Origin of the sequence: Pandoraea sp. NPDC087047 (genome assembly GCF_044745225.1) — a bacterium.
Classification (GTDB): domain Bacteria; phylum Pseudomonadota; class Gammaproteobacteria; order Burkholderiales; family Burkholderiaceae; genus Pandoraea.
This window is the reverse complement of sequence record NZ_JBIUZU010000007.1, coordinates 286,144-401,486: the sequence shown is the minus strand read 5'-3', so window position 1 is coordinate 401,486 and position 115,343 is coordinate 286,144. Positions and strand designations below refer to the sequence as shown.

At 64.1% G+C, this 115,343-nt stretch carries 93 protein-coding genes, 1 tRNA gene, 2 pseudogenes and 2 riboswitches (2 of these 98 only partly in view); of the genes and pseudogenes, 56 read left to right on the top strand and 40 right to left on the bottom strand.

All coding sequences use genetic code 11. From position 1 onward, the window contains the following. Positions 1-1,195 carry the 3' portion of an NADP-dependent isocitrate dehydrogenase gene (locus ACIPHM_RS16105; RefSeq protein ID WP_400329971.1) on the top strand. 1,046 nt of this gene lie to the left of the window's left edge, so only the last 1,195 of its 2,241 coding nucleotides appear in the window; its start codon lies beyond the left edge, outside the window; it ends in the stop codon at positions 1,193-1,195. Positions 1,196-1,253: 58 nt separating this feature from the next. Continuing rightward, positions 1,254-1,460 (top strand): hypothetical protein, encoded by a 207-nt coding sequence (locus ACIPHM_RS16100; protein WP_400329968.1) that lies wholly within the window; start codon positions 1,254-1,256, stop codon positions 1,458-1,460. On the opposite strand, the gene ACIPHM_RS16095 is transcribed toward ACIPHM_RS16100, so the two are convergent. Further along, positions 1,450-2,760 carry an MFS transporter gene (locus tag ACIPHM_RS16095; protein ID WP_400329966.1) on the bottom strand — a complete coding sequence of 437 codons (1,311 nt, stop codon included), beginning with the start codon at positions 2,758-2,760 and terminating at the stop codon, positions 1,450-1,452. The two genes, ACIPHM_RS16100 and ACIPHM_RS16095, sit on opposite strands and share 11 nt — an antisense overlap. 641 nt (positions 2,761-3,401) lie before the next feature. On the opposite strand from ACIPHM_RS16095, the gene ACIPHM_RS16090 reads away from it, so the two are divergent. Further along, positions 3,402-4,301 (top strand): PhzF family phenazine biosynthesis protein, encoded by a 900-nt coding sequence (locus tag ACIPHM_RS16090; protein WP_400329963.1) that lies wholly within the window; start codon positions 3,402-3,404, stop codon positions 4,299-4,301. Here ACIPHM_RS16090 and ACIPHM_RS16085 read toward each other — a convergent pair. From ACIPHM_RS16085 to ACIPHM_RS16075, 3 genes are all read right to left on the bottom strand, one after another. Then, positions 4,276-5,478: an arabinose transporter gene (locus ACIPHM_RS16085; RefSeq protein WP_400329960.1), complete on the bottom strand. Its 1,203-nt coding sequence runs from the start codon at positions 5,476-5,478 to the stop codon at positions 4,276-4,278. The genes ACIPHM_RS16090 and ACIPHM_RS16085 overlap by 26 nt on opposite strands. Before the next feature lie 385 nt (positions 5,479-5,863). After that, positions 5,864-7,471, bottom strand: coding sequence for a Na/Pi cotransporter family protein (locus ACIPHM_RS16080; RefSeq protein ID WP_400329957.1), 1,608 nt, complete (start codon positions 7,469-7,471; stop codon positions 5,864-5,866). A 127-nt stretch (positions 7,472-7,598) separates the two neighbouring features. Next, complete coding sequence (locus tag ACIPHM_RS16075; RefSeq protein WP_400329954.1) at positions 7,599-8,249, bottom strand: TetR/AcrR family transcriptional regulator; 651 nt, start codon at positions 8,247-8,249, stop codon at positions 7,599-7,601. A gap of 145 nt (positions 8,250-8,394) precedes the next feature. Here ACIPHM_RS16075 and ACIPHM_RS16070 point away from each other — a divergent pair, with 145 nt between their 5' ends. The 3 genes from ACIPHM_RS16070 (at position 8,395) to ACIPHM_RS16060 (ending at position 12,044) form a co-directional block, all read left to right on the top strand. Next, a complete protein-coding gene (locus ACIPHM_RS16070; protein WP_400329951.1) occupies positions 8,395-9,234 on the top strand; it encodes a metal-dependent hydrolase in 840 nt (279 codons plus the stop codon). Between the two features lie 386 nt (positions 9,235-9,620). Further along, complete coding sequence (locus tag ACIPHM_RS16065) at positions 9,621-10,661, top strand: porin (RefSeq protein WP_400329948.1); 1,041 nt, start codon at positions 9,621-9,623, stop codon at positions 10,659-10,661. 90 nt (positions 10,662-10,751) lie between these two features. Further along, a complete protein-coding gene (locus ACIPHM_RS16060) occupies positions 10,752-12,044 on the top strand; it encodes an NCS2 family permease (protein ID WP_400329945.1) in 1,293 nt (430 codons plus the stop codon). Between the two features lie 97 nt (positions 12,045-12,141). Here ACIPHM_RS16060 and ACIPHM_RS16055 read toward each other — a convergent pair whose 3' ends face one another. Next, the gene (locus ACIPHM_RS16055) at positions 12,142-12,867 is read right to left on the bottom strand and encodes a GNAT family N-acetyltransferase (protein ID WP_400329942.1); all 726 of its coding nucleotides are present in this window, start codon (positions 12,865-12,867) and stop codon (positions 12,142-12,144) included. A gap of 259 nt (positions 12,868-13,126) precedes the next feature. Between ACIPHM_RS16055 and ACIPHM_RS16050 the strand changes: the two genes are divergently transcribed. Beyond that, positions 13,127-14,704 (top strand): PLP-dependent aminotransferase family protein, encoded by a 1,578-nt coding sequence (locus ACIPHM_RS16050; RefSeq protein WP_400329939.1) that lies wholly within the window; start codon positions 13,127-13,129, stop codon positions 14,702-14,704. A gap of 41 nt (positions 14,705-14,745) precedes the next feature. Here ACIPHM_RS16050 and ACIPHM_RS16045 read toward each other — a convergent pair whose 3' ends face one another. The 7 genes from ACIPHM_RS16045 to ACIPHM_RS16015 all read right to left on the bottom strand — a co-directional run bounded on the left by ACIPHM_RS16045 (position 14,746) and on the right by ACIPHM_RS16015 (position 25,778). Continuing rightward, the gene (locus tag ACIPHM_RS16045; RefSeq protein WP_400329936.1) at positions 14,746-15,222 is read right to left on the bottom strand and encodes a DUF3757 domain-containing protein; all 477 of its coding nucleotides are present in this window, start codon (positions 15,220-15,222) and stop codon (positions 14,746-14,748) included. 234 nt (positions 15,223-15,456) lie between these two features. After that, complete coding sequence (locus tag ACIPHM_RS16040) at positions 15,457-15,975, bottom strand: DUF3757 domain-containing protein (RefSeq protein WP_400329933.1); 519 nt, start codon at positions 15,973-15,975, stop codon at positions 15,457-15,459. Positions 15,976-16,254: 279 nt separating this feature from the next. Next, entirely contained in the window at positions 16,255-17,511 is a 1,257-nt protein-coding gene (locus ACIPHM_RS16035; RefSeq protein WP_400329930.1) for an MFS transporter, read from the bottom strand. Positions 17,512-17,674: 163 nt separating this feature from the next. Next, positions 17,675-18,790 (bottom strand): LLM class flavin-dependent oxidoreductase, encoded by a 1,116-nt coding sequence (locus ACIPHM_RS16030; RefSeq protein WP_400329927.1) that lies wholly within the window; start codon positions 18,788-18,790, stop codon positions 17,675-17,677. Positions 18,791-18,888: 98 nt separating this feature from the next. Then, entirely contained in the window at positions 18,889-19,422 is a 534-nt protein-coding gene (locus ACIPHM_RS16025; RefSeq protein ID WP_400329924.1) for an OsmC family protein, read from the bottom strand. Positions 19,423-19,495: 73 nt separating this feature from the next. Next, positions 19,496-20,518 (bottom strand): PhnD/SsuA/transferrin family substrate-binding protein, encoded by a 1,023-nt coding sequence (locus ACIPHM_RS16020; protein ID WP_400329921.1) that lies wholly within the window; start codon positions 20,516-20,518, stop codon positions 19,496-19,498. Between the two features lie 172 nt (positions 20,519-20,690). Continuing rightward, on the bottom strand, positions 20,691-25,778 hold the full coding sequence (locus ACIPHM_RS16015; RefSeq protein ID WP_400329918.1) for an NAD-glutamate dehydrogenase: 5,088 nt from the start codon (positions 25,776-25,778) through the stop codon (positions 20,691-20,693). A 217-nt stretch (positions 25,779-25,995) separates the two neighbouring features. Between ACIPHM_RS16015 and dbpA the strand changes: the two genes are divergently transcribed. Together dbpA and ACIPHM_RS16005 are read left to right on the top strand one after the other, a co-directional pair. Then, positions 25,996-27,426 (top strand): ATP-dependent RNA helicase DbpA, encoded by a 1,431-nt coding sequence (dbpA, locus tag ACIPHM_RS16010; protein WP_400329916.1) that lies wholly within the window; start codon positions 25,996-25,998, stop codon positions 27,424-27,426. A 45-nt stretch (positions 27,427-27,471) separates the two neighbouring features. Further along, a complete protein-coding gene (locus ACIPHM_RS16005; protein WP_400329913.1) occupies positions 27,472-28,074 on the top strand; it encodes a hypothetical protein in 603 nt (200 codons plus the stop codon). A gap of 23 nt (positions 28,075-28,097) precedes the next feature. Here ACIPHM_RS16005 and ACIPHM_RS16000 read toward each other — a convergent pair whose 3' ends face one another. After that, the gene (locus ACIPHM_RS16000) at positions 28,098-29,057 is read right to left on the bottom strand and encodes a LysR family transcriptional regulator (protein WP_400329910.1); all 960 of its coding nucleotides are present in this window, start codon (positions 29,055-29,057) and stop codon (positions 28,098-28,100) included. Between the two features lie 221 nt (positions 29,058-29,278). On the opposite strand from ACIPHM_RS16000, the gene ACIPHM_RS15995 reads away from it, so the two are divergent. From ACIPHM_RS15995 to ACIPHM_RS15970, 6 genes are all read left to right on the top strand, one after another. Next, positions 29,279-30,535, top strand: coding sequence for a D-amino acid dehydrogenase (locus tag ACIPHM_RS15995; protein ID WP_400329908.1), 1,257 nt, complete (start codon positions 29,279-29,281; stop codon positions 30,533-30,535). 199 nt (positions 30,536-30,734) lie between these two features. Then, entirely contained in the window at positions 30,735-31,637 is a 903-nt protein-coding gene (locus ACIPHM_RS15990; RefSeq protein WP_400329906.1) for a transporter substrate-binding domain-containing protein, read from the top strand. 85 nt (positions 31,638-31,722) lie between these two features. Beyond that, entirely contained in the window at positions 31,723-32,460 is a 738-nt protein-coding gene (locus tag ACIPHM_RS15985; RefSeq protein ID WP_400329903.1) for an aspartate/glutamate racemase family protein, read from the top strand. Positions 32,461-33,010: 550 nt separating this feature from the next. Beyond that, positions 33,011-34,750: a putative bifunctional diguanylate cyclase/phosphodiesterase gene (locus ACIPHM_RS15980; protein WP_400329900.1), complete on the top strand. Its 1,740-nt coding sequence runs from the start codon at positions 33,011-33,013 to the stop codon at positions 34,748-34,750. 18 nt (positions 34,751-34,768) lie between these two features. Further along, positions 34,769-36,268, top strand: a complete 1,500-nt coding sequence (locus ACIPHM_RS15975) for an HDOD domain-containing protein (protein WP_400329898.1) — start codon at positions 34,769-34,771, stop codon at positions 36,266-36,268. Positions 36,269-36,889: 621 nt separating this feature from the next. Then, the gene (locus tag ACIPHM_RS15970) at positions 36,890-38,260 is read left to right on the top strand and encodes a nucleobase:cation symporter-2 family protein (RefSeq protein WP_400329896.1); all 1,371 of its coding nucleotides are present in this window, start codon (positions 36,890-36,892) and stop codon (positions 38,258-38,260) included. Between the two features lie 44 nt (positions 38,261-38,304). On the opposite strand, the pseudogene ACIPHM_RS15965 reads toward ACIPHM_RS15970, so the two are convergent. Then, positions 38,305-38,409 (bottom strand): annotated as a pseudogene (locus ACIPHM_RS15965) (addiction module antidote protein, HigA family); the annotation flags it as partial. 76 nt (positions 38,410-38,485) lie between these two features. Between ACIPHM_RS15965 and ACIPHM_RS15960 the strand changes: the two are divergent. After that, the gene (locus ACIPHM_RS15960; RefSeq protein ID WP_400329894.1) at positions 38,486-38,767 is read left to right on the top strand and encodes a hypothetical protein; all 282 of its coding nucleotides are present in this window, start codon (positions 38,486-38,488) and stop codon (positions 38,765-38,767) included. A gap of 119 nt (positions 38,768-38,886) precedes the next feature. Here the strand turns inward: ACIPHM_RS15960 and ACIPHM_RS15955 are convergent, their stop codons facing one another. The 3 genes from ACIPHM_RS15955 to ACIPHM_RS15945 are packed head-to-tail and all read right to left on the bottom strand — an operon-like array spanning position 38,887 to position 44,896. Continuing rightward, positions 38,887-42,306 carry an error-prone DNA polymerase gene (locus ACIPHM_RS15955; protein WP_400329892.1) on the bottom strand — a complete coding sequence of 1,140 codons (3,420 nt, stop codon included), beginning with the start codon at positions 42,304-42,306 and terminating at the stop codon, positions 38,887-38,889. Between the two features lie 21 nt (positions 42,307-42,327). Next, positions 42,328-44,055, bottom strand: coding sequence for a Y-family DNA polymerase (locus tag ACIPHM_RS15950; protein WP_400329890.1), 1,728 nt, complete (start codon positions 44,053-44,055; stop codon positions 42,328-42,330). Next, the gene (locus ACIPHM_RS15945; RefSeq protein ID WP_400329888.1) at positions 43,985-44,896 is read right to left on the bottom strand and encodes a damage-inducible protein; all 912 of its coding nucleotides are present in this window, start codon (positions 44,894-44,896) and stop codon (positions 43,985-43,987) included. Before ACIPHM_RS15945 ends, ACIPHM_RS15950 begins: the two co-directional genes overlap by 71 nt. A gap of 158 nt (positions 44,897-45,054) precedes the next feature. Between ACIPHM_RS15945 and ACIPHM_RS15940 the strand changes: the two genes are divergently transcribed. Next, positions 45,055-46,365 carry an Nramp family divalent metal transporter gene (locus tag ACIPHM_RS15940; RefSeq protein WP_400329887.1) on the top strand — a complete coding sequence of 437 codons (1,311 nt, stop codon included), beginning with the start codon at positions 45,055-45,057 and terminating at the stop codon, positions 46,363-46,365. A gap of 87 nt (positions 46,366-46,452) precedes the next feature. On the opposite strand, the gene ACIPHM_RS15935 is transcribed toward ACIPHM_RS15940, so the two are convergent. Next, on the bottom strand, positions 46,453-46,929 hold the full coding sequence (locus tag ACIPHM_RS15935) for a DUF1348 family protein (RefSeq protein ID WP_400329886.1): 477 nt from the start codon (positions 46,927-46,929) through the stop codon (positions 46,453-46,455). A 260-nt stretch (positions 46,930-47,189) separates the two neighbouring features. On the opposite strand from ACIPHM_RS15935, the gene ACIPHM_RS15930 reads away from it, so the two are divergent. From ACIPHM_RS15930 to ACIPHM_RS15915, 4 genes are all read left to right on the top strand, one after another. After that, positions 47,190-47,864 carry a CsgG/HfaB family protein gene (locus ACIPHM_RS15930; protein WP_400329885.1) on the top strand — a complete coding sequence of 225 codons (675 nt, stop codon included), beginning with the start codon at positions 47,190-47,192 and terminating at the stop codon, positions 47,862-47,864. Positions 47,865-48,023: 159 nt separating this feature from the next. Beyond that, positions 48,024-48,401 (top strand): DUF4810 domain-containing protein, encoded by a 378-nt coding sequence (locus ACIPHM_RS15925; RefSeq protein WP_400329883.1) that lies wholly within the window; start codon positions 48,024-48,026, stop codon positions 48,399-48,401. Further along, entirely contained in the window at positions 48,398-49,063 is a 666-nt protein-coding gene (locus ACIPHM_RS15920; RefSeq protein ID WP_400329880.1) for a DUF799 domain-containing protein, read from the top strand. The genes ACIPHM_RS15925 and ACIPHM_RS15920 overlap by 4 nt, the downstream gene beginning before the upstream one ends. A gap of 299 nt (positions 49,064-49,362) precedes the next feature. Continuing rightward, positions 49,363-49,884 (top strand): DUF995 domain-containing protein, encoded by a 522-nt coding sequence (locus tag ACIPHM_RS15915; RefSeq protein WP_400329877.1) that lies wholly within the window; start codon positions 49,363-49,365, stop codon positions 49,882-49,884. A 416-nt stretch (positions 49,885-50,300) separates the two neighbouring features. On the opposite strand, the gene ACIPHM_RS15910 is transcribed toward ACIPHM_RS15915, so the two are convergent. From ACIPHM_RS15910 to ACIPHM_RS15895, 4 genes and pseudogenes are all read right to left on the bottom strand, one after another. Then, the gene (locus ACIPHM_RS15910; RefSeq protein WP_072617503.1) at positions 50,301-50,441 is read right to left on the bottom strand and encodes a DUF3563 family protein; all 141 of its coding nucleotides are present in this window, start codon (positions 50,439-50,441) and stop codon (positions 50,301-50,303) included. 527 nt (positions 50,442-50,968) lie between these two features. After that, positions 50,969-51,349, bottom strand: a pseudogene (cueR, locus tag ACIPHM_RS15905) (Cu(I)-responsive transcriptional regulator); the annotation flags it as partial. Positions 51,350-51,356: 7 nt separating this feature from the next. Continuing rightward, positions 51,357-52,163 carry an endonuclease/exonuclease/phosphatase family protein gene (locus tag ACIPHM_RS15900; RefSeq protein ID WP_400329874.1) on the bottom strand — a complete coding sequence of 269 codons (807 nt, stop codon included), beginning with the start codon at positions 52,161-52,163 and terminating at the stop codon, positions 51,357-51,359. Positions 52,164-52,450: 287 nt separating this feature from the next. After that, complete coding sequence (locus ACIPHM_RS15895) at positions 52,451-54,910, bottom strand: heavy metal translocating P-type ATPase (RefSeq protein WP_400329872.1); 2,460 nt, start codon at positions 54,908-54,910, stop codon at positions 52,451-52,453. 316 nt (positions 54,911-55,226) lie between these two features. On the opposite strand from ACIPHM_RS15895, the gene ACIPHM_RS15890 reads away from it, so the two are divergent. The 3 genes from ACIPHM_RS15890 (at position 55,227) to ACIPHM_RS15880 (ending at position 57,488) form a co-directional block, all read left to right on the top strand. Then, positions 55,227-55,427, top strand: coding sequence for a heavy-metal-associated domain-containing protein (locus tag ACIPHM_RS15890; RefSeq protein ID WP_400329869.1), 201 nt, complete (start codon positions 55,227-55,229; stop codon positions 55,425-55,427). A 311-nt stretch (positions 55,428-55,738) separates the two neighbouring features. After that, positions 55,739-55,915: riboswitch (FMN riboswitch) on the top strand. A gap of 97 nt (positions 55,916-56,012) precedes the next feature. Next, complete coding sequence (ribB, locus tag ACIPHM_RS15885) at positions 56,013-56,735, top strand: 3,4-dihydroxy-2-butanone-4-phosphate synthase (protein ID WP_400329866.1); 723 nt, start codon at positions 56,013-56,015, stop codon at positions 56,733-56,735. A gap of 174 nt (positions 56,736-56,909) precedes the next feature. Further along, positions 56,910-57,488 (top strand): PaaI family thioesterase, encoded by a 579-nt coding sequence (locus tag ACIPHM_RS15880; protein WP_400329863.1) that lies wholly within the window; start codon positions 56,910-56,912, stop codon positions 57,486-57,488. Positions 57,489-57,748: 260 nt separating this feature from the next. Here ACIPHM_RS15880 and ACIPHM_RS15875 read toward each other — a convergent pair whose 3' ends face one another. Beyond that, entirely contained in the window at positions 57,749-59,530 is a 1,782-nt protein-coding gene (locus ACIPHM_RS15875; protein ID WP_400329860.1) for a cation:proton antiporter, read from the bottom strand. A 469-nt stretch (positions 59,531-59,999) separates the two neighbouring features. Between ACIPHM_RS15875 and ACIPHM_RS15870 the strand changes: the two genes are divergently transcribed. From ACIPHM_RS15870 to ACIPHM_RS15855, 4 genes are all read left to right on the top strand, one after another. After that, a complete protein-coding gene (locus ACIPHM_RS15870; RefSeq protein ID WP_400329858.1) occupies positions 60,000-60,686 on the top strand; it encodes a DUF2848 domain-containing protein in 687 nt (228 codons plus the stop codon). Between the two features lie 13 nt (positions 60,687-60,699). After that, a complete protein-coding gene (locus ACIPHM_RS15865) occupies positions 60,700-61,404 on the top strand; it encodes a GntR family transcriptional regulator (protein WP_400329855.1) in 705 nt (234 codons plus the stop codon). Between the two features lie 2 nt (positions 61,405-61,406). Then, positions 61,407-62,792: an amidase gene (locus ACIPHM_RS15860; protein ID WP_400329853.1), complete on the top strand. Its 1,386-nt coding sequence runs from the start codon at positions 61,407-61,409 to the stop codon at positions 62,790-62,792. A 308-nt stretch (positions 62,793-63,100) separates the two neighbouring features. After that, complete coding sequence (locus ACIPHM_RS15855) at positions 63,101-63,613, top strand: disulfide bond formation protein B (RefSeq protein WP_400329850.1); 513 nt, start codon at positions 63,101-63,103, stop codon at positions 63,611-63,613. A 131-nt stretch (positions 63,614-63,744) separates the two neighbouring features. On the opposite strand, the gene ACIPHM_RS15850 is transcribed toward ACIPHM_RS15855, so the two are convergent. Then, entirely contained in the window at positions 63,745-64,710 is a 966-nt protein-coding gene (locus ACIPHM_RS15850) for a LysR substrate-binding domain-containing protein (protein WP_400329848.1), read from the bottom strand. A gap of 214 nt (positions 64,711-64,924) precedes the next feature. Between ACIPHM_RS15850 and xdhA the strand changes: the two genes are divergently transcribed. From xdhA to guaD, 6 genes are all read left to right on the top strand, one after another. Then, positions 64,925-66,397, top strand: a complete 1,473-nt coding sequence (xdhA, locus tag ACIPHM_RS15845; RefSeq protein ID WP_400329846.1) for a xanthine dehydrogenase small subunit — start codon at positions 64,925-64,927, stop codon at positions 66,395-66,397. A gap of 12 nt (positions 66,398-66,409) precedes the next feature. After that, complete coding sequence (gene xdhB / locus ACIPHM_RS15840; protein ID WP_400329843.1) at positions 66,410-68,749, top strand: xanthine dehydrogenase molybdopterin binding subunit; 2,340 nt, start codon at positions 66,410-66,412, stop codon at positions 68,747-68,749. Next, positions 68,749-69,828, top strand: coding sequence for a xanthine dehydrogenase accessory protein XdhC (xdhC, locus tag ACIPHM_RS15835; protein ID WP_400329840.1), 1,080 nt, complete (start codon positions 68,749-68,751; stop codon positions 69,826-69,828). The genes xdhB and xdhC overlap by 1 nt, the downstream gene beginning before the upstream one ends. Before the next feature lie 104 nt (positions 69,829-69,932). Next, positions 69,933-70,973 carry an adenosine deaminase gene (locus tag ACIPHM_RS15830; RefSeq protein ID WP_400329838.1) on the top strand — a complete coding sequence of 347 codons (1,041 nt, stop codon included), beginning with the start codon at positions 69,933-69,935 and terminating at the stop codon, positions 70,971-70,973. A gap of 332 nt (positions 70,974-71,305) precedes the next feature. Continuing rightward, positions 71,306-72,748 (top strand): NCS2 family permease, encoded by a 1,443-nt coding sequence (locus tag ACIPHM_RS15825; protein WP_400329836.1) that lies wholly within the window; start codon positions 71,306-71,308, stop codon positions 72,746-72,748. Positions 72,749-72,767: 19 nt separating this feature from the next. Continuing rightward, positions 72,768-74,123, top strand: coding sequence for a guanine deaminase (guaD, locus tag ACIPHM_RS15820; RefSeq protein ID WP_400329834.1), 1,356 nt, complete (start codon positions 72,768-72,770; stop codon positions 74,121-74,123). 158 nt (positions 74,124-74,281) lie between these two features. Here guaD and ACIPHM_RS15815 read toward each other — a convergent pair whose 3' ends face one another. Further along, positions 74,282-74,749, bottom strand: coding sequence for a hypothetical protein (locus tag ACIPHM_RS15815; RefSeq protein WP_400329831.1), 468 nt, complete (start codon positions 74,747-74,749; stop codon positions 74,282-74,284). Positions 74,750-74,942: 193 nt separating this feature from the next. Continuing rightward, positions 74,943-75,125, top strand: a riboswitch (yybP-ykoY riboswitch). 15 nt (positions 75,126-75,140) lie between these two features. On the opposite strand from ACIPHM_RS15815, the gene ACIPHM_RS15810 reads away from it, so the two are divergent. After that, positions 75,141-75,698: a TMEM165/GDT1 family protein gene (locus tag ACIPHM_RS15810; RefSeq protein WP_400329829.1), complete on the top strand. Its 558-nt coding sequence runs from the start codon at positions 75,141-75,143 to the stop codon at positions 75,696-75,698. Positions 75,699-75,783: 85 nt separating this feature from the next. Here ACIPHM_RS15810 and ACIPHM_RS15805 read toward each other — a convergent pair whose 3' ends face one another. Then, positions 75,784-76,392 (bottom strand): DUF4136 domain-containing protein, encoded by a 609-nt coding sequence (locus tag ACIPHM_RS15805; RefSeq protein WP_400329826.1) that lies wholly within the window; start codon positions 76,390-76,392, stop codon positions 75,784-75,786. Between the two features lie 212 nt (positions 76,393-76,604). Between ACIPHM_RS15805 and pepN the strand changes: the two genes are divergently transcribed. Continuing rightward, positions 76,605-79,316, top strand: coding sequence for an aminopeptidase N (pepN, locus tag ACIPHM_RS15800; protein ID WP_400329823.1), 2,712 nt, complete (start codon positions 76,605-76,607; stop codon positions 79,314-79,316). 43 nt (positions 79,317-79,359) lie between these two features. Here the strand turns inward: pepN and ACIPHM_RS15795 are convergent, their stop codons facing one another. Both ACIPHM_RS15795 and metE read right to left on the bottom strand, forming a co-directional pair. Beyond that, entirely contained in the window at positions 79,360-79,956 is a 597-nt protein-coding gene (locus tag ACIPHM_RS15795) for a hypothetical protein (RefSeq protein ID WP_400329820.1), read from the bottom strand. A gap of 288 nt (positions 79,957-80,244) precedes the next feature. Beyond that, positions 80,245-82,545: a 5-methyltetrahydropteroyltriglutamate--homocysteine S-methyltransferase gene (gene metE / locus ACIPHM_RS15790; RefSeq protein ID WP_400329818.1), complete on the bottom strand. Its 2,301-nt coding sequence runs from the start codon at positions 82,543-82,545 to the stop codon at positions 80,245-80,247. A gap of 136 nt (positions 82,546-82,681) precedes the next feature. Between metE and ACIPHM_RS15785 the strand changes: the two genes are divergently transcribed. Continuing rightward, positions 82,682-83,605 (top strand): LysR substrate-binding domain-containing protein, encoded by a 924-nt coding sequence (locus ACIPHM_RS15785; RefSeq protein WP_400329816.1) that lies wholly within the window; start codon positions 82,682-82,684, stop codon positions 83,603-83,605. Between the two features lie 12 nt (positions 83,606-83,617). On the opposite strand, the gene ACIPHM_RS15780 is transcribed toward ACIPHM_RS15785, so the two are convergent. The 4 genes from ACIPHM_RS15780 to ACIPHM_RS15765 all read right to left on the bottom strand — a co-directional run bounded on the left by ACIPHM_RS15780 (position 83,618) and on the right by ACIPHM_RS15765 (position 89,046). Next, positions 83,618-84,214, bottom strand: a complete 597-nt coding sequence (locus ACIPHM_RS15780; protein ID WP_400329814.1) for a class I SAM-dependent methyltransferase — start codon at positions 84,212-84,214, stop codon at positions 83,618-83,620. A gap of 32 nt (positions 84,215-84,246) precedes the next feature. Further along, positions 84,247-85,665 carry an MFS transporter gene (locus ACIPHM_RS15775; RefSeq protein WP_400329811.1) on the bottom strand — a complete coding sequence of 473 codons (1,419 nt, stop codon included), beginning with the start codon at positions 85,663-85,665 and terminating at the stop codon, positions 84,247-84,249. Positions 85,666-85,981: 316 nt separating this feature from the next. Continuing rightward, positions 85,982-87,991, bottom strand: a complete 2,010-nt coding sequence (locus ACIPHM_RS15770; protein ID WP_400329809.1) for an aconitase family protein — start codon at positions 87,989-87,991, stop codon at positions 85,982-85,984. A 128-nt stretch (positions 87,992-88,119) separates the two neighbouring features. After that, on the bottom strand, positions 88,120-89,046 hold the full coding sequence (locus ACIPHM_RS15765) for a LysR family transcriptional regulator (protein WP_400329806.1): 927 nt from the start codon (positions 89,044-89,046) through the stop codon (positions 88,120-88,122). Positions 89,047-89,181: 135 nt separating this feature from the next. Between ACIPHM_RS15765 and ACIPHM_RS15760 the strand changes: the two genes are divergently transcribed. The 3 genes from ACIPHM_RS15760 (at position 89,182) to ACIPHM_RS15750 (ending at position 91,918) form a co-directional block, all read left to right on the top strand. Then, a complete protein-coding gene (locus ACIPHM_RS15760) occupies positions 89,182-90,465 on the top strand; it encodes an aspartate carbamoyltransferase (RefSeq protein WP_039402605.1) in 1,284 nt (427 codons plus the stop codon). Between the two features lie 162 nt (positions 90,466-90,627). Beyond that, positions 90,628-91,641 carry a class 1 fructose-bisphosphatase gene (locus ACIPHM_RS15755; protein WP_400329802.1) on the top strand — a complete coding sequence of 338 codons (1,014 nt, stop codon included), beginning with the start codon at positions 90,628-90,630 and terminating at the stop codon, positions 91,639-91,641. Positions 91,642-91,842: 201 nt separating this feature from the next. Beyond that, positions 91,843-91,918, top strand: a tRNA-Thr gene (locus tag ACIPHM_RS15750). A 208-nt stretch (positions 91,919-92,126) separates the two neighbouring features. Here the strand turns inward: ACIPHM_RS15750 and ACIPHM_RS15745 are convergent. Beyond that, on the bottom strand, positions 92,127-92,807 hold the full coding sequence (locus ACIPHM_RS15745) for a DUF1415 domain-containing protein (RefSeq protein ID WP_400329799.1): 681 nt from the start codon (positions 92,805-92,807) through the stop codon (positions 92,127-92,129). A gap of 255 nt (positions 92,808-93,062) precedes the next feature. Here ACIPHM_RS15745 and ACIPHM_RS15740 point away from each other — a divergent pair, with 255 nt between their 5' ends. The 3 genes from ACIPHM_RS15740 (at position 93,063) to hmpA (ending at position 97,540) form a co-directional block, all read left to right on the top strand. Next, positions 93,063-94,139: a hypothetical protein gene (locus ACIPHM_RS15740; RefSeq protein ID WP_400329797.1), complete on the top strand. Its 1,077-nt coding sequence runs from the start codon at positions 93,063-93,065 to the stop codon at positions 94,137-94,139. A 370-nt stretch (positions 94,140-94,509) separates the two neighbouring features. After that, complete coding sequence (locus ACIPHM_RS15735; protein WP_400329795.1) at positions 94,510-96,102, top strand: hypothetical protein; 1,593 nt, start codon at positions 94,510-94,512, stop codon at positions 96,100-96,102. A 235-nt stretch (positions 96,103-96,337) separates the two neighbouring features. Then, positions 96,338-97,540 carry an NO-inducible flavohemoprotein gene (gene hmpA / locus ACIPHM_RS15730; protein WP_400329792.1) on the top strand — a complete coding sequence of 401 codons (1,203 nt, stop codon included), beginning with the start codon at positions 96,338-96,340 and terminating at the stop codon, positions 97,538-97,540. 109 nt (positions 97,541-97,649) lie between these two features. Here hmpA and ACIPHM_RS15725 read toward each other — a convergent pair whose 3' ends face one another. From ACIPHM_RS15725 to ACIPHM_RS15700, 6 genes are all read right to left on the bottom strand, one after another. Then, positions 97,650-98,477, bottom strand: a complete 828-nt coding sequence (locus ACIPHM_RS15725) for a phosphodiesterase (RefSeq protein ID WP_400329790.1) — start codon at positions 98,475-98,477, stop codon at positions 97,650-97,652. 7 nt (positions 98,478-98,484) lie between these two features. Continuing rightward, complete coding sequence (locus ACIPHM_RS15720; protein ID WP_400329788.1) at positions 98,485-99,528, bottom strand: ABC transporter ATP-binding protein; 1,044 nt, start codon at positions 99,526-99,528, stop codon at positions 98,485-98,487. Between the two features lie 45 nt (positions 99,529-99,573). Beyond that, on the bottom strand, positions 99,574-100,377 hold the full coding sequence (locus ACIPHM_RS15715; protein ID WP_400329785.1) for an ABC transporter permease: 804 nt from the start codon (positions 100,375-100,377) through the stop codon (positions 99,574-99,576). Positions 100,378-100,382: 5 nt separating this feature from the next. Next, complete coding sequence (locus ACIPHM_RS15710; RefSeq protein ID WP_400329782.1) at positions 100,383-101,207, bottom strand: ABC transporter permease; 825 nt, start codon at positions 101,205-101,207, stop codon at positions 100,383-100,385. A gap of 74 nt (positions 101,208-101,281) precedes the next feature. Further along, a complete protein-coding gene (locus tag ACIPHM_RS15705; protein ID WP_400329779.1) occupies positions 101,282-102,295 on the bottom strand; it encodes an extracellular solute-binding protein in 1,014 nt (337 codons plus the stop codon). Positions 102,296-102,530: 235 nt separating this feature from the next. Beyond that, on the bottom strand, positions 102,531-103,574 hold the full coding sequence (locus tag ACIPHM_RS15700; protein ID WP_400329776.1) for a LacI family DNA-binding transcriptional regulator: 1,044 nt from the start codon (positions 103,572-103,574) through the stop codon (positions 102,531-102,533). Between the two features lie 303 nt (positions 103,575-103,877). Between ACIPHM_RS15700 and ACIPHM_RS15695 the strand changes: the two genes are divergently transcribed. The 13 genes from ACIPHM_RS15695 (at position 103,878) to ACIPHM_RS15635 (ending at position 114,953) form a co-directional block, all read left to right on the top strand. Further along, on the top strand, positions 103,878-104,144 hold the full coding sequence (locus ACIPHM_RS15695; protein ID WP_400329774.1) for a hypothetical protein: 267 nt from the start codon (positions 103,878-103,880) through the stop codon (positions 104,142-104,144). Between the two features lie 58 nt (positions 104,145-104,202). Continuing rightward, positions 104,203-104,769 carry an SRPBCC family protein gene (locus ACIPHM_RS15690; RefSeq protein ID WP_400329772.1) on the top strand — a complete coding sequence of 189 codons (567 nt, stop codon included), beginning with the start codon at positions 104,203-104,205 and terminating at the stop codon, positions 104,767-104,769. 187 nt (positions 104,770-104,956) lie between these two features. After that, entirely contained in the window at positions 104,957-106,429 is a 1,473-nt protein-coding gene (locus ACIPHM_RS15685) for a 2-hydroxymuconic semialdehyde dehydrogenase (protein WP_400329770.1), read from the top strand. An 83-nt stretch (positions 106,430-106,512) separates the two neighbouring features. After that, a complete protein-coding gene (locus ACIPHM_RS15680) occupies positions 106,513-106,947 on the top strand; it encodes a RidA family protein (RefSeq protein WP_400329767.1) in 435 nt (144 codons plus the stop codon). A gap of 69 nt (positions 106,948-107,016) precedes the next feature. Next, the gene (locus ACIPHM_RS15675; RefSeq protein ID WP_400329765.1) at positions 107,017-107,568 is read left to right on the top strand and encodes a 3-hydroxyanthranilate 3,4-dioxygenase; all 552 of its coding nucleotides are present in this window, start codon (positions 107,017-107,019) and stop codon (positions 107,566-107,568) included. A 73-nt stretch (positions 107,569-107,641) separates the two neighbouring features. Continuing rightward, positions 107,642-108,637 carry an amidohydrolase family protein gene (locus ACIPHM_RS15670; protein WP_400329762.1) on the top strand — a complete coding sequence of 332 codons (996 nt, stop codon included), beginning with the start codon at positions 107,642-107,644 and terminating at the stop codon, positions 108,635-108,637. Positions 108,638-108,848: 211 nt separating this feature from the next. Further along, entirely contained in the window at positions 108,849-110,042 is a 1,194-nt protein-coding gene (locus ACIPHM_RS15665) for an ABC transporter substrate-binding protein (protein ID WP_400330029.1), read from the top strand. A gap of 64 nt (positions 110,043-110,106) precedes the next feature. Continuing rightward, on the top strand, positions 110,107-110,979 hold the full coding sequence (locus tag ACIPHM_RS15660) for an alpha/beta hydrolase (protein ID WP_400329759.1): 873 nt from the start codon (positions 110,107-110,109) through the stop codon (positions 110,977-110,979). After that, entirely contained in the window at positions 110,976-111,896 is a 921-nt protein-coding gene (locus ACIPHM_RS15655; protein WP_400329757.1) for a branched-chain amino acid ABC transporter permease, read from the top strand. The genes ACIPHM_RS15660 and ACIPHM_RS15655 overlap by 4 nt, the downstream gene beginning before the upstream one ends. A 28-nt stretch (positions 111,897-111,924) precedes the next feature. After that, positions 111,925-112,899, top strand: a complete 975-nt coding sequence (locus ACIPHM_RS15650; RefSeq protein ID WP_400329754.1) for a branched-chain amino acid ABC transporter permease — start codon at positions 111,925-111,927, stop codon at positions 112,897-112,899. Then, the gene (locus tag ACIPHM_RS15645; protein ID WP_400329751.1) at positions 112,896-113,666 is read left to right on the top strand and encodes an ABC transporter ATP-binding protein; all 771 of its coding nucleotides are present in this window, start codon (positions 112,896-112,898) and stop codon (positions 113,664-113,666) included. The genes ACIPHM_RS15650 and ACIPHM_RS15645 overlap by 4 nt, the downstream gene beginning before the upstream one ends. Continuing rightward, positions 113,663-114,373, top strand: a complete 711-nt coding sequence (locus ACIPHM_RS15640) for an ABC transporter ATP-binding protein (RefSeq protein WP_400329748.1) — start codon at positions 113,663-113,665, stop codon at positions 114,371-114,373. Before ACIPHM_RS15645 ends, ACIPHM_RS15640 begins: the two co-directional genes overlap by 4 nt. 220 nt (positions 114,374-114,593) lie before the next feature. After that, on the top strand, positions 114,594-114,953 hold the full coding sequence (locus ACIPHM_RS15635) for a helix-turn-helix domain-containing protein (RefSeq protein ID WP_400329745.1): 360 nt from the start codon (positions 114,594-114,596) through the stop codon (positions 114,951-114,953). 161 nt (positions 114,954-115,114) lie between these two features. Here the strand turns inward: ACIPHM_RS15635 and ACIPHM_RS15630 are convergent, their stop codons facing one another. Beyond that, positions 115,115-115,343 carry the 3' portion of a LysR substrate-binding domain-containing protein gene (locus ACIPHM_RS15630; protein WP_400329742.1) on the bottom strand. It continues 749 nt past the right edge of the window, so the window shows 229 of its 978 coding nt (coding positions 750-978); its start codon lies beyond the right edge, outside the window; it ends in the stop codon at positions 115,115-115,117.

The following is a 115,343-nucleotide window of genomic DNA, read 5'->3' as shown; positions in this document are numbered from 1 at the left end:
GATCGTCGACGCGTCGATGCCGGCCATGATCCGTATCGGCGGCAAGATGTGGGGCGCCGACGGCCGTCCGAAGGACACGAAGGCCGTGATCCCGGAAAGCACGTTCGCTCGCATCTATCAGGAAATCATCAACTTCTGCAAGACCAACGGCGCATTCGACCCGACCACGATGGGTACGGTGCCCAACGTCGGCCTGATGGCGCAGAAGGCTGAAGAATACGGCTCGCACGACAAGACGTTCGAGATCGCCGAAGACGGCGTCGCGAACATCGTCGACCTCGCCACGGGCGAAGTGCTGCTCTCGCAGAACGTGGAAGCCGGCGACATCTGGCGTATGTGCCAGGTCAAGGACGCCCCGATCCGCGACTGGGTCAAGCTCGCCGTGAACCGCGTGCGCAACTCGGGCATGCCGGCCGTGTTCTGGCTCGACCCGTACCGTCCGCACGAAGCCGAACTGATCAAGAAGGTCGAAACGTACCTGAAGGATTACGACACCAAGGGTCTCGATATCCAGATCATGTCGCAAGTGCGCGCCATGCGTTACACGCTCGAGCGCGTGATTCGCGGTCTGGACACCATCTCGGTGACCGGCAACATTCTGCGCGACTACCTGACCGACCTGTTCCCGATCATGGAACTGGGCACCAGCGCCAAGATGCTGTCGATCGTGCCGCTGATGGCCGGTGGCGGCATGTACGAAACGGGGGCTGGCGGCTCGGCACCGAAGCACGTCAAGCAACTGGTGGAAGAAAACCACCTGCGCTGGGACTCGCTGGGTGAATTCCTGGCACTGGCTGTCTCGCTGGAAGACCTGGGCATCAAGACGGGTAACCAGCGCGCCAAGATCCTGGCCAAGACGCTCGACGCCGCAACGGGCAAGCTGCTCGACAACAACAAGGGTCCGTCGCCGAAGACCGGCGAACTGGATAACCGCGGCAGCCAGTTCTATCTGTCGATGTACTGGGCACAGGAACTGGCCGAGCAGAAGGACGACGCCGAGCTGGCCAAGCGCTTCGCCCCGCTCGCCAAGCAACTGACCGAGAACGAGAAGACCATCGTGGGCGAACTCGCCGACGTGCAGGGCAAGCCGACGGACATCGGCGGCTACTACAAGCCGGACTTCGCGAAGCTCGAACAAGTCATGCGTCCGAGCAAGACGTTCAACGCTGCGCTGGAAAGCGCCGTGAAGGCGTAATACCGGGCAATACCGGTGTGGTGACGGGCGGTCCGTACGGATCGCCCCGATCTTCCGGATGGCTCGCATCATCCTGATCGCAGTATCTAAAACAAAAAAGCTGGCATATGCCAGCTTTTTTGTTTGCGTCTCGACAACAGCCTCCGTGCGGCGAGGCACCGGGGCATTGGGACGGACAGCGCCGCCCTTCGCCCCATCAAAGGCCGTTAAAAAACGCGAAAAAGGTCGTTTAAAAGATCGTAAAAAAAGACCGATCAACGATTAACCAGTTCCTTCGACTGCGTGAGCGCCAGCACCGCGCCCAGCGCCAGTGCCGCCGACACGCAGTACATGCCGGCGTTGGTGCTTTGCGTGGCGTCCTTGAGCCAACCGATGACGAACGGGCTCACAAAGCCGGCCAGGTTGCCGATCGAGTTGATCATGCCGATGGCCGCCGCCGCCGAACCGCCGACGAGCAACGCACTCGGGTACGTCCAGAACACCGGCATCGTTGCCAGCATGCCTGCCGTGCCGACCGAAAGCGCCACCATGGCGAGCGGTACGTTGTGACCCCAGATCGTGCTCAGATACAGCCCCACGGCACCGGCAAACGACACCACGGCAAAGTGCCAGCGACGCTCGCGCGTGCGGTCCGAGCTGCGCGCCACCCCGATCATGCTGAGCACGGCGCAGGCGTAAGGAATCGCGGTGAGCAGGCCGACGTCCAGTGCGTTCTTCACACCGCTGGCCTTGATGAGCGTCGGCAGGTAGAAACCGATGCCATAGAGGCCCATCATGCAGCAGAAGTAGATCGCGGCCATGAGCCACACACGCCCGTTCGTGAACACCGACGCGACCGATTGCGGCGCCTTGCCTGCGCTGTCTTGCGCAATGTTGTGCTCGAGAATCGCCTTCTCATCTTCGGTCAGCCACGACGCGGCGCGAATACCATTGGGCAGGTACATCAGCGTGATCACGCCAAGAATCACGGACGGAATGGCTTCGATGAAGAACAGCCATTGCCAGGCCGCCCAGCCGCCCACGCCATTGAACGCCGACAGAATCCAGCCCGAGAGCGGACCGCCGAATACGCCCGCGATGGGAATGCCGATCATGAACAGCGCGTTCATCCGGCCACGACGCTGCGCCGGGAACCAGTACGTCAGATACAGCACGATGCCGGGGAAGAAGCCCGCTTCGGCCACCCCGAGGAAGAAGCGTACGAGATAGAACTGCGTCGGCGTCTTCACGAGCAGCGTGGCTGCCGAGAGCACCGCCCACGAGATCATGATGCGCGCGATCCAGCGGCGCGCACCGACCTTGTGCATGATGATGTTGCTCGGCACCTCGAAGAAGAAGTAACCGATGAAGAAGATGCCGGCGCCCAGACCGTAGACGGTCTCGCTGAACTGAAGGTCGTTCAGCATTTGCAGCTTGGCGAAGCCGACATTCACGCGGTCGAGATACGCCGCGACATAACACAGGAAAAGGAACGGCAACAAACGCCAGGTCGCTTTTGCATAGGCTTGCGCCTCGATCTCGCGCGTCTGCGCGTTCGCTCTGATACCGCTAGAGGTAGTACTCATGGTCTCCACTTCGAACCTCGGCTGCCAGGCAGCCTGAATTGACTGCAACGCTGCATCCGGACCACTCGCACCGATCACGCTGCCTTACCTACTCGACCGCTCTGAAGACCTCACGATTCTCGCTGTACGGGAATCGATCTCGCGGGGTCCGGAGGCATTGTCTCCGGACGTCACGCCCGGCCCACGGGCCTTTGCGCGACGTTTCTCACCCTGCCATCCCCTTTCGTTATTGGGAGGCCGACGCGGATTGTAAACCATAGGACACCGCTCGATTTCGAGCGCGGCTTCAGTCTTTCACTATTTTCCTAAACCTTGTGTTTCATCAATTCGACCTCCCGCACAACGCGAATGTCGTATGGATACGACGCGCATCGCAAATTGACACGATGCGCGGTTGCGTAGCCCGTCAACGCTGCGACACCGCTTACCACGGAGAGAACGGCGACTGACACGCCTGCGTCGACGAAGTGACGTCCGAAAATTCGTGGCAAGCATCGGGCATCGACCGCTGACAGACATGGGATTTAGCGCGTACCCTTGACGTTCAACAGCCGCCATCAGCGTGGCTCGACGCGCACTATCTACGCACGTCGGCATACGCCGCGAGGCCCATCGTCCTCTCCTTCCGAATTCCATACGCCATGACGTCGCACACTCCGCTCTCGCTTCCCGCTCCGGCGACCGTCTCGCTGGTGAGTGTCTTTCCCGCCGCCGCCAATGGCGGCAATCCGGCGCCCATCGTGCTCGACGCCGACGCGATGCGCGCCGACGACATGCGCGCCGTCGCCGCACATTACGGTCATGAAAGCGGGTTCGTCGTGGCCCCGGAGCACGCGGGCAATGCCTGGCGCTTCCGCTTCTTCGTGCCGAATCACGAGATGGAGATGTGCGGTCACGCCACGCTCGGTGCGTTGTGGGTGTTGCGTCGTGCGGGGCGATGGGACGGCCGCCCCGTCACGATCGAGACGCTTAGCGGGCGGGTCGAAGGCCGTCTGGCCGCCGACGGCGAGCACATCGAAGTGAGCCAGCCGTCGGGGCGTACCGAGCCGATCATCGACGCGAGCGCCATCGCCACGATCTGCGCCACGCTGCGGATCTCGCCGGACGACATTGCGCTCGAAGGCATCTGCAACGCCGCGACCAGTCGTGTGAAGACGCTGGTGCCGCTGCGTAGCGTTGCGCAATTACAGGCGTTGACGCCCGACTTCACGACCATGCTCGCCACGTGCGACGCCATCGGCTCGACCGGCCTGTACCCGTGTGCCCGCGAGACCGTGGGCGACGGGCGCGCGCTACCGGTGCTGCAAGCGCGTCAGTTCCCGCGCGCGTCGGGCTATCCGGAAGACGCCGCGACCGGCATTGCCGCCGCCGCCCTGCTCTACGGCGCACGCCGTTACGGCTGGCTCGCGCCCGGCGAGCATGGCGTGGTCGTGCGTCAGGGCGTGGCGATGGATCACCCGTCGGCCATCACCGTGACGCTGCGCGACCCGCTCGACGCCGCCGCCGGATGCTGGATCAGCGGCGACGTGCACGCAATGTAACGACCACGATCACCCCGAGCACGGCGGCGAGCGCGCCGCAAAGGAAAACGGTGCGGTAGCCGAACGGATTGGCCACGGCCCCGGCGAGCGGGCCGGTGGTCAGGATCGCTACGTCCTGAAACGCGGCATACGTGCCCAAGCTCGTGCCGCGGCTTGCCGCCGGCACGCGCTTCACCACTTCGATTCCCAGTGACGGGAAGATCAGCGACGCGCCCGCGCCGGCCAGCGCCGTGCCCAGCAGCGCCACCCAGGCGACCGGCGCCTGCCAGACGATCAGCAACCCGATGGCCTCGACGGCCAGCGAGCCCTGCGCGACGCGCAAGTTGCCGAAGCGCTCGGGCCAACGTCCACCGATCAGACGCATCAACACGAAAGCCAGACCGAAGGCCGACAGCGCCACCGCAGCCCCCGTCCAACGCGACGCTTCGAAATACAGCACCACGAACGCACCGATCACCGCAAAGCCCACGCCCTGGAGCGCGAGCGCCAGTCCCGGCAGGAAGACGATGCGCAGCACCTGCGAGTAAGGCAGCGCGCCGCCCGCATGATGCGCCGGCGCCACGCCGGGAATGCGTGAAATGACCGCCCAGCCGGCCAGCGGCAACAGACAGATCGCGATGGCCACGCCAGTGAGCGTCGCGCCACTGTAAAGCGCCAGCCCTACGGGCGCACCGACGGCAAACCCGCCGAAGACGGCCGCCCCGGTCCACGACATCACGCGGCCCGATTGCGTCGCGCCGAGACTGGCGATGGCCCACGTCAACGTACCGGTAATGCACAGACTCTCGCCCACGCCGAGGAGCAGGCGAGCGAGCGTGAGCACGCCCAGACGCGGCGCAGGTGCAACCGCAATCAGGCTCGTGGCGAGCAGCGCCACACCGGAAAGCCCCACGAACAGCAAGCCTCGCGTCAGGGCCACGCGCGCCCCGCGCTGATCGGCCGTGCGTCCCGCGAACTTGCGCGTGAGCACCGTCGCGAGCGACTGCACGCCCACCGCAAAACCGACGATGACGTTGTGATACCCGAGCGTGTCGTGCACGAACAGCGGCACGACGCAGAGCGACATGCCGATAGTCAGGCACGCGAGAAAGACATTCAGAGAGAAGCGCACGAGCAACGCCGTAGCGTTGGCGGGCGCAGTGGCCGTTTGAGGGGCCGATGCAGCAGAGGACGACATGCGAGAAGACTCCATGGGTTGCCGCAGAGCGCGAGACGAAAGACGGCAGACGCCAGCCGGCGGACGAACAACCGCAACGGGGCATCGAATCGATACAGACAAATCGGGGGAGACGGCGCTTGTGGCGCTCAGAGAACCGGGAGGCGCGCCGAATGGGCAGCCCGGTGGTTCACCGACGAACACACGCCCCTCGACCGACGTGCCGGATCGACCGGCCGCTGTCGCGGAGAATGCGTTGGTTCACGTGAACGCTTACGTGACATCAGCGACGCGTGTCGCCAGATGTCAGAAATTCACAGCCATTCTAGCTACGCATGTTGCGTTGCGCAAGATGCGTTCGCGCGGGGGGGATGTCACGCGGCAACGCAACAACACAACGCCACCGTCAATCGATCGGATCGGTCCCCTTCGCGCGATGGGTGCCGGCCTTGAGCGTTTGCTGCAACGCGCGGCGCAAGGCGCTGTAGCGGCGCAGCGCCTCTTCCATCTGCGAGATGCGGACGATCCCGGCTGCGCCATCGGCAAGCAGCTTGGCCTTGAGGCCACCGTAGGCCGCCTCCATCGCCGCGGCGTGCGTGCCGAGGGACGCACCGCCGTCAACGGGCAGCGTGTCGCTTTCCACGTGATCGAGCAGCGATGTCGACTCCCTCAGAAACGCGGTATAGACGTCCGACATTCCCGTGGCGGTATTCGTCTGATCCTGCAAGGCGGCGGCCGCAATCGCCTGTTCCGCCGCGCTCTCGTAATAACGCAGCCTGCGCAGCGTGTCCGCCAGTTGCTCGGCGGCCGCGGCCTCCATTGCTACGCGGCTCATGCGCTCGGCAAACGACTGGCAGACGCTTCCCAGGCGCGTGACGCACGCATGCTCCTGCGCGAGCACCCCGTCACTCATACCCGTGAGCGCACCGCGCACCATGTGACGGCTCATCACGCCAAGACGCTCGACCTCTCGTTTGAGCGCGTCCACCGCCAGTTGCGGCACTTGCAGCACGTTGTCGTCGAGAAACTGCGGCGCGCCTTCGTCTTCCTCGCGTGTGCGAAAGCGCCGTTGCAGCCAGTGCAGCAACGGCGTGGCGAACGGAATCATCAACAGCACGCCCAGCACGTTGAATGTTGTGTGGAAGATCGCGAGTTTGATGGCCGGGTCGGTTGCGTACCCCATCCACGTCATGCCGGTGGCAATGGCGCGAATCATCCAGGGCAACAGCAGCAGCGCCACGATGGCGGCCACGACGTTGAAGGCGACGTGCGCCATCGCAGCGCGCCGGGCGTTGGGTGTGGCGCCAATGGCGGCGATCACCGCCGTGAGGGTCGTGCCGATGTTCGCGCCAATGACGACCGCTGCCGCGCCCTGCGCGCTGAGCAGCCCGTTTTGCGCGGCCGTGAGCGTGATAGCCATCGCTGCCGCCGACGACTGCACGATGCACGTGAGCACGAAGCCGACGACGACTTGCAGCAGCACGTCGAGCGGGCCGTCGCCATCGGGCATGCGAATCATACCCGCCATGTCGATGAAGGCAGATTGCAGCAGGGAGATGCCGAAGAAGAGCAGACCGAAGCCTGCGAGCGCGTTACCGATCGCGCCGCGCCGGGTGCCCGCGCCGGTCAGCCGCAGCGCCACGCCAATGGCGATCATGGGCAGCGCGAAGGCGTCGATATTGAACTTGAGACCGATGACCGCGACGATCCACCCCATCATGGTGGAGCCGAGGTTGGAGCCGAACATCAGCCAGAGCGCGCCGCGGAGCTTGAGCAACCCCGCGTTGACGAAGCCGATGGTCGCAATGGTCACCACCGACGAGCTTTGCGTGATGGCGGTGACCAGCACCCCCGAGGCGAAGGCCTGCGTGCGGGTTCGCGTCGCGCCGGCCAGAATGCGTTCGAGCGCCGGCCCGGCAGCAAGTTTGAGACCGTCGGTCATCATCGCCATCCCGATGAGGAAGATACCGACGCCGCCCGCCAGAATGCTTACCGCCTTGACGATTTCCCCCATGCAACGCGTTCCCTTGTGCGAATGGCCGACGTAATGAGGCCGTGGCGTTATCTCATTACGACACCGGCAGAAATATCCGCGCCATCAACCCTATCGGCGCGCCACGTGCGGGCTGACGCTCGGTGCATCAGCCGTCTGCACGCAACAGTCCCCAGCATAACCGGTAAAGCTCGTCCTCGAACTCTGGAGTGCCAAGTAATGGGGAATCTTCGAGCGCCGCCGAGCGCAGCGTGCCCATCACGGCACGCGTGAGGACGAACACGGTAGCGGCGGTGGGCGGACGCATCTCCGGCGCATCGCGTCGCGACATGGCCACGGCGATATGCTCGGCCGCCTCGCGCATGGCCTGCATGATGTTCTCGTGATGGTCGAGTTGCCAGGCCATCTTGATGAGTGAGCGCTTGACACGTCCGCCAGCGCCGAACGCTTCGATCAGCACGCGAAGCCGCTCGCGAATCACCCGCTCGGGGTCGGCCCCCTCTTCGGCGGCGCGGGCAATGCGCTCGTTGAGTTCGTCCATCACGCGACGGCGCTCGCGCGCGATCATCGCCAGCAAAATCGCCTCTTTGGTCGGGAAGTACTGGTACAGCGTGCCGATGGAAAAACCGGCCTTCTTGGCGATGCGATTGGTGGTGAGTGCCCCCTCGCCTTCCTCGTCAAGAACCTGAGCAGTGGCCTCGAAAATCGTCTCGACGGTGTGTTGCGCGCGCGCCTGCATCGGCCGCTTTCGCATGGCAGACGGGGCATTGGGCGTTGCGGGCGGCTTGGGTGTGGACATGACAAAAACCTGAGCGGGAAGCGAGTTGCGGCGATACACCTGGAAAATGAATAATGCTCACATTCGCGACGAAATTCAAGAGACGGCGTCATCGGCGTCACATCGGGATGACGTCCGCCACTATTTGCCAGAGAGGCAAGACATCATGAGCCACGACATTTCCGCCCTGACCATACGCAAGTTGACCGTCGATTTGGCCAGCGGCTTCGCGCGTCATTGGCATAGCGGCGACGCCTACCGCACGATGTATTACAACGCCCTGTCGATGAGCTTCCCCGTAGGCGAGCAATCGTTCATCGACTCGGTGCGCGACACGATGGACCAACTCCCCGACGACGCACGTTACGACACGCTGCGCGCCGACATCGCCCAGTTCATCGGACAGGAGGCGACGCACCGTCATCTGCACGGGCAATACAACGCGCAACTTGCAAAGCAGGGACTGGTGAATCACTGGGAGAACTGGGCGACGATACGCATTCAGTGGGCCAAACGCCGCAACCTGTCGCCGATGTACATGCTTGCGATCACGGCGGCCTACGAGCACTGCACGGCGGTGTTCGGCGATGGCGCATTGCGTTACGACCGGTGGCTCGCGAAGGCTGAGCCGAAGATGCGTCTGATGTGGCGCTGGCACGCAGCCGAGGAAACCGAGCACAAGGCCGTGGCGTTCGATCTGTACCGGGCGCTGGGCGGCAGCGAGCGGCAGCGCGTGCTGACCTATCTCTACGTCTTGTTCATGTTCGCGCTGGAGAGCCATGCGCAGACGGTCAACAACCTCTGGCACGACGGCACGCTCTTCAAACCGCGCACTTGGTGGGGATTCGCCTCGATGTTCTTCGGGCGTGATGGCGTCATCTGGCGCAGCACCGGGCCGATGCTCAAGTACTTGTCGCCGTCGTTCCATCCGAATCGTCATGGCGATCCCACCCTCGCCGCGAACTGGCTCGAAGCGCATAACGCTAGTTGGCGCGCGGTTCGGTAGTTTGCCTTTACCTTTGCCTGCGGCTGAGGGCTGACCTCCGCCACCCTCTACGGTCGACCGCCGGGCCGGCACCCGTTTTCCAAAGCGAATTTCGTGGAGCGACGAAAACGGGGACCCCGCCGACGGCAGACCATAGCGGCATGCAAGGGATTAAGCGCCGGTGTTAACCCGAAAATTGCGCCTTCAACAACGGAATACCGAGTATCAAAGCCAGGTGATATGTCATATGAGGCAACTTGACAATAATGATCACGCCTCAAAGCAGCACCGATACCCGCGCGATGCGAAGTCAGTGTCTCAATGACTCAGGCGTGCCCCCTTGCACTCTTCGGTGAAAAGAGAAGTCCAGAGGCACGCACAAACTAAAACGAGACGGAGACACATTCATGAGCAAGGCAGCAGGTTGGCTGCGGGGCGCGCTCGCCCTCGCGGTCTGCGGCGCGGCGGGCGTCGCTCACGCACAATCGAGCGTATCCCTCTACGGTCAGGTCGACGCCTGGGTCGGGGCCGCCAAAGCCCCCGGCGGCGAACGCGCGTGGACACAGGGCGGCGGCGGCATGTCCACTTCCTACTGGGGGATAAAGGGTCAGGAGGATCTCGGCGACGGCCTCAAGGCAATCTTCACGCTGGAGGACTTCTTCCTGCCACAGAACGGACGTTACGGCCGCTTCACCGGCGACAGTTTTTTCTCTCGTAACGCCTACGTCGGACTGCAATCGGATACGCTCGGCACGGTGACGATGGGCCGGCTCACGACGTCGTACTTCGTCTCGACGATTCTGTTCAACCCGTTCGTCGACTCCTATACGTTCAGTCCGATGGTCTACCACACGTTCCTCGGGCTGGCCGGCCAGGGGATCGTCGGCGACTCAGGGTGGAACAACGCGGTGATGTACGCCACGCCGGACTACAAGGGTCTGGGCGCGAGCTTCTCGTATGCGTTCGGCAACAAGGCCGGGGAGACGGGGCAGAACAAGTGGAGTGCGGCCGCGATGTATTTCCACGGCCCGCTCGCGGCCACACTCGCCTATCAACAGGTGAAGTTCGATTCCACGCCGGACGATCAGGCCGGCATCACGGGCTTTCGCAATCAGCAAGCCCTGCAAGCGGGTCTCACGTACGATTTCAAACTGGTGAAGCTCTTCGGCCAGTATCAGTACATCAAGAACACGATTACCGGCGGCAACCTGACGTCGAACGGCGGCCAGCTTGGGGTTTCGGTGCCGCTGGGCGGCGGCAGCGTGTTGGCGTCCTACGCGTACACGAAGAATTCGGGGGCGAACCATTCGAGCCGCAATACGTGGGCCATCGGGTATGACTACAGCCTCTCCAAACGCACGGATGTCTACACGGCGTACCTGAACGACAAGGTTTCCGGGCTCGACGCCGGGAATACTTTCGGGGTGGGCATGCGTATGAAGTTCTGACAAACTCCGGGGCACGGACCCGCGCGCAGTACAATGCGCGCGCCCCGCCGCACACGGACAACGGCATAACAAAGTGACAAGGAGAGCACGTTGCTGACCAAATTCTTCAAACTCCAGGAGCATGGCTCCAATGTACGCACGGAAATGGTGGCCGGTCTCACGACCTTCCTGACCATGTCGTACATCATTTTCGTCAACCCCAATATTCTCGGCACAACGGGCATGGACAAGAGCGCCGTGTTCGTGGCGACGTGTCTTGCGGCCGCGATCGGCTCGGTGGTGATGGCCTTCGTCGCCAACTACCCGATCGGCATGGCGCCGGGCATGGGGCTGAACGCCTTTTTCGCTTTCACGGTCGTGGGCGCGATGGGCTACACGTGGCAACAGGCGCTCGGCGCGGTATTCATTTCCGGGTGTCTGTTCATTGTGCTGACGATAACGGGTGTGCGCTCCTGGCTGATTGCCGGGGTACCCAAATCGTTACGCTGCGCGATTGCGGCCGGTATCGGCCTGTTCCTCGCGATCATCGCGCTGGGGAATGCCGGGGTGGTGGTGGCCAATCCGGCTACGAAGATCGGTCTGGGCGATCTGCACGCACCGCAGGCACTGCTCGCGATTTTCGGCTTCTTCCTGATCGCCGTGCTCGACGCCCTGCGAGTTCGAGGCGCCATCCTGATCGGCATTCTGGTGGTGACGGTTCTGTCGATGGTGCTGGGCCTGAATCAGTTCCAGGGCGTGTTCGCAATGCCGCCGAGCCTCGCGCCGACGTTCCTCCAACTGGACATTCCGGGCGCCCTGCATGCCGGCTTCGTGCACGTGATTCTGGCGTTCGTGCTGGTCGAAGTGTTCGACGCGACGGGCACGCTGATGGGCGTGGCCAAGCGCGCCGGTCTGCTCGAAGGCACGCATTACAAGGGGCTGGGACGCGCGCTGTTCGCCGACTCGATCGCGATTTTCATCGGCTCGCTGTTGGGCACGAGCAGCACGACGGCGTATGTGGAAAGCGCCTCGGGCGTTCAGGCAGGCGGTCGCACGGGTCTGACCGCGCTCACGATTGCCGTGCTGTTCGTCCTCGCGCTGTTCATCGCGCCGCTGGCGGGTTCGGTCCCGGCCTACGCCGCCGCACCGGCGCTGCTGTATGTCGCGGGTCTGATGCTGCGCGAACTGCTCGACGTGGAGTGGGACGACGTGACGGAAGCCACGCCGGCCGCCCTGACCGCACTGGCGATGCCGTTCACGTACTCGATCGCAACGGGTCTGGCGTTCGGCTTCATCTCGTACGCCGTGCTGAAGTTGTTCACGGGCCGCGCGAAGGACGTGCATCCGGCCGCTTGGGTGATCGCCGTGCTGTTCGTGCTGAAGTACATCTTCTTCCCGGGCTGATCGTCGCATCGTTCGGAGATAGATAGCCAAACGGCCCGCCGAGGACTTCCCCGGCGGGCCGTTTGGTTTTGCGGTCCCGATTCCGATCGATTCCGATTTATGCCTTCGCAGCCGAGATCAACGCCGCGAGTCCGGCGCGGTGCTGGCCCTGTGCATCGAAGTTCTCCGGCGAGAGCCACTGCGCAAAGCCACGGCTGATCGCAGGCCACTCCCCGTCGGAGATGGAGAACCACGCGGTGTCGCGACTGCGACCGTGGTAGACGATGGCCTGACGGAAAATGCCTTCGAACGTGAAGCCATAACGCGCGGCCGCCCGGCGCGACGGTGCATTCAGCGCGTCGCATTTCCACTCGTAGCGGCGATACCCCAACTCGTCGAACACACGACGCATCAGCAAGTACTGCGCTTCAGTCCCCGCCCGCGTGCGCTTGAGCAACGGCGAGTACGCCACGTGACCGACCTCGACCACGCCGTTCGCCGGATCGATGCGCATGAGCGCCAGCGTGCCGACAGCCTTGCCCGTCTCCAGATCGATGATGGCGTGATGCAACGGGTCGGTGGAGGCCGCCAGCTTGGTCGCGTACGCGTAGTAGCTGTCGAAATCCGGAAACGGTCCGCCACTCATGTAGGTCCAGTCGCGGCCGTCGACGGCCGTCGCGTAAGCGTCGTAGAGGTCCTTCGCGTGGCGCTCCACGTCGATCGGCTCCAACCGGCAATACCGCCCGCTGACCGGCGTGCGCGGCGGCTTGTCCCGCGGCGTCCAGTCAGGCAGCGGCGGGCCGATCGGCTGGTCGTACTCGTTCAAGTTCGGGGCGTCAGTCATTTCTCTCTCATCTCCCTCTATTGGCCAGACGTTCTGGTGGCGATGTTTAAGGTATCGTTTCAGTGGTACGATTAAAAGCACCACTACAAGGGAATCTCTTGGTGCCAGTATTTTTTTGAAACCAACGGAAAGCCGGACCGGAGCCCTGTCCCTCCCCGCAGGCATCGCCCCAACTCGCGGCGGGACAGGGCCCCGGTCCGGCTCACACCCGCCCTCAGTCACGCCAAAGCGAACCTCCTCGACTTCTCTTTTTGTCACCATGGTCTCCGTCCCCAAGAAACGCCTCGACCCCGCGGATTACTCGCCGGAGAACGTCGCCGCACTCTTCGATAGCCCCCTCGCCACCGGCCCGGGACGCAGCACCTCACTCCAAAAACAACTCCTCTCCCGCCTCAAACACGCCATCCTCGAAGGACGTCTGCCCGCCGGCGCCCGCCTCCCCGCCTCGCGCACCCTCGCCGAAGACCTCGCCGTCTCCCGTAATACGGTCTCCATCGTCTACGACCAACTCGCCGCCGAAGGCTTCATCGTCCCCCACCGGCTCGGGACTCGGGTCGCGCAGCTCTCGCTCGATCCTCACCTCGCCGCACGAGCCGCACAACCCGTCACGCTCGCCAAGTCGACGACGGAAGCGATGCAGGTGACTTCGAACGGCACGCAAACCGCGCCGCTCGCCTCGCGGCGTCTTCAACGTCTGCCCGCCACCCGGCACGCCGCCCGCGCCGACGAAACGCCGCTGCCCTTCACGCCCGGCGTGCCCGCCCTCACCCGATTTCCGGCAAGTACGTGGCGGCGCACGCTGGAGCGTGTCATGCGCGACGCCCAGCCCCGTCACTATCACTATGGCGACCCGCTGGGCGAACCCGCGCTGCGTGAAGCGATTGCCGCGCATTTACGTATTTCTCGCGGCGTACGGTGCGACGCCTCGCAGGTCGTGATTACGGAAGGGGCGCACGAGGCGCTGATTCTCTGTGTGCGACTACTCACCGATCCGGGCGACACGGTGTGGATGGAAGACCCGGGTTATCGCGGCGCGAAGGCCGCGTTTCATTCGAGCGACGTTCGCTTGCAGGCGCTGCGCGTCGACGATGAGGGAATCGTGATTCCGGACGAACTGTGGGAACGCTCGCCGCCACGGCTGGTGTATGTCACGCCATCGCATCAATATCCGCTGGGCAGCGTGCTGTCGGCTCCGCGTCGCCTTGACCTGATTGCGCAGGCGCGACGTCACGGCGCGTGGATTCTGGAGGACGATTACGATAGCGAATTTCGCCATCAGGGTGAGCCGATCGCCGCCATGCAAGGGATGGTGCCGGACGCCCCCGTGGTCTACGTGGGCACATTCAGCAAGACGATGTTTCCCGCGCTCCGTCTGGGTTTTCTGATTCTGCCGACGACGCTCGCCACGCAAGCCCACGACGCGCTCGACGAACTGCTGCGCGGCGGCCATCGTTTCGAACAGCTCGCGCTCGCGGATTTCATCCGCAGCGGGCAATTCGCGCGACATCTCGGGCGCATGCGGCGGCTGTATCGGGAGCGTCAGACGGCGTTACGTGAGGCGCTCGCTACGTATTTCGACCCCGCGTATGCGGTGATTGGCGAGCGCTGCGGATTGCATCTGACGGTGCGGCTCGATCCATCGTTTCCCGACAAGGCGATTGTGGCCGCAGCACAGCGTGAAGGCATGGGCCCTCGCGCCCTTTCGAGCTTTGCACTCGACCCGCAACCGGCGGACAACGGGCTGGTAATCGGTTACGGGGACACCGACGCGTCGCGCATCCCCGGTCTGATCAAGCGCCTGGCCGCAATCGTGGCGGCGCAGGAACGTCAGGTGTGACTGGCTCGCACGGCAAAGGCGCAGCGCGCCTTCGCCGTGCATCAGAAGTCTGGCAACGCCTTGTCCGGAGTAAAGGTGCACTTCTCCGGCGCATGGTTCTCGCCCTTGCACACATATGCGATCAGCCCCCACGGGCCGTCTTCTTTGATCCATGGCGCAGGCTGATCCAGCGGGAGCTTCACGAAACGTCCCTTAAATTCGTCGGATCCCGGTGCGTAATGCACGTCCAGCGGAGCCCCACCGCTCATTTGATAAGTACACTTCTGAAAGCGCACGCCACTCCCGTCGGTGATGGCAAGTGCCTCGACGAAGCGAGTGATCGGCGCGCCCTTGCGTTTGATCGCTCGCCATTCGCCCTCAGTTCCGACCAGCGGCTTGCGGAAATCCTCATCAGCTTCCTTGAAATCACTCAAGGACGGGCAATGCTGAATCTGCGTCGACGTCGCCGCCTGAGACGGCAAGGCCACCACCGTGAGCGCCATTACAGCGATCGATTTCATCACGAAAATCTGGTTCATCAACTGCTCCCTAATGAAAATTCACACGTTAAGAAAGCCCGGCGAAGCTCACAAAAATTTCGTAATACTTATTAAATTTCAACCAATGAAATGCTACGTTTTTTTGAAAATTAGCATGGGAGTTTCGAGACCGGGCGTCAGATACAGCAGAATAGGGACTTTCCCGCGAACCGCTTGTATCGGCGCACGTTGACCGTTGCCGGCCATCCGTGCGCCAAAGCGATGTGGCTCGACTCAGGATTTCGGACGCTTCTGGATGAACTTGCAGTTCTGCGGATTTTGCACATTCGAGACACCCGCGTCGCCTGACGTTTCGCGTCCTGTGCAGACATAGACCGTTTTATCCCACACGCCGGCCAATTCCGTCCACGCACTGTCTTTGCCGGTGAGCGCGACAGTATTCGGCACATCCTTGGGACGATAGGTCAAGGCGACGTTTTTACCTCCGACCCGATACATGCATATCGGCTCTCTCATATCGCGCCCCTCGACACGTGCCAGCGCGGACGCAAAGACGAGCTCCCCCGGGGCCTGAGCCACTGGAGCACTCTCCCATTTGCCAACGACATTCAACGGTGCGACGTAATGCCCGTTTTCCCACGTGATGGTCGACGTGGCAGGGCAAGTCTCCCCGGCAAGCGCAAGCGCGCCAGGGACCATGACCCCAATGGCAACCGACATCTGTCCGGCATGAAGCTTCCAGTTAAAGCGCATCGACATCTCCCGAAATGTTGAACGCTCGGCCTCGGCCAAGCGTGCGAGTTCGCTATTGGCTTACAACGTCAGCTGACGTCGAAGTGCTCAACACATTGCAGCACCGCAGGCGTCAACACTGTCACGACGTTTTGCAAACTAACGCGAGACTTCGGGATTCGGGAGGGAACTCGATGGCAATTGGGATATTGCCGGGGAGGACGACGCGCGGTGGCCCGGTTTTCGACCCCGCGCGCCAGTGATGCGTAATGCCGTTTCGCCGATGGCGATCGCTTATGAAGTCCGTAGACATCCTTATGACGTTCGTACGACGGCCGCTTACGACGACGTGGCGGTCTGTGCCGACGTCTTGCCCGTCTCGCTCGACGAATCACTGTCGTGCGCTTTGCCGACATGCGCGTTGCGCGACATCCACAGCGTCAGCAAAACGGCCGCGACGGCGGCTATCGCGGCGCACAGATAGACCTCGGCATAGCCGTAAGCGCCCACGATCAGACCGGCGACGGGGCCCGTCACACCAAGCGCAACGTCGAGGAATACCGAGTACGCACCCAGCGCCGCGCCGCGGTTTTGTGCCGGTACGAGATTGACGGCCGCCACGCCCAGCGACGGAAACACGAGCGAGAATCCCGCCCCGGAAAGCGCGGCGCCCAACAACGCCGTGAAGCCCGTCGGCGCGATGCCGAGGACGATCAGGCCGAAGGCCTCAAGCGCGAACGACGCCATGGCTACGCGATAACCACCGAAGCGGCCGATGCTGCTGCCGAGCAGAAGACGCACGCCCATGAAGCACAAGCCGAACGCAGTCAGCGCAAGAGCCGCGTTGTCCCAATGATGGCTCGCGTAGTACAGCGTGATGAAAGTGGAGATGGCGCCGAAGCCGATGGACCCCAGCGCAAGCCCCATGCCGAACGGCAACACACGGCCGAGCACCGCCCGGAAGGCGAGACGCTCGCCGTGAATGACGGGCGTCGGACGTTTCACACGGGCGATCAGCAGGCCGACCACACCCGCCAACGCAATCGCCGCACCCAGCGCCTTGATGCCATACGCATTGTTGAGCGCCACACCCAGCGGCGCGCCCAGCGCAAGCGCACCGTATGTCGCGACGCCGTTCCACGAAATGACCCGTGCGGTATGCGACGGCCCCACCTGCCCGATGCCCCACATGATCGCGCCCGTCGACACCCAGCTCTCGCCGAAACCCAGTACGAGACGTCCGAGAATCAGCGTGAGCAGCGCGAGCCACGGCACGCCGGAGAACACACCGCCCAGCGCCACGAGCACCCCGGACGCGCCGCAGGCCACGAGCCCGCACAGCACGGTGCGCTTCGGCCCCCAGGCATCGGCCGTGCGCCCGGCATAGGGGCGCGAGAGCAGCGTAGCAAGGTATTGAACACTGATAGCCAGCCCGGCGATCACCGAGCTGTAAGCCAGATCCACATGCACGAACGACGGCAGCACCGCGAGCGGCAAGCCGATCGTCAGATAGCAGAGGAACGTGAAGAACACGGCTGAGACGATCTGCAACGTCGTGGCGAACTGGCCGTTCGCAGGGCGGGTGTCGGTAGGCATTACGTAGGGGATCAGGAATCGACGAAACCCCAGGACGCGACAACCCGCGCGACGGGCAAGCATTCGCGCGGGACATCTCAATCCTAGGGTTTTCCCGGATCATACGCCGTTTCGCCACTTTTGTGTAAACGCTTAAAAAAGTGACGGCGGGCCGGGTGTCTGGTTACCGATTGCCCACACTCGCGCGCGCCCGATCCCGCTCGGCCGCGCCTTCGCGCAGCAGGGGAATCAGCTGCTGGCCGTACTCCACGGTGTCGTCAAGCAGATTCCAGCCGCGAATGTAGAAGGCACTGACGCCAATGTCGTAGTAACGAAGATAGGCCTGCGCCACTTGCTCCGGCGTACCGACCAGGGCTGATGTCGAGCCGCCCGCGCCAAGCAACCGCGTGTATTTGAGCCAGAGACGTTCGTCAGCCACGTCCTGCGCTTGCGCCTCGGCATTGAGCCGCTTCGCGCCGACGGAACTGCGCACCGGGGACGAGAAACGCGGGCCATCGGCCTGCGCTGCCGCCTCAAGCTCTCGACGCGACGTCTCGAAGATATGCGCCGCGCGCTCCCACGCTTCTCGCTCAGTCGCCCCGAGAATCGGTCGCTGCGACACGCTGAAACGCACCTGCCGGCCGTGTCGCGCCGCTTCCCCCTGCACCCGCTCGACGAACGCCTGCGTCGGTGCGAGCGGCTCCCCCCAGAGCATGTAGACATCCGCGTGCTTCGCGCCTACCCGCACCGCGCCATCCGACGCCCCGGCAAACGACAGCTTGATCGAATCGGGATGATGCGGCTTGACCGCCGAAAACGCACCGTCGACATGGTAGAAGTCGCCGTGGTGAGAGAACGTGGACGATTCGCACCACACGCGTTTGAGCACGTCGAGATACTCGTCGGTTCGCGCGTAACGGGCATCGTGCGGCACGTCGTCACCGTCACGGCGCTGATCCGCTTCGTCGCCCCCGGTGATGATGTGCAGCGCCACGCGCCCGGCGCCTGCCAGACGCTCCAGTGTGAGCGCCTGACGCGCCGCCAGCGTCGGTTGCGTGAAGCCGGGCCGATGCGCCACGAGCGCGCCGAGTCGCGACGTCTGATACAGGACATAGGCCGCGATCTGGAACGCATCCGGACGCCACGACTCATGCCCGATCAGCACGCGGTCGTAACCCGCCTGCTCATGGGCGCGTGCGACGGCCGCGATGTATTCCGGTTCAAAGGCGCTGGCGCCGCGCAATCCGGTCGTCTCTGTGACACGGCTGTGCGACACGGTGCCGAGGATCTCGATGGGCATGACAGGTATTTCCGTAAATCTGCATCAATCGGCGTGGGGCAGCGTAAGTCGATGTGAATCGGACCCATCCGAGCCACGCCGCGAATCGTTCCGCCCGCTCAAGCCGCGGTACGGGTGTGCTCGATCTGGCCCTGAATCGTCTGCGGGTTGATCAGGAAGTTGTAGATCGGGCACGTGCGCTCGACCGCCTCATGCAACGCAGCGATCTGCTCGGGCGACGCCGGCGATTCGATATGCGCCGTATAGCGCACATTGACCGGATAGACCGGCACGTCCTCGAAACCCGGGTGGCCGCCGCGATGATCGATGTTGGCCGTCACCTCGACGTTGATGGTGTCGAGCGGCACGTCCTGCAACGCCGCCTGCGTCAGAAAGATGTGCGTAAGGCAGGTGCCCAACACCCCAAGCTGCATCTCTTGCGAGCCCGGCCCCAGCGAGTGACCGGCCAGCTCGGGGCCGCTATCGAAAATGATCTGGAAGTCGCGCACGCGAATGCGACGCACGCCGGTACGACCCTCTGCGCTCACACGCGCGCTCAGTTGCGCAGGTTGCGAACCGTCGTCGCGGATCTTGTTGCGCCAGCTCGTAACGGCGCCCTTCTTTTGCAGCAGATATTCACGTAAGTTGCTCACGGAAACCTCTTCCTTGAAATCGATGAAATGAATGGGATGAATGAGACGATGCCCACGCAGGCCGATAGCGCGCTCAGGCCGTCGCACGCGCGGCAGCCGCCGCCAATACCGTGTTGAAACGGGCATCGAAGACAGGGCGCACCTCCACTGGCCGCGCGATGATGCCGAGCGACGCGAAGCGATCGGCCTCCTGCTGCACGGTAGCGATGAGCGTCTCGTCGATGGGCGTGAACTGCCCGCCTGTACGACTCGCAGCAAGCGCGGCCGCTTCCGGCGTCAAACGTGCGGTTTCGATCTGCTTGCCGGCCCACGCCTGCGCATGCGTGCGCACCCAGTCCGCCGCGACCTGCGCCCGCACGAGGTAGTCCTGCAACGCCGCGCGCCGTGCGCTGTCGTCGAGCACGGACTTGCTCGCAAACTGAAAGGAGTAAGACAGCCGCTGGGGTGTCGCGAGAATGCGCGCGCCATACTGACGCTGGGCAATGGCCGCATTCGGGTCCCAGATGCCCCACGCATCGACCTTGCCGCTGATGAGTCCGGCCAGACCGTCGGCGGGCGTCAGGTAGACGGGCTCGATGTCCTGCCAGCGCAAACCCGCCTGCTCGATGATCGACACCAGACTGTTGTGGAAGCCCGAGCCGCGAAAGACCGCCACGCGCTTGCCCTTGAGTTCGTTCACCTGATGTAACGGCGAATCGCCACGCACGAGCAGCGCACCATACAGCCCGTTGTTCTGCGCACCCACAACGAAAGCATTGCCCGGCCGGGCGGCAATCGCAAGCGTGGGGGTGTCGCCGCCGGAGAAGACGTCAATATGGCCGCTGAGCAGCGCTTCGAGCGCGGGCGGCGCCGCATCGAAGCTCGCCCACTCGATGCGATACGGCAGATCGCGCAAGACGCCCGCGATCTGAACCTGAACGTCCGGACCGAGCCGGCTCGCCAGACCGACGCGCAGCGTCACGCCTGCGGGGATCGCCTGTGCGGCACGGGATTCATCACGGGAATAGGCACTGAAGGAAGCGGCTAGCGGCGGCAAACCAAACGCGGCAGCGCCCGCCAGGCGAAGCGTGCTGGAGAGAAAACGTCTACGACCCACGGGGGTGTCCTCTGCGGTGAAAAACTGATATCCGCATCGATTACACCACCCGTGTTGCGCGCTCCCAACCAATCATTCACAACAAGGAATTTCGCGCGTGCGGCATATGCAATCCCGCCGGCCAGCGGCACCGTAATCGTTCACGCACACGCAGCGTTTCGCCTGATAAGCCTCAGCGCCCGACCTCCGCCAACGCCTTCAGACTCACCGAGAGCATTGCCAGATCGGCATTGCCCACGGCCACCTGATCGGCAAGTACACGGTGGTAGCGCGTCAACGCCTCGGCATGCGCGCGCTGCCACCCCGCGACAAGCCTGCCGGCAGGACTTTGGTCGACAGAGTCGATAGCATGGCCATCTCCATCGCGCCGCTCACCGGCCGTATGACGATCAGCACGCTCCCCCGCTTCAAGCACGCTCGCCGTCAAACGCCGCCGCAGCACCGACAACTCCTCGAGCAACGTGGCGCGCGCGAGCCGCTGCCAGTGCGTCTGCATCGGCAAACCCAGTACGCCGGTCTGTAACCAGCCGTAGCCGAGCGGCGCATCGAGCGCGAAATACACCTGCGCGGCCAGCGCCGGTTCGCGCCCGCTGGTGCTGGCCACTTCGGCAATGTCGAGCAACGCCACGCGTGCGCCAATACCTGCCGCCGTTTGTGCGAGCGACGTCGGCACGCCCGCGTCGATCATGGTCTGTGACCGGACGCGCGCGTCGTCGGCCGCCTCGCCGCTGACCAGCGTGTCGAGCGCGGGCAGCAGCGGATCGAGCACGCCGCGCAACCGCTCGACGGTCTGCGGCACGTCGGTCAGTCGACGACGCAGGAACCACAACGTCGCCTGTTCGTGCCACTGCGCAATAGCCGTAAAGAGCGACGCCTGTGTCTCGTGGGAAACACGCGCATCGAGCGCATCGACCTCGCGCCAAAGAGCGTCGAGACCATAGGCGCCCCGCGCGGCCAGACTGGCCCGCACGACGTCGGCCGGCTCGGCGCCCGTCTCCTCGCTCAATCGGTGCACGAACGTCACCCCCGCCCGGTTGACGAGCGCGTTGGCGTGCATCGTGGCGAGAATTTCCCGTTTGAGCGGATGACGCAGCATGGCCGCACCGCATCGGCTCGCAAGCGGCGTGGGGAAGTACGACGGCAACTCCTCGGCAACGAAGTCGGCATCCGGCAGATCGCTCGCGAGCAGTACGTCGTAGAGCCACATCTTGCTGTAGGCCATGAGCACCGCGCGCTCCGGCGACGTCAGCCCGGCACCGGCCGCGCGACGCGCGTCGAGCGCTTCGTCGTCCGGCAGGAACTCGATGGCGCGCGCGAGCCGCTGCGCGCGCTCCAGATAGCGCATGAAGCGCGCGTCGCCGTCGAGCGCCGCCGCCGCACGCAACCGTCCCAGCGACAACGCCTGCGTTTGCAGGTAGTTGTCGCTCAACACGAGCGTGCCGACCTCTTCGGTCATTTCCGCGAGCAATGTGTTGCGCTGCTTGAGCGTCATCTCGCCATCCGTCACCACCAGACCCAGCAGAATCTTGATGTTGACCTCATGGTCGGAACAATCGACGCCCGCCGAGTTGTCGATGGCATCCGTGTTGATGCGCCCGCCGTGCTGCGCGTACTCGATGCGCCCGAGTTGCGTCAGTCCGAGATTGCCGCCCTCGGCCACGACCTTGCATCGCAGCTCGGCACCGTTCACGCGCAAACCGTCGTTGGCGCGATCGCCCACCTGCGCGTGGGTCTCGGTGCTCGCTTTCACATACGTGCCGATACCGCCGTTGTAGAGCAGATCGACCGGGGCTTTCAGGAGTGCGCGCAACAGGTCGGTCGGCGGCATCTCGGTGGCGTCGGTGCCAATCAATTCGCGCACCTGCGCCGAGAGCGCGATTGCCTTCGCCGTGCGCGGGAACACACCGCCCCCCTCGGAGATGAGACGGGTGTCGTAATCGGCCCAACTGGAGCGCGGCAGTTGGAACATACGCTCACGTTCGGCGAAGGACTTCGCAGCATCGGGTGTCGGATCGAGGAAGATGTGCCGATGGTCGAACGCCGCCACGAGCCGGATGTGCCTCGACAGCAACATGCCGTTGCCGAACACGTCGCCCGACATATCGCCAATGCCCACGACCGTGAAGTCCTGCGATTGCGTATCGACGCCCATCTCGCTGAAATGCCGCTTGACGGACTCCCACGCGCCGCGCGCCGTGATGGCCATCTTCTTATGGTCGTAACCGACCGAGCCGCCTGAAGCGAAGGCGTCGCCCAGCCAGAAGCCGTACTCTGCGGAGATGGCATTCGCGTAATCCGAAAACGTGGCCGTGCCCTTGTCCGCCGCCACGACGAGATAAGGATCGTCGCCATCGATACGCACGGTCTGCGGCGGCGGCACCAGTTGGCCGTCGACATAGTTGTCGGTCAGATCCAGCAAGCCGCGCAGGAACGTCTGATAACACGCCACGCCCTCGGCCAGATAGGCATCGCGATCGCCCGGCGACGGGGGCTGCTTCACCACGAAACCGCCCTTGGAGCCGACCGGCACGATGACCGTGTTCTTCACCATCTGCGCCTTGACGAGGCCCAGCACCTCGGTGCGGAAATCCTCCCGGCGATCCGACCAGCGCAGGCCGCCGCGCGCCACCCGCCCGCCCCGCAAATGCACGCCCTCGACACGCGGCGAATACACCCAGATCTCGAACATCGGCTTCGGCTCGGGCAGCCCCGGCACCTTCGAGGGATCGAACTTGAACGACAGGTACGCCTTTTGCGCTGCGTCTTGATCTTTTGTCGCGCCGTCCTTGCCCGTCTGGAAGTAGTTGGTGCGTAGCGTCGCCTCAAGTACGCCAAGGAATTGACGTAAGATGCGGTCTTCGTCGAGATTGGGGACGTCTTCCAGCGCCCCGTGAATTTGCGTACGTAATTGTTCGGCACGCGACTCGCGGACATCCGCACTTAACGCGGGGTCGAAGCGCGCGAGGAACAGACGCACCAGCATGCCCGCAATCGACGGGTTGCCGGTCAGCGCACTCTCGATGTACGCATTGCTGAACGTCGAGCCGACTTGCCGGATGTACTTTGCGTACGCCCGCAGAATACGCACCTCGCGCCAGGTCAGACCCGCCTGAAGCACGAGCCGGTTCAGGTCGTCGTTTTCGACGTCACCCGCCCAGATACGGGCGAAGGCGTCTTCGAAGCGCGAGCGGGCGTGCTCCAGATCGACGTCTACGCCGTCGAGGCTCGTCATGCCGAAGTCGTGCATCCAAACCACCCCCGTGTCGGCGGGCTCAATCCGGTAGGGCCGCTCGTCGTTCACGCGCACGCCAAGGTGCTCGAGCATGGGCAGACTGCGCGAGAGCGCGATGGGTTCGTCTGCCTGATAGATCTTGAAGCGCAACGTGCCGGGCGCCGCTTCCAGCGGCCGGTAGAGCTGCATGGCGAGCGGCGTGACGCCGGCCGCCCTCACAGGCGCGGCCGGCGCGGCGTTCAGCAGCGGCTCGATCAGCTCGACGTCTCGCACTGCCACGCGGGCGGCGTAGTCCTCGCGATATCCCGCCGGGAACGCCTGCACATAGCGCCGCAATGCCCGCGTGCCACGTTCCTCGCCCAACTGCTCGCGCAATGCGTCGGACAGATCGTCCTGCCATCGGCGCGTTGTCTCGACGATGCGGGCTTCGAGTTCGGTCACATCGACATCCGGCACATGCCCCGGCTCGGTACGCACGGTGATGTGAATGCGCGCGAGCATCGATTCGGAGAGTTGCGGGGTGAACTCGACGCCGGTGCCGTGATAGGCCGCCTGCAACAGGTTCTGCACCCGCACGCGCAGATCCGTGTTGAATTTCTCGCGCGGCACGAAGACCAGACAGGACACGAAGCGGTCGAAACGATCCCGTCGCACGAACAAACGCGTGCGCTGACGCTCCTGCAACCGCAGAATCCCCAGCGCGATATCGGCCAGTTGATCGACGTTGATCTGAAAGAGTTCGTCGCGCGGATATTGTTCGAGGATCGTGGCGAGCGTCTTGGCCAGATGCCCGTTCGGCAGGAAGCCGGTACGCCCGATCACCTCGGCGACTTTGCGTCGCACGAGGGGAATTTCGTCGGCCGGCACCATGTAGACGGTCGACGTGTAGAGCCCAAGGAAACGCCGCTCCCCGCACACGCGCCCCTGCGCATCGAAACGTTTGACGCCCACGTAATCGAGATAACCGGGACGGTGCACGCTCGCCCGCGAGTTCGCCTTCGTCAGGAAAATCGGCGCACTCTCCTGAACGATGCCGATAGCGCCGGGCGACAGGCGCGTCACGTCCGGGGTGCTCGCGTCTCGCCGGGCCTCGCGCAGCACGCCCAGACCGGTGCCCGCCACGCCTTGCAGGTAGTGCTCCCCGTCACGCTCGACCAGTTCGTAGTCGCGATAGCCGAGGAAGGTGAAGTGACGGGCGAGCATCCAGTCCAGAAACGCCTGCGCTTCGTCGATCTCTGCGCGCTCGTGCGGAGTCACGCCCTTTTGCGCGGCGCGCTGCGCAAGCGCTTCGATGGCCGCGTGAGCGGCTGTCTGCATGGCACGCCAGTCTTCGACGGCGGCGCGCACATCGCCGAGCACGCGTTGCAAACCGTCTACCAGCGCCTGAATGCGCTCGGGCTCGGAGAAACGGTCGACTTCAATGTGGATATACGATTCGAAACGGCTGCCGTCGCCGGTGGTGTCAGCGCCGCTCTGCGCCTTTGCGCCGGACTCGCCGGCCTCGCTGGCGGTTCCTGACGCCAGCAATGCGCCGACGTTGCTCCCGGCACTCGCCGCAACCCGCTCGCCCGACGGTGCAGGCCGCACGAGGCCGCCGCCCGGCGCCACCGCGACGCGCTTGCCCGCCGCATCGCGCTTGACGCGATAGACCGGGTGAAACGCCGAATGCAGCGCCAGCCCCTGCCGGTTGATCTCCATCGTCACCGAATCGACGAGGAACGGCATGTCGTCGTTGACGATCTCGATGACCGTATGGCTGCAATGCCAGCCGTGCTGATCGAGCGTGGGGTTGTAGATGCGAATGCGCGGCTCGCCGCTGACGAACTTCTGGCCGAGTTGCCAGTGCGCCATCGCCGCGCCATAAAGATCGGCGACACTGCGCGAGACGACATCCTCGGGGTCGGCCAGACCGTAGTAATGCTGGACGAAAGGCTCGAACAACGCGGCCACGTCGGGCGCTCGCTCACGGGCCATCGTGACGACTTCCGCCATGTGCTGGCGGACCTTCTCTTCCGGATGCGCGGGCATGGGCACCTCTGCGGGAATGGACGAGATTCGGGGGACGGTCCCCGGGACATCGACAGGCAAGGCCATGCTACGCCCGGCGGGGCCGGACTGGCAACGGCGTCTACCCTGAGATCGGGTATGCTGGCCGGGCCTGACGGCCGCTCACCGGCCATGCGTCGGCAATCCGGCCGAATCACCTGCCTGCCAACTGCCCGTCACCTGCCCGGTATAATTGCGCATGAACTCAAAAGCCACCGATTTGCGCACCGACAGCGCCCCCGCCACCGCCACAACCCCTTTCTCGAGCCTGCCGCTCACGCCTGCCATGCAGGAGAACCTCGCACGGCTCGGTTACGTCTCGATGACGCCCATTCAACAGGCGTCGCTCCCCGACATGCTCGCGGGACACGACATCATTGCGCAGGCCAAGACCGGCAGCGGCAAGACCGCCGCGTTCTCGCTCGGCCTGCTCCAGCGTGTAGACGCCCGAGATTTCGCCGTTCAGGCCGCCGTGCTCTGCCCCACACGCGAACTCGCCGAGCAGGTCGCGCAGGAAGTGCGCCGCATCGCCCGCGCCGAAGACAACGTCAAGGTGCTCACGCTGTGCGGCGGCTCGCCGATTCGTCCGCAAGCGGAAAGCCTTGCCCATGGCGCGCACGTGATCGTGGGTACGCCGGGCCGCGTCATGGATCACCTCGATCGCGGCACGCTGTCGCTGGCCGGTATCAAGACCCTGGTGCTCGACGAAGCCGACCGCATGCTCGACATGGGCTTTTTCGACGATATCGCCACGGTCGCGCGCCAAACGCCCGCCTCGCGCCAGACGCTGCTCTTCTCCGCCACCTACCCGGAAGGCATCGGCAAGCTCGCCCAGCGCCTGCTGCGCACGCCGCGCGAGATTCGTCTGGAAGAAAAGCACGACGCGAGCAAGATTCGCCAGCGCTTCTATGAAGTGCGCGACGAGGAACGTCTGCACGCCGTGGGCCAGTTGCTCGACCATTTCCGCCCGGTCAGCACCATCGCGTTCTGCAACACGCGCGCGCAGTGCCGCGACCTGACCGACGTGCTGCGTGCCGAAGGCTTTCACGCGCTCACGCTGCACGGCGATCTGGAGCAGCGCGAGCGCGATCTGGTGCTGATTCAGTTCGCGAACCGCAGTTGCTCGGTGCTGGTGGCGACCGACGTGGCCGCGCGCGGGCTGGACATCACCCAGCTCGAAGCGGTCATCAACGTCGACGTGACGCCCGACCCCGAAGTCTATGTGCACCGCATCGGCCGCACGGGCCGTGCCGACGAGGACGGCTGGGCCTTCAGCCTGGCGACCATGGACGAGATGGGCCGCGTCGGCAACATCGAAGCCGCGCTGGGCGGTGAAGTGCCATGGCACAAGCTCTCGGAGCTCACGCCGTCGGGCAGCGGGCATCTGCTCCCGCCGATGGTGACGCTCCAGATGCTGGGCGGCAAGAAGGACAAGATCCGTCCGGGCGACGTGCTCGGCGCGCTCACGGGCGAAGCCGGTTTCGCCGCCGCGCAGATCGGCAAGATCAACGTGCTGGAGAACTTCACGTATATTGCTGTGGATCGCGACATCGCCCCAGTGGCGCTGCGCAAGCTGTCCGACGGCCGCGTCAAGGGCCGCAAGGTCAAGGTAAGATTCCTGCAGGATTAATTTTCGGATCATCCCCCGAGCGCCGCGCGCGTCAAGGAGGCTGCAATGAGGTCATTGCGTACCCTGTTGTTCTTCCCTGTGGCGCGGCGCCGTGCGCTTGTCCTGCTAAGCGCCGCCTGCGTGGCAGCGTGCAGCACCAGGGGCGTGCCGCCCAATCCCGCCCTCACCGACGACACGCTCGACGAATACGCCATCGTCATCGTCGGCCTCGACACACCGCTGCAAAGTACCTGGGGTCCGTGGAATTATTCGGATTTCAATCAGACGGTCAACGGCATCGTCGGCGGCAAGATCACCCGCACCCTCAACAGCAATCCGCCGACACGCGGCTTCGTCGCCATGCGTGTCTCGCCACTCATGCGCAACGAGCGCTTCGGACCGATGGAATTCACTCCCGCAGACAATAGCTACCGCTTTCGCTACTGCAAGGGACGCAAGGTGCCGACGGTGCAGGTACGGCGCGGCGACGTGATCTACGCGGGCACACTTGTGCTCGACAGCCACGACGGCAAGATCTGGCTGCGCACCGAATTCGACATGGCAGGTGCACGACGCTTCGTGCAGGCGAACTACCCGTCGCTCGCCAACAAACTTCAGCCACAACCGTTCACATACTTCGAAGTGAAGAGCGAGCCGAGTTGCCGGTGAGCGGCGCACTGCTTCGGCCTGCTTCAGTCCTCTTTCGCCTCATCGCCGGGCGTCAGCACGATCTCCCGCCCCTCGCACAACGCGTCGGCGCGCTCGCTGAGTTCGCTCGCGACGTCCGCCAGATGACGCCGCAGTGTGTCCGCCAGCACCGACTCGGGTGCATGCGCGGGACGCAACATCTCGACCGGAAATTCGATCGCCGGCGCGACGCGATACAACCGCTGTGCCTGCACATGCGCACTCGCTGCCGTGAATTGATCGAGCAGCGCATACCCGAGACCATGCTCGACGAGTGCCGCCGCGAGCGAGTACGTTTGCACCATGACCTCGGCGTCCTGTAGCAACGCCGTCTGGTCCAGACGCTCGTTGATCAAGGCGCCCAGCGGCGTATCGTCGTGCAGCTTGATGAGATCGCGTCCGGCAAGCGCGTCGGCGCTCGCGGGGCCGCGCCGGGAGAGCTTCGGCCATGAGGCCGGCACGGCCAGCACGATGTGTCCCTGCGCCACGGGACGGCTCACAATGCCGGCCGCCATCGGCGGCGCAGAGACGATGCCGACATCGACCGACGACGTGAGGATCGCGGTAATCGTCTCGCTGGTGTGATGCGTGATGAGTTCGAAGACCACATCGGGATGCGCACGTCGCATGCGCTCGATCGCCGCGGGCAGCAGACTCTGCGCAAGACTCGGCGTGACGGCGATGCGCAGATGGCCCACGCCATGCTGACGCAGATTGCGCGACGTGGTACGAAGCCGCTCCAGATCGCTGAAGATGCGCTCGACGTCGGGATAGAGACGACGGGCCTCCGCGGTCGGCACAAGGCGCCCCTTGACCCGATCGAACAGCTTGAAGCCGAGTTGCTGCTCGGCATGTTGCAACACGCGAGAGACGACCGGTTGCGATACGTTGAGCAATTGCGCCGCGCCGCTGGCCGATCCTGTCAGCACCACCGCGCGAAACGTCTCGATATGCCGCAGTTTCATGCCTGACGTCGTCTCCCTGTCTCTGAGGCCGGTTCGGCAGCACCGCCGACCCTATAGCAAAAAGACATATGCTGCCTCAAATCCGCATAGGTTACCGAATTTTCTCCCTCTACACTGCCTGGCAAGGGGTGTGAAGAAGACCTGCCGCGAGGCCCCCGTCCCGCGTCTCGAATTTTTTCCCGCCTTGCTTTCCTTCGCGTTTTTCGTTGTTATCTATCGTCATGCACATTGGAGTTATCGGGGCAGGCATCGTCGGCCTCGCCAGCGCGTATCAGTTGCTTCGCGCAGGCCACGAGGTCACGGTCATCGATGCCGGACGCGCGCCCGGTCTGGGCACCAGCTTCGCCAACGGCGGCCAGTTGAGCTACGGCTACGTGTCGCCGCTCGCCGCGCCCGGCGTGCTCTCGCAACTGCCGTCGCTGTTGTTCTCGCGCACCGGGCCGTTGCGTATCAAGCCGTCGCTCGATCCGGATTTCTGGCGCTGGTCGCTCTCGTTCGTCGCGCATTGCAATGCGAAGGCGAACGCCAGCTCCACACTGCAACTGCTCTCGCTCGGTCTGCATAGCCGTGAGGTGATGCTAGCGTTTCTGGCACAGGAATCCGCATCGTTCGAATATCGGCTGAGCGGCAAGCTCGTGGTGTATCGCGACGCAGGCAAGCTCGCCGCAGCGGAGCGCTCGCTCGAACTGGCCAACGGCCTCGGTTACCCGCAACGCCGTGTCGACGCCGCGACGTGCGTCACGCTGGAGCCCGCGCTGGGCAAGATCGCGGGAGAACTCGCTGGCGGCATCTACACACCGGGCGAAGGCACCGGCGACTGTCAGATGCTGTGCCGGGAACTGGCCCGTCTCATTGGCGCCCACGAACGCGGCACGCTGCTGTTCGAGCGCGAAGTGACCGGCTTCGATGTGCGCGGCAACACCGTGCAGGCCGTTCGGACGCACTCGGGCGATATCGCGCTCGACGCCTGTGTGGTCGCCAACGGTCTGGCTGCCGTGCCGCTGCTGCACGCAGTGGGTGAGCCGGTGTCGATGTATCCGCTCAAGGGCTACAGCCTGACGTATCGCGATGCGCCGGTCGATGCACGCCCGCAGGTGTCGGTCACAGATGCCGACAACAAGGTCGTGTACGCGAGCCTCGGCGAGCATCTTCGCGTGGCGGGCATTGCCGATCTGGTGGGGTACGACTATCGCATCGCCGCGCATCGCATCAACGCGTTGCGTACGCTCTCGGCGGGGCTGTTCCCGTCGTTGCGCGGCACGCCGGCGCCGCTGAAATGGACCGGCATGCGCCCGTCCACGCCGCACGGCCGCCCGATCCTCGGACGCGCGGACAAGCTGGGCAATCTGTGGCTGAACGTCGGCCACGGCGCATTGGGTTTCACGCTGTCGATGGGCGCCGCGCGCGCTATCGCCGACGCCATCGACGGCAAGCGTCCCGCCGTCGATCTTGCAGGGTTTGCCCGTCTGGCTGCATGACGGCGGGTACTCGAACATAGCAACGCCCCGCGCCGGCAGCCGTCATGACACGTCATGGCGTCGCCAGCCGCGGCGATTCAGTGGCATCACTCCCACGGGGACCGATGGGGGAAGTGTCGGGTTGTATCAGTGTTTTCGGCGTTTTGACATTCCAACGGCGCGGACCACCGTGCCATTCACTTCCGATAGGACAGAGACCATGAAGAAGCTGTTTGCTCCCCTGCTGCTCGTCAGCGCTGCTGCCGCCCTGTTCGCGCACACCGCGAGCGCACAGGAACTGACCGGCACGCTCAAGAAGATCAAGGACACCGGCGTGATCGCCCTCGGGGTGCGTGAGTCGTCGATTCCGTTCTCGTACTCGGACAACACGGGCAAGACGATCGGCTACTCGCAGGAAATCGCGCTCAAGATCGTCGACGCCGTCAAGAAAGACCTGAACCTGCCGAACCTGAAGATCACGGAAACGCCGATCACGTCGCAAAACCGTATCGCACTGATGCAGAACGGCACGATCGATCTGGAGTGCGGCTCGACCACGCATACGTTCGAGCGCGCCAAGCAAGTCGGCTTCTCGCACAACATCTTCCTGTATTCGATCAAGATGATCGCCAAGACGGGCTCGGGCATCACCGACCTGAACAGCCTGAAGGGCAAGACGATTGCGACGACGGCGGGCACTACGGCCGACCGCATTTTGTCGGGCAAGAAGGGCGAGATCGGCTTCAACCTGATCCAGACGAAGGAGCACTCGGACGGCTTCCTGACCGTCAAACAGGGTCGCACCGTGGCCTTCGTGATGGACGAGCCGCTGCTCTACGGTCAACGCGCAGCCTTGTCGGCTGATGAAGCCAAGGGCTACGAAGTCGTGGGCCCGAACCTCCAGTTCGAGAACTACGCGTGCATGCTGCGCCGCGACGACCCGGCCTTCACCAAGGTGGTCAACACGGTCATCGCCGACATGGAAAAGTCGGGGGAAATGGAAAAGCTGTACAACAAGTGGTTCACGCAGCCGGTGCCGCCGAAGGGGCAGAACATGAACTACCCGATGACGCCGGAAATGCGCGCCATGTTTAAGGACCCGATCACGAAGGCTTACGACTGATCCTGACGGATTGTCCGTTGTGCGGGGATCCCGGTCCCCGCACCGCGTGATCCCGTTTTTGCCGTTCCCGCAGATTGCCATCACCATGAATTCGCACGCCACGCTCGGCATCCTCGGCGGTATGGGTCCCGCCGCCGGTATCGACCTCTGCCGCAAGATCGTCGATCAACATCCGGCCCACCGCGATCAGGATCACATCCCGTTCATCCTGTACTCCGTGCCGCAGATTCCCGACCGTACCGAAGCCCTGCTGCGCGACGGCGCTTCGCCGCTCGAGGGCATGCTCGACGGCGTTCACGCGCTCGAACAATCGGGCGCCGGGTGCATCGCCATTGCCTGCAATACCGCCCATGCATGGCTTGATGCGCTGCGTCATCGCACGCATCTGCCCGTGCTCGACGTGGTCGAAGCCGTCGCAGGGGAGTTGTCCCAATGTGTCGCCCCCGGCGCGACCATCGGCCTGATGGCCACCGAGGGCACGCACCACGCCAACGTCTATCGGCCCCGGCTGGAAGCGCTGGGTTATCGCTTCGCCGCCGCGGCCGAGCCTCTGGCGCACCAGGCCCTCGTGAACGAAGGCATCCGGCTCACCAAGGCCGGGGAAATTTGCCGCGGCGGTGAGGCGCTTGCAATGGCCATGGAGCCGTTGCTTGCGGCTGGCGCGCAACGCGTCATTCTCGGTTGTACGGAAATTCCCGTGGCGCTGGCCACCTGCGAAACGCCGCTCGGACGTTTCGGTCTGGACGCATCCGCCGCGCTCGCGCGCGCGTGCATCGCCTGGTCGCTCGCCCATGAGGGCGCGGCCAACCCCATCCCCACCTGAGCGGGCGCCGCGCCCGCTTGCCATGCTCGTGCGCCATTCTCAATTTCCCGCGCGCCGTCTCACCTGCCGCGAATCGCGCCTCGCATAGCGCGCTCACCGCTGTAGCGATGTTGCATCGCAATGACAAAATCCACGATTGCCGCCCCCTCAAGTGGCTCGCGCTTGGGTAGACTGGCGCACGCACGATGCTCGCGCCGGTGGGCTTGCCGGCGAGATCGCGGGGGGGCACGACGGTGATCCGGGGCACGCTTGCGCGTCGGACTTCTGCCTGGCGCCGTCGGCCATGCAGGAAAAAATACCGTTTGTCTTGTAGGAAAAAAACCACCAGCGGAAAAGCGGCGCAAAGCGGCATGAAACGCGGGTTGGGGCCATCAAAATCGCTGGCGTCTTTAGCTATAATGGCCCACAATCCATCGGACACCTGCCGGACCCGCGTCCGGCCATGAGCGCGTTTGCCTGAACGGGGAAGCACATGAGCGGCAGCGCGCTCGACGTGATGCATGCACAGACAACAACAATGAGTTCAGATCGACTCCCAGCCGGTGTGCCTTTGGTCGAACCTTCGACCCTGGCCACGGCAATCGCCGGGGCCAATGCCACGGCGCCGGCCCCGGCATTGTCCCGGGCGCTGGTCGAGCTGACCGGCGGACTTTCGGCACATGTTGCAGCCGATGGCCGTTTCCTTTTCATTGCCGAAGCCTCCCTGCGTCTGCTTGAGTACTCGCGTGAGTACCTCGACCATGCCACGCTCTTCGAGCTGACCGGCATCGAAGACGTTCCCCTGCTGCAAGATGCGTTCTCCGCCGCCCAGACCCTCGGTCCCCAGCAGTGCACGGTTCGCCTGCTGCGCGGTCTGACCGACCGGGTCTGGATGCGTCTTCGCATTGCCCAGTACACGCCGCGTATCGCCGGTGCTAACGCCTCGTTCCTCGTGCACGGCGAAGACATCACCGCATTCAAGGAAAACGAAGCGCGCCTGTCCGATCTGGCCGTGCGCGACTCGGTGACCGGGCTGGGCAATCGTCAATACATTCAGCAGTGCATCGTCGAGACGATTCAGCACGCACGTGAAGGCGGCCCGAACTTTGCCGTCGCCCTGCTCGATCTGGACGGCTTCAAGAAGGTCAACGACTCGCTGGGCCACGACGTGGGCGATCAGCTCCTGCGCGACGCCGGCCAGCGCCTGACCGCACAGATTCGCGAGACGGATATGGCCGCGCGCATGGGCGGCGACGAATTCGTGCTGGTGCTGCCCGGCTGCGACAACGAACAGGCGCTCGGCGGCATCATGAAGCGACTGCTCTCGGCGGTGCAGCAGCCGTTCCAGGTGGGCGATCAACTCCTGCACCTCACCACGAGCATTGGCGTCTCGTTTTATCCGCAACACGGCGACTCCGCCGGCCTGCTCATCAAGCACGCCGACGCCGCCATGTACTGCGCCAAGGATCGCGGCCGCAACGGTCTGTTCGTCTATACGGACGATCTGGGCGACCTGCATCGCAAGGCGTTCTCGCTGGAATCGGCGATGTTCGAGGCGATTCACAACGGTGAATTCAGCCTGCACTACCAACCGATCTGCGACCCGATTTCGCTGAACGTAAAGGGTGTCGAGGCGCTGATGCGCTGGCATCCGGCGCTCGGCCCGGTGTCTCCGGCCGAGTTCATTCCGCTGGCCGAAGCCAACGGTCTGATCAACTTGCTGGGCGGCTGGGCGTTGCGCGCAGCCTGCATGCAACTCGCGCGCTGGGATCGCACCCGGCTCGATGGGCTGTACATGTCGGTCAACGTCTCGGCACAACAGTTTCACCACCCGTCTTTCCCGAGCCTCGTGTGGCAGGCCATTGCCGACTCCGGCGTGGAAGGCCACCGGCTCGTGCTCGAAATTACCGAAAGCGTGCTCATGCGCGACCCGGAGCAGGCCAATCTGGTGCTGCGCGAGTTGCAGACGCTGGGCGTGCGCTTCGCCGTCGACGACTTCGGCGCAGGTTATTCGAGCCTGGGATACCTCAAGCGTTTCCCGCTCTCCGCACTCAAGATCGACCGCAGCTTCGTCAAAGACATGCCCACGTCACCGAATGACCGTACGATTGTGACGGCAGTCCTGGGACTGGCACGCGAGCTGGGGTTGTCGTCGGTGGCGGAAGGGGTCGAGACGGAAGAACAACGGCAGATGCTGATCGATCGCGGCTGCCATTCCATCCAGGGCTGGCTGGTATCGAAGGCCTTGCCTGCGGGAGAACTGGAGGCGGCCTTTGCGAGCGGGCGTCTCAACGTGGATGCCGGCCACTGACCGGACAACCCCGCTACCATGAGTCTTACCAAAGAAAAAACGCTCGAATTACTGTGGCAGCGCATGGCAGAGCGCGGCGACTTTCCGTCGCTGCAACGCTCGGTCACGGGCATCGTGTCCGCCATGCAGAGCGAGAACACGAGCACGGCCGACCTCGCGTCGTCGGTGCTCTCCGATTTCTCCCTCACCCAGAAAGTGATTCGTCTGGCCAACTCCGCCATGTATGCGCCGTTCGGCTGCAACGTGACGACGGTCTCGCGCGCCATCATGATTCTGGGCGTCGACACGATTGGCCACCTCGCCCTGAGCCTGAAGCTGCTCGAGGGTTTCGGCGAAGTCGCCGCCCGTCGCGACGACATGGCCCGTGAGCTGGCCCGCGCGACCCTGGCAGGCGCCTTCGCGCGCGACATCACGTCCAAGAATGGCATTCGCGACGGTGAAGAAGCCGTGGTCTGCACGCTGCTGCACCATGTGGCGCGCCTGCTGGTGACCTATTGCTTCCCGGACGAGTGGGCGGAAATCCAGGCCATCGCGGCCGAGCAAGGCATCAGCGACAGCGACGCCTGCGAACAGGTGCTGAGCATCTCGTTCCCCGAACTGTCCGAAGCGGCGGCGCGCAAATGGGGCCTGCCGGAGTCGATTGCCACGAGCATGCGTCCCATCGATCTGGAAGGCGACGCCCCGCTCTCGCACGGCGACTGGTTGTGCGCTGTGGCGAACATGTCCAACGAGATGGTGACAGAGCTCACGCGTGGCGCCGATCCGGCGCGTCTGGCCGAGCTGGCCGAGCGCTATGCCGACCGACTCGCGCTGGATATCAGCGAAGTGGTGTCTGTCGGCGAAGAGATGGCGCGCGATACGAGCCATCAGGAATTCATTGCGATCAGCACAGGGGCGTCGAATACGCGCCAACCGCCGGCCGGCAAGCCGCTGGACTCGGCGCGGCGTCTGGCCGACGGGCTCTCGGAAGTGCGTGCCGCCACCGGCGAGACAGATGCCGTTGGCCTGCTCAATCTAACGCTCGAAGCCATTTTGCAGTCGCTGGGTTTCGTCAATTGCGCGGCATTCGTGCGCTCGCCGGTGAACAAGGTCTTCGAGATGCGTTTCGGCATCGGGCGCGACGTGCAGCCGCTGCTGGGCCTGACGTTCCCCGAAGCGTTCGAGCCGGATGTCTTCCATCTGGCGCTGACCAACGGCCGGGCGATTCTGATCGACAATGCGCGCGAGCCGCGCATCGTGCCGCGCATTCCGGTGTGGCATCGTCAGCATTTCTCGAATGTGAAGTCGTTCTTCCTGCTGCCGGTTCGTCAGCGCAACCAGACCGTGGCCCTGCTCTACGGCGACTGGGGCGGTGCGTTGTGCGCGGGCGGCATCGGCGCGAAGGAAATGGAGTTCCTGCATTACATGGGGGACGAGATCTCCAGCAAGCTCGAGAGCGTGGCGCAGCAAAACGCCAAAACGGGCAACACGGGCGATTCGCTTGCCCGCAAGCCGTCGGGTACGACTGGCGGGCGCTGAGCCGCGCGCGCATCGCGTCCCGGGAACTCGTTGAAAGTCGTTGAAAGTCGTTAAGCCGCCGATGTCCGGTGGCTTGGCGACACATCGCTGGCCATCCCCCTCCGCCGGCATCTCCCTCCCCCTGCCGGTCCTCGTGGATACCTGCCTGTCGGCGGGGGCGTCCGCTTGTCTCCGTTTGTCTCCGTTTGCTCGGCTTACACCATGTGCACCTGCCAGCGCGCCGATGCAACGTGGGTGTCTCCGCAATTCATACGTCAAACACAATCTTTAGTATTGCGGATTCGATATGAGCGGTTTCGGCCGCTGGTCTCGGGCGGCATTGCACTGGACGATTCGCACGCCGTCCTATTCTCCGGCCTCGTTCCGGCGACGTACTGGCGCTCGCCCGTAAGCTATACGGCATCAGGCTTTTCACCGATCGACGCTTGCCCGGTGCGTCGGCGTACCATGTCGCCAGACCGCAGTTTTCCGCTACGACTGCGCGTTGTCAGGCTGCCGCGTTCCTCCCGCCGCCGTCTCGCATGTTTTTTGACGCGACTCGCTGCACTCCGGTAAAAAATTTACGCTCCGTTTCAGGTTTCGCCATGTAAATCAAATCGTACCGTCGGATCAGGAGAAGACATGAGCCAATCTGCTGCTGTACCGGTGCACCCCGTCGACGAGCGCCTGCCGCTCCCCAAGTTATTCACGCTGGGATTGCAGCACGTGCTGGTGATGTATGCGGGCGCCGTTGCGGTGCCGCTGATCATTGGCGGCGCGCTCAAGATGTCGGTCGATCAGATCGCGTTTCTCATCAACGCGGATCTCTTTGCCTGCGGCATCGCCACGCTGATCCAGACGCTCGGCCTGTGGATCTTCGGTCTGCGTCTGCCGATCATGATGGGGGTGACGTTCACGGCCGTCACGCCGATGATCGCCATCGGCACGAACCCCGACCTCGGGCTGCTCGACATTTATGGCGCGACGATTGCCGCCGGCCTCATCGGCATCGTGATCGCGCCCTTCATCGGCAAACTGCTGCGACTCTTCCCACCTGTGGTGACGGGCACGGTCATCACGGTGATCGGCATCTCGCTCATGGGCGTGGGCATCAACTGGGCGGCGGGCGGCTTCGGCAACCCTGACTACGGCAATCCGCTGTATCTCGGCGTGTCGTTCGCGGTGCTGCTGTGCATTCTGTTCATCACCAAGTACGTACGCGGCTTCTTCTCGAACATTGCGGTGTTGTTGGGCATTCTGTTCGGCACGATCGTGGCGATCGCGTTGGGCAAGGTGTCGTTTGCCGGGGTGTCGGAAGCGCCGTGGTTCGGTTTCGTCATGCCGTTCCATTTCGGCGTGCCGCGCTTCGACCCGATTGCCATCGCCACGATGACCCTGGTCATGCTCGTGACCTTCATCGAATCGACCGGCATGTTCCTCGCGGTGGGCGATATCGTGGGGCGTCCCGTCGATCAGAAGACGCTCGTGCGCGGCTTGCGTGTCGACGGACTGGGCACGATGATCGGCGGCATTTTCAACACGTTCCCGTACACGTCGTTCTCGCAGAACGTGGGACTGGTCGGGGTGACGGGCGTGAAAAGCCGTTGGGTCTGCGCGATGGGCGGCCTGATTCTGATTGTGCTGGGGCTGTTTCCGAAGGTGGCGCACGTGGTGGCGTCGGTGCCGCAGTTCGTGCTGGGCGGCGCGGGCATCGTGATGTTCGGCATGGTGACGGCCACCGGCGTGAAGATTCTCTCGACGGTGGATCTGTCGAAAAACCGTTACAACCTGTACATCATCGCGATCAGTATCGGCGTCGGGATGATTCCGGTGGCGTCGGACAAGTTCTTCATGAAGTTGCCGCACGCACTCGCCCCGTTCTTCCACAGCGGCATTCTGCTCGCGTCGATCAGCGCGGTGCTGCTCAACGCGCACTTCAACGGCTTGCGTAGCGAAGAAGAAGCGAGTGCGCTGGCGCAGGAAGCCGGCAAGCAGGCCGACGCCGCCCATTGAGCGACGGTGGTGTCACGTCAGTCAGGGCAGCGTGACGGCTCTGGCTGGCGAGGTGGCACCTCGATCGCTTTCGCTAAGGCATATTGCGAAATCCCCATCGGTCCCAGCCACGCCTGTGCGAGGATCTCACCCGGTGTCGCCAGCGGTATTTCGGGTCACGATCGGCCTCCGCCGATCTTTTGCAGATTCAGCAGAAATATCGGAACTCGCCCGTCAACGAGATCCGTGGCAATCGACTATTTCGACGTCGGAAGCGTTGCCCGCATCGAAGCGGAAACACAATCGCCACTGATCGTTGATACGGATGCTGTACTGCCCCAGCGCGCTTTGCGCGCAATGCTTCGAGCCGATGACCCCGCGGGGCTCGCAAAAAGCCCAGTGTCGCGGCAGATGCAATTGCTGAAGTTTGCGCATGGCAACCGTCTCAACTACGCGCCAGCGCATTACCCGGCATCCGGACAAAAGCGCCGTATCCCTGCATTTGAAATTTTCAATCAAGATCAATAACGCTATGCGTTATTAACGTATGGCGCTAGTACTAAAGCGAGGCGCCGGTCACGTCAATTGAGAAGGCGAGGGCCACGCATGGCGGGGGGCCGGAGACACGCCATCCTACCGAACTCCCTTCAGTGAAAGTTCCGACTCGACACTGTGAGTTCGCCGAGCATCGGCGAGAGGTCGATCAGGCGATGCGCGACCAGATGCATCACTCGCTCCTCGCGCTGCCACACACCTTCCACGCCCAATAACGACGACGTCAGCAGCGCCTTGCGCTGCGCCTCGACCAGATCGGGCCAGACGATCACGTTGATGACGCCCGTCTCGTCTTCCAGCGACACGAAGACCGTTCCATTGGCGGTGCCCGGCCGCTGCCGCCCCGTCACGATGCCGACCGTGCGCACACGCCGCCCGTTCACACCCTCGGATTGCAGCTCCTTCGCCGTGCGCACTTTCATCTTCGCGAGCTTCTCGCGCAACAGCAGCAGCGGGTGACGCCGCAGCGTCAGCCCCGTGCTCGCGTAATCGGCCACGATATCCTGCCCTTCCAACATCGGCGGCAACGCCACCGCTTCGTCTTCGCTGCCGGGCGTCGCATCGCGCAAGACCGTCGCGCCCAGCAGCGGCGTCGGCGGTTGCCACGCCGCCACCGTCCAGCGCGCCTGACGCCGCCCGCCCAGCAAGGACGACAACGCGTCGGCAGCAGCCAGCGCATCGAGATCCCGACGCGACAACACGGCCCGTGCCGTCAGATCGTCGATGTCGGTAAACGGCCGCTGCCGGCGCGCTTGCTCGATCGCCGCTGCGCCCTCGGCGGATAAGCCCCTGACCAGCGACAGCCCCAGCCGCACCGCCGGCCGGCGAGGGGTTCCATACCGGCCGACCTTCGTCTCGGGACGCGACTCGACATCGCTCACGCACACGTCCACCGCGCGGACCTCGACGCGATGCCGCCGCGCGTCCTGCACCAGTTGCGACGCCGAATAGAACCCCATCGGCAAGCTATTGAGCAATCCACACAGGAACATCTCGGGGGCATGGCACTTGAGCCACGCACTCGCATACGCGAGCGACGCGAAGCTCGCCGCATGACTCTCGGGAAACCCATACTCGCCGAACCCCTCGATCTGCCGGCAGATCGCTTCGGCAAAGTCGCGCGGATAGCCGTTCTTCAGCATTCCTTCGATGATGCGGGTCTGGAATTTCTCGAGCCCGCCCTTGCGCTTCCACGCGGCCATCGAACGGCGCAACTCATCGGCATCGCCGGCCGTGAAGTCAGCGGCAATCATCGCGATCTGCATCACCTGTTCCTGAAAGATCGGCACCCCCAACGTGCGCTCCAGCGCGGGTCTGATGGCGTCGCACGGGTAGTCGATCTCCTCCGGTTTCAGCTTGCGCCGCTTCAGATACGGATGCACCATGCCGCCCTGAATCGGGCCGGGGCGTACGATCGCGACCTGCACGACAAGGTCGTAGAACTTCTCCGGTTTCAGACGCGGCAACATGCTCATCTGCGCACGCGACTCGATCTGGAATACGCCCACCGTATCGGCCCGGCGAATCATCCCGTACGTCGCCGGATCGTCGCGCGGAATGTCGGCAAGCTCCATCGGCGTACCGCGCCACTCGCCCAACAGATCAAGCGTGCGGCGCAACGCACTCAGCATGCCGAGCGCGAGCACGTCGACCTTGAGCAGCTTGAGCGTCTCGATATCGTCCTTGTCCCATTGAATGACGTAGCGATTTTCCATGGCCGCCGGGGCAATCGGCACGAGTCGCGAGAGCCTGTCGCGAGAGATCACGAAACCACCGACGTGCTGCGACAGATGTCGCGGAAAACCGATCAGCCGCGCCACCAGATCGGCCCATAGCCGCGTGGTCGGGGCGTCGGGGGAGAGCCCTTGCGCGGCCATGCGGGCGAGCAGGTTCTCTTTGCCGTCCCACCACTGCTGGCTCTGCGCGACCTGCTCGACAATCGACAGATCGATCCCCAGCGCCCGCCCCGTGTCGCGCACCGCACTGCGCATGCGATAACTGATGACCGTCGCGGTCAGCGCCGCCCGGTCATTGCCATACTTGCCGTAGATGTACTGGATCACCTCCTCGCGCCGTTGATGCTCGAAATCCACGTCGATATCGGGAGGCTCGTTACGTTCCCTGGAGAGAAAACGTCCGAACAGCAACTGCATTTCGTCAGGATTGACCGCTGTGATGCCCAGGCAATAACACACCGCCGAGTTGGCCGCCGACCCGCGCCCCTGACACAGAATGCTCTGACTGCGTGCGTATTTCACGATGTCGTAGACCGTCAGGAAATACGGTTCGTATTCCAACTCGCCAATCAGCGTTAGTTCGCTTTCGATCAGGTCACGCACCTTCTGCGGCAGACCGTTCGGATAACGGCGCTTCGCCCCCGCCTCCACCTCCTGGCGCAGATACGTCACCGGCGTGTGCCCCGCAGGCACCAGCTCTTCCGGGTACTCGTAACGCAGCTTGAACAGCTCGAAGTGACACCGCGAAGCGATGGCCACCGTCTCGGCCAGCGCCTCCTGCGGATAGAGCCACGCGAGCCGCAAACGCGTGCGCAAATGCTGTTCGGCATTGGCCGCGAGCGACAACCCGCACGCCTGCACCGGTTTGCTCAGCCCGATGGCGGTGAGCGTGTCCTGCAACGGTTTGCGCGAACGCACATGCATGAGGACATGACCGGTCGCAACGAGCGGCACGCCGCACGCCGCGGAAATCGTCCGCAGGTGGGCGAGTTGCGCGTCGTCATCGGCACGGTGACGACGCTCCAGTGCAAGCCACACCCGCCCCTCACCGAACGTGCGTGCCGCCCAGCGGGTCTGGGCCAGCGTGCGCTCGGGACTCGCGTTGGCGTGCGGCACGACGATGATCAGACACCCCCGCAGACCACGCAGATGCGCCTGCGCTTTGGCCGGTGCGCAGAAGTCCCTCGCATGCAGACGATAGCTGCGATTCGGGCCACGCATGCGGCCGAGCGTAATCATCTCGGATAGGTTGCCGTAGCCTTCGCGATGCTGCGCAAGCGCCACCAGATGCACCGTGCCCAGGGCGTCGAGCGCAAGGGAATCCGCGTCGCCCGCCGCGACACCGGGCAGCATGGTCTGCCCGCCTGATGGGGATAGCTTCGCTTCCGACGACGTCGATGAAGCCGATGAAGCCGACTCGTGCGACGCCGCATGCTCAGGCGTCAGACGAAACTCGCTGCCCACGATCAACGACACCGACGGATACTTGACCGCTTCGGCGCGCGCCCGGACAACACCGGCCAGCGAACACTCGTCGGTAATGGCCAACGCGGTGTAGCCCAGATGCGCCGCGCGCGCGACCAGTTCCTCCGGATGCGACGCCCCGCGCTGGAACGAGAAATTCGACAGACAGTGCAACTCGGCATAGGCCGGCAGACTGCCGTCTTCCCCCGCGGCCGGACCGCAGGGGGCAGCCCTGGGGCTGTCGGCACCGTCATCGTTGGCGGCCAACCCTTCGGTCGGCCCGTGCCACGGGAGGAAATCGTCGAGATTCATAAGAGGGCGGACCTGCCGGGCTCAGCCGAACAGGCCATGCAAATACCACGCGGCATCCGCGCCCTTCACGGGACGCTCCCGAAACACCCACAGCAACGCCCCCGAGGTATCGGCCGCAATGAAGTAATCGCGCGTGACCGTGCCCGGCTCCCACCATCCGGCCTCGATACGCTCCGGCCCGCTCACCAGTTGCAATGGCCCCTGTCGCCACGGGCGCTCCTGCTGCACGCTCAGTCGCTGCGGCGCGTCGAGCAGCCATGCCGGACGCGCAGGCAGCACATGTGCGGTATCCGGCAGATGACGGTTCGCACCGGACATCGATCCTTGAGAGGTGCCGGGGGTGCCTGTCGCCGTGCCGTTCGTGCCGGAGTTCATTCCCGAGTTCGCCGCCATCGCATACGGCACGCTAACGCCCGCCGCCTCGGGGCGATGATCGCCACGCACCTGCAAACGCCGCACGTGCTCATCCCCCAAACGCGCCGCCACGCGCTCCATCAACAGCACGAAATCCTGCCGCTCGCGCCCCGGCTCGGGGAGCAACGAACCACTTTGCGGAACGTGGGCGGCCGTCTGTGTGACGTCGAGCCGCAGTGTCAGCACCGGCGCGACCAGCGGCGAACGCGCGAGCCGCTCCTTGCACAACGACAGCAAATGCGCCGGCGCGGCACTTGCCTCGGCCAGACGGATGTCGAAACGCGTTGGCGCCAATGTTTGCCTGCCGAGCGGCTCGTGTTCGAGCACCAGCGTGAGCGCGCGCGTCGCCAGTTGCCCGGCGGCGAGCCACCCCGTCAGTTGCGCCAACAGACGGCGCAAGCCGAAGAGCAACACCTCGACGTCATGGGTGAGCGACGGTAACGGCAGCACGGCTTCGAAATGCGGCGGTGCGCGATACCACGCCGGCGCCTCCGGCGTCTCGCCATAGGCGCGCGCGAGCGAGGCGGGAAGCGCGGCACCGCAACGGCGTCTCACGCCCGCGGAGGGCAGCACGCGCAGTTCGCCCAACGTCGCACAACCGATTTGCGCGAGCCAGTCGAGCCACGGCTGCGCCTCGGGCAACAAGGCGACCGGGAGCGAGTCGAGTTGCGACGGCAACGCTGTCGCCGGTGGCGGCAGAAGCGGAGGGAACGAGGTAAACGGCTCGCGATGCGATCCCGGCGACGAGGTCGCAAACATCGCCGCCGAGCTCGGCACCGTCGCCGGCACGGTCGAGCGGCGCGAAGCTCGCGCCTGCATCGCGGCCTGCATTTGTTGAGGCGTCGGCGCATGGGGATCGACGGGGATCGGCATCGCCTCGCCCGCCCGCGCGAGCAACGCCGCCGCACTGGCCGTGGCGGCAATGCCCAGCGACGCCCGATGCCCGAGCGCCTCGGCGCTCTCCAACACTTGCGTAGCCAGCGATGCCAGACCGCCGAACAACCGCAGACTCGGCGCCACGTCGATCAGCACACATTGCGGCGCGGCGATCGCCACATCGGGGCCGAAGCGCAGCAACGCCAGCGCCAGGGCTTCGAGCGCCACCGTCTCGGCCGCTTCGTCGCGATCGTGAAACCGCGCCTGCGGCAACAGCGCCAGCACGCCGCCGCGCCGCATCCCCGGCTGCACCCCGGCCGCCTGCGCCGCCTCACTCGCCCGCCAGACACGCGATTGCGCCAGCACGACCGTGGTGTCGACCGTCCCGTCAGCCTGTGTGAGCGCAGAGGCGATCTCGAGCGACAGATAAGGAAGATGCAGGGCGATCCAGCAGGCCATGCGAGACTCCGGAAGCAGAAACAAAGGACACCGCACACGGTACGGGCGAAGGCGTTGGTTCGGGCCGGGCAGGCAATGGCATTTCATCGTGCGCGGCGCCCGTGACCGGTTGGGGCACACGCACATACGGGGCAGGCAACGTCAGCCAAAGCGGCTCGAGACGAGGCGGGCCGCGACGCTTGTGAAACTGCACGCCGAGACGGCTCTCCTTGCCAACGACCAACCCCAGCCGCAGCGGTGCCGCCGAGGCGATCGAAGCCGCTGCGGGAGGACGAATGACCCAGGTCAGCGTCTCACCGCCACCGGCAGCCACCTGAAGCCGTCGAAGCTGCTCGGGCGTTGCCGTGGGAAGCCAGGTCAGGACCGCCCCGCAGCACGCGCTCTTGAGCGCCTGCTCGGCGCACCACAGCATGTCGCGATCCCCGGCCTTCATGCCGCGCTCCCCTCGTCCACTGCCCGGCCGTGACCTCGGGTATGTCTGAGATGCCTCAGGTGCCTGAGATGTCGGACGCATCACCACACGGAGCCAGCGCAGATCGATCCCCCATCCCGCGAGTGCCGGGGCGTACGGCAGCATCGGGGGCGCAATCACCATCACCGGCTTGCCCGCCTGCGTGAGATCGCGCAGTGCCGGTGCCAGCAAGCGCCACTCCCCGATCCCCGGACGCTCACTGAGCAACTCCGTCACCGCGCCATGCGGCCACCCGGCGCCAGGCAACTCGGCGTCGAGCGCGGCAAAACCGGTGGCGTGACCCGCGCGCTGACAATGCGCCAGCTCACTGGCGCGCCACAGCCCGGCAGGCAAAGAGGAAAGCGACTGTGAAGCAAGCGGCAGGGTCATGGAACGCTCGTGGGCACTCGAATACTGTATGAATGTACAGTATAACAGTTCATCGGCCATTGACGGCATCTCAATGGCCGCACTTGCCCCCACGATCTCGCTTGCGGGCGCGCGTCGGCCCGGCTAACGTGAGCGACATTGCACGCATTCCATCCCTCATGCCGCTCCCGACTACCGCCACTGCGCCCTTTTGTCCCGCCGAGGTCAAAGGCAGCATCCTCATCGACGCGCGCCAATCGCGCTGGACCAAACTCAAACGCTTCGCCGGCCCCGGGCTGCTCATCGCCATCGGTTACATGGACCCCGGTAACTGGGCGACGGACATTCAGGCCGGATCGCAATTCGGATATTCGTTGCTCTGGGTCGTGGCGCTCTCAAGCCTCGCGGCCATCTTTCTGCAGATGCTCGCCGCGCGGCTGGGACTGGTGGCCGGACGCGATCTTGCGCAAGCCAGCTACGACCGCTACGGCCGCACGGGCCGTCTCGTGCAATGGATCACCGCCGAGATTTCGATCATTGCGTGCGATATCGCCGAAGTGCTCGGCTGCGCGCTAGCCTTCAAGCTGCTGCTGGGAGTGCCAATCACGTGGGGCATTGTCCTCACCGCGCTCGACACGGTGATCGTGCTCGGGCTGCAAGGCAAAGGCTTCCGGCAGATCGAAGCCATCGTCTTCGGCCTGATCGGAACGATGGCATTCTGCTTCGTCGCGCAAGTGGCGATGGTGCCGCCCGACTGGCACGCAGTGGCCGCAGGTCTCGTGCCCGGCGCACCTAGCCACGACCGGCGCGACGCCATTGTGCTGGCGCTCGGCATCGTCGGCGCCACGATCATGCCGCACAACCTGTATCTGCATTCGTCCGTCGTGCAAACCCGGCGCGTGGTCGGCGGCAAGCGCGGCGACGTGCGCGACACGCTAGCGATGGTGCGCATCGACACATGGGGCTCGCTGCTGATCGCCATGTGCGTGAATGCGGCCATTCTGATTCTCGCGGGCTCGGTGTTTCATGCGAGCGGCCAGACCAACGTCACCGATATCGAGCAGGCTTATCGATTGATCACGCCGATTGCGGGCAGCGCTGCGGCATTCCTGTTCGGTATCGCCCTGCTCGCGTCGGGCCAAAGTTCGACACTCACCGGCACCATCGCCGGGCAGGTCATCATGGACGGCTTCCTGCACATGAAGATCCCCTGCTATCAGCGTCGCCTGATTACGCGCGGCCTCGCACTCGTGCCGGCGCTGATCGGTGTGCTGTGGCTCGGCGACGGCGCCGTGGGCAAGCTGCTGGTGTGGAGTCAGGTGCTGCTCAGTCTGCAACTGCCATTCGCGATGTGGCCGCTCATTCGCTCGGTCAGCGACCCGCGCGTGATGAACGGCAACACGATCGGACGCCCTACGCAAGTGTTCGCGTGGTGCCTCTTCGCGGTCATCACCGCTACCAACCTGCTGCTGATCTTCGGGCTGAACTGAAACGCATAAACGGCGGCGCGGCGGCGCGGCGGCAAGACAGCACGACGGCTTTGTCCGTCGACGCCGCCGTCGTGCGTGCGTCGCGCTCTACAAACCGAGTTCGCTCAATCCCGGATGCTCGTCCGGGCGGCGTCCCTGCGGCCAGCGGAACAGGCGCTCGCTCTCGGTAATGCGCGAATCGTTGATGCTGGCATGGCGCTCGGTCATCAGACCTTGCGCGTCGAATGCCCAGTTTTCATTGCCATACGAGCGGAACCAGTTGCCGGAATCGTCGCGCCATTCGTAGGCAAAACGCACCGCGATACGGTTCTCGGTGAACGCCCACAACGCCTTGATCAACCGGTAGTCGAGTTCGCGCTGCCATTTGCGCGTCAGGAATTCGACGATCTGCTCACGACCACGAGGAAACTCCGCACGATTGCGCCAGCGGCTGTCGACGGTATAGGCCAACGCAACACGCGCAGGGTCGCGCGAATTCCATCCGTCCTCAGCCATGCGAACTTTCTGAATTGCCGTTTCACGCGTGAACGGCGGAAACGGCGGGCGGGCTTCACTGTCAGCCATGGCAAAACTCCTATCAGAAATATGGGGGAGACAACCGCACGAGTGTATCGCCACGCCGCGTTGCGCGTTTGGCGCGGGCCATGCGCGGAGGTTGGAGGCACTACAACGCAGCAATGACGCGTGCTACCATCGGCACCCCTTACCAATTCTTACAACAAGAAGTCGTCAGAAGTCAGGGGATCAGACGCCTGTTGCGGGCCGGTGCCAGGACGCATCGCCCGGCGGGTACCAACACACTCAGGGGTATCACCGTGCAGAAAATGAAGTCCAGCATTGCGCTGCTCAGCGCTGCCATGCTCTCTGTGGCCGTGCTCGGCGGCTGCGCCACCGAAAGCTCGCGTTCCGTGGAAGTTGCCAAGGTCGAAAGTGCCAGTCGTCCGTATGCCGGCGTGCGCACGCCGATCGCCGTCGGCAAGTTCGACAACCGTTCTGCGTACATGCGTGGCGTTTTTTCCGATAACGTCGACCGTCTCGGCAGTCAGGCCAAGACAATCCTGATCACTCATCTGCAACAGACCAATCGCTTCAACGTGCTCGACCGCGACAACATGGCCGAGATCCGTCAGGAAGCCGACATCAAGAAGACACAGCAGGCACTCAAGGGCGCCGACTACGTGATCACTGGCGACGTCGTCGAGTTCGGTCGCAAGGAAGTGGGCGACAAGCAACTCTTCGGCATTCTCGGCCGTGGCCGCGAGCAGATCGCGTATGCCAAGGTCAACTTGAATGTGGTCGATATCGCCACGTCGGAAGTCGTCTTCTCGAGTGGCGGCGCGGGCGAGTTCGCGCTGTCCAACCGTGAAGTCATCGGCTTCGGTGGTACGGCGGGCTACGACTCGACGCTTAACGGCAAGGTTCTCGACCTCGCCATGCGCGAGGCCGTCAACAACCTCGTCGCCGGTATCGAAAGCGGCGCCTGGAAGCCCGGCAAGTAAGCCTGCCGAACCCCTTTTTGCCGTAGGCCGCAGCGTGTGATTCGTCATGCGCTCGCCTTTGCACGTCAGGTGTGCCCGGGTGCGCTCGCGCGCGACATATGCGACATATGCGACCCACGCGCGCTACCTGCGTGCAGGCCTGCCACAATTTCTATTGCCATGAATCGCACACTCTCATTAGGCCTTATCGCCCTGGCGGTTATCGCCGGTGGCGCCATCGTCACGTTGTCAGGTTGCGCCACGCAACCCAACCCCCTGTACGACTGGGAAGGCTACCAGCCGCAAGTCTACGAATACTTCAAGGGCGAATCGAAGGAAGCCCAGATCATTGCGCTCGAACGCGATCTGGAGAAGATCAAGGCGTCCAATAACGCAGCGCCCCCGGGCTATCACGCTCACCTCGGTCTGCTCTACGCCTCGGTCGGCAAGTCCGACAAGATGGTCGAGCAATTCCAGATCGAGAAGACGCTGTTCCCCGAGTCGGCCAATTACATCGACTTTCTCCTCAAGAACAAGACCCCGGAGGCCAAGCAATGATCGCCCGACTCTGTCAATGGATGACGCTCGCGGCGCTGGCCGCCGTGATGACCGGTTGCGCCGTGCATCAAGCCAAGCCGTACGACTACACCGCGTTCAAGGAAAGCAAGCCGAAGTCGATTCTGGCGCTGCCGCCGCTGAACGAATCGCCGGACATCGACGCGACCTACAGCGTGCTCTCGCAGGTCACGGTGCCGCTGGGTGAGGCGGGCTATTACGTGATGCCCGTCGCGCTGGTCGACGAGTCGTTCCGTCAGAATGGCCTGACCGTCGCGGGGGACATCCATCAGGTAAGCCCCGCCAAGTTGCGCGAAATCTTCGGTGCGGACGCCGCGCTCTACATCACGATCTCGCAGTACGGCACGAAGTACATGGTGCTCGACAGCGCAACGGTGGTGACGGTCTCCGCCGACCTGATCGACCTGCGCAACGGCGCCAAGCTCTGGAGCGGTGCGGCCAGTGCGTCGAATAACGAAGGCAACAACAGTGGCGGCGGCGGGCTGGTCGGCATGCTGATCACGGCCGCGGTCAAGCAGATCGTCAACAGCGTGTCGAACGCCGGCTACACGGTCGCAGGCACCGCCAACGCACGTCTGCTGTCTGCCGGACGCCCCAACGGCATGCTCTACGGTCCGCGCTCGCCGAAGTACGGCACCGACTGAACTCGGCCAAGCGTCCCAGGTCTCGCCGGGAAGCGCACCGCGTTCCGGCGAGCGTGTCGAACTGGGCAGGCGTCGCCCCGTCGCCTATAGTGGTAACGCGTGATCCGACCGGACTTTCGAACGTGCCGAGGTTCTGACGTTCCGATCCGGTCGATCCCGCCCGATCTTGCATCACCTGGACCGATAGCCCCACCTCACCACAGTGCGAGGACGACAATGCCAGACGCCACGCGCCATGGATGCGCGCACGCGTTTCGCTGGCCTGCACGCATGGCGTCAGGCTTCGTACGGGAGTCATCATGGTCAGCCCCTTCGTTTTTTCCTTCCCCCGCGCTATCGCCCATCCCCTCGTCGGCTTGTCCAGGCGGCTCAACCGCTTGAATCGTTTCGCCGCACTCACCGTGCTGCTCGCACTCCCCGTGTTCGCGCATGCCGATCCGATGCATCTGTCCGATATCAAGAACGCCAACGGCCAGCAGTTAAGTGTCGACGACTTGCGTTCGCTAATGCCCGGTGCGCACGTCACCAACGTCATTCAGAACGGCAGCACGCGCAAATGGGTCAACGAGACGAACGGTACGCTCAACGCGTCGAGCGACAACAAGGGCAATATCGGATCGGGCGGTCGCAGCGTGCAGGTCGCCCACGCCACCGGCACGTGGTCGGTCAACGACAACGGCTCCTATTGCGTGAACATGGAGTGGCGCGCGCTCACGGAGAACTGGTGCCGCTTCATGTTCAAAGTCGGCGACAAATACTACGGCGTCACCTCGCTTGCCAACGGCGCCGCGCTGGCGACCGAGTTCAGTATCGAGAAATAGACACCGCGGGAACGGTCGACAAGAAAACGCCCCGGGCTGCGAACTGTGCGCAATGACAGGCATGGCGCGTGTTTTGAGCCGAGTGAAAAATCAACTCACTACGTCGTTGAGCGAACCTATTATTTTTGCCAGGGCGTGGGATTCGATGGTGCCCTGAGCTGGGCGGAGGGAAGCACGAGGAAGCAGGAGGGAAGCGGGAAGCGAAGTAGAAAAGCGCGAGAGACCCGTAAACGACAAAGCCCGCCGAGGTGGCGGGCTTTCTTGAGCCAATCCCGGAACAGCGGGAAAGGCATCCGGACTCACGGCTGGGCGCCGTCGCACGCCATCACAACGATGACGGGAACCGCCCGATGAGACGATCGACTTGCCTGATTGCGCCAGCGACGACCGTTCGTCCGGAAGGACTTCCGACTTGCTTAGTAACCGGCGGTTTCGAGCGCGCGGATACGTTGTTCCAGCTCAATGATGTCCTTCGACTCAGCCAGGAACGCTTCACGACGACGACGCTCAGCAGTTTCAAACCAAGTGTTCACGACTTCAAACAGGGCGGCAAACATGACGTTTCTCCAATTCATTTAGTGTGCTGCATCGCAGCAGTGCTTCGCATTATATAGGGTTTTCCCGTTAAGGGTTAGCCCCTATATGGGAAAAACCAACAAAATCTGCTAGAGCCTCGCTTCGAATACAGTTCATTCCAATAAAATCACTTAAAAATCAATTGGATATAAAAAACAACACCTCCCAAATACCTCCCTGCGGCGCACTGTCGCAGCGGAAGATCAAAATTTGGAAGTCAAAAAAAGCGCCGCTATTGCGGCGCATCATGGGGGATATTAGGCGTCGAATGTGACGTACATATGGCGTCACATACCTGTCGTCATCCTTGCGGGACGTGGCGAGACGCCTGCGTGTCGCTCTCGCCGACAGGGCCGCTGCTCGCGGCACTCCCGACAGCGGGCGGCGCTGCGTCGGCCGGATCGACCTGATCGGTCTGGTCGGTCTGTTGTTCCTCGCCGCCGCAAGCGGCCGCCCCCTGCGCAGAACAATCCGTCTTCGCGCCGAGGCTGCCCGGCAGTTCGGCGGCAGCCAGTCCGTCCAGAATGGGACAGTCCGGACGATCATCGCCATGGCAATGCATCGCGAGATGCGAGAGCGTGTCGCGCATGGCGACCAGTTCGCCGATGCGTTGATTGAGCTCATCGACGTGCGATTGCGCTAACGCCTTCACTTGCGCGCTGGAACGGCCGCGATCCTGCCAGAGCGCCAGCAACTGACGAATCTGGTCGATACCGAAGCCCAGCCGCCGCGCCTGACGAATAAAGCGAAGCAGATGAAGATCCTGCTCGTTATATCGCCGATAACCTGCCTCTGAGCGGGGACTCGGAGGCATCAGGCCGATACTTTCGTAGTACCGGATCATCTTGGCCGTCACACCGCTGGCCTGCGCCGCTTGTCCGATGTTCATGGCTGCCTCACTGGGGGGAACGAGGATTGAACGAGGGGGGAGAGAAACCGTTCATGGCCTGCTCCATGTCCGACGGCACAAGTCGGGCACTGATCGGGGCATGATCGGAAATCCGTGACCAGGGGCGCCCATGCAACACTTGCGCCCCTTCGATATGAAAGCCGCGTGCGTAGATGCGGTCAAGCCGTAAAAGCGGCAATCCGCTCGGGAAACTGCGCGCCGGGCGGCCTTCACTGTTTTGAAACACCTCCGTCAACGCCAGTTTCTCGGCAAGCAGGCGGTCCGCCTGATTGCTCCAATCGTTGAAATCGCCCGCGATGATCAGCGGCGCGTCCGCAGGAATGGCCTCGGCAACGCGCTCCGTCAACATCTCGAACTGCCTGCGACGTCCCTGCCCTGCCAGCGACAGATGCACACACAGGCAATGCAATGGCTGCTTTAGCCCCGGCACGGCGATTTCGCAATGAAGCATGCCGCGCTTCTCGAAACTATAGGTCGTGATGTCGTGATTGTCCGATCTGACAATCGGATAGCGACTCAAAATCGCATTGCCATGGTGCCCATGCTCATAGACGACATTGCGTCCATATGCGTGATCACGCCACATCGCACCGGCCAGAAACTCGTGCTGTGGCTGCACCGGCCAATTGCTATGACGCACCGCGTGCCGCCGATGCAGGCCCTGCACTTCCTGCAAAAAGACGAGATCAGGTGCGAGCCCTTCCAACCCTGCCCGCAATTCGTGCACGCGCAACCGGTTGAACGCGGAAAAGCCCTTGTGGATGTTGTAACTCGCGATATGCAGACTATTCATATTCGGCAGCATCGACTCCGTGCCGGAAGACAGACGATATCACCTAGATGATGCCGCTTTCGGCGATTTTCAAGTCACTGGGAAATGCGAACGACGTATCCGACGGTATACGCATGTACGTCGCCCGTGGTGCTTTTCATTATGCGCCGTTCGCCTTATGCCCGGGCGCCCCCCCCTCCGACACAGCACGGCGGGCGTCTCCAACGCCATGCGCGCCGCCAAATCCGTCAACCGAACCCGCTACGGCAAAGCGTTGCCCCCCGCCCACTCGCGACTCGCTTACTCGCCTACTCGGTGGGACGCCAGCGACGCAGCAGCAGCGCATTGCTCACCACACTCACGCTACTCAGCGCCATGGCCGCCCCGGCAATCACCGGACTCAGCAAGCCGAACGCCGCCAACGGAATACCCACCACGTTGTATGCGAACGCCCAGAACAGGTTCTGACGGATCTTCGACCACGTGCGACGCGAGACGTCGATGGCGTCGGCAACGCGCAGCGGATCGCCACGCATCAGCGTGATGCCGGCCGTCTGCATCGCCACATCGGTCCCCGAACCCATTGCAATACCGACGTCGGCGGCGGCCAGTGCGGGCGCGTCGTTAATACCGTCGCCGACCATGGCTACGACCGCGCCATCGCGCTTGAGTTGCGCAATCACCTCCGCCTTATGTTCCGGCAGTACATCCGCGTGTACCTCGTCGAGGCCCAGCGCATCGGCCACCGCTTTGGCGCTGCCCGCGTTATCGCCCGTCACCATCACGCAGCGCACACCCAGCGCGTGCAACCGCTCGATGGCCGGACGCGCCGTCGCCTTGAGCGTGTCGCCGAACGCCAGCAAGCCAAGCAGCCGCGCCGTCCCACCGGCGTTGGCCCCCTCACCGGTCGTCTCGACCAGCCACGAAACGGTGCGTCCCTCGCCTGCGAGTCGTGCCGCTTCCTGCGCGAGCGCCCCCTGCGAGACACCGAGTTCATCAAGCAGACGCGCATTCCCCAACTGGAGCGTATGACTGCCACGCAATTCGCCAACGTCTTGCGCCTCCTCGATGCGCGCCCGCATGCCGCGTCCGGGCAGCGCTGCCATGTCAGAGGCGACCGGCACCGCCGACGTCCGTCCGGCTTCTTCGACGGCCGTCGTGACCGCCTTGGCCAGCGGGTGAGAGCTGCCGGACTGCACGGCTGCGGCCCACCGCACAAGCGTATCCGCTGTCGTGCCTTCGGCAGGAAGATGAGCCACCAGACGCGGCTTGCCTTGCGTCAACGTACCGGTCTTGTCGAACGCCACGACGTTGACGCGATGGGCCAATTCAAGGGCTTCGGCGTCCTTGATGAGGATGCCCTGCCGCGCCGCAGCCCCGGTGCCCACCATGATTGCCGCAGGCGTCGCGAGACCCAGCGCGCACGGGCATGCAATGACCAGCACCGCGACCGCGTTGAGCAATGCCGCCTCAAGACCGATCCCGAGCGCCCAGCCGGCCACTACCGTCACGATAGCGATCAGCACCACGACCGGCACGAACACCACCGCCACCCGATCGACGGCACGCTGGATCGGCGCCTTGCCGGCCTGCGCGTCTTCAACCAGACGAATGATGCGAGCGAGCGCGGTATCGGCACCGACAGCCGATGTCTGCACACGCAACGTTCCCGCCCCGTTGATGGAACCGCCAACGACCTTGTCGCCACTGGTCTTGTCAACCGGCAACGGCTCACCCGTCAGCATGGATTCGTCCAACTGGCTGGCGCCATCGCGAATCACGCCGTCGACAGGGACCCGTTCACCGGCGCGCACTACCACCCAGTCGCCGACCTTGACCTGCGCCAGCGCCACCGTGACCTCGCTCGCGGCGCCCTGCGGATCGCGCAGCACACGCGCGGTCTCGGGACGCAACGCTGCGAGCGCACGAATCGCCTCGACCGTCCGCCGCTTTGCCCGAGCTTCGAGCCACTTGCCGAGCAACACCAGCGTGATGACCACCGCGGCCGCTTCGAAATACAGATGCGGCATGCCGCCGGCCGGCGCACGCCACCACTCGTAAAGACTCAGGCCGTAGGCCGCCGATGTGCCCAGCGCCACGAGCAAATCCATGTTGCCGCTGCCGGCCCGCACCGCCTTGTAGCCAGCGCGATAGAAGCGCGCACCGAGCCAGAACTGCACTGGCGTCGCGAGCAACCATTGCACCCACGGAGGTGGCATGAGATGCACACCGAACGGCTCGACCAGCATGGGCAACAACAACGGCAGCGAGAGCACCGCGGCCACGGCAACCGGCCACCAGGCCGGGCCTTCCTGAGACGTTGCGGCCTGCGCAGGGTCCGTGACCGGTGACGCTTCGTAGCCCGCCTTCTCGACAGCAGCGATGAGCACCGCGACATCCACCGCGCCACGCACACCGCGCACAGCAGCGCGTTCGGTCGCCAGATTAACGTTCGCCTCGACCACGCCCGGCACATTGCGCAGCGCCTTTTCCACGCGTCCGGCGCACGATGCGCACGTCATGCCGCCAATGGCCAGCTCGAACGACTGCTCCGCCACCTGATAGCCCGCGTGGTTCACGGCCGTCTCGACGGCGCCCAGCAATGCGGCTGGCGTTACATCGGCCGCAGCTTCCACGGCGGCCGTTTCGGTCGCCAGATTGACGTTGGCGCTGGCCACGCCCGGCGCACGCCGCAACGCCTTCTCCACCCGCGTCACGCACGATGCACAGGTCATGCCTTCGATACCGACCGACCAGTTCTGAGTCATTTCCAGATCTCCATGAGGACTCTCATCATGCGTCACAGCATAGACCTTGCCATGACAGGAAGGTCAAGCGGTCTGCGACAACGTGTCACGGATTGTCCCCTTTCGTGGCTTGAGTGGCTTGAGTGGCTTAAATGTCTTGTGCGCCCCGTCAGGTATCACGATAGCGCCGCCGGAACCGACAATGTTTGGGTGCCGTCTGAGCCGTCACGCGATTCATCTGAAAAAAGCGCTTGAGCTTCCTGCCATGGGAAGGTCTATCATCGGTTCGACTGATCCGTCCCCCTATGCAAGCGAACCCTCTTTCAAGGAGAGCAACATGCAAGTGCAAGTCGAAGGTATGAGCTGCGGTCATTGCGTCAAGGCCGTCACGCGGGCGATCACCGAGCTCGACGCCGAGGCCAAGGTCAACGTGGATCTGGGCGCAGGTCGCGTCGACGTCGAAAGCACGCTCTCGCCGGCCGAAGTCAGCACGGCCATCACCGAAGCCGGTTACACGGTCAAAGGCACCCACGCCTGAGTTTCATCCGCATCGCGCCGTCGGGCAGATGTTGCGCACAGCCATCGGCGGCGCGACATCTGCTTGCTTCTCGTCACCGCATTCCCGCCCCGTCCCCGCCGCTTGCCCACCTCGCGCGTGCCTGCCCAGCTTACGCGGCCCGGCATCTCGAGCCTCTGCCCCCCTCATTCCCACGTGCGCCACGCGGCCTTCCCTGCAGCGTCGTAATACCTTGTGCTACGCTTTGTCTCGCCGAATACGCAACGACGCCGCGCGATGAGTGACCACGACAAGTGAGCGATGGTGACCGTGAGGCGACGTGCGTACGGCATACACGTCTTCAGGGCGGGGTGAAAGTCCCCACCGGCGGTATGTGAAACGCGCAGCTCGCTGCGCGCGTCATGAGCCCGCGAGCGCCTGTCACCGTTGCTTTCGCGACACCGGCAGGGTCAGCAGATCTGGTGCGAAGCCAGAGCCGACGGTCATAGTCCGGATGAGAGAAGATGCGTCGATACCCGCGCGCTATGGGATGCCGTCCCATGGTGACGTCCGTTCGCATGCCCCGAAAACGTTTTTCGCCCGATTGACTTACGCGAGGAGCGTTTCATGTCCGTTATCAACAGCACTGCCCGCACCACCCAAGCTGCATCGCAAGACACCGCATCGGCCGACGATCTGCATGCCTATCCGGCATTCGCCAACCTGCCGCCGGTCGACGTCCGTCTGGCCGCCGCGCTCGATGCCATGCGCGGAGGCCGTCCCGTCATTCTCATGGACGATCTCGACCGCGAGAACGAGGCCGATCTGATCGTCGCCGCCGAGAAAATCACCCCGGCCACCATGGCCATGCTGATTCGCGAATGCAGCGGCATCGTCTGCCTCTGCCTGCCTGACGAGACGCTTCGCCGCCTCGATCTGCCCCCCATGGTCGAGCAGAATCAGAGCCGTTATGGCACCGCGTTCACGGTGACGATCGAAGCGCGTCAGGGGGTGAGCACGGGGGTCTCGGCCGCCGACCGCGTGACCACGATTCGCGCAGCCATCGCCGACGACGCCCAACCGTCCGACCTGTCGCGCCCGGGCCACGTCTTCCCGCTGCGCGCGCAGCCGGGCGGCGTGCTCACGCGTCGCGGTCACACGGAAGGCTCGGTCGATCTGGCGATTCTCGCCGGCCTGAAGCCCGCCGCCGTGCTGTGCGAACTGATGAATCCGGATGGGACGATGACGCGTGGCGCCGATATCGAGCGCTTCGCCGAGCTGCACGACCTGCCGATCCTGACCATCGACGAGCTCGCGACCCACCGTCTCGGCCACGCGCAAGCCGCCTAAGCACTCGGCCGATGTGCCAACTGCGGCAAGGACGTTCGGTACTGTTCCCGCGTCCGTGCTGCAGTGGCGTCGACGCTTCCCTCTAACGCGAAATGCTCAATCGAGCGCGGTGACTCCTATAATCGGCCAATCGAGCCGGATGCCTAGCATCATAAAAGTCACGAGGAAGACGTCATGAGTACAAAACCCGATAGCACCGCAGACGCCGCCGCCGTTCTGGCGCAATGGGCAGCCGACGAGGCCGCCGTGCGTGAGCGCGTCACGCGCAACGGCCCTGCGCGCTACGGCGTCGCCACGCCGTCCGACGTGATCGGCTTGTCCGGTGAGGAGATTTTTCAGGCAATGTTCGACGGCAAACTGCCGATGCCGCCCATCAGCGAAACGCTCGGCTTCATCGCGATCGAAATTGCCGGTGGCCGTGCGATCTTTCAAGGTCGTCCCGCGCTGCCCTATTACAACCCGCTCGGCTCCATCCACGGCGGTTGGTTCGCCACGTTGCTCGACTCGGCCGTCGCTTGCGCGATTCATTCGACGCTGCCCGCAGGCCGCAGCTACACCACGCTGGAGCTCAAACTCAACATGGTCCGCGCCCTCACGCGCGACGTGCCGCTCGTGCGTGCCGAAGGCAAGGTCATTCAGGCAGGACGCCAGGTCGGCATCGCCGAAGGCCGCATCGTCGGCGCCGACGGTACGCTCTACGCCCACGCCACGACCACGTGCCTGATCTTCGACTTCCCGCCGCGCAAGGCTTGAGGAACTGAAAAGCCTGAGGGCTCAAGCGCCCGACGCAGCCAAACCACCGCGTCGTCCCAGCAAAAAGCCCGCCGGAGGAAACCCCCGGCGGGCTTAATGAGATGGTCACCCCCACCCTACGCGCGGGTAACGCGGTAGGGTGTTTTCATTTTGGAGGCCATCATGGAAGACGTGACGCTGGTAGGAATCGACCTTGGCAAGCTGCCTTGCGTGTCTGCCAAATAACAACAACGACGACGCAAATTTCAACCGATCCACCGTCAATGCGACGGTCCGCCGCCTTGCTCCCCATCGGGTTGATGTTCCAGCGTCTCCTTCAGGGCGATCTGAAGTTTGGCATGCATGCGCACGAACCAGCTTCGCATGACGACCGCCAGCACCACCGTACCCGCCACGATCAGCACGATCATTTCGGTCGACGGCAAGATGCTCGCCGAGAGCGCGGCCACCAGCAGAATCACCCCGACCATGGCGGCAATCGGCAGAATCTCGGCGACCACGCGGCGCACCTGGAACGTGTAGCGTCCGGTCAGGCTCGGCGGCACCGACAGCTCGACCAGCAGCAGCGAGAGCGACTTGAGCTTGCGATACACCGCGATCAGGAACGGCAGCGACAGCACCAGCGCACCGCCCCAGACCACCGCACTTTGTAGGCTCGGGTCCGTCACCCACGGTGACATCAGCTCCGCGAGCCGGCGGTAGAAGAACGCGCCACCGAGGAAGATCGTCACGACGAGCGCCAGATTGATCGCAACGCTCACCACGATACGACGCACGATGGTCACGATCGCCGCGCTATCGCCCGTCAGTTGAATGCTTTGCAGCCACTGCGTGTACTGTCCGAGGACATAGGACAGACGCCCCGGCATGGCACGTCCCAGCCAGCCGGTCACCGGGTCGGCGCTCTTGATGAGATACGGCGTGAGCAGCGTGGTGATGACCGAGACGGCGACGGCAATCGGATAGAGGAAGTCGCTCGTCACCTTGAGCGACAGCCCGAGCGACGCGATGATGAACGAGAACTCCCCGATCTGCGACAGCCCCATGCCCACGCGCATCGACGTGCGGCCGTCCTGCCCCGAGAGGTACGAGCCGAGCCCGCACGACACGATCTTGCCGATCACCACGGCCACCGTAATGACAAGAATCGGCCACACATACGTGACCAGCACGTGCGGATCGAGCAGCAGGCCGATGGTCACGAAGAACACGGCACTGAACATGTCGCGCAGCGGTGCGACCAGCCGCTCGATGGTGTGCAGCTCGCGCGCCTCGGCCATGATCGCGCCGATCAGGAATGCGCCCAGCGCCACGCTGTAACCCATCTGAATGACGAGCAGACAGAAGCCGAAGCACAGGCCTAGCACGACGACCAGCAGCATCTCGTCGCTCTTGAATTTGGCCACGTAACCGAGAATGCGCGGCACCAGCAAAATGCCCACGACCAGCGACACCACCATGAACAACAGCAACTTGCCCAGCGTGAAGGTAGCCTCGCTGGCGTCGACCTGACCGCTGATGGCAATGCCCGAGAGCAGCGCGATCATGCCGATGGCGAGTACGTCTTCCACGATCAGCACACCGAAGATCAACTGAGCGAAACGTTCTCGCTTCATGCCGAGTTCGTCGAGCGCCTTGACGATGATGGTGGTCGAAGAGACCGCCAGCATGGCGCCGAGGAAGATCGAATCCATCGCCTTCCAGCCGAAGAAGCGGCCGATCTCGTAGCCGATCCAGAGCATCAGCACGATTTCGGTGATCGCCGCCACGAAGGCCGTCACGCCCACCCGGGCGAGCTTGCGCAGGCTGAACTCCAGACCCAGCGAGAACATCAGGAACACGACACCGAGCTCGGCCAGGATCCCGATTGTCTTCTCGTCATGTATCAATGCAAACGGCGGTGTGTACGGGCCGATGATCACGCCCGCGACGATGTAGCCAAGCACGACCGGTTGCCGGAACCGGTTGAAGATGACCGTCACGATGCCCGCTAGCAGCATGATGACGGCCAGATCCTGAATGAAGTCGATGGCGTGATGCATCCGATACGTTCTCCCCGCAGCGCGCTGCGCCGATATTGATGTTCTTGAACCCACGCCGATGACGCGCCGCGCCCCCGTGGGGGCCGCAGCGGCAACACAAAGCGTGATGCTTGATAAAGGTGGGAAGCCGGCCGTGTACTGCCGGCTTGATAGACGTTGCGTTCGCCTGGGCGGACTTGCCGCGGAACCCTCGGCCTGCGTACCCCAGAGGGGTCTCCGGTTCGGACACCGGAACAGAAGACCAGACGAACATTCGGCCAAAAACTGCCGCCGAATCAATATACGCGATGGCCTAACACACGCGCAACCCAAGATTGACGGGGCTTTTCATAAAAAATTCCCGTTTTGCGCCACGTCGAGTGAAATTTTTTTTCTTGCTTTTTGTCGCGCCGCCATGTGAAATATCACACAAATATCAATTGAATTTCACCAACCGGTTTTGAATGGTTTTCACAGGAGTTGTCGACGTATGAGTTCCCGTCTGTCCTTCACGGTGCCGGTCAATGGCACTTCTTTGCGCACCGACGTCATCGTCGACACACTCATCATCGCCGGCTGGGCCGGACGCGACCGCGACGCGGTCGAGCACCATATCGCCGAGTTGGCGGCGCTGGGTGTGCGCCGCCCGTCGAGCACGCCGTGCTTCTACCGTTTAGCGCCCGCGCTGCTGGCCCAGGACGAAGCCATCGATGTCGTGGGCCAGACGAGCAGCGGCGAAGCCGAATGCGTTCTCGTGCGTCAGGGCGACGATTTGTTCGTAAGCGTGGGCTCGGATCACACCGACCGCGAAGTCGAAGCCTATGGCGTTACCGTCTCCAAGCAGGTTTGCGCGAAGCCCGTGGCGCGCGAGGCATGGCGTTTCGACGAGGTGGCCGCGCACTGGGACCAGTTGGAACTGCGCTCCTGGGTGACGCGCAACGGCGAGCGCCGTCTGTATCAGGAAGGCACCGTGGCTGGCCTGCTTTCGCCGCAGGAATTGATGGCGAGGCTCGGGGCGCAAGGCTTGCCGGCGGGCGCGGCAATGTTCTGTGGCACACTCGCTGCCATTGGCGGCGTGGCCGGCGGCGAGCAGTTCGAGATCGAGCTGCGCGACCCGGTCCTCGGCCGCACGATCCGGCATCGTTACGCCACGCAGGCGTTGGCGATTGCCGACTGACTGCCTTCCTCCGATGCCCAACGACACCGCTTTCGAGACCCCCAACGCCGCAACGGCCGCTCCCGCCGTCCCGCCCATGGCCGCCGACGGCCGCAGCCTGAGCGAACGTGCCTACGAAGCCATCAAGCACGACATCATCACGCTGCGTCTGCGCCCGGGCGAGACGCTCAACGAAGCGCAACTGATGCAGTCGACGGGACTCGGGCGCACACCGGTGCACCAAGCGATGCACCGGCTCGCGCTGGAGGGGTTGTTGGTCATCCTGCCGCGCAAGGGGGCCATGGTGGCGCCCGTCTCGCTGAACGACGCGCTCGAGATCATCGACGTTCGCATGATCAACGAGACGTATTGCGTCGAACTGGCTGCCCGCGCGGCCACTGTGGATGACCTCGCGGCTATCGAAGCGGTGCTGGCACGCTCGCGCGCTGCCATCGCCGCACGTGACGTGGCCGCCGTGATGCGCATCGACCGCGACTTCCATCTGGCGATCTCGCGGGCGTCGCGCAATCAGACCCTCGCCGAATTGCTGCGCGGCCTGCATGAGCGCTCGCTGCGCTTCTGGTTTCTCGCGCTGTCGACGCCCAGCCATCTGGAGGGCGTCTATGAAGAGCACCTCGAACTGTACGAGGCGCTCGCCGCCCACGACGGCGAACGCGCCCACCGGGCCATCGCCCGTCATATCGAAGAATTCCGCACCCATATCCTGAAAGCGATCTGAACATGAGCACCGACGCCATCGACCTGCAACGTCCCCTGTCCGAACTTGCCGCCGCGCTCGACGCCGGGCGCACCACCAGCCGCGCCCTCACCGAGCAGGCGCTCGCGCGCATCGCCGATCCGGCGGGTCAGGGCAGTGTCGTCTTCACCCAGGTCGACGCGCAAGCCGCGCGCAACGCCGCCGACGGCCTCGACGCCCTGCGTCGTGCGGGCGCGCGTCTGTCGCCGCTGATGGGCATTCCCGTCTCGGTCAAGGATTTGTTCGACGTGGCAGGACAAGTCACGCGCGCGGGCTCCGCGGTGCTCTCCGACGCGGCCCCCGCCACGCATGACGCCCTCGCCGTCGCCCGCCTGCGTCAGGCTGGTGCCGTGATCGTGGGGCGCACCAACATGACCGAATTCGCCTTCTCGGGGCTGGGCCTGAACCCGCATTACGGCACGCCGCGCTCGCCGTGGCAGCGCGACGCCGGTCACATTGCGGGCGGCTCGTCCTCGGGTGCCGCCGCATCGGTGGCGGATGGCATGGCCGCGGTTGGCCTGGGCACCGACACCGGCGGCTCGATCCGCATTCCGTCGGCGTTCTGCGGCCTCACGGGCTTCAAGCCGACGGCCGCGCGCACGCCGCGCGAAGGCGCCCTGCCGCTCTCGACATCGCTCGACTCGGTCGGCCCCATCGGCCGTTCGGTGGATTGCTGCGCCTGGGTCGACGCGATTCTCTCGGGCAATGCCGTCGACGAAACCCCGGCCGTGCCGCGCGACGTTCGCGGCATGCGCTTCGGCGTCTTGACGAACTTCGTGCTCGACGGCGCGGAACCCGCCGCGATGGCGATCTACGAGCGAGCCCTCGCTACGCTGGCCAAGGCCGGCGCCACGCTCGTGGAGTTCACGTTCACGCCGTTCGACAGCCTGCCCGCGATCAACCGCTTCGGCTTTTCGCCCATCGAGGCGTATGCCTGGCATCGCAAGCTGCTGGCCGAGCGGGCCGACGGCTACGATCCGCGCGTGCTTGTGCGCATTCGCAAAGGCGAGCCGGCCAGCGCCGCCGACTACATCGATTTGCTCAACGCCCGTGCCGCGCTCATCGCCGCCGCGACCTCCGTCTGGCAGCGCTTCGACGCCGTGCTGTGCCCGACCGTGCCGCTCACGCCGCCGGCCATCGCCCCGCTTGAGGCGAGCGACGACACCTTCACCGCGACCAACGCCCTGGTGTTGCGCAACCCCACGGCCATCAACATGATCGACGGCTGCGCGTTTTCACTGCCGTGCCAAGGTGCGGGAGACGCCCCGATCGGCCTGATGGCCAGCGCTGCCGCGGGTGACGACGTCCGTCTGTTCCCGGTCGGACGCGCCATCGAGCACGCGCTGCGCTCGGCGGGACTCGGCGGCTGACGCGATCGAACCGGCCGTTGGCGCACGTCCTAAAACGCATAGGGACACGACGTAAAGGCGCCGCTCGGCAGGCGGCCCCCGGAAGGCGGCCGGCAGCGTCGCCTCCCGGCGCATCGCCCTCAATCCTCAACGAGTGGCGAGGCGGTCGTGCGAAACGCACGCAAGCGTCTGATTTTCGGACGGAAAGTTCCGTAATTTTTCGATCCACGCGCGAATCGGGCTGGGGTTACAATCCCAGCCCAAGTGCCTGCCGCCCGGCGTCATGCGGGGATTTGCGGGATTTGTGATGGCCTACCGCCCGAAGTGAAATGAACGCTCAAATCGACCCGGCCCTGCGCCGCGAACGTCTGCTGTATCTCCTGCTCACCGTGGTCTGCCTCGCCCTGCTGGGCGGTGCACTGTACTTCCAGTACGTGCTTCACGAAGACCCGTGTCCGCTGTGCATTCTGGCGCGCTATGCACTGGTGCTGATCGCGATCTTCGGTCTGGTCGGCGCGGTCTCGCGTGGCTGGGCGGGCATTCAGGTGGCACACGTACTCGGCGCGCTGTCGGCGATTGGCGGCATGGCGGCCTCAGCCTACTTGATCTACGTACAGGCCAATCCGATGGTGAGTTGCGGCTATGACGTGGTCGAAGCGTTCGTCGACGCCTTGCCGACCTCGCGCATGCTGCCGCAAGTCTTCCAGGTGCAGGGGATGTGCCAGACAATGTACCCGCCGATCCTCGGTCTGACGCTGCCGATGTGGTCGCTCGCCGCCTTTGTCGTGATTTTCCTGGCGCTGGCATTGCACCGTCCGCGCCGCGCTATTTCGCTGCGCTGAGCCATGTAGTCCGTCAGGCTGCACAAGCCTCTGAACGGCCGTCTGCCTCCGGGCGACGGCCGTTTTGCTTTATCTCCGGTGGGACGTTCTTGCGCCGGCCGCCCTTCCCCCGTCAGGCCCTTCAGACCCGCTCAAGGCCGCGCCACTGCAGGCGTGTCCGTCCCGTCAGTATTCGCGGCGTCGAGTTCCGTCGCCACCTCCGCGATACGTCGGCGCAACCACGTCACCTCCGGCGCTGCGTGCGTGCGCTCATGCCATAGCTGATAGAAGCGCATCGGCGGAAAAGTGATGGGCGACGGCACCACGCGAATCGGCAGATACCGCGCGTAATGCTGCGCAAACTGACGCCCGGTCGTAAACACCAGATCCGTGCGCATCAGCACGTAGGGTACGAGCCCAAAATACGGCATCGTCATCTGAATGTTGCGACGCAGACCTTGTTCCGCGAGATACCCGTCGATAAAGCTCTGACGCTCCGCTACATGGGGCATTGGCGCCAGATGCGGCAATTCCAGATAGTGCTTGAGCGAAATGCCCTTATTCGCGAGCGGATGCTGCGCGCCGAGCATGCAAACCACTTCGTCGTCGAACAGGCGCGACATGTGCAACTGCGGCGGCGGCTCCAGCCAGTTGCCGATCACCACGTCGAGCGAGCCGTTTTCCAGCGCGCCCGCATAGTCGAAACCCGCGTTGATCGGCTGTACGTGCAGCCGTGCCGAGGGCGCATCGCGACGCAGCACTTCGGCGATATTGGGCAGGAAAACGGCGTCGAGATAGTCGGGCGCCCCGAGCCGGAACGCCCGGGTCGTGGTCTGAGGCGCAAATTCGGTGGTCGGATGCGTAATCCGCTCGATGGCTGCGAGCGCATCCGTCGCGTAACCCAGCAACTCCCGGCCGCGCTCGGTGGCCACCATGCCGCTTTTGCCGCGCACCAGAATGGCGTCGCCGGTGATCTCGCGCAGGCGGCGCAGCGAGTTGCTGATGGCCGGCTGCGACTGGCCCAGCTTGAGTGCGGCGCGCGACACGCTTTGCTCGGTCAGCAGCGTATGGAGCACCCGCAGCAGGTAGGCGTCGATCTGTTCGCGGGTTCTTTGCATGGACGGGGCGCTCTGGGGGCGGGTTGAACACCGCTTGAAGGCGGGTTGAGCCGTAGTTTATTGCAATGCGGCGTCATCGGGGCGCCCGAATAGCCATCATCATGACGGCGAAATATTTCCCCCTGCCGCCGGTGCTATCTTCGGCTCATCCCCACGCCGGCCATATCCCACGGCCTCGGCGCGCCTGCAATCCCACTGCACTACACTGAGAATCATGGAGACACAAGCCATCCGCTTCTTTTACCGCGGCAAGGTGCACGAGGTCACTGGCGAAGCCACGACCCGCACCGTGCTTCAGTACACGCGCGAAGACCTGCACTGCACCGGCACCAAGGAAGGGTGTGCCGAAGGCGATTGCGGCGCCTGCACGGTCGTGATCGGCGAGTTGGCCGGTGATGGCGACGTGGCGCTGCGTGCGGTCAACGCGTGCATCCAGTTCCTGCCCACGCTCGACGGCAAAGCCCTCTTCACGGTCGAAGACCTGCGCGACGCCGACGGCACGCTGCACCCGGTGCAGCAGGCGCTGGTGGATTGCCATGCCTCGCAGTGCGGCTTCTGTACGCCGGGCTTCGTGATGTCGCTGTGGGCCATGTATCTGAATCGTCCGGCGGGCGCCGGCTGCCCGGGCCGTCGCGAGATCGACGATGTGCTCTCCGGCAACCTGTGCCGCTGCACGGGTTATCGGCCCATCGTCGACGCCGCCCAGAAGATGTTCGACCTGCCGCGCCACGAATTCGACCGCAAGGCGCTCGCCGAGCAACTTCAGGCGTTGCAGCGCGACGACACGCTCTCGTACGAGCACGACGGTCACGTCTTCCATGCCCCGCGCACGCTGGCCGAGCTGGGCCGCCTGCGCGCCGCCCACCCGGACGCCCGCATTCTGGCCGGCAGCACCGACGTGGGCCTGTGGGTGACCAAGCAATTCCGCGAGCTCCGGCACCTGCTCTATATCGGTCAGGTGACGGAACTGCGCGAAATCTCCGAGGGTCCGAACGGCATCTATATCGGCGCGGGAGCCTTGCTTAACGATGCGTTCGACGCGCTCGTCAGACACTATCCGGAACTGGCCGAACTGCGTCAGCGTTTCGCCTCGTTCCCGATCCGCAACGCCGGAACGCTGGGCGGCAACGTCGCGAACGGCTCGCCCATCGGCGATTCGATGCCCGCGCTGATCGTGCTCGGTACGCGCATCGTGCTGCACCGCGCCGGGGTCGTGCGCGAGATGCCGCTCGAAGACTTCTATATCGCTTATCAAAAGAATGCGCTCGAAGCGGGCGAGTTCGTGCAGGGCATCCGCGTGCCGCTGCCGGGCGCCGCGCACCGTTTTCGCACGTACAAACTGGCCAAGCGCTTCGATCAGGACATCTCGGCCGTGTGCGCGGCGTTCGCCGTCGAGCTCGACGGCACCACCGTGCGCTCGGCCCGCGTGGCCTTCGGCGGCATGGCGGCCACGCCCAGGCGCGGCAGCGCCATCGAAGCCGCACTGAACGGCCAGCCGTGGACCGAGGCGACCGTGCGCGCTGCGATGGCCGCCCTGCCAACCGACTATCAGCCACTCTCGGACATGCGCGCAACGAGCGCCTATCGCCTGGCCGGCGCACAGAATCTGCTGTATCGTTTTTTCCTGGAAACGCGCACCGACGCGCCGCTTGCGGCGCATGAAGTCAACGCGTTCGCCAACGTCTAACCGGAGTTGCCCATGAACACGCAAGTCGAAGGCTTCATGACGCAGACCGCACAGACTGCCGCCCAGGTAGGTCGCTCGCGTCCGCACGAGTCGGCCGAGCTTCACGTGGCTGGCGAAGCCACTTACACCGACGACATTCCCGAATTGCAAGGCACACTGCACTGCGCGCTCGGCTCCTCGCCCAAAGCGCACGCCCGCATTCTCTCGCTCGACCTCGACGCCGTGCGCCGCGCGCCGGGTGTGGTGGCGGTGCTCACCGCCGCCGACATCCCCGGCGTGAACGACTGCGGGCCGATCATTCACGACGACCCGATTCTCGCGCACGGCGTGGTGCAGTACATCGGTCAGCCGATGTTCGCCGTGGTGGCCGAGTCGCATGACGCGGCGCGCCGCGCCGCGCGTCTGGCCAAGGGCGAATACGAAGACCTGCCCGCCGTGCTCACGCCGCAAGCCGCGAAGGCCGCGGGCGCCGGTGTGCTCCCGCCGATGCGACTGCGCCGTGGCGACGCCGACGCCGCCCTGCAAGCCTCGCCGAACCGGCTTTGCGGCACGTTCGAATGCAACGGGCAGGAGCAGTTCTATCTCGAAGGGCAGATTTCGTACGCGATCCCCAAGGAAAACGACGGCATCCATCTCTATTGCTCGACGCAGCACCCGAGCGAAATGCAGGCACTGGTCTCGCACGCGCTCGGCTGGCACAGCCATCAGGTGCAGGTCGAATGCCGTCGCATGGGCGGCGGCTTCGGCGGCAAGGAATCGCAGTCCGGCCTGTTCGCCTGCGTGGCGTCGCTGTGCGCCTCGCGGCTGAAGCGTCCCGTGAAGCTGCGTCTGGATCGCGACGACGATTTCATGATGACGGGCAAGCGTCACGGTTTCTACTTCGAATACGACGTCGGCTTCGACGACGACGGCCGCATCACGGGCGCCAAGGTCGACATGACGCTGCGCGCGGGCTTCTCGGCCGACCTGTCGGGCCCGGTGGCCACGCGCGCCATCTGCCACTTCGACAATGCCTACTTCGTGCCGGACGCCGATCTGCGCGCCCTGTGCGGCAAGACGAACACGCAATCGAACACGGCATTCCGCGGCTTCGGCGGCCCGCAGGGCGCGCTCATCATGGAAGTGCTGCAAGACGCCATCGCACGACGTCTGGGCAAAGACGCCCTCGATGTGCGGCGCGCGAACTTCTACGGCAAGACCGAGCGCAACACCACGCCGTACGGGCAGCTCGTGAAGGACAACATCATTCACGAACTGGTGGCGGAACTGGAGCGCACCAGCGATTACCGCGCCCGTCGCGACGCCGTGCGCGAATTCAACCGCACGAGCCCGGTGCTGCGCCGCGGCCTCGCGCTCACGCCGCTCAAGTTCGGGATCTCGTTCAACGTGCAGGCCTTCAACCAGGCGGGCGCGCTGGTTCACGTCTATCGCGACGGCTCGATGCTGGTCAATCACGGCGGCACGGAGATGGGTCAGGGTCTGAACACGAAGGTCGCGCAGGTCGTTGCGCACGAGTTGGGGGTCGATCTCTCGCATGTGCGTGTGACGGCGACCGACACGAGCAAGGTGGCCAATACGTCGGCCACGGCTGCGTCGACCGGCGCCGACCTGAACGGCAAGGCCGCGCAGAATGCCGCATGGCAAATCCGTCAGCGTCTGGCCGCTTTCGCCGCGCAGAAATACGGCGGCTCGGCCGACGACGTGCAATTCGCCAACGACCTCGTCAGCGCAAACGGTCAGGCCGTCCCCTTCCCCGAACTGGTGGAAGCCGCCTACTGGGCACGCGTGCAGCTCTGGTCGGACGGCTTCTACGCCACGCCGGGCCTGTCGTGGGATGCTGCGACGATGAACGGCAATCCTTTCTTCTACTTCGCGTACGGCGCCGCCGTCTCCGAAGTGATCCTCGACACGCTCACCGGCGAATGGCGTCTGCTGCGCGCCGACGTGCTGCACGACGCCGGCAAGTCGATCAACCCGGCGCTCGACATCGGGCAAGTCGAAGGGGCGTTCATCCAGGGCATGGGCTGGCTCACGACCGAAGAACTGTGGTGGAACAAGGACGGCAAGCTCATGACGCACGCCCCGTCCACGTACAAGATCCCCGGCATCAGCGATTGCCCGACGGACTTCCGCGTGGCGCTGTTCGAAAACGCCAACGTGATGGACTCGATCCATCGCTCCAAAGCCGTGGGCGAGCCGCCGCTGCTGCTGCCGTTCTCCGTGTTCAATGCCCTGCGCGACGCGGTGGCCAGCGTGAACGACTATCGCGACGAGCCGGTGCTCAATGCCCCCGCGACGTCGGAGGCGCTGCTCATGGCGATCACCGAGTTGCGCACGCGGAGCGCCGCCTGATGCATCACTGGGTCGACGCCGCCCACAAGCTGCTGGTCCGTGGCGAGGCCGCGGTACTGGTCACGATCGCGCGCGTGGAAGGCTCCGCGCCGCGCGAGGCAGGCACCCATCTGCTTGTCACGCGCGAGCATGTATGGGAGACCATTGGCGGCGGCCATCTCGAATGGCGGGCGATGGACGTCGCTCGCCAGTTGTTGCGTCATTACGGTCAGCAAGGCGGGCGCCATGTCGAGCGTTTCGCGCTCGGCCCGAGCCTCGGTCAGTGCTGCGGCGGCGCCGTCACCCTAGCTTTCGAAGTGCTGACGCTGGCCGATCTGGCGTGGGTGAGCGCATTGCACAAGCGACTGGCTGCGGGCGAAGCGAGCCTGCGCAGCGTGGCGTTCGGCGCGCCGGGCGCCGATGCGGCGGCCAGCCAGCAACAAGGCGGCCCCGTGATGCTGAGCGCGCTCGATCCGAACGAACCGCTCGCGCACCCGCATACTCTCACGCGCGACGCCGACGACGCCGCCTGCTCCTTCTGGCAAGGCAGCGACGGCTGGCTGTGGCTGAGCGAGCGGCTTGCGCCGAGCGATTTCCATATCGTGCTGTTCGGTGCGGGGCACGTCGGTCAGGCCATCGTGCAGGTGCTCGCAACGCTGCCGTGCCGTGTCACCTGGGCCGACGAGCGCACCGAGACATTCCCCGACACGGTGCCCCCGAATACCCGAGTGGAATCGACCGACACCCCCGAAGCGGTCGTCTCCGAAGCGCCGCCCGGCACATATTTCCTCGTGATGACGCACAACCACGCGCTCGATCAGCGTTTGTGCGAGGCGATTTTCAAGCGCGACGATTTTGCCTATTTTGGACTGATCGGGTCGATGACCAAGCGTCGCCAGTTCGAGCACCGTCTGCGCGATCGCGGGGTGCCGCCCGAGCGCTTCGAACAGATGATCTGTCCCATCGGCGTGGCCGGCATCACCGGCAAGGCACCGGCGACGATTGCGATTGCCGTCGCCGCGCAACTGTTGCGCGTGCGCGAGCAGCAGATGCGTCAGAGCGCACCGGCAGCGACGCAGGATGGCAGCGCGCTCGTTTGAATTTCCGTTAGGGTTTTCGTTTGAAACCGTCCTGCGCACGCCAGCGTGACCGCACGCGCTGCCGACGGTAGAATCCCGCCCATTCCTCTGAACAAGACACGCCCATGCCACTCACGCCCGAACTCGCCAAGACCCTTTGCGCCATGCCCAAGGCGGAGCTGCATCTGCATATCGAGGGCACGCTGGAGCCGGAGCTGATCTTCCGGCTTGCCGAGCGAAATCGCGTCACGCTGCCGTATCCGAGCGTGGAAGCCCTGCGCGACGCCTACGCCTTTACCGACCTCCAGTCGTTCCTGGACATCTACTACGCCGGCGCGAGCGTGCTGCTCACCGAAGACGATTTCTACGACATGACGCGCGCCTACATGGCGCGCGCGGCCGCGGACAACATCCGTCACACGGAGATCTTTTTCGATCCGCAGACGCATACGTCGCGCGGCGTGTCGATGGCGACCGTTATCAACGGCATGGAACGCGCGCTGGCCGAAGCCGAAACGCAGCACGGCGTCACGAGCCGGTTGATTCTGTGCTTCCTGCGCCATCTGCCCGAAGAAGACGCCCTGCAAACGCTGGAGACGGCGCTGCCGTACTTCAACAGCCACGGGCATCGTCTCGTGGGCGTGGGGCTCGATTCGTCCGAACAGGGACACCCGCCGGCCAAATTCGCCCGCGTATTCGAGCGCTGCCGCGCACTGGGTTTGCGCATCGTGGCGCACGCCGGGGAAGAAGGCCCGCCCGCCTACATCCACGAGGCGCTGGACATGCTGCGCGTGGAGCGCGTCGATCACGGCGTGCGTGCCATCGAAGACGAAGCGCTGCTCGATCGTCTCGCGCGCGACAGGATCGCGCTCACGGTGTGCCCGCTCTCGAACGTGCGGCTCAAAGTGTTCGACGACATGGGGCAGCACACGCTGCATCAACTGCTCAAACGCGGTCTGGCCGTGACGATCAACTCGGACGATCCCGCCTATTTCGGAGGCTATCTGAACGAGAACTTCCTGGCGACGTTCGACGCGCTGGACATGACACTCGACGACGCTTACACGATGGCAAGGAACAGCTTCGAAGCCTCGTTCATCGACGACAGCGAGAAGCGTCGTCTGGTCGGTGAGCTGGAGCGTTTCCGCGCAGCGCAAGCGGGATAAATGCCGTCGGCGATATGACCGACATGAGCGGTATAAGCGGTATGAGCGGTAAAGCCCATTAGCCCATCAAAGCGGCCGTTCCGCTGTTCAGCCCCAAAACGAAAACGCCCGAAGTCTTCGGGCGTTTTTTTATGCGTACGCGCCAGCCATCGCCGCTGTGCAGGCACGACCTCATTACATGGCGATGATGTGGAACATTCTGCGCGAAGAATATTTTCAACGAGGCCCGGTGCTATTTTGCATTCGTGCCCTGATACACGTCGCGAGGTGCCCCCACACCCGGCCGCGCGAAGCGCACAAGACATCATAGAAAATCTCGGAGACGACACCCCATGGACTCATCGCTCAGCCCCCCGGCGAGTCAAGTTGCACCCGCCGCGCCCGAAGCGGCACACGACAGCACGCGCGTGGCGGGCGCGCAACCTGTCCCGACAGTCACTGCGCTGGATCGGTATTTCGGTATCACGGCACTCGGATCGACGTTTCGCACCGAAGTGATAGCGGGTATCACGACTTTCCTCGCGGCGATGTACATCATCGTCGTCAACCCGGCCATTCTGTCGAAGACGGGGATGGCCTTCCCGGCGGCACTCACCGCCACGGTGCTCATCAGCTTCTTCGGTAGCTGCGCGATGGGGCTGTACGCCCGCAATCCGGTGCTGGTCGCCCCAGGCATGGGACTCAACGCGCTCTTCGCATTCACGATGGTGCATGGCGTCGGCATGCCGTGGCAAACGGCGCTCGGCTGCGTGTTCTGGTCGGGCATTCTCTTCGCGCTGCTCGCCGCGCTCAATGTGCGACGCTTCGTCGTCGAAGCGATTCCGGCGAACCTGCGTTACGCGATCTCGTGCGGCATCGGTTTGTTCATCACCGTGATCGGGCTGGTCAACGCCAAGCTCGTGGTGAGCGATCCGGTCACGGTCGTGCGTCTGGCGCATTTGTCGCCCCCCACCGTCACGTTCCTCATCGGACTCGCGCTCACGACCGTGCTCGTCGCTCGCCGCGTGAATGGCGCCCTAATGATCGGCATCGTCGTCACCACGCTCCTCGCCTTGCCCATCGGTCGCCTTTGGGGCGACGGCAGCGGGTATTTCCCCACGGAAATCGCCACGGCCACGCTGGTGAACTTCCACGGTTTCTTCGCCGCGCCGGACTTCTCGGGCATCGGCCAACTCGACCTGCTGGGCGCGCTGAAGGTGGCTTATCTGCCGTTTATCTTCGTGATGCTCTTCACCGCGTTCTTTGATACGCTCTCGACCTTCATGAGCATTGCCGAAGCGGGCAACATGAAAGATCGCGACGGCAACCCGCGCAATATGCGTCAGGCGATGATCGTCGATTCGTTCTCGGTGCTGATTTCCGGCCCGCTCGGCACGAGCCCGGCAAACGCCTACATCGAATCGGCCGCCGGGATCGCACAGGGCGGCCGCACCGGGCTGACCGCCGTGGTGTGCGCGCTGATGTTCCTGCCGTTCCTGTTCCTCTCGCCGATGCTCTCGCTGGTGCCCGCGATTGCCACGGCCCCCGCGCTCATTCTGGTCGGTGTGTTTATGATGGAATCCGTCACGCGCATCGAATGGCATCGCATGGACGAAGCCATCCCGAGTTTCATCGCACTTGTGATGATTCCGATTTCGTATTCGATCACCGACGGCATCGCCTACAGTTTCCTGGCGTTCGTCGTTCTCAAGCTGTTCACGGGGCGCGTGAAAGAAATCAAGCCGGCGATGTGGATCGTCGCAGCGCTGGCTGTGCTGCTGCTCACGCAAATGTAACCACAGAAGGGCCAAAAACATGTCCACCGCAAACCAAGCCCAGCGTGCTGTACGTGCCGTGCGCGCACAACTGGTCTACTTCACCCACGATCCCGCGCGCGCCTATCTCGACGGCACGCCGGGCACGGTGCACCACACCGACGGCATCGTCGCGTTCGAGAGCACCGGGAACGGCGGTAATGGCCGCATCGTCGCCGTGGGCGATTACGCCAAGGTGGCCCCGACGCTGCCCCCCGGCACGCCCATCGAGGATCTGCGCGACAAGGTCGTCACGCCCGGCTTCATCGACACGCACATTCATTATCCGCAGACGGATATGATTGCCTCGCCCGCCCCCGGGCTGCTGCCGTGGCTGGAGAAGTACACGTTCCCGACCGAGCGCCGCTTCGAGAATCCCGAATACGCGGCGGACGTCGCCCAGTTCTTCCTCGACGAACTGCTGCGCGTGGGCACCACCAGCGCGCTCGTGTACTGCACGGTGCATCCCGGCTCGGCCGACGCTTTCTTCAAGGCGAGCGACGCGCGCAATCTGCGCATGGTTGCCGGGAAAGTGATGATGGATCGCAACTGTCCGGAATTCCTGCGCGACACGCCCGAGCGCGGCGCACTTGAGAGCGAGGCGCTAATCCAGCGCTGGCACAACAAGGGACGTCAGCTCTACGCGCTCACGCCGCGTTTTGCGCCAACGTCGAGCGACGCGCAATTGGGCGTGTGCGGCGAACTGGCCCAGCAGTACGAAGACGTATTCATTCAAAGCCACGTGGCGGAGAACACCGACGAGGTCGAGTGGGTGCGCTCGCTGTTCCCGGCCCATCGCAGCTACCTCGACGTCTACGACCACTACAAGCTGCTGCGCAAGCGTGCCGTGTACGGCCATTGCATCTGGCTCGACGAGCACGATCGCCGTCGCATGTTCGAGACGGGTGCCGTCGCCGCGCATTGCCCGACGTCGAACCAGTTCCTTGGCAGCGGTCTGTTCGACTTTGCGGCGGCCGAAGCCACGCGCATGCCGGTCGCACTCGCGACCGACGTTGGCGGCGGCTCGACCTTCTCGATGCTGCAAACGATGAACGAGGCGCACAAGGTGGCGCGTCTGTCGGGCTATCACCTTTCGGCCGAACGCATGTTCTATCTGGCCACCGAAGGAGCGGCGCATGCGCTGGATCTGCACGGCACCATCGGTACGCTGGCCGTAGGCGCGGAGGCCGATTTCGTTGTGCTCGATCCGAAAGCCACGCCGCTGCTCGCCCGTCGTACGGCACTGGCCGAGTCGCTCGAAGAGCTGCTGTTCGCGTTCGCCATGCTCGGCGACGATCGCGCCGTCGCCGCGACCTACGCGGCGGGCAAGCCGGTGCATCGCCGCACCGCGCACTGACATCTCGCGTCCCTACGGACGTTATCGCTTACGCGGTGGAACGCGCGCCGTCGCCTTGGCACGACGCGCGCTCGCCCGCGTTCGCCGGCCGTACGCAAGGGGCATGCGGCCGGGGATCTCCTTGGGGCAGCCTGTAGGCTGCCCTTTTTTCTTTCCACTCACACGCTGCTTTCGTTTCCTGCCCGACAATTGCCACCTTTGGGCATCCCCCCGTCATTTCCCACCCAACATCCCACGCGGGCGTCACGGTTCTTGCTCTGACGCTCACCGATCGGCCCCGTTTGGGTAACTGTCCGCCCCGCTGCGCCGCATATCTCCCAACTCGTAAAACGCGGCAGAACGTCAACCCGCGAAGCGTTCCCTTGCAATAGCTGCGTCAACGCCACACGCACTGCTCGCATACCCGCCTCCATCTGATCGGCGATTTCGCTCAACGATAGTCCGAGCGCCGCCGGCAGCCCCTCTCCCCGATGAATCTCGGTCGTCGCCTTGCGCAACACGGCGTCGAATTGCGCCTCATCGGACAGATGGACGCGATTCAGCCGCCGCGCATGACGCGCCTCCCGCGGCTTCTTCACCGATATCTCTCTCATGTCCGGCACGCCTTCGGTTTCGCGCGCCTGCACCAGCCCTAGACGCAAGGCCTCGGGAATCGACTCACTATGTCATGACAATTCCATGACTGACGAATGCGCCACCGCGCCGCCCCCGGCCTTGCAGGCAAAAGCGCGAACGCAGATGGGGCGGAGGCACGAACATCACTTGGGCGCCACACCCCGCGAACACACGTCATTTTGAAAAGGTGAGTATGCTATGATCCGTTTCCTCATTGGGGAGTAGCCGCCCTGTCATGGACTTCAGTCTTCGACAGGGGCATACGTCAACAAACTTGGCCGATTCCGGCTATGGCGTATGCAGCCCTCGGGCCTGGCGAGACCGATGACGATGCTTCCGCCGACCGGGCCGGGACGCATTGTCATTGGCTCGCATGTCACGGCCCGGCGGAGAAATAATAAGGTGTCCCCATTCCTCATCTCGACCGGCGTCGTCGGTCTCGCCGAAATCGGCGACAAAACCCAATTGCTGGCCCTCGTACTCGCTGCGCGCTTCAAGAAGCCCGTGCCGATCATTCTTGGCATTCTCGTCGCCACGCTCGTCAATCACGGCTTTGCCGGCGCGCTTGGCGAGTGGCTGTCCACGGCCATCAGTCCTTCGATCATGAAGTGGGCCATCGTCGCGTCGTTCATCGGCATGGCGGTCTGGATTCTGATTCCCGACAAGGTCGATGACGAAGATACGACCACGAAGCGCAAGCTCGGCGTGTTCGCCTCCACGGTGCTTACGTTCTTCATCGCCGAAATGGGTGACAAGACGCAGATCGCCACGGTAATGCTCGCCGCGCGCTATCAGGACTTCTTCGGCGTTGTGGCAGGCACAACGCTGGGCATGATGCTCGCCAACGTGCCCGCCGTGCTCATCGGCCACAAGTTCTCCGGACGCCTGCCGACCAAGGCGGTGCATGCCGTCGCCGCCGTGATCTTCCTCGTGCTCGGCGTCGTCACGTTGATGCAGTAAGCGCAAAACGCCGGATAAGGGCGGGCGTCTCGACGACGCACCGCCATGATCCGGCGTTGTCATTGCGGTCGGCTTCCGGCGTACCTTACTGTCCGACCTTCTGCTGCACGCTCACCGTGCGTCCGCTCGGGAACGGCAACTGCTTGAGTGCCGCGTCGATCAGATACGGCATGGCGGATGCCAGAGACGTGCCAGCATCGCTCGTGTTGGCCTGCACGCGGTACACCTCCTTGCCGCTGGCGCGATCCGTGAAGCGCAACTGCAAGCCCGAGAGGGCGTACGGATAATCACGCTCGATGTACGCGGGCGGCGCGCCGTATGGGTAACCGTACCAACCCCACGGACGTCCCCACGGTCCCCATGGGCCGGGGGCGAACATCGGATCGTAGGCCGGTTCCGCCACGCGCATCGTCTGCTGCGTAATGCCGTAGGACATGCCGATCAGGTAGTGCGCGTTCGATGGACCCTGCTCGCTGAAGCCGTCACCGGCCAGACGCGTGCGCAACCACTGTTCGTAAGTCGCGTGCTCCTGATTGTTCTCCTGCTCGGCCGTACGCGTGAGTGCATACGTGCGCGGGCCCTCGAAACCCGGTGAATTGCCGAACGCAGTCACCTGACTGGTGACCGTGCTGGCACACCCGGCCAGCAAGACGCTGGCAACGGCGAGCGTCGCCATTCCCCATCGTTTCCACATGATTCTTCGCTCCAGAGATAAGCGGGATGCGCCAGCGCGCCTCCGATTTCGCAAAACTTGCGACGATTTAAGCATAGGACGGCGCCTCTCGCACATCCGAATCATTTGACGAATGTGCACCGCGAAAATTCAGCAAATTCGCGGCTTGGACGCTAAGGCGGCGCCACTCCGTTACAATTTACGAATCCTTGGCCGTCCGCACACTACCGTCCATGCTCAGAACCGACCTCGCAGGTGTCTTCCAACGCGCCGACTATACGCCCCCGGCGTATTTGATCGACACCGTCCAACTTGACTTCGATCTTGCCCCCGATGTGACCACCGTCACCAGCCGATTGCGTATCCACCGCAACCCGGCAGGCCTCGGTGGCGACCTCGAACTGGTGGGGCAGCAGTTGCAACTGGTCAGCCTCGAACTCGACGGCAAGCCGTGGGCCGGTTACCACACCGGCGAAGAGACGCTCACGGTCGTGGCCCCGCCTGACGCGTTCGAACTCACGCTCGTCACTCGCTGCCAGCCGCAGGAGAACACGTCGCTCATGGGGCTGTACGTCTCGGGCGGCAACTTCTTCACGCAATGCGAAGCCGAGGGCTTTCGCAAGATCACCTACTTCCTCGACCGTCCCGACGTGATGGCGACATACACCGTTACGCTGCGCGCCGATCGCGAAGCGTATCCGGTGCTGCTGGCCAACGGCAATCTGATCGACAAGGGCGATCTGCCCGACGGCCGTCACTTCGCCGTCTGGGACGACCCGTTCAAGAAGCCCAGCTACCTCTTCGCACTGGTCGCGGGGCGTCTGGTTTGCCGTGAAGAACGTATCGTCGCCGGCGACGGCCGCGAAAAGCTGCTCCAGGTCTGGGTGCAGCCGCAAGATCTGGAGAAGACCGAACACGCCATGCATTCGCTCATCAACTCGATCCGTTGGGACGAGGAGCGTTTCGGCCGCGTGCTCGATCTCGATCGCTTCATGATCGTCGCGGTGAGCGACTTCAACATGGGCGCGATGGAGAACAAGGGGCTGAACATCTTCAACACGAAGTATGTGCTGGCCGATGCCGCCACCGCGACCGACGACGACTTCGGCAATATCGAAGCCGTGGTGGGCCACGAATACTTCCACAACTGGACCGGCAACCGCGTGACCTGCCGCGACTGGTTCCAGTTAAGCCTCAAGGAAGGCCTGACGGTGTTCCGCGATCAGGAGTTTTCCGCCGACATGATGGGCTCCGAGTCGGGCCGCGCCGTCAAGCGTATCGACGACGTACGCGTGCTGCGTCAAGCGCAGTTCCCGGAGGACGCCGGTCCGATGGCGCACCCGGTGCGTCCCGAGAGCTACGTCGAGATCAATAACTTCTACACGGTCACCGTCTACGAGAAAGGCGCCGAAGTCGTGCGCATGTATCAGACGCTGCTCGGGCGCGACGGCTTCCGCCGCGGCATGGATTTGTACTTCGAGCGTCACGACGGTCAGGCCGTGACGTGCGACGACTTCCGCGCCGCCATGGCCGACGCCAACGGGCGCGACCTCACGCAATTCGGCCGCTGGTACAGCCAGGCCGGCACCCCGCGGGTAACGGTCGACGCCGCCTACGACGAAGCCGAGCGCACCTACACCCTCACCCTCACGCAGCGCTGCCCGAAGGTCGGCGTGGAGTTGCAGGACGAGGCGCTCGTCAAGCAGCCGTTCCATATCCCGTTCGCTGTCGGCCTGCTCGATCGCGACGGTCGCGACATGACGCTGCGTCTGGCCGGCGAAGCCGCCGACGCCCCGCTCGCCACCACGCGCGTGCTGGACTTTACGCAGGCGCATCAGAGCTTCACGTTCGTCGATGTGGCGCACACGCCGATGCCGTCGTTGCTGCGCGGCTTCTCGGCCCCGGTGATCGTCGAGCACGAATACACCATCGACGAACTGGCGTTCCTGATGGCACACGACAGCGATCCATTCAACCGTTGGGAAGCCGGCCAGCGTCTGGCCACCCGCCAGTTGCTCGCCCTCGTCGAATCGATTCAGATGGGCCAGTTGCCCAGCGTCGACAGCTACGTGCTGGAGGCCTTCCGGCAAGTGCTGCGCGACGAGACGCTCGACCCGGCGTTCCGCGCGCAAGCGCTCACGCTGCCGGCCGAATCGTATCTCGGCGAGCAGATGGCGGAGATCGATCCGGCGGCCATTCATGCGGCGCGTCAGTACCTGCGTCAGCGGCTGGCCGCGTCGCTGCATACCGAATGGCTCGCGGCGTATCACAACCATCGCGTGCCCGGCCCTTATCAGCCGGACGCCGCATCGAGCGGCGAGCGCGCCCTGAAGAACCTCGCGCTGTCGTACCTGATGGAACTGTCGGACGCCGGCGTGGCGCAAACCGCGCGCACGCAGTACGACACTGCCAACAACATGACCGACCGTTTCGCCGCGCTCACCGCGCTGGTGCAACGCGGTGGCGCTGCACGCGAAGGCGATGCGGCCCACGGTCAAAACCACGCCGCGCAAGCGCTGGAGGACTTCTATCAGCGCTTCGAAAACGAGCCGCTGGCCATCGACAAGTGGTTCGCGCTGCAAGCCATGCAACGCGGCGACGGCAGTCACTGCGTCATCGACGCCGTGCGTGCACTCATGCGTCACCCGGCCTTCACGCTGAAGAATCCGAACCGCGCGCGCTCGCTGATTTTCAGCTTCTGCAGCGGCAATCCGGCGCAGTTCCACGCTGCGGACGGCTCGGGCTATCAGTACTGGGCCGAACAGGTCCTCGCGCTCGACGCCCTCAACCCGCAGGTCGCCGCGCGCCTGGCACGCGTGCTCGACCGCTGGCGCAAGTACACGCCCGCCCTGCGCGAACGTATGCGCGACGCGTTGCAGCAAGTCTCGCAGCACGCGGCGCTGTCGAAAGACGTGCGTGAGATCGTCGAAAAGGCCCTCGCCTGATCGACGCCAAGGTCATGCGGCAAGCGAGGGAGCAACGCCCTCGTTACGGCCGCATGACCTCGAAGTATCCACAGTTGAGCGATAGCTTGTAGGGCCAGCGCGGCCCGACACCGATCAGCGGACGCAGTGCCGGAATCGGCATGACGATCTCGTCGAACGCCCCGGCCATCAGGTAGTTCGCGGGATCGTTGCACAACGTCACCTTGCCGCTCATTGCGCTGATGACGAGGTGAACGTCCTGGCCGGGATACTTCGGCGGATCGCGAAACGCCAGTTGGTAGATCAGCATCACGTCGGCATCCGGCGGACTCTCGACGTCGTAGGTGCCGTTGGGAAGACTCGATCGAAAACTGAGCCGCAGCACCTCGTCGAGTGCCGCGTGCGGCGCGGCAGGCGAGCGCACCTGTCCCTGCACGCTCCACCAGAAAGGTGAGCCGTCCAGCCGATCCAGACGAACATCGACGGGCAGAAACCGCTTCTTTTGTTCCCCGTCGAAACACCACGCCCGCATGCAGCCATCGGCATGCAACGCTCCCCGCTCGGGCATTCCCTGTTCGTCGATCGTGACTCGTGGATAACGTCTGTCGACAGCAATTGGCGGCACGAGACCACCGCGCGAAAGTAGAACGAACTCTTCCATGCGCCACCTCCAGACTTCTGCCTCAGAAAGCTGAGTCGCTGCCGCGCACGATGTTGTTCCTTACCCGCACATGGCACGCAGGTGACTGTTTATATTGATGTTTCGTGCGCGCGCCAATTTGAGCGCAGTCTAGTCAATGAAATGCATTTGCGCACCTGTCAACCCTGACAGGTAGCCATTTCCCGTGGCGGCGCACGCTCAAGAAAACGCCGCGGGCGCATTGCTGCCCCGGCGGCGTTTCGGGCCCGATTCCGGCCTGAGCCAGGCCCAGCGCGCCTGTCAGCCCGTTCAGGCGGCCCGCGCCTGCGCTGTGGCCAGGCGTGCGCGCACGGCGTTGGCGGCGGCGACCATGTGGGTCAGGGCCCCGTCTACCTGCGTCCAGTCACGCGTTTTCAGACCGCAATCCGGGTTGATCCACAGACGCTCCGCCGGAATGCGCGCCAGCGCCGCCTCGATCAGACGCTCCATTTCCGCCTGCGACGGCACACGCGGCGAGTGAATGTCGTACACGCCCGGGCCGATTTCGTTCGGATACTCGAAGGCTTCGAACGCACCGAGCAGTTCCATATCGGAGCGCGTGGTCTCGATGGAAATTACGTCGGCGTCGAGCGCGGCAATCGACGGCAGAATGTCGTGGAATTCCGAGTAGCACATATGTGTGTGGATCTGCGTGTCGTCGGCAACGCCCGACGAGCACACCCGAAACGCGCGCACCGCCCACGCCAGATACGCCGGCCAGTCACCTTCGCGCAGCGGCAAGCCCTCGCGCAATGCCGGCTCGTCGATCTGAATCACGCGCACGCCCGCTTTCTCCAGCGCCGCCACTTCCTCGCGCAGCGCGAGCGCGATTTGCAGCGCCGTGAGTTCGCGCGGCTGATCGTCGCGCACGAACGACCATTGCAGCATCGTCACCGGCCCGGTCAGCATGCCCTTGACCGGCTTGTCCGTCAGTTGCTGGGCGTAGGCGCTCCACGTCACGGTCATCGGCTCGGGCAGATAGACGTCGCCATAAATCACGGGCGGCTTCACGCAACGCGAGCCGTAGCTCTGCACCCAGCCACTCTCGGTGATGACGAAGCCCCACAGCAGATCGCCGAAGTACTCGACCATGTCGTTACGCTCGGCTTCGCCGTGCACGAGCACATCCAGGCCATAGGTTTCCTGCTTCTCGATAGCCAGACGAATCTGCGCGCGCATCGTCTCCAGATACTCCAGATGCGACATCGCACGACGCTTGAAGTCCGCACGCGCCGTGCGAATCGCTGCGGTCTGCGGGAACGAGCCGATGGTCGTCGTCGGCAACGCGGGCAGCTTGAGCCACGCGCGCTGCGCGTCGGCGCGCGCGGGATACTCGGACGCACGGCGCGCATCGGCCTCGGTCAGCGTCGCCAGACGCTTCTGCACCACACTGTTGTGAATGCGCGGCGACGTACGACGCGCGGCCTGCGCCGTGGCGTCGGCCACGAAGGCGGCGCGCACGTCGGCCTTGGCGAACTCGGCGACGTCGAGCGAGCGGCACAGCAACACCAGTTCCGCGAGCTTCTGCACGGCGAATGCGAGCCACGTGCGCACTTCCTTATCGAGACGAACCTCGCTCGACAGATCGACCGGGCAGTGCATGAGCGAGCAGCTCGATGCGATCCACAGACGCTCGCCAAGCGTTTCCGCCAGCGACACGAGTTGCGCGCGCGCACGCGTGAGATCGCAGCGCCAGACATTGCGGCCATCGACCACACCGGCGGACAGCACCTTGTCGTTCGGCCAAAGCGCGGCGAACGTCTCGAGTTGCTTTGGCGCACGCACCCCGTCGACGTGCACACCGGCCACCGGCAACGTCGTCAGCAACGCGGCATGCTCGCTGACATCGCCGAAATACGTGGCGAGCAACAGCGACGGGGCGACGACGCTCAGACGGCGGTAGACCGGCTCGAAGGCGTCGCGCCACGCTTGGGGCAAGTCGAGCGCGAGAATCGGCTCGTCGATCTGCACCCACGTCACGCCCTGCGCCTTCAGACGCGCGAGCACGCGCTCATATGGCGCGATCAGTTCGGGCAACAGCGACAGACGGTCCCTCAGACCGCCCTTCTCCTTGCCGAGATACAGCAGCGAGAGCGGCCCGAGCAGCACGGGTTTGACGTTCGCGCCTTCGATCAGCGCCTCGGCCACTTCCTCGAAGAGCCATTCGGTGCCTTGACCGAAACGCGTCTGCGGCGAGTATTCCGGCACGAGATAGTGGTAGTTCGTATCGAACCACTTCGTCATTTCCATCGCGCTTTGCTGCGCGTTCCCGCGCGCGGCGGCGAAGTAATCGGCCAGCGTGAGCGCCGCGGGCGCGGCGCCAAAGCGCTCCGGCAGCCCACCCACGAGCGCCAGTGTCGAGAGCACCTGGTCGTACCAATGGAAGTCGCCGACGGTGATCCAGTCGAGGCCGGCGTCGCGCTGTGCACGGCGGTTGGCCGCGCGAATGCGGCGTCCGACGTCTTGCAACGCAGTGACAGCCATCTCGTCGCGCCAGTAGGCCTCGACGGCAAATTTGAGTTCACGCTGCGCGCCAATGCGCGGCAATCCGAGTACGTGGGCCTGAGCCATGTGCGCTGTCCTAAACGGAAACTTGCGATATTGCAAATGAGTTGTCGGCGGACAATGTCCGCCCAGGCTGGCAGTATCCGGGGCACCCATGTATTATTCAAACGAAAGTTTTTGAGATTCGTCATTAATTTTATTCATGCAACGAACACCCATCGAACTTCGTCATCTGCAAACGTTGCTCGCGCTGCGCGACACCGGCAGCGTTTCACGTGCGGCGCTCTGGCTGCACCTGACGCAGTCCGCCCTTTCGCATCAGATCAAGGCACTGGAAGATTTCTATGGCTTGCCGCTGTTCGTGCGCAAGTCCTCGCCGCTGGTGTTTACGCCCGCGGGCAAGCGCCTGCTCGCGCTGGCCGAAGAGGTGGTGCCTGCGGTCGACGAGGCGGGACGCGACCTGACGCGGCTCGCGCAAGGCACGCAGGGCACGCTGCGCATCGCCGTGGAATGTCACACCTGTTTCGATTGGCTGATGCCCGCCATGGACGCGTTTCGTGTGCGCTGGCCGGAAGTGGAACTGGATATCGTGTCGGGTTTTCACGCCGACCCGATCGGGCTGCTGCATCAGGATCGCGCCGATCTGGCGATCATTTCGGAGCATGAGGAAGGCGAGGCGGTGGACTTTCATCCGCTGTTCCGCTTCCAGATGATGGCGCTCATGGCGAACGACCATCCGCTCGCGGGCAAGTCGCATCTCGACGCCGAGGATTTCCGCGACGAAACGCTCATCACCTACCCCGTGCCCGACGACATGCTCGATATCGTGCGTCAGATACTTCGCCCGGCCGGGATCGAGCCCACGCGCCGCACGACCGAGTTGACGGTGGCGATTCTGCAACTCGTCGCGAGCCGCCGCGGGCTGGCCGCACTGCCGCTATGGGCGGTGACGGGCTATCTTGAGCGTCGCTATGTGAGTGCGCGTCCGATCACGCCGCAGGGGCTGACAGCCGAGCTGTGGGCCGCCACGCTGCCTACCGTGACCGAGCGCCCGTACATCGGCGAGTTCGTCTCGCTCATGCGCGAGACGAGCCTGCTCACGTTGCCGGAGATCGAGTTGCTTTGACGTCCGGCCCCGCTATCGGGCAGGCCGTCGCACGATCAGTCGGCAGACGCGCTTGCCCGAGCTGGCGCTCGTGACGTCTTCCTCGTGCAAGACAATGCCTTCGTGCAGCGCGGCGCGCACCACGCTGGGGTCGAAAGCGCTGTAGAGACGGCCGTCCTCGTGCCGCAGATCGGCCCCTTCGGTCACGCGCCACGACACGTAGAGCACGCCGCCCGGACGCACCAGCGTCCAGAGCCGGTCGGCCGCCAGGGGCACGTCGCTCGCCGGCAGGTGCATGAGCACCGTCTCGCAAATCACGTTATCAAACTGTGCCGTCACGCTTTCGAGCATCGGCAACCGGTCGACGTGAAACGTCACCCAGGGGAACGACTTGCGCGCCAGCGCGACGAGCGCAGGCGAGCTGTCGTAGCCCGTGACGTCGAACCCTTGTTGCGCGAGCCACGCGGCGTCGCGCCCGTTGCCGCACCCTACGTCGATCGTGCGCCCGGCCGCAATGAAATGACGCACGAGCAGCGCGTACATGTCGTCCGGCGGCGGCTGGTTGAGCCAGTCCTCGTGATACCGCTCGGCATTGGCCTCGTAGGCCGCTTCGGTTTGCAGGTCCGCCATGATCGTGATCTCCGGGGGCGTGAACGGTCAGCTTATTGCGAAATCTTCTCCAGCGCGATATCCCGCGTGCGCGGCCCCATCAGGCCAATGGCGAGCATGACGACCAGCATTGCACAGGAGATGAACGCGAACACGCCGGTCACGCCGAAATTGCGCAGCACCGACGCGATCAGAAATGCCGTGAAGATCGCCGAGAAACGGCTCCACGAATAGACGAAACCGACCGCACGCGCGCGAATGCCCGTGGGGAACAACTCCGTCTGATACGCGTGATAGCTGTACGACATGATGTTGTTCGCGAGCGTCAGGCCGATCCCCATCGCGATGAGCAGGAACGACGAGGTGACCTGAGAGAACACGATACCGCACACGATACCGATGCCGGCCGTCCAGACGATGGCGTGCTTGCGCTCGACCTTGTCGGCCATCCAGAGTCCGATCAGCGGTCCGATGGGCGCGGCCAGGGCGATCACGCTCGAATACGCCAGACTCGTCGTCACCGTGATGCCCTGCTTGATGAGCAGCGTCGGCACCCAGTTGGCGAAGCCGTAGAAGCCGACCGTCTGGAAGATGTTGAACAGAATCATCATGATCGCGCGCTTGCGATACGGCGGCACCCACATGTCGCGAAACGCGCTCTTCGGCACCACCGGCTCCGGTGCGCCCGGCGGCGGCAGCGGCTTGCCGTATTCGCGCTCGACCTTGGCTTCGAGCGCCGAGAGCACGCGCTCGGCTTCGTCGAGACGTCCCTGCTGCGCGAGCCAGCGCGGGCTTTCCGGCAGCGCACGGCGAATCCACCAGACGAACACCGCGCCGTGCGCACCGATGAGCACCACCCAGCGCCAGCCTTCCAGACCAAGGAATTCGCGCGGCACAAGCCAGTAGGCGAGCAGCGCGACGACCGGCACGGCCGTGAAGCCGACGGCCTGCTCGCACGCGAACGCGCGGCCGCGAATCTGCTTGGGTACGAGCTCGGCGATGTAAGTGCCGATTGTCACCAGCTCCACGCCAATGCCCAGGCCCACCACGAAGCGCCAGAAGTTCACGCCCGTGGCCGTGTCCTGAAACGCCATGATGACGTTGGCGACCGTGTACCAGAGCAGCGAGCCGGTGAAGACGGCGCGGCGCCCGAAGCGGTCGGCGAGAAAGCCGCACGCAATGGTGCCGATGAACAGCCCCGAGAACAGCGCGGCGATAAAGCTCGCCACCCCGGTCGTGCCGAACAGGCCCGGCGTCGTGGGCGTCAGAATGCCGCTCTTCACCAGGCCCGGTGCGATATAGCCGGTGTAGAGCAGATCGTAGAGTTCGAAGAAAAAGCCGAGACTGAGCAGCACCACCAGCTTCCAGACGGTGCGGGTCGGTGGCAGACGGTCGAGTCGGGCGGAAATGTCACCTGCGCTCAGGTGGGTTGCCGCAGTCGTTGCTTGAGCGGCGCGAGGCATGGAAGGCATTGAAACGTCAGGGGATGGCATGGAAATCGTCTCCGGGCCCGTTCGGTCATGGCCGAACTGCGCATCGTTGTTGGCCGACGTCCGTCACAACGCCGGATACACCATGAATCGACAGGCACGAGGCCGAAATTGTGCCACGAATGACACCGCGCCAGTCACCTTTGCCACGCACTACGAAAAATTGCGATGTTCATCAACAACAGCACGCGCTTCGGCACCCTCCGTCACTCGCAGCACATCGTTGCGGATCTATCGCGCCGCACGGCATTTGTCGCACCTGCTGAAACACACGTCCGGGCGATGCGAAGCGGGCGACTCAATCGCGCTCCCCGACGACGGCGGCCTTCAGTTCGTCGAAACCGACAATGCGCCCGGCCAACGCACTCGCCGCCACCGTGTAGGGACTGGCGAGCCACACGCTGCCCGGGCCCGAGCGCCCCGGGAAGTTGCGGTTGATCGCGCTGATCGTGACTTGCCCGGTGGACGTCGACTGGCCCGGCCCGCAGTTCGCACATGCGCCGCAACCGGGCATGACGAGCGTGACGCCCGCGGCCTCGAACGTGTCCAGATAGCCCTGTGCTTCGCAATAGGCGCGCACGTCCATCGTGCCGAATTGCAGGAACAGCGAGCGTCCCTGCGCGACGCGCAAGCCGTGCGCGACGCCCCACGCCAGTACGTCGTGATATGCATCGAAGTCGTCGCGCTTGCCTGCGGTGCATGAGCCGCCGTACGCGATGTCGATGGCCACGGGCGCATCGAGCTCTGCGAGCGCCACGCCGTTGCCCGGATCGCCGGGACGCGCCAGCATGGGTGTGAGCGAGGCGGCGTCGATGCGAATCACGTCGCGATAGCGGGCGCCGGCGTCGCTCGTCATCCACGGCGCGAGCGTGAAATCGATACCGCGCCGCGCTTTGAGAAACGCCACCGTTTTCTCATCCGGCGCGACGATGCCGGTGAACCCGCCCAGCTCGGCCACCATATTGGTAAGCGTGGCGCGTTCGTCGACCGACATGGCGCGCACGGCACTCCCCACATATTCGAAGACGAGGCCGATGGCGTCGCCGCTGCGGATCGCGTCGAGTCGCAACAGATGGAGCACGACGTCCTTGGCCGTCACGCCCGGCGCGAGGTCGCCGTCGATCTCGATGCGCAGCGTCTGCGGCACCTTGCAGCGGACGTAGCCCGTGACCCAGCTATTCGCGATATCCGTCGCGCCCGCGCCGAACGCCAGACAACCGAGCGCGCCCGCATGCGGCGTGTGCGAGTCGGTGCCGATCACGATCTGCCCCGGCAACGCGTAGCGCTCGGCCATCAGCGCGTGGCAGATGCCGTCGGCGCCCTCCATACTTCCTTCGTTGCCTTGCGTCCCCTCGTTAGCCAACTGACCATGCGCCAACACGGGATAACGTGAGACGAACTCGCGATGGCCGCTCGTCAGATTGGCCACGCCGGGCAGCAGCCCCTGCGAGACGTGCGGAAAACTCTGCGCGGCCAGCACCAGATGGTCCTGGAACGCGATGATGCGCGCCGGATCGTAAAGCGCCGCCGGCTCTCCGAATGCGCCATGCATCAGATGTGCGCACATCCCCGTGAAGTAGTCGTGCGAGAAGCGCCAGTCGACGCGCACGAACACGCCGTCGCCGTGCTCGGTCCCTGGCGTGGCCGGGTGTAGGCGTCGCGCCATGATCTTCTCGACGAGGGTGCGCGGTGGCGTGTTGTCCGTGTTGAGCGTGTTGCGGATATCCGGCCCATCGTCATGCGGCGCCAGGGGCGCGGGCCACTCGGCGAACTTGCTATACGCGAGCAGGCCGCCGCTGCGGATGATCTGCTGCGTGAGGGCGTCGCGACCCTTGAGGAATTCGGTAATGGGAATGGCTTCCCCGGCCTGAATGCGTTCGAGCACGCCGAAGTCGGTCGTCGTCAGAATGCCGATGTTGTCGCAGTTCTGCTGATAGATGCGCTCGAAGCTCTCGGCAACGATCAGCCGGATACCGGCGGAGCGTTCCGCGAGCGGGCTCGATTCTCGCGAGGAGCCCTTGCCGTAGCGCTTGCCCGCAACGGTGACCTGAAAGCCACCGCGCCGCACTGCATGCTCGCCGATGGGCAGCGCGTTACCCGCTTTGAAACCGACGTAAGGGTAGCGTCCAAGTCGCTCGTCGTACGTGAGCATGACGGTGACGGGCGTGATTTCGTCGGTCGAGACGTTATCGCGCAGCGCGCCGGCCTCGGCGCGAGCGATGGACTCACCGGCCAACTGACGGCGCACGATGGCCGGGTCGTCGGACAGAAACAGCACACGGCCGTCGAAACGAATGGTGTCTTCCATGCAGCAATTACCTCCGGAAGACAGCATAGCGGCCGCGTCATCGCCCTGTCGTGCCGTCTCGGCAAGCCCGGCGTGACAGATTGCGAAGGGCCACAGGCGGCGCGCGCTCCGGGGAGTACCGCCGCCGGTTATGCGTCCAACGCGCCCTGCCCTTGCCCCTGCGCCAGGAAATTGACCACGGCGGACGCCGTCGCACTCAACTGCTCACGCGAGGGAAAAACAAGCCACAGTTGGCGATGCGCCCATTCGTCGGTCAGCGGGCGCACCACCACGTCGAGCTTGCCCACGTACAACTGGCCGACCTGCTCGGGCGCGATGGCGATACCAAGGCCCGCGTGCGCCATGCGGCACAGGGCGTCGAGGCTGGAAACGCGAATCTTGATCCTCAGCGACTCGCCCGCGGCGCTCGCCTGTTGACGCAACAACTGCGTGAGCGCGCTGTTGCCCTGAAGGCCGACAAGCGTCTCGCCCACACACGCCGAGAACGGAATTTCCCCGGTGCGGGCGGCCAGCGGATGCCCCACCGGCAGAATCACGGCGAGCCGGTCGCGACGGTACGGCACCATCGTGAAAGCCTCGATGCCCTCGAGCGCGTTGCAGATACCCACGTCCACGGCCCGCTCGGCTACGCGCTGAAGCACCTCGTTGCTGTGTTGTTCGTCGAGCTCGACGTCCACGGCGGAAAAAACCCGGCCGAATGCGGCAAGGTCTTCCGGCAGAAACTGCACGATGGCGGACAAATTCGCCGCAATGCGCACGCTGCCGCGCGCCCCCTCATGAAATTGGGACAACTCGGCGCCCAGCGACTCGATCGTGCCCAGAATACGTTCGGCATAGCGGCGCACCGTCTCACCGACTGGCGTGACGGTAATACCGCGCTGATGACGCTGGATGAGCGAGAGGCCCACGATCGCCTCAATGTCGGCAATGCGGCGACTGATGGCCGAGGGCGCGATGAACTCGCGCTCGGCGGCGCGCGCCATGCTCCGCTCCTGGCAGACGGCCACGAAAAGGCGCAAAGAAGTGAGATCGAGCTTGCGGAGAAGGTTTTCCATACCCGTACGGCAATACACCGGAAATGCCGGAAACGCCCGGCTGGCGCGGCCCCGCAAGGGGCACGTCTTTTGCTGGACAAACAACGAATCGACGCCTATTATACGCATCGCGTACACAGCCCTGCCGACCCGACCATGAGTGCACAGCAGACTTTCCTGCGCGACGCGATGCGTCGCCTGAACATGACCCGCGACACCTTCGCCGAGCGCATCGGCGTTCGCCGGCGCGCCCTCGACACCTGGCTGCTGCCGGAAGACTCGAGCGAATATCGCACGATGCCGAGCATCGTAGAGAAATTCGTCGGGGAAATTCTAGGTCGCGAAGCGCCGTCCGCAGAATCTACGCAAAGCGCACACAAGCCATTGCGCGAACGCATGGGACTGGACGGCAAGCCGCATCTGATCTCCGTCGACCAGTTCTCGCGCGACTCGCTCGAAGAATTGTTCCACGTAGCCGACATCATGCAACCGATCGCGCGCCGCCAGAAGATCTCGCGTGTGCTCGAAGGCGCCGTGCTCGGCAACCTGTTCTTCGAAGCCAGCACCCGCACCCGCGTGAGCTTCGGCTCCGCCTTCTGCCGTCTCGGCGGCTCGGTGTGCGACACGACCGGCTTCACGTTCTCGTCGATGGCCAAGGGCGAATCGATCTACGACACGAGCCGTGTCATGAGCGGTTACGTCGACGCACTCGTCGTGCGTCACCCCGAAAAGGGCTCGGTCGCCGAATTCGCGCGCGCCACGAACATCCCCGTCATCAATGGCGGCGACGGTCCGGGCGAACACCCGAGCCAGGCGATTCTCGATCTGTACACCATCGGCCGCGAATTCTCGCGCCTGGGCAAGCTGGTCGACGGCGCCCACGTGGCCATGGTCGGCGATCTGCGCTACGGCCGCACGGTGCACTCGCTGATCAAGCTGCTCGCGCTGTATCGCGGCCTGAAGTTCACGCTGATCTCGCCGCCGTCGCTGGAAATGCCGACGTACATTCTCGATCAGATCTCGCAGAACGGTCACGTGATCGTGCAGAGCAACTCGCTCGCCGATCTCGCGGGCGCCGACGTGGTCTATGCGACGCGCATCCAGAAGGAGCGTTTCGCCGACGAAGCGATCGAGGGCTACACGCCGGACTTCCAGATCAACGAAGCGCTGATCAACCAGTATTGCGACAGCCGTACGATCATCATGCACCCGCTGCCGCGCGACAGCCGCCCGGGCGCCAACGATCTGTCGACGGATCTGAATCACGATCCGCGTCTGGCGATCTTCCGTCAGACGGACAACGGCATTCCCGTGCGGATGGCGATTTTCGCAATCCTGCTCGGCGTGGACAAGCAAGTTCAGCACAGCATGCGCGACGCCGCCTGGCGCTCGCCGTCGCACATCGGTCCGGACGACGCGCTGTTCGACGGCCTCGACTGATCGCGTAAGCATCGAGCGTCTCGGACATTTCCGAGACGCTATCCTCTCCCATCCGATATTGCACTGCCCCCAAGGATTTTTCGCGGGGGCAGTGTCGCTTTACGAGTAAAATTGCGTCCATATTCAAATAGGTACGCTTTTTTTGCTTTTCCGGAGGCCCACATGCGGCGCAAGACCCTTACCCAATATCTCATCGAACAGCAGCGGGAATTCAACAACATTCCTGCCGAGCTGCGTCTGCTGATCGAAGTCGTCGCGCGCGCGTGCAAGTCGATCAGCCATGCCGTATCCAAGGGCGCGCTGGGTGGCGTGCTGGGCAGCGCCGGCAGCGAGAACGTGCAGGGCGAAGTCCAGAAGAAGCTCGACGTCATCTCCAACGAGATCATGCTCGAGGCGAATGAATGGGGCGGCCATCTGGCGGCCATGGCGTCCGAAGAGATGGAAGACGTCTTCCACATTCCGAACCGTTATCCGCAGGGCGAATACTTGCTGATGTTCGATCCGCTCGACGGCTCGTCGAACATCGACGTGAACGTGTCGATCGGCACGATCTTCTCGGTGCTGCGTTGCCCAGACGGCGTGACGGACCCGACCGAGAAGGACTTCCTGCAACCGGGCACGCAACAGGTTGCGGCCGGCTACGCGGTGTACGGTCCGCAAACGATTCTGGTGCTGACGACGGGCCACGGTGTGAACTGCTTCACGCTGGATCGTGAGATGGGCTCGTGGGTGCTCACGCAGGAAGGCATGCGCATTCCGGAAGACACCAAGGAGTTCGCAATCAACATGTCGAACGAGCGCCACTGGTATCCGCCGGTGCAGCGCTATATCGGCGAGTTGCTGCAAGGCAAGGAAGGCGTACGCGGCAAGGACTTCAACATGCGCTGGATCGCGTCGATGGTGGCGGACGTGCATCGCATTCTGACGCGCGGCGGCGTGTTCATGTACCCGGCAGACAAGCGCGATCCGGATAAGCCGGGCAAGCTGCGCATCATGTACGAAGCGAACCCGATGAGCTTCCTGGTGGAGCAGGCGGGGGGGGCGTCGACGAACGGGGTGCAGCGCATTCTGGACATTCAGCCGCAGAAGCTGCACGAGCGCGTGGCGGTGTTCCTTGGCTCGAAGAACGAAGTCGAGCGCGTGACCGGTTATCACCACGAAGCGGACGCGAAGTAAGGTCGCGGGATCGTCGTCGCGAAACTGGCGGGATGCCGCAAAAAATTCCGCAAAATTTTTTGCGACGGCGAAGCGCAGGATTCCCGAAATTTCAATGATTTACGCGCGACTCGCGCAGACAAGCGGCAGACGCAGCGAAAAATCTTTGAAAAAAGTAGTGACAAATAGAGAAAGTCTGCTATTATCTCACTTCTTCGCAGCGCCGGAGTAGCTCAGTCGGTAGAGCAGCTCATTCGTAATGAGAAGGTCGGGGGTTCGATTCCTCTCTCCGGCACCAGCGACTTCCTAAGTCCCTGGTCATGCAAGCAAGACGAAGTACTAAGCAGTCAACAAAAAAGCCGCCCGAATATGTCGTGCGGCTTTTTTGTTTTTGTCGTCCGCCGGGACCGGAGAAAGGGATCGAATCCTCGACCGCATTCCCCGCACGCGCCCTTCCCCTCGAACGTCGGCGATGCGGTATCAGCGCATCGCCGGCTCGTCATCCTTCACTCGTCCACCTTCCCCACCTTTCCTGCCGTAGCGCTCGCACCACCTTCGATAGCGTTATCGTTCGCACCGTCCTCATCCTCGGCGGGCTGCGCCATCCATTCGTGATATCCCTGCGCGCCCATCTTGCGCATCAGGGCTTCGTTACGTTCGTAGATCGTTTCGGCTTCGGGGAACGCTTCCACTGCGCGGTCGATGCTCGTCTCGCGCAGCAGATGCAGAATCGGATACGGTGAGCGATTCGTGAAATTCTCCACGTCGTCGGGATCCGTGCCGTCGAATTGATAGTCTGGATGAAAGCTCGCAATCTGCATCTCACCTTCGAGATGCAACTGCTTGAGCATGCGCTGCGCGAAGAACAGCGCGTCGTTGTACTCGTGGAAGTCGAGTAGTGCGCCCGGCAGGATCAACAGCGTCGTGTCGACCACCTGCGGATCGGCGTCGACCAGCCATCGCAACTCGTGTTCAAGATCGAGCAACGCGCCCTCCATATCACGTGCCGCACTCACTGCGTAGCGGATCTGATCCTTGACGTGCACCGCCTTCGCGAACGGGCAAAGATTCAACCCGATCACGGCGCGTGTGAGCCAATGACGCGTCGCCGCAATCACGGCTTCATTGTCCTGGGTCTGCACCGGGTCGGGGGTCGATCCGGCGGCAGGAATGGTTTTGTCCGGCATACGAAAAACGTGGCGATGATTCATGAATACGGCATTGTAATTCGCCTCCCGCTCGCATCGGCATGCCCGTGATCGATAACCTCGCGGCGCAAATGCCAAAACCGGCGTCCGGGATGTGCGCAACCATGCGGCCTTTCCTCCGCCAAGTGCTCAACGACCATGCCCGGCATCTCATCTGCTACCTCTTTCGCCCCCGGCACCTACGATGGCCACGCGGCACCGCCCGCGCCTGCCGACAGCACACAGCTGGCCGCGATGACATTGAACGAATTGCTCGCCATTGCTCCCTCATCGACGCACCGCCCGCAAGACATCCGCCTCACCTTGGTCGACGCGCAAACCGCTGCGGGTCGCGAGTTACGAGACGCCTGCGAAAGCGCCTCATCGAACGGAACGCTGTTCCTCGACATGGTGACGCTGCTCACCCTGCCAGAGGAGGAACGCACCCTGGATCGATTGACCGACGCCGGCATCTTCCTCGCTCCTGGACGTGCACGGCATTTGCGCAGCGAAGACGCCGCATTGCTGCGAAGTAACGAAGGCCTGCAACTTTGGCTGCGATACGCCGCCGAGCCCGCTGCCTATATGGATCTGTTCGACGGCACGGACGTCTTTGGCCCAGCGTTCGCCGACGACCAGACGCGCATCGACAAGATCCTCCGGGTACTGGTGGCGTGCGGGCGCGACCGGACCGACGCCACGCCGTCGTACCCGGCCGACAGCGCACCGTACAACCCGCTGTCGCATCTGTGCAGTCAGATTGCACCGCAATGGCTGCGCCGTGTGCTCGAACTCGGCACCGATCCCAACCAGGCAAGCCAGACCGGCACCCCCCTGGCGGCAGCCGCCATGCGCGCCGAAGCCATGCGTCTGCACAACGCGGGAAAAGACCCCTTGCTTGTGCACGACTCGCTGCGCCAACTCGCCGAACTGCTCAAACGGCACGGCAGCAATCTGATGCAACCGAATCGCCGCGGCGTGCCGGCGGTCGCGCTGCTCACCCTCCATGGGCTCTGCGGCGCAGCCGAAGCGCTGCTCGCGGCTGGGGCCGATCCGAACGCCGCCGACACCTCCGGCAATACGCTCATGCACTATCTGGCTCACGCCATTCATGAACGCAACGACCCACGACGGCATGACACCGCCCAACTCGCGCATTACACCCTGATTGCCGCCTCGCGCTACGGCGGCGATCTGAGTCTCGTGAACCGTTTAGGACACGCCGCACGCGATTGGATACCGGCGTTAATGCCACTCTCTCCGATGATCAGCGATTCACTCGCCCACATCGCACGCGAGACCGCGCTGCGGCGCATCAAAGCGCTCAGTTAGTCCCCGCTGGCGCCGTCCGGCGTCGGCCGTCTCCATCATCTGCATCATCTCTATCGTCTCGGTCACCTCTGCGCATCGTGACGACAGGCAACGCCACACGTAACGCCGTCGCCCATGCCCGCGAACTGCGCCCTTCCTGCCACCCACCCATTTACCTCTACGCAACGCTCAAATGCCTTTGTCCCCTCTAGCATCATCGTCAATGCCCATCAGCGTCCCCCTTTCTCCCAGTGCATCTCTGCCCAGCCCCAACGACAACGTGACCTGCGGCTCGCCGTCTTCCACGCCCTCATCAGAAATGACGCTCGATTGCTTGCTCCGGACCCGGCGTGAAGGGCGATGTACGTCACAACACCTATGGGAGAGGTTGATGAGCCTGGACACCGTGGCAGGCCGCCAGCTACGCGACAGTTGTCAGGTAGCGAGGCCCGACCGGGCCGACGAACTGGCCTTCTCGATGGCTGCGCTATTTTGCATCCCCGCGGAGAACAGAACCCTCGCGAATCTCGACGGCGCCGGCATCTTCATCGACCGCTCACGACTCGACCGGCTACGCCCCGAAATTGCCAACCTGCTCCTGAGCGACGAAGGGCTGCAACTCTGGCTCCAGTTCGCGGCATCTCCATCTGGATACCTCAGCGTGTTCGTCGATGCGATCATGAGCGAGACCTTTCCCACCTATCCGACGGGGCCGCTCGCGCGGGCGCTGAGCGTGCTGGTCGGCAGCGGGCGCGACATGACCAACGATGTCCCCCGGTCCGAAGCGCCCAACGAAGTCCATCTCCCGCTATGCCATCTGTGCTGCCACGTGGCCCCGGAATGGCTACCGTCGCTGCTTGAATTCGGGGCCGATGCCAACCAGGTCTCGTCAAGAGGTGTGCCACTGGTGGCGTCGGCCATGGCCGCAGAAGCCGACCGTCTGCATTCGCAGGGCTACGACCTGTTGGTCCCTCACGACTCGCTCTACCGTCTCGGGACGATGCTCAGAGCGCATGGTGCACACCTCACGCAGCCCTCGCGCGCGGGTTCTTCCCCTGCCATGTTGCTGACGCTGAACGGCTACTGCGGGGCGGCCGAGGTTCTGCTCGCGTTGGGGGGAGCCACGTGCAACGCCGTCGACGGCGGTCTCCAGGGCAACACGCTCATGCACCACCTCGCGTCTGCCGCGCAAGGCAAGCCGTACTCGTTCGCCGCCTTCTTCCTCTTCACGCTCGCACTGCGCTACGGCGGCGATCCCGATCAATCGAACTTCGCCGGCGTCACGCCCGCATCGCTGTTGCCGGATGGCCTTTTCCAATACTTGCGCCTGAGCCAGAAAATGATCACGCAGGCACGCGAACGAGCGCGGTACACCGTGGCCAACCCCAAACCAAAAACCGCCGAGGAAAAGAACGGCCTTCTGCCCATGGTCAGTGCCGTCCTCGCGACCGAAGCGAAGCGGTTATGCGATGTGGGACACGACCCCCTGCTGCCGCATGAATCGCTGCTCCAACTCGCGGCGTCGCTCAAGCGCCGCGGCGTGAATCTGACGCAACGGCATGCAGACGGCACCCCACCCGTGCTGTGGCTGACGCTGCGCGGTTACTGCGGCGCCGCGGAAGCCCTGCTCGCCACGCATCCGTGCTGCAACGAGCCGCAGTACGAAGGCAATACGCTCATGCACTTCCTTGCCGCAACCACGCGTTATCCCGCAGACGCCATCTACGCGGATTACATGCTCAATACGGCGCTGCGCTACGGCGGCAACCCCGCGCAACCCAACGCTACCGGAAATACGCCACTCGCGATGTTGACCCAGGAGCGCATCCGCTTTGTGCGCGCGGGCTTCTCCTTTATCTCCCAGACACGCAGGAAAGCGGCAGCGTCAGTCGCCAACCGCAAAAACCGAACCCCGCGAGCCGAAACACTGGATGAAGCACCGGTACTTGCCCATCCAATGCGACATTCCGCCGCAGCCACATAATATGCATTTCGTTTGCATCTTATAATCACCTCGCCGGGCCCCTGAAGTTGTTGTCGCGAGTTGAGCCTTGGGGCACCGGCGACCGAATACCGCACCGTGAGTCTTCCGTCATCGCTCAAGGCCATTCAAGGTCTTTCAAAGCGATTCAAGACGATGCGACGGTGCCGATGGACACCCACCAGTGCGCCCAAAAAGATGCATTTAAATTGCATCTTATAAACACAGGAGTCTTGCCATGCTTTCCGCAGCGTCCCGCCCCTACATCGACGCAAGCGTTCCCGTGCTGCGTGAGCACGGTCTTGCGATCACGCGTCACTTCTACGCGAGCATGTTCGAAGCGCACCCTGAGCTGCGCAACCTCTTCAACATGGGTAATCAGGCGAACGGTGCGCAGCAGCAGTCGCTCGCGTCCGCCGTATTCGCGTATGCCGCGAACATCGACAACGCTGCCGCCCTCGCGCCCGTGCTGGAGCGTATCGTGCACAAGCATGTGTCGGTCGGCATCACGCCGTCGCATTACCCGATCGTCGGCCGCCATCTGCTGGGCGCCATTAAGGACGTATTGGGCGACGCCGCGACGCCCGAACTGATTGCCGCCTGGGACGAAGCCTACTGGTTGCTCGCCGGTGAGTTGATCGCCGCGGAAGCCCGTCTGTCCGAGCGCACGCTCGCGCCGCTGGGCGCCCTTCGCGAACTGGTCGTGGCCGATGTCGACCGCGAAACGGAGCACGTGGTGTCGTACTACCTGCGTACGCACGAAGGTGGCTCGCCGGGCGAGTTCGCACCGGGGCAGTATGTGAGCGTTCAGGTCACGTTACCGGACGGCCTGCAACAGCGCCGCCAATACAGTCTCTCCGACGCGCCCGACGCCCCGCACTGGCGCATCACCGTCAAGCGTGAAGACGCCGGCAGCACAAAGCCCGCCGGTCAGGTCTCGAACTGGCTGCATGCCAATCTGAAGACGGGTGACCGCATTCTCGTGAGCCCGCCTTACGGCGAATTCACCCCGTCGCTCGACGCTGCGCACCCCTTCGTGCTGCTGAGCGCGGGCGTCGGTATCACGCCGATGATGTCGATGGTGAGCGCGCTGGCCGCGAAGGGATCGCGTCGCGAGATTCTGTTTGCGCACGCCGCACGTAACAGCTCGCATGTTGCGTTGCGTCGTCATCTGGCGTTTGCCGCTACGCAACTGCCACACCTGCGGGTCACGACATTCTTCGAAACGCCGTCGACCAGTGAGCGTGAAGGCGTCGACTACACGTTTGCAGGCCGCATGGACATCTCGCGCCTGTCCTTGCCCGCGAACGCCGACTACCTGTTGTGCGGCCCGGCAGCGTTCATGCAAGCCCAATGGCGTGCCCTGCGCGACGCCGGCGTGCCGGCCGAGCGCATGCATCGCGAGGTCTTCGGCCCGGACGCGCTGGATCACTTGCTCTGATCCACGTCTTTGCGCCAGTAGAAAACAGGTAGAAGGCAAACGGTAAACGCACAGGGCCCCCAATCGGGGGCCCTGTCGTATTTCAACGCGGCATCGCTGCCGCTACACCTCAGTCGATCAATGCGCCCGAGGCGTCGTAGAACGGGTGCGAGCCGCCGGCATCGTCCACGAAGGCGAGATGCGAGACCAGTCCGGTCTGCGGCGTGAACCGGTGCAACTGGAACGCCGGGGGATCGAGCACCCATGCGGACGGCCCGCCCTCACGCAGATCGAGGGCAACCTGGTGCGCAGGCGACGGGCACACGCTCGCAACGGTGCCCGCGAAACGCGTGTGAATCGGTCGATGCACATGCCCGCAAATCACGCGTTCCACGTTGTCGAAACGACGCACGATGGCCGCCAGCTTCGCCGCATCCGCCGCGTCGAGCGCCTGAACGTCCATATGCTCGATACCGCACGCGAAGGGCGGATGGTGCATGGCGATGACGGTCGGCGTCTGCGTGTCGCTGGACAGCGTGGCCTCAAGCCAATCGCGTCGCTCGTCGCACAGCTTCCCGCCGCCATTGGGCGGGTCTTGCGTATCGAGCGCAACGAGTCGCATCGGCCCGAACATCGCGGTGTACTGCACGAAATTGCCAGGCTTGCCGAGATACGTATGCTCCGGGAACACTTCGCGCAGCGCGTCGCGCCCGTCGTGATTGCCGATGACGAGGTAGTACGGGATTTGCAGCGGCGTGAGCAAGCGGCGAAGGTGCTCGTATTCCTCGCGAGCGCCGAAGTCGACGAGATCGCCCGTGAGCACAACGAAGTCCGGACGCGGCACAAGCGTATTGAGACGCGCCACGCAGCGCTCGAGATAGGCGGCGGTATCGACGCGGCGGTAAGCGAGCTTGCCGGGCCGTTTGATGTGAAGGTCGCTGATTTGCGCGAACAGCATGAGCGGATTATCCGTGAAGCGAAAAGACATGGGCGGCGGCCAGCGAGAGGCCCACCTTATCGCCGACGCGGCACTCGCGACGGCTCGAAACTTCGACCAGCACGCTGCCTGCGGCCGACACCCCACTAAGCGTCAGACGCGTACGGTCGCCGAGAAATTGCACTTCCTCGATGCGTCCCGTGACGGCGGCGTCGCCCTCGGGCACCACGATGGCGTCTTCAGGGCGGAAATAGAGTTCCTGCACATCGGCACGCACATTCGGACAAGCGAAATGCCCGCCGTCGAGATGGAAGTGACCGTCGCGCCAAACACCAGCCAGACGGTTGAGCGTACCCACGAAGTTCGCCACGTGACGCGAGGCCGGCTGGTAGTAGATGTCGCGCGGCGCGCCGATCTGTTCGATGCGGCCCGCGCTCATCACCACGATGCGGTCGCCCAGCGCCATCGCTTCGTCCTGATCGTGGGTGACGTACACCGTCGTCACGCCGAGCCCGCGCAGCAGGCGGTCCATATCGGCGCGCACGGTCTCGCGCAGCTTGGCGTCCAGCGCGGTGAGCGGCTCGTCGAGCAATAGCACACGCGGCTCCGGCGCGAGCGCGCGCGCCAGGGCGACGCGCTGCTTCTGACCACCGGAGAGCTGTGCGATTGCGCGATCTGCGTACGGCGTGAGATGCACCAAATCAAGCAACTCGTCCACACGCTTGTTGATCTGGGCCGACGGCAGGCCGCGCAACTTGAGGCCGTACGCAACATTTCCGCGTACGGTGAAGTTCGGGAACAGCGCGTAGTTCTGGAACACCATGCCTACGCGACGCTTCTCGATCGGCAGACGCGTGACGTCTTCGTCGCCGAAGCGCACACGCCCCCCCGCGTCAGGACGTTCAAGCCCGGCGATCATGCGCAGGGTCGTCGTCTTGCCGCAGCCCGACGGGCCGAGCAGCACCAGCGTCTCGCCCGCGCCGATCGTCAGATCGAGCGGTTGCAGGACGGTGTTGCCGTGAAACGTCTTGGCACAGCGTTCAAGATGAATGGGGATGGAGGTCAGTTTCATCGTCATATCCTTGGCATTCGGTGTGCGTGCAGCGCAACCGTGTCATCAGGTGCGCCCGCGCGCATTGCGGACTTTCGTGCGCTGAGCCGTCATCTGCATGACGATGAGCAGCGGCACGATCAGCACGAAAAACACCGCCGTGTAGGCGCTGCCGATCTCCAGGCGCAGCGACGCGTAAGCGTCCGCCAGGCCCACGGGCAGCGTCTTGGTATCGGGCGTATGCAGCATCCACGTCAGGTTGAATTCGCCGAGCGAGAGCGTCACCACGATGAGCGCGGCCGCCACGATTTCGCTACGAATGTTGGGCAGCACCACAGTCGTGAAGCGTCGCAGGAAGCTCGCCCCGAGACTTGCCGCGCCCTCTTCCATCAGCTTGATGCGTGAGTCGGCACACGCCGCGGCCACGGCGCGCACCATGAACGGCAGCGTGAAGATCACGTGCCCCACCACGATGAACGCGAGGCTCTCGCGAAACCCGCGCATGCCGCCGTACACGCTGATCAACGCCAGCGCGCTCGCCAGCCCCGGCAGCGCGATCGGCAGCGTGAGCAGCTCTTCGATCCAGCGCGCCATGCGGCTCTGCCAGCGGGCAAGTACGTAACCGGCGGGCACACCGATCAGCGCCACCACCACGAGGGTGGCGGCGCCGACGTAGAGCGAATTCAGAATCGCGTCGTGATAGTCCTGCCAGACCTGAATCACCCACTTGAATGTGAGGCCGGCCGACGGACCACGGAAATAATTCACCGACAGCCCGGCGAGAATCGACATTCCCACGGGAATCAACAGAAACGCGCACATCAGCAGCGTGAGCAGCAACTGCAGCGTGAAAAGGGTTTTCTTGAGCATGCGGATCAACCTCCGGCGGCGACAGCCTGCCCAGCGAAATTACGCGCGAGCATGAGCACCGCCCACGTGACGATGCCGAGAATCACCGAGAGGGCCGCCGCCGTCGCCACATTCGCGTTGAGCGTGAACTCGGTGTAGATGGTCATCGGTAAGACGTCGATATCGGTGGCCAACGTGAAGGCCGTACCGAAAGCGCCCACCGAAGTCGCAAAACACATCGCGCCCGAAGCGATCAGCGCGGGGGCCAGTGCGGGCAACGTCACGTCGCGGGCGATGGCGAACGGCCCGGCGCCGAGCGACGACGCCGCTTCCGTGAGCGAATGATCGAGCGACTCCGCGGCGGCCATCACGGCCAGAATCACGCGCGGAATCGAGAAATACAGATAGCCGATAAACAGGCCCGCGAGCGAATACGCGAACACGAGCTTGTGACCGAAGAGCTTCGACGTCAGGTCGCCGATGAGCCCCTGACGCCCCGCGAGCATGATGACCATGAAACCGACCACCACGCCGGGGAACGCCAGCGGCAGGGTAAGCATCGACACGAGTGCCGACTTACCCGGAAAGTCATGACGGGTGAGGAAGAGGCCCGCCACAAGCGATAACGCCAGCGTGGCCAAAGTGACCAGTGCCGAGAGCACCACGGTCTGCCACAGGCTGTCGAGATAACGCGCATTGGTGAGAATGGCGCGGTACGTCTCGAACGCGTGACCGTCGCCGCTTACCTGCACAAGTGCGGCCATCGGCAGTAGCCAGAACGCCAGAAAAACCGCCAGTGCCGGTAGCAGAAGTGCCACGCGCCAGCCGCGCGGCAAAGTCAGGTCACGCATCGCTTGCTTTGCTCCTCTTCCTCGTTGGTCGTTGTGTACGGTATTTACGTTACGTACGGTGTGCGGCTAACGACTTAGCGCACGTTCTTCAGGTACTGCTGACCGAACGCGTCCTGCTGTGCGGCGAGCTTTTGCAGATCGACCGGCTTCACGCGGGCGTAATCGGTCGACGGCAGGAACTTGGCAGCCACATCGGCCGGCATCGTGCTTGCGCGCACCGGACGCAGGAATGCCTGCGCCCAATGTGCCTGGCCCTTGTCGGACAGCGTGTAGTCGATCACCTTCTTGCCGTTGTCGCTATGCGGCGCGTTCTTCACCAGCGCGATCACGTACGGCAGCGACACGCTGCCTTCCTTCGGAATCACGAACTGCACGTTGGCGCGGTCCTTGTAGATGGCGCGGTAGGCATTGAAGTCGAAGTCGATCAGGATGGGGATCTCACCCGAGAGCACGCGGGCGTAGGCCGTCTGCTTCGGGACGATCGGCGCGTTGGCCTTGAGCTTCTGGAAGAAGCTGATGGCCGGGCCGAAGTTGTCCATCGAACCGCCGAGCGCCTGGTTGGCGGCAATCGCGGCGGCGTAGCCGGCGAATGCGCTGCTCGGGTCCAGATAGCCCACCATGCCGCGATATTCCGGCTTGAGGAGGTCGGCCCACGAACGCGGCACCGGCTTGCCTTCCAGGGCGTCGCGGTTCACGAAGAAGCCGACCGTGCCGGAGTGGATCGTCGTCCACATGCCGTTCGGATCCTTCAGGTTGGCGGGCACCTGATCCCAGTTCGCCGGCTTGTACGGCGCGAGCAGGCCCTTCTTCGCGGCTTCGATGGCCGAGGTGATGCCCAGATAGACGATGTCGGCCACCGGGGCCTTCTGCTCGGCGATCAGCTGCGCGACTGCCTGGCCCGAGTTCTTGTTATCGAGCGGCACGCGAATGCCGGTGTCCTGCGCAATCGACTTGACCTGACCGGCCCAGTCCGCCCATTCCGGCGGGCAGTTGTAGCAGATGGCGGTCTGCTGGGCATGCGCGGCGCCAGCGCCGAGCAAGGTGAACAACGCCAGCGTGCGAGCGGCGCGGGTAATCCAAAGCTTCATTTCTGGGCTCCTGAAAGTCTGAGCGTTGGCGGCACGCTCGTGCCGCCGCAGGTTACGTTCTCTACAGTCTGGTACGGGCCTTGCGGCCGGATGCCTGATTGCCTCGGCCTGCGCTGAACTCTCTTTGCGGAGCCAGTCGTCGGCCACTTTCCTTGCTGCTTTCTTGATGCTTTCTTGCTATTTCCGACTATTTCTTTGGTACGGCGAAGACTTCAAAAACGGTTTCTCGACTGCCTCACCGCGGCTTGCGCGGCGGTGCCGACACCGTGCCGCCGCGGCGAATCTCGTGCGGCAGAATCAGCGCGTGGCTGAGTGAAGCATCGGGTGAAGGCGCCGTGCCCGTGCGTCCATCGATCTGCGCGAGCAATCGCTGCGCGGCATGACGGCCGATGTCTACGCTGGGCTGCACGACGGTGGCGAGCGTGGGCGAGAGCAATTCACCCACCGCCAGGCCGTCGAAGCCGAGCACGGAGATGTCGTCCGGCACACGCAGACCGGCTTCGCGCAGCGCGCGCATCACACCGAGCGCCAGCAGGTCGTTGGAGCAGAACAGTGCCGTGGGACGCGCGCCGTCGCGCTCGCGCTGCGCCAGCCATTCACGAACCCGCTCACCGCGTGCCCCGCTGTTGAAATCGATCTCGAAGGCCGGCAGCGGCGTGAGACCCGCGGCTTGCATGGCGTCGCCATAGCCGAGATAACGACGCTTCGCGCGGTCGGACGCATGCAGCGCCCCCGTCACCATGACGATGTCGCGATGCCCCGCCTCGATCAGCATGGCCACGCCCTGCGCGGCGGCCGCCCGGTTGTCGACGGACACGCACGGACGCTCCGGCGCGTCGTTATAGACGAGTTGGCACGCCACCCCTTCGGCGGCAAGATCGTCGACGAGCGCGCTGCGTTCGGCGTCGGCCAGCGTTAGCAGCAGGCCATCCACACGCTGTTGCAGCAATGTCTCGATGGCATTGCGCTCACGCTCGGGGTCGTATTGGGTGGTGACGAGCAGCAGGCGACGGCCGGTGCCGTCGATGGCCGCCTCGATGCCTTCCAGGCAGTCGGCGAAGACCGGGTTGCCGAGCGTGGGCAGCATCACGCCGATCAGGCCGGTACGCTCGCCGCGCAACTGGCGACCGAGCGCGTTGGGGCGGAACTTGAGCTCGGCAGCGGCCGCCTGCACACGGGCGAGCGTCTCGGGACGCACCAGTTGCGGCGAATTGAGCGCGCGCGACACTGTCGCGATCGAACACCCTGCACGCTGCGCCACATCCCGAATATCTGCCACTCCCTGCTCCTCTTGTTCTGGACGTCGATTTTTGACGTTGACGGATTTTACGCAAATGTAAACGTTTACGAAAACGTTTTCACTTCGGGATTCTATGGATGGATTGTGATGAATTCGTGACACGGAATATTTCGATGCCGCTTGGTGCAGCGGGGCGGAGGCCAACGACCGGCGTTGCCGCAAAGCGGCCAGGATGTGACTCGCGCTGAATCATTCGATGGCCTTCAGTGAAATTTTATAATTTGCAGTGACGGAAAACCTTCATCGTGGCGTTGGCAGCGCACGGTCGACGCGCAAATCACGGTGCTCGTGGAATTCCTTCGGGATGCGGGCACTGTTCAGCCGGGACGCCTCGTTACCGTCGATGCCGAACGTATCTCCGCCCCGACGATCCGGTACGCCGGCCTCGTGCATGACGGGTTTCAGGAATGCACCGTCACCGGCGAGTTGCTTGACGCAGGGGGCGTGTCGACAGAGGTCGTTCGCTGCGCGGACGTGCCCGCCTTCATCATTCTGAAAGCGCTGACGCTGGACGATCGGCACGAGAGCGAGGATGCCGCCTATACTTAAATTCCCCCTTTTTGCCGGGGCAAGACGGCACCCCACTCCTCCACGACCGGGAACGGCCATGAACGATTATCACTTCCTCACCTTGTGGCGGCTGACCGCTCCGCTTAACGAAGTCTGGGACACGCTTCGCGATGTCGACCATTGGGCGCGGTGGTGGCCATGTGTGCGTGAAGTGCGCACCCTGGACACGGGCGACGCCGACGGCGTGGGCGCCGTCAGGGAGCTGACCTGGCACGGTGCGCTGCCCTATTCGCTCACATTCGAGACCCGCATCACCCACATCGACCCGATGCGCGAGGTGCGCTCCGTCGCCACCGGGCAGGCGCAGGGCACCGGCGTCTGGCGCTTCGATCAGGAAGGCTCGATCACCGTCGTGCGTTATGCCTGGGACGTGCACACCGAACGCGTCTGGATGAACAAGCTCGCGCCGCTCGCCCGGCCGCTGTTTCGCTGGAATCACAACTATGTGATGCGCCGCGGCGGTGAAGGCCTTGCCGCCGTGCTCAACGCCCATCTGGTCGAATGCCTCGATACCGACCTGCCGCCCGCGGCCATCGGCGAGGAACGCGACCCGCGCCAATTGCGCGAAGCTCGCACCCGCGTCAGTCACGACCCCCACCACTGAGCCCCTCGCGCCAGTGTCCGTCGTGAACCCTCTCAGCTATTCCATTCAGGAATAGACGATTCAATAGATTTCATTATTTTTTATATATCCGGATGCCTAGACTGAGGGCATCCGGCGGTAGATCTCACGTCAAGACGACCATCACCTCGCCCGCCGGTCCGCAAAACCCTCTGCTCCAGGAGATCTCGTGAGCCTTGCGACTGCGCCGCTGCTGCGGCATTACGTGGATGGCGCCTTCGTTGGCACCGATCGCCAGTTCGATAACGTCAGCCCGGTGGACGGGCGGCTCGTCGCCAAGGTGTGCGAAGCCGACGCCGCCACCGTCGATCGCGCGGTCAGCGCGGCCCGGCGCGCACTGCACGAAGGCCCATGGGGCAAAACCACGCCCGCCGAGCGCGCCGCCGTGCTGCACCGCATCGCCGACGGCATCCAGGCACGCTTCGACGACTTCGTTGCCGCCGAGGTGGCCGACACCGGCCGTCCCGAGGAACAGGCGCGCACGCTGGACATCGCGCGCGGCATCGCCAACTTCCGCATGTTCGCGGACCTCGTGAAGACCGCCGGCAGCGAGATGTACGAGATGCGCGCGGCCGAGGGCGGCGACGTGATGAACTACGTCACGCGCAAGCCGCTCGGCGTGATCGGCATCATCTCGCCGTGGAATCTGCCACTGCTGCTGTTCACGTGGAAGGTCGCCCCCGCGCTGGCGATGGGCAATTGCGTGGTCGCCAAGCCCTCGGAAGAAACGCCCTCCTCGGCCACGTTGCTCGCCGAAGTGATGGACGCGGCCGGTGTGCCACCTGGCGTCTTCAACCTTGTGCACGGCTTCGGCCCGGACTCGGCCGGCGAATTCCTCACCCAACATCCGGACGTTGCCGCCATCACCTTCACCGGCGAATCGCGCACGGGCAGCGCCATCATGAAAGCCGTGGCCGACGGTGTGAAGGAAATCTCGTTCGAACTCGGCGGCAAGAACGCCGCCGTCGTGTTCGCGGACGCCGATTTCGACAAGGCGGTCGACGGCGTGGTGCGCTCGTCGTTTACCAACGCCGGTCAGGTGTGTCTGTGTTCGGAGCGGGTCTACGTCGAACGGCCGATCTTCGAGCGCTTTGTCGCCGCGCTGGCCGAGCGCGCCGCCGCCCTGCGCATCGATGCACCCGACGCCCCCGGCGTACAGATGGGACCGCTGGTGTCTCGCAAGCATCGCGAGAAGGTGCTCTCGTACTACCGTCTGGCCGTCGAAGAAGGGGCGACGGTCGTGACCGGCGGCGGCGTGCCTGCCTTTGGCGACGCGCGCGACGAAGGCGCCTTCGTCCAGCCTACGGTGTGGACCGGCCTGCCCGACACGGCACGCTGCGTGCGCGAGGAAATCTTCGGACCGGTGTGCCACGTTGCCCCGTTCGACCGCGAGGACGAAGTGATTCGCCGGGTCAACGACAGCGACTACGGCCTCGCCGGCTGCGTGTGGACGACGAACCTGTCGCGCGCGCATCGGGTGGCGCGTCAGTTCCAGACGGGGCTCGTGTGGGTCAACACCTGGTTCCTGCGCGACCTGCGCACACCGTTCGGCGGCGTGAAGCTCTCCGGACTGGGCCGCGAAGGCGGACGCCACTCGCTCGACTTTTATTCCGAAATCACCAACATCTGTATCAAGCTGTGAGGCGACGGTGCGGCAGTGTCGATGAGGGTCGAGACTGCCGCACCCACGCGCCATCCCGCTAAAGCACAACGGAGACTGAATTCATGAGCGCATCGCAAGAAACGCAAGCCCGTGTGGTCGAAGGCAAAGCCAAGCCGCGCGGCAAATTCCCGCATATCAAACGCGCGGGCGATTTCCTGTTTGTCTCCGGCACCAGTTCGCGCCGTCCCGACAACTCCTACGCCGGGGCTCAGGTCGATGCGCTGGGCGTGACGCAACTCGACATCCGCGAGCAAACGCGCGCCGTCATCGAGAACATTCGCGATATTCTCGCGAGCGAAGGCGCCACCCTGGCCGACGTTGTCGAAGTCGGCTCGTTCCTTGTGAACATGAATGACTTCGGCGGCTACAACGAGGTGTACGGCGAATATTTCGACGAGAACGGCCCGACACGCACCACGGTGGCCGTCCACCAATTGCCGCATCCGCTGCTGCTGATCGAAATCAAGTGCGTGGCCTACGCACCGCGGGCGCGCTGAATCGATCGAATCGATAGCGCCCCCTCAAGCCTCGAACCTCCACCTGACGCGGCATGACCGGGAGACAGCATGTTGACGTATGGCAAGCCTTTCAATTTCCAGCGCTGGATCGACGATCACGCGCATCTGCTCAAGCCGCCCGTCGGCAACCAGCAGGTCTGGCAGGACAGCGATTTCATCGTGACGGTCGTGGGCGGACCGAATCACCGCACCGACTATCACGACGATCCGCTCGAGGAGTTTTTCTATCAGTTCAAGGGCAATGCCTGGGTCAACCTGTGGATCGACGCCCGGGCGCAACGCGTCGATCTCAAGGAGGGCGACATCTTCCTGTTGCCGCCGCATGTGCGGCACTCGCCGCAGCGGCCCGAGGAAGGCAGCCTGTGCCTCGTCATCGAGCGTCAGCGTCCCGCCGGTCTGCTCGACGGCTTCGAGTGGTACTGCCTGAACTGCGGCACGCAGGTGCATCGTGTGGAGGTGCAGCTCAAGAGCATCGTGACCGACCTGCCGCCGCTGTTCGAAGCGTTCTACGGCAACGAGTCGCTACGCCGTTGCCCGAGCTGCGGCGAGATCCATCCGGGTCGCGCCGCGCAACCCAGGACCACCGCTGCGCCGGCCTGACGCGCGTGTCATAGCGACATTTAGCGTGCCTTGGCCCTCATCACGCCGCCCTCTGAACCTCACACATCACGTTATGAACAAAATCGACATGCACGCCCACTTCTTCCCGCGCATCACGCAGGAAGAAGCGGCCCGTCTCGACGCCGCGACCGCGCCCTGGCTGCGCATCGACGAGGGCGGCGAGACCGGCAACATCATGCTCGACAATCGCGCCTTCCGTCCGGTCTACCGCGCTTTGTGGGACCCCTCGCTGCGTATCGAAGAGCTCGACCGTCACGGCGTCGACCTGCAAGTGGTGTGCGCCACGCCGATCATGTTCGGCTACCGCTACGACGGACACGCGGTCATGGACTGGGTGCAGCGCATGAACGATCTCGCGCTGGAGCACTGCGCTTACGCACCCACGCGCCTGAAGGCGATGGCACAGGTGCCCCTGCAAGACCTCGATCTGGCCTGCGCCGAAGCGTCACGCGCCAAGGCCACCGGTCACGTCGGCGTACAGATCGGTAACCATCTGGACGAAAAAGATCTGGACGACGAACAACTCGTGGCGTTCTTGCGGCACTGCGGCGAGGAACACATCCCTGTCCTCGTGCACCCGTGGGACATGATGACCGACGGCCGCATGAAAAAGTGGATGATGCCGTGGCTCGTGGCCATGCCCGCCGAGACGCAGCTCTCGATCCTCTCGCTGATCCTCTCGGGCGCGTTCGAGCGCCTGCCGCGCTCGCTCAAGCTGTGCTTCGCCCACGGCGGCGGCGCCTTCCCGTATCTGCTGGGCCGGGCCGAGAACGCCTGGCATTGCCGCGACATCGTGCGCGCGGACAGCCCGCACCCGCCGTCGCACTATCTGGACCGGTTCTACGTGGACAGCGCCGTCTTCGACCCGCGCGCCCTGCGCCTGCTCGTCGACACGATGGGCGTGGAGCGCATCATGCTCGGCTCGGACCACCCGTTCCCGCTCGGCGAGCAGGACATCGGCCGTCTGGTAGCCGAACAGCCGGGGCTCGACGAAGCCGCGCGCCACCGCATGCTGGCCGGGAACGCCCGAGCGTTCTTCGGTCTGTAACTGGTGCTTTCCCGAGGTGTTTTTAAAAATGCTTGCCTACGCAAAAAGCGTCGTTTAGGCTGGGCACTAAAATATTTGATGCTTAAACAATTTTGACTATTTGAAATAGTCCGACGCACCTGGCCTGCCATGACCGACGTGAAGAAGCGGTCAGGTATCCCGGCGCGAGTCCACCGCTGACAGTGCTTGAATTCATCGTTTGGAGACCATGATGACGGGAACGAAGACCACGCAACGCAAAGCCCTCGCCGTACTGGGCGCCGTCGCCGCTGCTGCGGCGCTGCTCGCCTCGAACGGCGCGCACGCTCAGGTGAAGATCGGCTTCATCGGCACGCTTTCCGGCCCGGGCGGTGCGCTAGGCCAGGATCAGTACGACGCCTTCATGCTCGCCGTCGAGCAAAAGGGCGGCAAGCTGGGTGGCGTGCCGGTGCAGGTGATCAAGGAAGACGATCAGCTCAAGCCCGACGTGGGCGTGCAGGCGGCGCAAAAGCTGGTGGAGCGCGACAAGGTGCAGCTCATCACCGGCGTGACGTTCTCGAACGTGATGATGGCCATCCATAAGAACGTGACGAACGCGGGCGTGGTCATGGTCGGCTCGAACGCCGGTCCGACGCCGATCGCGGGTGAACAATGTTCCCCGAACTTCTTCTCGACATCGTGGGACAACGACGAACTGCACGAAGCCGGCGGTCAGCTCTCGACCGACCTCGGCTACAAGAAGATGTACGTGATGGCCCCGAACTATCAGGCCGGGCGCGACGCCGTGAACGGCTTCAAGCGCGACTACAAGGGCCAGATCGTCGACGAGGTGTACACGCAGGTCAACCAGCCCGATTACTCGGCGGAGATCGCCCAGTTGCAGGCCGCCAAGCCCGACGCCGTCTACGTGTTCTATCCGGGCGGCATGGGCGTGAACTTCGTCAAGCAATACCGTCAGGCCGGGCTGCTCGGCAAGATTCCGCTGATCTCCGTGTCGACCATCGACGGCTCGACGCTGCCGGCCCTGAAGGAACAGGCTGTGGGCAGCATCACCAGCGCGCCGTACTCGCCCGACCTCGACAACGCGCAGAACAAGCAATTCGTCGCGGCCTTCCAGAAGAAATACAACCGGGTGCCCTCGATGTACGCCGCACAGTCGTACGACGCCGCGAACCTGATCGACTCCGCCCTCACCAAGACCAAGGGCAGCGTTGCCGACCGCGAGGCCCTGCGTGCCGCGCTCAAGGCCGCCGACTTCCCGTCCGTGCGCGGATCGTTCAAGTTCGCCAGCAACCAGTTCCCCATTGCGCCGTTCTACCGCGTGGATGTCGTGAAGGACGGCAGCGGCGCAGCGTTTGCGAACAAGGGAAAGATCGACATCAAGACGCGAGCCAATCTGGCCTCGATGTGCAAGATCCGCTCGTAAGCCTCTGAACGCTGTAAAGCGGGGGCAACGCGCCCCCGCTGTCTTTGAGCACTATCGAGGGTTTATGAAGCGCTACCGCAATTTCGACGAAGCCGAGCTGGACATTCAGTACAACGCTCGCGCTACCACGCCCAACATTCTCGACATCCTGACGCAATACGCCGGCGAGAGCGCGCGTGCCCGCGCCACCGTGCCCTGCGTTCTCGATGTCGCCTACGGGGATCACCCCGACGAGACGCTCGACATCTTCCCCGCGCCCGCCCCTGGCGCGCCGGTGTTCTTCTTCGTTCACGGCGGCTACTGGCGCGCGCTGAACAAGAGCGATTCGAGCAACATGGCGCCCGCGTTCACGCGCGCTGGCGCCACCGTCGTCACCCTCAACTATTCGCTCGCGCCCGGCGCGTCGCTCGACACCATCGTCGACCAGACGCGCCGCGCACTGGCCTGGGTGCATCGCCACATTAGCGAGCACCACGGCGACGCGCGCCGCATTCACATCTGCGGCAGCTCGGCCGGCGGGCATCTCGTGGGCATGCTGCTCGCGCAGGGCTGGCACGCGCAATACGGCGTGCCGGAAGACGTCATCGCAGGCGCGGCGCCGCTCTCCGGCCTGTTCGATCTCACGCCGATTCCGTTCACGCATATCAACGCGTGGATGAAGCTGTCGGCGGACGACGCGCGCCGCAACAGTCCGCACTTCCAGTTGCCGGTCCACGGCTGCCCGATCGTCGTGTCTTACGGCGAGACCGAGACGGCGGAATTCAAACGCCAGAGCGACGACTATCTCGCCGCGTGGCGCGAGAAAGGCTTCGCGGGCGAGTACGTGCCGATGCCAGGGACCAATCACTTCGATATCGTGCTCACGCTGAACGACGCCACGAGCCCGCTCACGCAAGCCATCTTCCGTCAGATGGGCCTGCCCCGGGGGACGACATGAGCCTGACACTCTTCGTCATGCAGTGCCTGAACGGGCTGCAACTCGGCGTGCTGCTGTTTCTGATGGCCGCAGGTCTCACGCTGGTGTTCGGCATCATGAACTTCGTGAACCTCGCGCACGGCTCGCTGTACATGATGGGCGCCTTCATCGCGGCCACGGTGTACAACCACACCGGATCGTTCGCGCTCGCCGCCGTGGCCATCGTGCCGGCCATGCTGGTGATCGGTCTGATCGTCGAATTCGTCGCGCTCAAGACACTCTACGACCGCGATCACCTCGATCAGGTGCTCGCCACCTTCGGCCTGATCCTGTTCTTCAACGAACTCGCGCGCATGATCTGGGGGCCGTCGCCGTATTACATGGAGGTGCCCGAGTGGCTCGCCGGCACGGTCAGCCTGTTCGGTCTCGATTACCCGGCCTATCGTTTTCTCATCATCGTCGTGGGCCTCGTGGTGGCGCTGGGCTGCTACCTGCTGATTCACCGCACGCGCATCGGCATGCTGATCCGCGCCGGCTCGACGCATCGCCAGATGGTCGGCGCGCTCGGTGTGAACATCGTGCTGCTCAACTCGCTGCTGTTCGGGCTGGGCGCGATCCTCGCGGGAATCGCCGGACTCATGGCCGGGCCGATCCTCTCGGTGCAGCCGGGCATGGGGGAGCCGATCCTGATTCTGACGATGGTCGTGATCGTGATCGGCGGCATCGGCTCGGTGCGCGGCGCCTTTCTCGCCGCGCTGATCGTCGGCGTGGTCGATACGGTGGGACGTACCGCGTTGCCCACGCTGCTGCGCAGCCTCATGGAGCGCAGCACCGCCGATACGGCCGGACCCGCGCTCGCTTCGATGCTCATCTACCTGGTGATGGCGGCAGTGCTCGCCGTGCGTCCGCAGGGTCTCTTCCCGGTCAAACACGGCTAACCCACGGCTGATGACGGAAACGATGGAAATGAAACTCAATCTACGCACCGCCGTGCCATTGCTGTTACTGGCCTTTCTGGCGCTGGTGCCCCTGTACGCGACGTTTGCTCAGCAACCGTTCTTTCTCACCCTGTTCGGGCGCATCGTGGTGTTCGCCATCGCCGCCGTCTCGCTCGACCTGATCCTCGGCTACGGCGGCATGGTCAGCTTTGGCCATGCGCTGTATCTCGGTCTGGGCGCTTATGTCGTGGGCATTCTGAGCTTTCACGGCATCGACAACGGCTTCGCGCATCTCGGCGTAACGTTGCTGCTGTGCGCCATTGTGGGCGCGATCACCGGCCTGCTCTCGCTGCGCACGACCGGCATCGCCTTCATCATGATTACTCTGGCGTTCGCGCAGATGTTCTACTTCCTCGCCGTGAGCCTGAAGCAATACGGCGGCGACGACGGCCTGCCGGTGTCCGCAGGCAGCCGCTTCGGCAATGTGACGCTGGACGACCCCGCCGTGCTGTATTACGTGGCGTTCGCCGTGCTGTGCCTGTGCGTGTGGGCGGGCCGCCGTCTGGTCGAGGCGCGTTTCGGCATGGTCATTCGCGGCGCGCGTCAGAACGACCGCCGCATGCGCGCCCTCGGCTACCCGACGCTGCGCTACAAGCTCGTGGCGTACATCGTCAGCGCGATGGTCTGCGGCGTAGCGGGCATGCTCTATGCGAACCTCACGCACTTCGTCTCACCCGCCTACATGGCGTGGACGGCCTCGGGCGAACTGATCGTGATGGTGGTGCTCGGCGGCCTGGGGTCGTTCTTCGGCCCGGTGCTGGGCAGCGCCGCCATGCTGCTCATCGAGGAATGGCTCAAGGGCATGACGGAGCACTGGATGATTATTTTCGGGCCGCTGATCGTGGTGGCCGTCCTCGTCTCGCGACGCGGGCTTTACGGCCTGCTCGGCGACCTGCAGGTGCGTCTCTCGCGTCGCACGTGCACCGTGGAGGGCAAAGCATGAGCCTGCTCCGGGTCGACCAACTGGTCAAACGCTATGGCGGGCTGACCGCTACCGATCACTTCTGTCTGGACGTCGCGCCGGGTGAGCTGCATGCGATCATCGGCCCGAACGGCGCAGGCAAGAGCACGCTCATCGGCCAACTGGCAGGCGAGTTGCGCGCCGACGAGGGCAGCATTCATTTCAACGGTCACGACATCACCGCCATGCCCATCGAGCAGCGTGCCCGCTCGGGACTGACGCGCTCTTACCAGATCACATCGGTGTTTCGCGAGTTCACCGCGCTGGAAAACGTGCTCGTGGCCGTGCAGGCGATGCAGGGGCATAGCTTCGGGTTCTGGCGTCCGGCCATTCGCGAGGCTGCGCTGGTCGAACCGGCGCGCGAGATTCTGGCGCGCACCGGGCTGGCCGCCCGCATGAATGTGCCGGCGAGCGCCCTTGCCCACGGCGAACACCGTCAGCTCGAACTCGCGATGGCGCTCGCCGGCCAGCCGAAGCTGCTGCTGCTCGACGAGCCCATGGCCGGTATGTCGCAAGCGGAGTCCGAACAGATGACGCATCTGCTGGCCGATCTCAAGGGCGATTACGCCATCGTGCTCGTGGAACACGACATGGACGCCGTATTCGCACTGGCCGACCGCATCACGGTGCTGGTCTATGGACGCGCCATCGCCTGTGGCAATGGGGAGGCGATCCGCAACGATGCGCTCGTGCGCGAAGCCTATCTCGGGGACGAAACCCGCAACGAAATGCTGGGAGCGACGGCATGAGTACCTTGTTGTCTTTGTCCGGCGTCGAGTCGTACTACGGGGCGAGTCAGGCGCTGTTCGGCATGGATCTGGAAATCGAGCGCGGTGCGTTCGTCACCCTGCTCGGACGCAATGGCATGGGAAAGTCGACGACCGTCAAATCGATGACGGGTCTGATGCGTCCCGCTCGTGGCGAAATCGTGTTCGACGGGCAGCCGGTGCATGCGAGCCCGTCGCACCGCATTGCACGCGCCGGGATGGGACTTGTCCCCGAGGGGCGCCAGATTTTTCCCATTCTCACGGTGCGTGAGAACCTCGTCGCCACGGCGAGCAATCGTCATGGCGCGCCCTCTGCGTGGACGCTGGATCGCATCTACGAATTGTTTCCGCGCCTGCGTGAACGGGAGAAAAATCTCGGCAGCAATCTGTCCGGTGGCGAGCAGCAAATGCTAGCGATCGGCAGAGCGTTGATGACGAATCCGAAATTACTCATTCTTGACGAAGCGACGGAAGGGCTCGCGCCACTCATTCGCGGTGAAATCTGGCAATGTCTGAAGCAACTCAAGGGCAGCGGCTTGTCGATCCTCTGCATCGACAAGAATCTGGCTCCGATGCTGGCGCTCGGCGACCGCCACTACATCGTCGATAAAGGCCGCGTGGCTTGGCAGGGCGACTCGTCGCGGCTGCGTCAATCCTTGCCGGAATTGCAGGCTTATCTGGGCGTGTGAGGGGGTGCGCGGAGTGCACGCCAAGCTGCGGACGTCAGCTCTTTGCGTACACTCTGCGGCACCTCAACTACATGAGGTGCGTAGTACTCGATAGGTGTCAGACGCGAAAATCGGGAGTGTTTTGTGAAAGCACCCAGCAAAACTATGTGGTGCAATCACCTCCGCTTGATTGACTTTGCAAGCGCTCCCGATCAACTACTCATCGACACCGGTCAGGACTATGGCTTACTCGAATACGCCTTCGAATCCCTTCCGCTGGCTACTCACGCAGGACACCGGTGCGCCGCCGCCCGCTGAGCCGGCTCACGTCAAGAACGGTCTTCCTGCGGATCTTCCGCTCAACATCAAGGAGTTGCCACGTACACCGCTTCCCAAGCTGGAAGTGTTTCCCGACGAACTACTCGCGCTACGCAAGCATCTGGGCATGTCGCGCAATGTCTTTGCGCATTACCTGCGAACCAACCCGCGAACGCTGGAGAACTGGGAGCAAGGGCGGGCACGTCCGAACGCCCAGGCGGCCTGTCTGATCCGCCTCGTTCAACAGAACCCGGGACTGGTTTCGTCGCTAGCACGTCTTTGAACCGCTGAGTGCCGAGGCCAGGCAAGACCATGAGCCGGTTCATGGGGCGGTTGGTGAGGCGGTTATGGGCCAAGTAGGCCAGACTCATAGGCCCGGCATGCACTTGCCTCGGCCCATGTCACAGGGGGCATACCTTTGCGTCGGTATGCCCCCTGATTCATTTATGGATGGCGATGAATGGACTCCGGCGCCAGACCGCACGCCTCGCGAAGACAGGCGACGAACCGTGCGCACGCCGGGCTGGGCGATTTGTCGGCGCGTAGCGAATAGCCCACGTCACCGAAACTGCCGGGCATCGTGTCGGCCAGCACGCGCAGCAACCCCGATTCGACGAACGGCGTTGCCGCTGCACGCGGCATCAGCGCGACCCGCGGCGTCTCCAGCATCAGG

Bases quoted from the DNA above. Each gene is read 5' to 3' on its own strand.
- ACIPHM_RS16100 (WP_400329968.1), top strand. From the start codon at position 1,254: ATGGCTCGCATCATCCTGATCGCAGTATCTAAAACAAAAAAGCTGGCA.
- ACIPHM_RS16095 (WP_400329966.1), bottom strand. From the start codon at position 2,760: ATGAGTACTACCTCTAGCGGTATCAGAGCGAACGCGCAGACGCGCGAG.
- ACIPHM_RS16090 (WP_400329963.1), top strand. From the start codon at position 3,402: ATGACGTCGCACACTCCGCTCTCGCTTCCCGCTCCGGCGACCGTCTCG.
- ACIPHM_RS16085 (WP_400329960.1), bottom strand. From the start codon at position 5,478: ATGTCGTCCTCTGCTGCATCGGCCCCTCAAACGGCCACTGCGCCCGCC.
- ACIPHM_RS16080 (WP_400329957.1), bottom strand. From the start codon at position 7,471: ATGGGGGAAATCGTCAAGGCGGTAAGCATTCTGGCGGGCGGCGTCGGT.
- ACIPHM_RS16075 (WP_400329954.1), bottom strand. From the start codon at position 8,249: ATGTCCACACCCAAGCCGCCCGCAACGCCCAATGCCCCGTCTGCCATG.
- ACIPHM_RS16070 (WP_400329951.1), top strand. From the start codon at position 8,395: ATGAGCCACGACATTTCCGCCCTGACCATACGCAAGTTGACCGTCGAT.
- ACIPHM_RS16065 (WP_400329948.1), top strand. From the start codon at position 9,621: ATGAGCAAGGCAGCAGGTTGGCTGCGGGGCGCGCTCGCCCTCGCGGTC.
- ACIPHM_RS16055 (WP_400329942.1), bottom strand. From the start codon at position 12,867: ATGACTGACGCCCCGAACTTGAACGAGTACGACCAGCCGATCGGCCCG.
- ACIPHM_RS16050 (WP_400329939.1), top strand. From the start codon at position 13,127: ATGGTCTCCGTCCCCAAGAAACGCCTCGACCCCGCGGATTACTCGCCG.
- ACIPHM_RS16045 (WP_400329936.1), bottom strand. From the start codon at position 15,222: ATGAACCAGATTTTCGTGATGAAATCGATCGCTGTAATGGCGCTCACG.
- ACIPHM_RS16035 (WP_400329930.1), bottom strand. From the start codon at position 17,511: ATGCCTACCGACACCCGCCCTGCGAACGGCCAGTTCGCCACGACGTTG.
- ACIPHM_RS16030 (WP_400329927.1), bottom strand. From the start codon at position 18,790: ATGCCCATCGAGATCCTCGGCACCGTGTCGCACAGCCGTGTCACAGAG.
- ACIPHM_RS16015 (WP_400329918.1), bottom strand. From the start codon at position 25,778: ATGCCCGCGCATCCGGAAGAGAAGGTCCGCCAGCACATGGCGGAAGTC.
- dbpA (WP_400329916.1), top strand. From the start codon at position 25,996: ATGAACTCAAAAGCCACCGATTTGCGCACCGACAGCGCCCCCGCCACC.
- ACIPHM_RS16005 (WP_400329913.1), top strand. From the start codon at position 27,472: ATGAGGTCATTGCGTACCCTGTTGTTCTTCCCTGTGGCGCGGCGCCGT.
- ACIPHM_RS16000 (WP_400329910.1), bottom strand. From the start codon at position 29,057: ATGAAACTGCGGCATATCGAGACGTTTCGCGCGGTGGTGCTGACAGGA.
- ACIPHM_RS15995 (WP_400329908.1), top strand. From the start codon at position 29,279: ATGCACATTGGAGTTATCGGGGCAGGCATCGTCGGCCTCGCCAGCGCG.
- ACIPHM_RS15990 (WP_400329906.1), top strand. From the start codon at position 30,735: ATGAAGAAGCTGTTTGCTCCCCTGCTGCTCGTCAGCGCTGCTGCCGCC.
- ACIPHM_RS15985 (WP_400329903.1), top strand. From the start codon at position 31,723: ATGAATTCGCACGCCACGCTCGGCATCCTCGGCGGTATGGGTCCCGCC.
- ACIPHM_RS15975 (WP_400329898.1), top strand. From the start codon at position 34,769: ATGAGTCTTACCAAAGAAAAAACGCTCGAATTACTGTGGCAGCGCATG.
- ACIPHM_RS15970 (WP_400329896.1), top strand. From the start codon at position 36,890: ATGAGCCAATCTGCTGCTGTACCGGTGCACCCCGTCGACGAGCGCCTG.
- ACIPHM_RS15955 (WP_400329892.1), bottom strand. From the start codon at position 42,306: ATGAATCTCGACGATTTCCTCCCGTGGCACGGGCCGACCGAAGGGTTG.
- ACIPHM_RS15950 (WP_400329890.1), bottom strand. From the start codon at position 44,055: ATGGCCTGCTGGATCGCCCTGCATCTTCCTTATCTGTCGCTCGAGATC.
- ACIPHM_RS15945 (WP_400329888.1), bottom strand. From the start codon at position 44,896: ATGACCCTGCCGCTTGCTTCACAGTCGCTTTCCTCTTTGCCTGCCGGG.
- ACIPHM_RS15940 (WP_400329887.1), top strand. From the start codon at position 45,055: ATGCCGCTCCCGACTACCGCCACTGCGCCCTTTTGTCCCGCCGAGGTC.
- ACIPHM_RS15935 (WP_400329886.1), bottom strand. From the start codon at position 46,929: ATGGCTGACAGTGAAGCCCGCCCGCCGTTTCCGCCGTTCACGCGTGAA.
- ACIPHM_RS15930 (WP_400329885.1), top strand. From the start codon at position 47,190: ATGAAGTCCAGCATTGCGCTGCTCAGCGCTGCCATGCTCTCTGTGGCC.
- ACIPHM_RS15925 (WP_400329883.1), top strand. From the start codon at position 48,024: ATGAATCGCACACTCTCATTAGGCCTTATCGCCCTGGCGGTTATCGCC.
- ACIPHM_RS15920 (WP_400329880.1), top strand. From the start codon at position 48,398: ATGATCGCCCGACTCTGTCAATGGATGACGCTCGCGGCGCTGGCCGCC.
- ACIPHM_RS15915 (WP_400329877.1), top strand. From the start codon at position 49,363: ATGGTCAGCCCCTTCGTTTTTTCCTTCCCCCGCGCTATCGCCCATCCC.
- ACIPHM_RS15910 (WP_072617503.1), bottom strand. From the start codon at position 50,441: ATGTTTGCCGCCCTGTTTGAAGTCGTGAACACTTGGTTTGAAACTGCT.
- ACIPHM_RS15900 (WP_400329874.1), bottom strand. From the start codon at position 52,163: ATGAATAGTCTGCATATCGCGAGTTACAACATCCACAAGGGCTTTTCC.
- ACIPHM_RS15895 (WP_400329872.1), bottom strand. From the start codon at position 54,910: ATGACTCAGAACTGGTCGGTCGGTATCGAAGGCATGACCTGTGCATCG.
- ACIPHM_RS15890 (WP_400329869.1), top strand. From the start codon at position 55,227: ATGCAAGTGCAAGTCGAAGGTATGAGCTGCGGTCATTGCGTCAAGGCC.
- ribB (WP_400329866.1), top strand. From the start codon at position 56,013: ATGTCCGTTATCAACAGCACTGCCCGCACCACCCAAGCTGCATCGCAA.
- ACIPHM_RS15880 (WP_400329863.1), top strand. From the start codon at position 56,910: ATGAGTACAAAACCCGATAGCACCGCAGACGCCGCCGCCGTTCTGGCG.
- ACIPHM_RS15875 (WP_400329860.1), bottom strand. From the start codon at position 59,530: ATGCATCACGCCATCGACTTCATTCAGGATCTGGCCGTCATCATGCTG.
- ACIPHM_RS15870 (WP_400329858.1), top strand. From the start codon at position 60,000: ATGAGTTCCCGTCTGTCCTTCACGGTGCCGGTCAATGGCACTTCTTTG.
- ACIPHM_RS15865 (WP_400329855.1), top strand. From the start codon at position 60,700: ATGCCCAACGACACCGCTTTCGAGACCCCCAACGCCGCAACGGCCGCT.
- ACIPHM_RS15860 (WP_400329853.1), top strand. From the start codon at position 61,407: ATGAGCACCGACGCCATCGACCTGCAACGTCCCCTGTCCGAACTTGCC.
- ACIPHM_RS15855 (WP_400329850.1), top strand. From the start codon at position 63,101: ATGAACGCTCAAATCGACCCGGCCCTGCGCCGCGAACGTCTGCTGTAT.
- ACIPHM_RS15850 (WP_400329848.1), bottom strand. From the start codon at position 64,710: ATGCAAAGAACCCGCGAACAGATCGACGCCTACCTGCTGCGGGTGCTC.
- xdhA (WP_400329846.1), top strand. From the start codon at position 64,925: ATGGAGACACAAGCCATCCGCTTCTTTTACCGCGGCAAGGTGCACGAG.
- xdhB (WP_400329843.1), top strand. From the start codon at position 66,410: ATGAACACGCAAGTCGAAGGCTTCATGACGCAGACCGCACAGACTGCC.
- xdhC (WP_400329840.1), top strand. From the start codon at position 68,749: ATGCATCACTGGGTCGACGCCGCCCACAAGCTGCTGGTCCGTGGCGAG.
- ACIPHM_RS15830 (WP_400329838.1), top strand. From the start codon at position 69,933: ATGCCACTCACGCCCGAACTCGCCAAGACCCTTTGCGCCATGCCCAAG.
- ACIPHM_RS15825 (WP_400329836.1), top strand. From the start codon at position 71,306: ATGGACTCATCGCTCAGCCCCCCGGCGAGTCAAGTTGCACCCGCCGCG.
- guaD (WP_400329834.1), top strand. From the start codon at position 72,768: ATGTCCACCGCAAACCAAGCCCAGCGTGCTGTACGTGCCGTGCGCGCA.
- ACIPHM_RS15805 (WP_400329826.1), bottom strand. From the start codon at position 76,392: ATGTGGAAACGATGGGGAATGGCGACGCTCGCCGTTGCCAGCGTCTTG.
- pepN (WP_400329823.1), top strand. From the start codon at position 76,605: ATGCTCAGAACCGACCTCGCAGGTGTCTTCCAACGCGCCGACTATACG.
- ACIPHM_RS15795 (WP_400329820.1), bottom strand. From the start codon at position 79,956: ATGGAAGAGTTCGTTCTACTTTCGCGCGGTGGTCTCGTGCCGCCAATT.
- metE (WP_400329818.1), bottom strand. From the start codon at position 82,545: ATGGCTCAGGCCCACGTACTCGGATTGCCGCGCATTGGCGCGCAGCGT.
- ACIPHM_RS15785 (WP_400329816.1), top strand. From the start codon at position 82,682: ATGCAACGAACACCCATCGAACTTCGTCATCTGCAAACGTTGCTCGCG.
- ACIPHM_RS15780 (WP_400329814.1), bottom strand. From the start codon at position 84,214: ATGGCGGACCTGCAAACCGAAGCGGCCTACGAGGCCAATGCCGAGCGG.
- ACIPHM_RS15775 (WP_400329811.1), bottom strand. From the start codon at position 85,665: ATGCCTTCCATGCCTCGCGCCGCTCAAGCAACGACTGCGGCAACCCAC.
- ACIPHM_RS15770 (WP_400329809.1), bottom strand. From the start codon at position 87,991: ATGGAAGACACCATTCGTTTCGACGGCCGTGTGCTGTTTCTGTCCGAC.
- ACIPHM_RS15765 (WP_400329806.1), bottom strand. From the start codon at position 89,046: ATGGAAAACCTTCTCCGCAAGCTCGATCTCACTTCTTTGCGCCTTTTC.
- ACIPHM_RS15760 (WP_039402605.1), top strand. From the start codon at position 89,182: ATGAGTGCACAGCAGACTTTCCTGCGCGACGCGATGCGTCGCCTGAAC.
- ACIPHM_RS15755 (WP_400329802.1), top strand. From the start codon at position 90,628: ATGCGGCGCAAGACCCTTACCCAATATCTCATCGAACAGCAGCGGGAA.
- ACIPHM_RS15745 (WP_400329799.1), bottom strand. From the start codon at position 92,807: ATGCCGGACAAAACCATTCCTGCCGCCGGATCGACCCCCGACCCGGTG.
- ACIPHM_RS15740 (WP_400329797.1), top strand. From the start codon at position 93,063: ATGACATTGAACGAATTGCTCGCCATTGCTCCCTCATCGACGCACCGC.
- ACIPHM_RS15735 (WP_400329795.1), top strand. From the start codon at position 94,510: ATGAGCCTGGACACCGTGGCAGGCCGCCAGCTACGCGACAGTTGTCAG.
- hmpA (WP_400329792.1), top strand. From the start codon at position 96,338: ATGCTTTCCGCAGCGTCCCGCCCCTACATCGACGCAAGCGTTCCCGTG.
- ACIPHM_RS15725 (WP_400329790.1), bottom strand. From the start codon at position 98,477: ATGCTGTTCGCGCAAATCAGCGACCTTCACATCAAACGGCCCGGCAAG.
- ACIPHM_RS15720 (WP_400329788.1), bottom strand. From the start codon at position 99,528: ATGAAACTGACCTCCATCCCCATTCATCTTGAACGCTGTGCCAAGACG.
- ACIPHM_RS15715 (WP_400329785.1), bottom strand. From the start codon at position 100,377: ATGCTCAAGAAAACCCTTTTCACGCTGCAGTTGCTGCTCACGCTGCTG.
- ACIPHM_RS15710 (WP_400329782.1), bottom strand. From the start codon at position 101,207: ATGCGTGACCTGACTTTGCCGCGCGGCTGGCGCGTGGCACTTCTGCTA.
- ACIPHM_RS15705 (WP_400329779.1), bottom strand. From the start codon at position 102,295: ATGAAGCTTTGGATTACCCGCGCCGCTCGCACGCTGGCGTTGTTCACC.
- ACIPHM_RS15690 (WP_400329772.1), top strand. From the start codon at position 104,203: ATGAACGATTATCACTTCCTCACCTTGTGGCGGCTGACCGCTCCGCTT.
- ACIPHM_RS15680 (WP_400329767.1), top strand. From the start codon at position 106,513: ATGAGCGCATCGCAAGAAACGCAAGCCCGTGTGGTCGAAGGCAAAGCC.
- ACIPHM_RS15675 (WP_400329765.1), top strand. From the start codon at position 107,017: ATGTTGACGTATGGCAAGCCTTTCAATTTCCAGCGCTGGATCGACGAT.
- ACIPHM_RS15670 (WP_400329762.1), top strand. From the start codon at position 107,642: ATGAACAAAATCGACATGCACGCCCACTTCTTCCCGCGCATCACGCAG.
- ACIPHM_RS15665 (WP_400330029.1), top strand. From the start codon at position 108,849: ATGACGGGAACGAAGACCACGCAACGCAAAGCCCTCGCCGTACTGGGC.
- ACIPHM_RS15660 (WP_400329759.1), top strand. From the start codon at position 110,107: ATGAAGCGCTACCGCAATTTCGACGAAGCCGAGCTGGACATTCAGTAC.
- ACIPHM_RS15655 (WP_400329757.1), top strand. From the start codon at position 110,976: ATGAGCCTGACACTCTTCGTCATGCAGTGCCTGAACGGGCTGCAACTC.
- ACIPHM_RS15650 (WP_400329754.1), top strand. From the start codon at position 111,925: ATGAAACTCAATCTACGCACCGCCGTGCCATTGCTGTTACTGGCCTTT.
- ACIPHM_RS15645 (WP_400329751.1), top strand. From the start codon at position 112,896: ATGAGCCTGCTCCGGGTCGACCAACTGGTCAAACGCTATGGCGGGCTG.
- ACIPHM_RS15640 (WP_400329748.1), top strand. From the start codon at position 113,663: ATGAGTACCTTGTTGTCTTTGTCCGGCGTCGAGTCGTACTACGGGGCG.
- ACIPHM_RS15635 (WP_400329745.1), top strand. From the start codon at position 114,594: ATGGCTTACTCGAATACGCCTTCGAATCCCTTCCGCTGGCTACTCACG.